This is a genomic window from Methanolobus sp. WCC4 (assembly GCF_038022665.1).
GTDB lineage: Archaea > Halobacteriota > Methanosarcinia > Methanosarcinales > Methanosarcinaceae > Methanolobus.
On the sequence record NZ_CP150629.1, the window covers coordinates 1786699 to 1902041 of the forward strand.

At 44.6% G+C, this 115343-nt stretch carries 106 protein-coding genes, 2 tRNA genes and 2 pseudogenes (2 of these 110 only partly in view); 62 read left to right on the forward strand and 48 right to left on the reverse strand.

What is annotated here, in order from left to right:
* From V7O63_RS08585 to V7O63_RS08595, 3 genes are all read left to right on the forward strand, one after another.
* Positions 1-662: the 3' portion of a DUF523 and DUF1722 domain-containing protein gene (locus V7O63_RS08585; protein ID WP_340818031.1), read on the forward strand. It extends 307 nt beyond the left edge of the window; 662 of the gene's 969 nt are visible here — the last part of the coding sequence; its start codon lies off the left edge, out of view; it ends in the stop codon at positions 660-662.
* Between the two features lie 36 nt (positions 663-698).
* The gene (locus tag V7O63_RS08590) at positions 699-845 is read left to right on the forward strand and encodes a hypothetical protein (protein ID WP_340818033.1); all 147 of its coding nucleotides are present in this window, start codon (positions 699-701) and stop codon (positions 843-845) included.
* A gap of 63 nt (positions 846-908) precedes the next feature.
* On the forward strand, positions 909-2009 hold the full coding sequence (locus V7O63_RS08595; RefSeq protein ID WP_340818034.1) for a (Fe-S)-binding protein: 1101 nt from the start codon (positions 909-911) through the stop codon (positions 2007-2009).
* A gap of 395 nt (positions 2010-2404) precedes the next feature.
* Here V7O63_RS08595 and V7O63_RS08600 read toward each other — a convergent pair whose 3' ends face one another.
* Together V7O63_RS08600 and V7O63_RS08605 are read right to left on the reverse strand one after the other, a co-directional pair.
* Positions 2405-4612 (reverse strand): diphthine--ammonia ligase, encoded by a 2208-nt coding sequence (locus V7O63_RS08600; RefSeq protein WP_340818035.1) that lies wholly within the window; start codon positions 4610-4612, stop codon positions 2405-2407.
* 174 nt (positions 4613-4786) lie between these two features.
* On the reverse strand, positions 4787-5173 hold the full coding sequence (locus V7O63_RS08605; RefSeq protein WP_340818037.1) for a hypothetical protein: 387 nt from the start codon (positions 5171-5173) through the stop codon (positions 4787-4789).
* A 270-nt stretch (positions 5174-5443) separates the two neighbouring features.
* Here V7O63_RS08605 and V7O63_RS08610 point away from each other — a divergent pair, with 270 nt between their 5' ends.
* From V7O63_RS08610 to purQ, 3 genes are all read left to right on the forward strand, one after another.
* Complete coding sequence (locus tag V7O63_RS08610; protein ID WP_340818038.1) at positions 5444-6031, forward strand: CDP-alcohol phosphatidyltransferase family protein; 588 nt, start codon at positions 5444-5446, stop codon at positions 6029-6031.
* 154 nt (positions 6032-6185) lie between these two features.
* Positions 6186-6437, forward strand: coding sequence for a phosphoribosylformylglycinamidine synthase subunit PurS (gene purS, locus V7O63_RS08615; RefSeq protein WP_340818039.1), 252 nt, complete (start codon positions 6186-6188; stop codon positions 6435-6437).
* A complete protein-coding gene (purQ, locus tag V7O63_RS08620; protein WP_340818040.1) occupies positions 6434-7129 on the forward strand; it encodes a phosphoribosylformylglycinamidine synthase subunit PurQ in 696 nt (231 codons plus the stop codon). Before purS ends, purQ begins: the two co-directional genes overlap by 4 nt.
* 61 nt (positions 7130-7190) lie before the next feature.
* Here the strand turns inward: purQ and rnhB are convergent, their stop codons facing one another.
* From rnhB to V7O63_RS08635, 3 genes are all read right to left on the reverse strand, one after another.
* Positions 7191-7856 carry a ribonuclease HII gene (rnhB, locus tag V7O63_RS08625; protein WP_340820830.1) on the reverse strand — a complete coding sequence of 222 codons (666 nt, stop codon included), beginning with the start codon at positions 7854-7856 and terminating at the stop codon, positions 7191-7193.
* A gap of 71 nt (positions 7857-7927) precedes the next feature.
* Positions 7928-10111 carry a type II secretion system F family protein gene (locus tag V7O63_RS08630; RefSeq protein ID WP_340818041.1) on the reverse strand — a complete coding sequence of 728 codons (2184 nt, stop codon included), beginning with the start codon at positions 10109-10111 and terminating at the stop codon, positions 7928-7930.
* Positions 10112-10125: 14 nt separating this feature from the next.
* Positions 10126-12270, reverse strand: a complete 2145-nt coding sequence (locus tag V7O63_RS08635) for a type II/IV secretion system ATPase subunit (protein WP_340818042.1) — start codon at positions 12268-12270, stop codon at positions 10126-10128.
* A gap of 299 nt (positions 12271-12569) precedes the next feature.
* Here V7O63_RS08635 and V7O63_RS08640 point away from each other — a divergent pair, with 299 nt between their 5' ends.
* Entirely contained in the window at positions 12570-13478 is a 909-nt protein-coding gene (locus tag V7O63_RS08640; RefSeq protein ID WP_340818043.1) for a UbiA family prenyltransferase, read from the forward strand.
* 137 nt (positions 13479-13615) lie between these two features.
* Positions 13616-15232, forward strand: a complete 1617-nt coding sequence (pheT, locus tag V7O63_RS08645) for a phenylalanine--tRNA ligase subunit beta (protein WP_340818044.1) — start codon at positions 13616-13618, stop codon at positions 15230-15232.
* A gap of 77 nt (positions 15233-15309) precedes the next feature.
* On the opposite strand, the gene V7O63_RS08650 is transcribed toward pheT, so the two are convergent.
* The 5 genes from V7O63_RS08650 to V7O63_RS08670 all read right to left on the reverse strand — a co-directional run bounded on the left by V7O63_RS08650 (position 15310) and on the right by V7O63_RS08670 (position 19779).
* Positions 15310-15405: transfer RNA gene (locus V7O63_RS08650), tRNA-Arg, on the reverse strand.
* 65 nt (positions 15406-15470) lie between these two features.
* Positions 15471-16220: a sulfite exporter TauE/SafE family protein gene (locus tag V7O63_RS08655; RefSeq protein WP_340818045.1), complete on the reverse strand. Its 750-nt coding sequence runs from the start codon at positions 16218-16220 to the stop codon at positions 15471-15473.
* Positions 16221-16255: 35 nt separating this feature from the next.
* Positions 16256-16951 carry a TrkA family potassium uptake protein gene (locus V7O63_RS08660; protein WP_340818046.1) on the reverse strand — a complete coding sequence of 232 codons (696 nt, stop codon included), beginning with the start codon at positions 16949-16951 and terminating at the stop codon, positions 16256-16258.
* A gap of 6 nt (positions 16952-16957) precedes the next feature.
* Positions 16958-17974 carry a potassium channel protein gene (locus V7O63_RS08665; RefSeq protein WP_340818047.1) on the reverse strand — a complete coding sequence of 339 codons (1017 nt, stop codon included), beginning with the start codon at positions 17972-17974 and terminating at the stop codon, positions 16958-16960.
* A gap of 47 nt (positions 17975-18021) precedes the next feature.
* Positions 18022-19779, reverse strand: a complete 1758-nt coding sequence (locus V7O63_RS08670) for a site-2 protease family protein (RefSeq protein ID WP_340818048.1) — start codon at positions 19777-19779, stop codon at positions 18022-18024.
* A gap of 512 nt (positions 19780-20291) precedes the next feature.
* On the opposite strand from V7O63_RS08670, the gene ftsZ reads away from it, so the two are divergent.
* Both ftsZ and V7O63_RS08680 read left to right on the forward strand, forming a co-directional pair.
* Entirely contained in the window at positions 20292-21491 is a 1200-nt protein-coding gene (gene ftsZ / locus V7O63_RS08675) for a cell division protein FtsZ (RefSeq protein ID WP_340818049.1), read from the forward strand.
* Between the two features lie 91 nt (positions 21492-21582).
* Entirely contained in the window at positions 21583-23064 is a 1482-nt protein-coding gene (locus V7O63_RS08680) for a dihydropteroate synthase-like protein (protein ID WP_340818050.1), read from the forward strand.
* A 35-nt stretch (positions 23065-23099) separates the two neighbouring features.
* On the opposite strand, the gene V7O63_RS08685 is transcribed toward V7O63_RS08680, so the two are convergent.
* Genes V7O63_RS08685 through V7O63_RS08695 form a run of 3 tightly spaced genes read right to left on the reverse strand, consistent with a single transcriptional unit; the run spans position 23100 to position 26307 of the window.
* Positions 23100-24869 (reverse strand): HEAT repeat domain-containing protein, encoded by a 1770-nt coding sequence (locus V7O63_RS08685; protein ID WP_340818051.1) that lies wholly within the window; start codon positions 24867-24869, stop codon positions 23100-23102.
* Positions 24866-25738 carry a hypothetical protein gene (locus tag V7O63_RS08690; RefSeq protein WP_340818052.1) on the reverse strand — a complete coding sequence of 291 codons (873 nt, stop codon included), beginning with the start codon at positions 25736-25738 and terminating at the stop codon, positions 24866-24868. The genes V7O63_RS08685 and V7O63_RS08690 overlap by 4 nt, the downstream gene beginning before the upstream one ends.
* Complete coding sequence (locus V7O63_RS08695; RefSeq protein WP_340818053.1) at positions 25735-26307, reverse strand: hypothetical protein; 573 nt, start codon at positions 26305-26307, stop codon at positions 25735-25737. The genes V7O63_RS08690 and V7O63_RS08695 overlap by 4 nt, the downstream gene beginning before the upstream one ends.
* Before the next feature lie 365 nt (positions 26308-26672).
* Between V7O63_RS08695 and V7O63_RS08700 the strand changes: the two genes are divergently transcribed.
* The 3 genes from V7O63_RS08700 to V7O63_RS08710 all read left to right on the forward strand — a co-directional run bounded on the left by V7O63_RS08700 (position 26673) and on the right by V7O63_RS08710 (position 29786).
* Entirely contained in the window at positions 26673-28154 is a 1482-nt protein-coding gene (locus V7O63_RS08700; RefSeq protein ID WP_340818054.1) for a response regulator, read from the forward strand.
* 122 nt (positions 28155-28276) lie between these two features.
* Positions 28277-29239 (forward strand): methenyltetrahydromethanopterin cyclohydrolase, encoded by a 963-nt coding sequence (mch, locus tag V7O63_RS08705; protein ID WP_340818055.1) that lies wholly within the window; start codon positions 28277-28279, stop codon positions 29237-29239.
* 73 nt (positions 29240-29312) lie between these two features.
* A complete protein-coding gene (locus V7O63_RS08710) occupies positions 29313-29786 on the forward strand; it encodes a DUF2124 domain-containing protein (protein WP_340818056.1) in 474 nt (157 codons plus the stop codon).
* A gap of 355 nt (positions 29787-30141) precedes the next feature.
* Here the strand turns inward: V7O63_RS08710 and V7O63_RS08715 are convergent, their stop codons facing one another.
* Positions 30142-31164: a class I SAM-dependent methyltransferase family protein gene (locus V7O63_RS08715; protein WP_340818057.1), complete on the reverse strand. Its 1023-nt coding sequence runs from the start codon at positions 31162-31164 to the stop codon at positions 30142-30144.
* Positions 31165-31274: 110 nt separating this feature from the next.
* Here V7O63_RS08715 and V7O63_RS08720 point away from each other — a divergent pair, with 110 nt between their 5' ends.
* Positions 31275-32015, forward strand: a complete 741-nt coding sequence (locus V7O63_RS08720) for an ArsR family transcriptional regulator (protein WP_340818058.1) — start codon at positions 31275-31277, stop codon at positions 32013-32015.
* 22 nt (positions 32016-32037) lie between these two features.
* On the opposite strand, the gene V7O63_RS08725 is transcribed toward V7O63_RS08720, so the two are convergent.
* The 6 genes from V7O63_RS08725 to V7O63_RS08750 form a co-directional block, all read right to left on the reverse strand.
* Complete coding sequence (locus V7O63_RS08725) at positions 32038-32724, reverse strand: DUF2110 family protein (protein ID WP_340818059.1); 687 nt, start codon at positions 32722-32724, stop codon at positions 32038-32040.
* A gap of 13 nt (positions 32725-32737) precedes the next feature.
* The gene (locus tag V7O63_RS08730) at positions 32738-33319 is read right to left on the reverse strand and encodes a helix-turn-helix domain-containing protein (protein WP_340818060.1); all 582 of its coding nucleotides are present in this window, start codon (positions 33317-33319) and stop codon (positions 32738-32740) included.
* Between the two features lie 109 nt (positions 33320-33428).
* Complete coding sequence (locus tag V7O63_RS08735) at positions 33429-34583, reverse strand: tRNA (guanine(10)-N(2))-dimethyltransferase (protein WP_340818061.1); 1155 nt, start codon at positions 34581-34583, stop codon at positions 33429-33431.
* A gap of 22 nt (positions 34584-34605) precedes the next feature.
* Positions 34606-35085, reverse strand: a complete 480-nt coding sequence (locus V7O63_RS08740) for a hypothetical protein (protein ID WP_340818062.1) — start codon at positions 35083-35085, stop codon at positions 34606-34608.
* 36 nt (positions 35086-35121) lie between these two features.
* Positions 35122-35787: a metallophosphoesterase gene (locus V7O63_RS08745; RefSeq protein ID WP_340818063.1), complete on the reverse strand. Its 666-nt coding sequence runs from the start codon at positions 35785-35787 to the stop codon at positions 35122-35124.
* Between the two features lie 38 nt (positions 35788-35825).
* Complete coding sequence (locus V7O63_RS08750) at positions 35826-36602, reverse strand: TIGR00266 family protein (protein ID WP_340818064.1); 777 nt, start codon at positions 36600-36602, stop codon at positions 35826-35828.
* Between the two features lie 178 nt (positions 36603-36780).
* Here V7O63_RS08750 and V7O63_RS08755 point away from each other — a divergent pair, with 178 nt between their 5' ends.
* The 11 genes from V7O63_RS08755 to V7O63_RS08805 all read left to right on the forward strand — a co-directional run bounded on the left by V7O63_RS08755 (position 36781) and on the right by V7O63_RS08805 (position 50139).
* Positions 36781-38271 (forward strand): aminotransferase class I/II-fold pyridoxal phosphate-dependent enzyme, encoded by a 1491-nt coding sequence (locus V7O63_RS08755; RefSeq protein WP_340818065.1) that lies wholly within the window; start codon positions 36781-36783, stop codon positions 38269-38271.
* A 62-nt stretch (positions 38272-38333) separates the two neighbouring features.
* Entirely contained in the window at positions 38334-39827 is a 1494-nt protein-coding gene (cobD, locus tag V7O63_RS08760) for a threonine-phosphate decarboxylase CobD (RefSeq protein ID WP_340818067.1), read from the forward strand.
* Positions 39824-40813: a cobalamin biosynthesis protein gene (locus V7O63_RS08765; RefSeq protein WP_340818068.1), complete on the forward strand. Its 990-nt coding sequence runs from the start codon at positions 39824-39826 to the stop codon at positions 40811-40813. Before cobD ends, V7O63_RS08765 begins: the two co-directional genes overlap by 4 nt.
* Positions 40814-40840: 27 nt before the next feature.
* A complete protein-coding gene (cobZ, locus tag V7O63_RS08770) occupies positions 40841-41428 on the forward strand; it encodes an alpha-ribazole phosphatase CobZ (protein WP_340818069.1) in 588 nt (195 codons plus the stop codon).
* Positions 41425-42237 carry an adenosylcobinamide-GDP ribazoletransferase gene (gene cobS / locus V7O63_RS08775; protein ID WP_340818070.1) on the forward strand — a complete coding sequence of 271 codons (813 nt, stop codon included), beginning with the start codon at positions 41425-41427 and terminating at the stop codon, positions 42235-42237. Before cobZ ends, cobS begins: the two co-directional genes overlap by 4 nt.
* Positions 42234-42866, forward strand: coding sequence for an NTP transferase domain-containing protein (locus V7O63_RS08780; protein ID WP_340818072.1), 633 nt, complete (start codon positions 42234-42236; stop codon positions 42864-42866). The genes cobS and V7O63_RS08780 overlap by 4 nt, the downstream gene beginning before the upstream one ends.
* Before the next feature lie 369 nt (positions 42867-43235).
* On the forward strand, positions 43236-44084 hold the full coding sequence (locus V7O63_RS08785; protein WP_340818073.1) for a formylglycine-generating enzyme family protein: 849 nt from the start codon (positions 43236-43238) through the stop codon (positions 44082-44084).
* Positions 44085-44329: 245 nt separating this feature from the next.
* Entirely contained in the window at positions 44330-47506 is a 3177-nt protein-coding gene (gene ileS / locus V7O63_RS08790) for an isoleucine--tRNA ligase (RefSeq protein WP_340818074.1), read from the forward strand.
* Between the two features lie 6 nt (positions 47507-47512).
* A complete protein-coding gene (locus tag V7O63_RS08795; RefSeq protein ID WP_340818075.1) occupies positions 47513-48142 on the forward strand; it encodes a 6-hydroxymethylpterin diphosphokinase MptE-like protein in 630 nt (209 codons plus the stop codon).
* A 97-nt stretch (positions 48143-48239) separates the two neighbouring features.
* Positions 48240-49358, forward strand: a complete 1119-nt coding sequence (locus tag V7O63_RS08800) for a DUF373 family protein (protein WP_340818076.1) — start codon at positions 48240-48242, stop codon at positions 49356-49358.
* Positions 49345-50139, forward strand: a complete 795-nt coding sequence (locus V7O63_RS08805; protein WP_340818077.1) for an MTAP family purine nucleoside phosphorylase — start codon at positions 49345-49347, stop codon at positions 50137-50139. The genes V7O63_RS08800 and V7O63_RS08805 overlap by 14 nt, the downstream gene beginning before the upstream one ends.
* A gap of 37 nt (positions 50140-50176) precedes the next feature.
* Here the strand turns inward: V7O63_RS08805 and V7O63_RS08810 are convergent, their stop codons facing one another.
* Entirely contained in the window at positions 50177-51016 is an 840-nt protein-coding gene (locus tag V7O63_RS08810) for an RAD55 family ATPase (protein ID WP_340818078.1), read from the reverse strand.
* A gap of 106 nt (positions 51017-51122) precedes the next feature.
* Here V7O63_RS08810 and V7O63_RS08815 point away from each other — a divergent pair, with 106 nt between their 5' ends.
* The 12 genes from V7O63_RS08815 (at position 51123) to V7O63_RS08870 (ending at position 61704) form a co-directional block, all read left to right on the forward strand.
* Positions 51123-53600, forward strand: coding sequence for a DUF5814 domain-containing protein (locus V7O63_RS08815; protein ID WP_340818079.1), 2478 nt, complete (start codon positions 51123-51125; stop codon positions 53598-53600).
* Positions 53601-53711: 111 nt separating this feature from the next.
* On the forward strand, positions 53712-54113 hold the full coding sequence (locus V7O63_RS08820; RefSeq protein WP_340818080.1) for a DUF3467 domain-containing protein: 402 nt from the start codon (positions 53712-53714) through the stop codon (positions 54111-54113).
* Positions 54114-54232: 119 nt separating this feature from the next.
* Entirely contained in the window at positions 54233-54457 is a 225-nt protein-coding gene (locus tag V7O63_RS08825; protein WP_340818081.1) for an LSM domain-containing protein, read from the forward strand.
* A gap of 19 nt (positions 54458-54476) precedes the next feature.
* Complete coding sequence (locus V7O63_RS08830; RefSeq protein WP_340818082.1) at positions 54477-54827, forward strand: Lrp/AsnC family transcriptional regulator; 351 nt, start codon at positions 54477-54479, stop codon at positions 54825-54827.
* 66 nt (positions 54828-54893) lie between these two features.
* Positions 54894-54971 (forward strand) — tRNA-Glu (locus V7O63_RS08835).
* Positions 54972-55208: 237 nt separating this feature from the next.
* Positions 55209-56714, forward strand: coding sequence for a DEAD/DEAH box helicase (locus tag V7O63_RS08840; RefSeq protein ID WP_340818083.1), 1506 nt, complete (start codon positions 55209-55211; stop codon positions 56712-56714).
* 154 nt (positions 56715-56868) lie between these two features.
* Entirely contained in the window at positions 56869-57231 is a 363-nt protein-coding gene (locus tag V7O63_RS08845) for a CidA/LrgA family protein (protein WP_340818084.1), read from the forward strand.
* Positions 57224-57928, forward strand: coding sequence for an LrgB family protein (locus V7O63_RS08850; RefSeq protein ID WP_340818085.1), 705 nt, complete (start codon positions 57224-57226; stop codon positions 57926-57928). Before V7O63_RS08845 ends, V7O63_RS08850 begins: the two co-directional genes overlap by 8 nt.
* A gap of 69 nt (positions 57929-57997) precedes the next feature.
* A complete protein-coding gene (locus V7O63_RS08855; protein WP_340818087.1) occupies positions 57998-58225 on the forward strand; it encodes a hypothetical protein in 228 nt (75 codons plus the stop codon).
* 694 nt (positions 58226-58919) lie between these two features.
* Positions 58920-59657: a hypothetical protein gene (locus tag V7O63_RS08860; RefSeq protein ID WP_340818088.1), complete on the forward strand. Its 738-nt coding sequence runs from the start codon at positions 58920-58922 to the stop codon at positions 59655-59657.
* A 15-nt stretch (positions 59658-59672) separates the two neighbouring features.
* Positions 59673-60953 (forward strand): radical SAM protein, encoded by a 1281-nt coding sequence (locus tag V7O63_RS08865; RefSeq protein WP_340818089.1) that lies wholly within the window; start codon positions 59673-59675, stop codon positions 60951-60953.
* On the forward strand, positions 60931-61704 hold the full coding sequence (locus V7O63_RS08870; RefSeq protein WP_340818090.1) for an alpha/beta hydrolase: 774 nt from the start codon (positions 60931-60933) through the stop codon (positions 61702-61704). The genes V7O63_RS08865 and V7O63_RS08870 overlap by 23 nt, the downstream gene beginning before the upstream one ends.
* Before the next feature lie 12 nt (positions 61705-61716).
* Here the strand turns inward: V7O63_RS08870 and V7O63_RS08875 are convergent, their stop codons facing one another.
* Positions 61717-62166, reverse strand: coding sequence for a YqaA family protein (locus V7O63_RS08875; protein ID WP_340818091.1), 450 nt, complete (start codon positions 62164-62166; stop codon positions 61717-61719).
* Positions 62167-62218: 52 nt separating this feature from the next.
* Here V7O63_RS08875 and V7O63_RS08880 point away from each other — a divergent pair, with 52 nt between their 5' ends.
* A complete protein-coding gene (locus V7O63_RS08880; protein ID WP_340818092.1) occupies positions 62219-63727 on the forward strand; it encodes a PEGA domain-containing protein in 1509 nt (502 codons plus the stop codon).
* A gap of 70 nt (positions 63728-63797) precedes the next feature.
* Here the strand turns inward: V7O63_RS08880 and V7O63_RS08885 are convergent, their stop codons facing one another.
* Positions 63798-64091 carry a hypothetical protein gene (locus V7O63_RS08885; protein ID WP_340818093.1) on the reverse strand — a complete coding sequence of 98 codons (294 nt, stop codon included), beginning with the start codon at positions 64089-64091 and terminating at the stop codon, positions 63798-63800.
* Between the two features lie 341 nt (positions 64092-64432).
* Between V7O63_RS08885 and V7O63_RS08890 the strand changes: the two genes are divergently transcribed.
* The gene (locus V7O63_RS08890; protein WP_340818094.1) at positions 64433-65314 is read left to right on the forward strand and encodes a winged helix-turn-helix domain-containing protein; all 882 of its coding nucleotides are present in this window, start codon (positions 64433-64435) and stop codon (positions 65312-65314) included.
* Positions 65295-66077: a winged helix-turn-helix domain-containing protein gene (locus V7O63_RS08895; RefSeq protein ID WP_340818095.1), complete on the forward strand. Its 783-nt coding sequence runs from the start codon at positions 65295-65297 to the stop codon at positions 66075-66077. The genes V7O63_RS08890 and V7O63_RS08895 overlap by 20 nt, the downstream gene beginning before the upstream one ends.
* A gap of 9 nt (positions 66078-66086) precedes the next feature.
* Here V7O63_RS08895 and V7O63_RS08900 read toward each other — a convergent pair whose 3' ends face one another.
* From V7O63_RS08900 to V7O63_RS08920, 5 genes are all read right to left on the reverse strand, one after another.
* Complete coding sequence (locus V7O63_RS08900; protein WP_340818096.1) at positions 66087-66338, reverse strand: hypothetical protein; 252 nt, start codon at positions 66336-66338, stop codon at positions 66087-66089.
* 42 nt (positions 66339-66380) lie between these two features.
* Positions 66381-66791, reverse strand: coding sequence for a hypothetical protein (locus tag V7O63_RS08905; RefSeq protein ID WP_340818097.1), 411 nt, complete (start codon positions 66789-66791; stop codon positions 66381-66383).
* Between the two features lie 135 nt (positions 66792-66926).
* Entirely contained in the window at positions 66927-67934 is a 1008-nt protein-coding gene (locus V7O63_RS08910) for a hypothetical protein (RefSeq protein WP_340818098.1), read from the reverse strand.
* A 203-nt stretch (positions 67935-68137) separates the two neighbouring features.
* Entirely contained in the window at positions 68138-70546 is a 2409-nt protein-coding gene (gene ppsA / locus V7O63_RS08915; protein ID WP_340818099.1) for a phosphoenolpyruvate synthase, read from the reverse strand.
* Between the two features lie 125 nt (positions 70547-70671).
* A complete protein-coding gene (locus V7O63_RS08920; RefSeq protein ID WP_340818100.1) occupies positions 70672-70902 on the reverse strand; it encodes a ferredoxin in 231 nt (76 codons plus the stop codon).
* 184 nt (positions 70903-71086) lie between these two features.
* Between V7O63_RS08920 and fen the strand changes: the two genes are divergently transcribed.
* Positions 71087-72112: a flap endonuclease-1 gene (gene fen, locus V7O63_RS08925; RefSeq protein ID WP_340818101.1), complete on the forward strand. Its 1026-nt coding sequence runs from the start codon at positions 71087-71089 to the stop codon at positions 72110-72112.
* Positions 72113-73229: 1117 nt separating this feature from the next.
* Entirely contained in the window at positions 73230-74012 is a 783-nt protein-coding gene (locus V7O63_RS08930; RefSeq protein ID WP_340818102.1) for a winged helix-turn-helix domain-containing protein, read from the forward strand.
* A gap of 205 nt (positions 74013-74217) precedes the next feature.
* Here the strand turns inward: V7O63_RS08930 and V7O63_RS08935 are convergent, their stop codons facing one another.
* Positions 74218-74430: a winged helix-turn-helix domain-containing protein gene (locus V7O63_RS08935; RefSeq protein WP_340818103.1), complete on the reverse strand. Its 213-nt coding sequence runs from the start codon at positions 74428-74430 to the stop codon at positions 74218-74220.
* A 1203-nt stretch (positions 74431-75633) separates the two neighbouring features.
* Positions 75634-75888 carry an RNA repair domain-containing protein gene (locus V7O63_RS08940; RefSeq protein WP_340818104.1) on the reverse strand — a complete coding sequence of 85 codons (255 nt, stop codon included), beginning with the start codon at positions 75886-75888 and terminating at the stop codon, positions 75634-75636.
* Positions 75889-76371: 483 nt separating this feature from the next.
* Here V7O63_RS08940 and V7O63_RS08945 point away from each other — a divergent pair, with 483 nt between their 5' ends.
* The 8 genes from V7O63_RS08945 (at position 76372) to V7O63_RS08980 (ending at position 84908) form a co-directional block, all read left to right on the forward strand.
* Positions 76372-77484 (forward strand): uroporphyrinogen decarboxylase family protein, encoded by a 1113-nt coding sequence (locus V7O63_RS08945; protein WP_340818105.1) that lies wholly within the window; start codon positions 76372-76374, stop codon positions 77482-77484.
* 46 nt (positions 77485-77530) lie between these two features.
* Entirely contained in the window at positions 77531-77989 is a 459-nt protein-coding gene (locus V7O63_RS08950) for a hypothetical protein (RefSeq protein ID WP_340818106.1), read from the forward strand.
* A gap of 57 nt (positions 77990-78046) precedes the next feature.
* Complete coding sequence (locus tag V7O63_RS08955) at positions 78047-79498, forward strand: radical SAM protein (protein WP_340818108.1); 1452 nt, start codon at positions 78047-78049, stop codon at positions 79496-79498.
* A gap of 111 nt (positions 79499-79609) precedes the next feature.
* Positions 79610-80749, forward strand: a complete 1140-nt coding sequence (locus V7O63_RS08960) for an AMP-binding protein (protein ID WP_340818109.1) — start codon at positions 79610-79612, stop codon at positions 80747-80749.
* Positions 80750-80758: 9 nt separating this feature from the next.
* A complete protein-coding gene (locus V7O63_RS08965) occupies positions 80759-81472 on the forward strand; it encodes an MIP family channel protein (protein ID WP_340818110.1) in 714 nt (237 codons plus the stop codon).
* A 251-nt stretch (positions 81473-81723) separates the two neighbouring features.
* Positions 81724-82332, forward strand: coding sequence for an NAD(P)H-dependent oxidoreductase (locus V7O63_RS08970; protein WP_340818111.1), 609 nt, complete (start codon positions 81724-81726; stop codon positions 82330-82332).
* Between the two features lie 2 nt (positions 82333-82334).
* A complete protein-coding gene (locus tag V7O63_RS08975) occupies positions 82335-84191 on the forward strand; it encodes a monovalent cation:proton antiporter-2 (CPA2) family protein (protein ID WP_340818112.1) in 1857 nt (618 codons plus the stop codon).
* An 81-nt stretch (positions 84192-84272) separates the two neighbouring features.
* Positions 84273-84908: a CDGSH iron-sulfur domain-containing protein gene (locus tag V7O63_RS08980; protein ID WP_340818113.1), complete on the forward strand. Its 636-nt coding sequence runs from the start codon at positions 84273-84275 to the stop codon at positions 84906-84908.
* A gap of 63 nt (positions 84909-84971) precedes the next feature.
* On the opposite strand, the gene V7O63_RS08985 is transcribed toward V7O63_RS08980, so the two are convergent.
* The 12 genes and pseudogenes from V7O63_RS08985 to V7O63_RS09040 form a co-directional block, all read right to left on the reverse strand.
* Positions 84972-85235, reverse strand: a complete 264-nt coding sequence (locus tag V7O63_RS08985; protein ID WP_340818114.1) for a type II toxin-antitoxin system RelE/ParE family toxin — start codon at positions 85233-85235, stop codon at positions 84972-84974.
* The gene (locus V7O63_RS08990) at positions 85235-85471 is read right to left on the reverse strand and encodes a hypothetical protein (protein WP_340818115.1); all 237 of its coding nucleotides are present in this window, start codon (positions 85469-85471) and stop codon (positions 85235-85237) included. The genes V7O63_RS08985 and V7O63_RS08990 overlap by 1 nt, the downstream gene beginning before the upstream one ends.
* Positions 85472-85915: 444 nt before the next feature.
* The gene (locus V7O63_RS08995) at positions 85916-86638 is read right to left on the reverse strand and encodes a matrixin family metalloprotease (protein ID WP_340818116.1); all 723 of its coding nucleotides are present in this window, start codon (positions 86636-86638) and stop codon (positions 85916-85918) included.
* A 422-nt stretch (positions 86639-87060) separates the two neighbouring features.
* Positions 87061-87555, reverse strand: coding sequence for an N-acetyltransferase family protein (locus V7O63_RS09000; RefSeq protein ID WP_340818117.1), 495 nt, complete (start codon positions 87553-87555; stop codon positions 87061-87063).
* Positions 87556-87641: 86 nt separating this feature from the next.
* Entirely contained in the window at positions 87642-88163 is a 522-nt protein-coding gene (locus V7O63_RS09005; RefSeq protein WP_340818118.1) for a MarR family transcriptional regulator, read from the reverse strand.
* A 294-nt stretch (positions 88164-88457) separates the two neighbouring features.
* Positions 88458-89255: a DUF5714 domain-containing protein gene (locus V7O63_RS09010; RefSeq protein WP_340818119.1), complete on the reverse strand. Its 798-nt coding sequence runs from the start codon at positions 89253-89255 to the stop codon at positions 88458-88460.
* 30 nt (positions 89256-89285) lie between these two features.
* Positions 89286-90176, reverse strand: coding sequence for an SDR family oxidoreductase (locus V7O63_RS09015; protein WP_340818120.1), 891 nt, complete (start codon positions 90174-90176; stop codon positions 89286-89288).
* A 2-nt stretch (positions 90177-90178) separates the two neighbouring features.
* Positions 90179-91606: pseudogene (locus V7O63_RS09020) on the reverse strand (aldehyde dehydrogenase family protein); the annotation flags it as partial.
* Between the two features lie 18 nt (positions 91607-91624).
* Entirely contained in the window at positions 91625-92467 is an 843-nt protein-coding gene (locus V7O63_RS09025) for a hypothetical protein (protein WP_340818121.1), read from the reverse strand.
* 269 nt (positions 92468-92736) lie between these two features.
* Positions 92737-93756 carry a methylcobamide:CoM methyltransferase MtbA gene (gene mtbA / locus V7O63_RS09030; RefSeq protein WP_340818122.1) on the reverse strand — a complete coding sequence of 340 codons (1020 nt, stop codon included), beginning with the start codon at positions 93754-93756 and terminating at the stop codon, positions 92737-92739.
* Positions 93757-94104: 348 nt separating this feature from the next.
* Complete coding sequence (locus V7O63_RS09035) at positions 94105-94770, reverse strand: corrinoid protein (protein ID WP_340818123.1); 666 nt, start codon at positions 94768-94770, stop codon at positions 94105-94107.
* Between the two features lie 415 nt (positions 94771-95185).
* Complete coding sequence (locus V7O63_RS09040; RefSeq protein WP_340818124.1) at positions 95186-97354, reverse strand: FAD-dependent oxidoreductase; 2169 nt, start codon at positions 97352-97354, stop codon at positions 95186-95188.
* 341 nt (positions 97355-97695) lie between these two features.
* Between V7O63_RS09040 and V7O63_RS09045 the strand changes: the two genes are divergently transcribed.
* From V7O63_RS09045 to V7O63_RS09065, 5 genes are all read left to right on the forward strand, one after another.
* Positions 97696-98037, forward strand: a complete 342-nt coding sequence (locus V7O63_RS09045; RefSeq protein WP_340818125.1) for a hypothetical protein — start codon at positions 97696-97698, stop codon at positions 98035-98037.
* Between the two features lie 131 nt (positions 98038-98168).
* A complete protein-coding gene (locus V7O63_RS09050; protein ID WP_340818126.1) occupies positions 98169-98951 on the forward strand; it encodes a winged helix-turn-helix domain-containing protein in 783 nt (260 codons plus the stop codon).
* Positions 98952-99686: 735 nt separating this feature from the next.
* On the forward strand, positions 99687-101330 hold the full coding sequence (locus tag V7O63_RS09055) for a methylamine methyltransferase corrinoid protein reductive activase (protein ID WP_340818127.1): 1644 nt from the start codon (positions 99687-99689) through the stop codon (positions 101328-101330).
* An 86-nt stretch (positions 101331-101416) separates the two neighbouring features.
* Complete coding sequence (locus V7O63_RS09060) at positions 101417-103918, forward strand: GAF domain-containing protein (RefSeq protein WP_340818129.1); 2502 nt, start codon at positions 101417-101419, stop codon at positions 103916-103918.
* Between the two features lie 35 nt (positions 103919-103953).
* Positions 103954-104715 carry a formylglycine-generating enzyme family protein gene (locus V7O63_RS09065; protein ID WP_340818130.1) on the forward strand — a complete coding sequence of 254 codons (762 nt, stop codon included), beginning with the start codon at positions 103954-103956 and terminating at the stop codon, positions 104713-104715.
* A 6-nt stretch (positions 104716-104721) separates the two neighbouring features.
* On the opposite strand, the gene V7O63_RS09070 is transcribed toward V7O63_RS09065, so the two are convergent.
* Together V7O63_RS09070 and V7O63_RS09075 are read right to left on the reverse strand one after the other, a co-directional pair.
* A complete protein-coding gene (locus V7O63_RS09070; RefSeq protein ID WP_340818131.1) occupies positions 104722-105471 on the reverse strand; it encodes a class I SAM-dependent methyltransferase in 750 nt (249 codons plus the stop codon).
* A 167-nt stretch (positions 105472-105638) separates the two neighbouring features.
* Positions 105639-106637 (reverse strand): NAD(P)/FAD-dependent oxidoreductase, encoded by a 999-nt coding sequence (locus V7O63_RS09075; RefSeq protein ID WP_340818132.1) that lies wholly within the window; start codon positions 106635-106637, stop codon positions 105639-105641.
* A 241-nt stretch (positions 106638-106878) separates the two neighbouring features.
* Here V7O63_RS09075 and V7O63_RS09080 point away from each other — a divergent pair, with 241 nt between their 5' ends.
* Genes V7O63_RS09080 through V7O63_RS09095 form a run of 4 tightly spaced genes read left to right on the forward strand, consistent with a single transcriptional unit; the run spans position 106879 to position 110513 of the window.
* Positions 106879-107370, forward strand: a complete 492-nt coding sequence (locus V7O63_RS09080) for a hypothetical protein (RefSeq protein WP_340818133.1) — start codon at positions 106879-106881, stop codon at positions 107368-107370.
* A 38-nt stretch (positions 107371-107408) separates the two neighbouring features.
* Positions 107409-108596 (forward strand): COG1361 S-layer family protein, encoded by a 1188-nt coding sequence (locus V7O63_RS09085; protein ID WP_340818135.1) that lies wholly within the window; start codon positions 107409-107411, stop codon positions 108594-108596.
* Between the two features lie 20 nt (positions 108597-108616).
* A complete protein-coding gene (locus V7O63_RS09090; protein ID WP_340818137.1) occupies positions 108617-109828 on the forward strand; it encodes an FtsX-like permease family protein in 1212 nt (403 codons plus the stop codon).
* 1 nt (position 109829) lies between these two features.
* Positions 109830-110513 (forward strand): ABC transporter ATP-binding protein, encoded by a 684-nt coding sequence (locus V7O63_RS09095; RefSeq protein WP_340818138.1) that lies wholly within the window; start codon positions 109830-109832, stop codon positions 110511-110513.
* Positions 110514-110520: 7 nt separating this feature from the next.
* On the opposite strand, the gene V7O63_RS09100 is transcribed toward V7O63_RS09095, so the two are convergent.
* The 3 genes from V7O63_RS09100 to V7O63_RS09110 all read right to left on the reverse strand — a co-directional run bounded on the left by V7O63_RS09100 (position 110521) and on the right by V7O63_RS09110 (position 112712).
* Positions 110521-111810 carry an MFS transporter gene (locus V7O63_RS09100; protein WP_340818140.1) on the reverse strand — a complete coding sequence of 430 codons (1290 nt, stop codon included), beginning with the start codon at positions 111808-111810 and terminating at the stop codon, positions 110521-110523.
* The gene (locus V7O63_RS09105; protein WP_340818141.1) at positions 111780-112253 is read right to left on the reverse strand and encodes a MarR family transcriptional regulator; all 474 of its coding nucleotides are present in this window, start codon (positions 112251-112253) and stop codon (positions 111780-111782) included. The genes V7O63_RS09100 and V7O63_RS09105 overlap by 31 nt, the downstream gene beginning before the upstream one ends.
* Positions 112254-112442: 189 nt before the next feature.
* Positions 112443-112712: a sugar-specific transcriptional regulator TrmB gene (locus V7O63_RS09110; protein WP_340818142.1), complete on the reverse strand. Its 270-nt coding sequence runs from the start codon at positions 112710-112712 to the stop codon at positions 112443-112445.
* 296 nt (positions 112713-113008) lie between these two features.
* Between V7O63_RS09110 and V7O63_RS09115 the strand changes: the two genes are divergently transcribed.
* Entirely contained in the window at positions 113009-113866 is an 858-nt protein-coding gene (locus V7O63_RS09115; protein WP_340818143.1) for a class I SAM-dependent methyltransferase, read from the forward strand.
* A gap of 6 nt (positions 113867-113872) precedes the next feature.
* Here the strand turns inward: V7O63_RS09115 and V7O63_RS09120 are convergent.
* Positions 113873-114013, reverse strand: a pseudogene (locus V7O63_RS09120) (Fic family protein); the annotation flags it as partial.
* 28 nt (positions 114014-114041) lie between these two features.
* Here V7O63_RS09120 and V7O63_RS09125 point away from each other — a divergent pair.
* Complete coding sequence (locus tag V7O63_RS09125) at positions 114042-114326, forward strand: hypothetical protein (RefSeq protein ID WP_340818144.1); 285 nt, start codon at positions 114042-114044, stop codon at positions 114324-114326.
* Positions 114327-114607: 281 nt separating this feature from the next.
* Positions 114608-115343, forward strand: partial view of a hypothetical protein gene (locus tag V7O63_RS09130; protein WP_340818145.1) — the 5' portion only. The gene runs 668 nt beyond the window's last position; the window shows 736 of its 1404 coding nt (coding positions 1-736); its start codon is at positions 114608-114610; its stop codon lies beyond the right edge, outside the window.

Sequence of the window (115343 nt, forward strand, 5' to 3'; positions counted from 1 at the left end):
AAGGACATTCTCCAAGCATGGGAATAGATGATGCCAGGGTCTATGCAAAAGCAAGCCTTTCTCCTGTAGTCAAAAAAAGTGCAGGACTTTTTGCCGGCAGGGTAATTGACGAGTACCCCGGCTATCCGATAGAGGAGAACGACAGGTTGCGTAATGTCCGTATACGTCATCATTTCCTGACACATCTGTACACTTTTGCAGCCTTCAGGAAGGCGAAGGCAGATGGTTCTATGGAAGCTCTTATTGAGTTCAACAGGAACAACCGCTTTCTATTCATTTCCTACGACTCTTCGATAGCCACTGAAATGTCCCTGTTGCAGGGGTCAGAAAAGGAGATATCGTTGATATTTGAGGAATACGGTTCACTGCTGGGGTCATTGATGAGAAGACCCGGATCCATCGATAAGAAAGTGAATGCTGCACGCGATATGTTCTTCACGCTAAAAGATATCACACAGGAAGAAGGTTCCTTCTTTGAGGACATGCTTGGACGTTATGCAGATAACAGAATAAGTGAGGATGCAATGATCGAGGTATTAAGGATGCTGGCATTCCGCACACAGGGTGATGTCTCTTACAACAACACCTTCCTGTATCCATATCCTGAGGAGCTTAAGGGAAAAGCGGATGAGACAAGGGATAAGGAATATTGGGATAAGTGAACATTCAATTCGGCTCTGTAGAAATTCTAATTATTGATGAGCTACACTAAACCGCAGATAAACACAGATACACTCACCTCCAGCGGAGTTGAGTGCCTGCTGAACAATAGTTCAGCAGGTTACGCAGATATCGATAATTTTAATCTGCGTTTATCTGTGTTCATCTGTGGTTCGTACTACTAGAGGGGATTTCTACAGAGCCTTCAATTCTACTACTTATATAAGGACTACTAATATGGTGACAATATGAACCAGTTGGAGCTTGAGGCAAGTTATTGTATTGACTGTAAGAAATGCTGGGATGTCTGTCCTGTGAACATGGTCACCGAAGGGAACCGGTTCACCCCGCAGGGAAAGATACAGAGCCTTGGTAAGGTGATCGCAGGGGAGGAACTCACACAGGATGAGATGGATAACATCTATCTTTCCACACGATGCGGCGCATGTGATGATGTCTGCCCTGTTAACATTGCTATTACGGATATCATCCAGTATGAAAGGCAGCTTCTGGCAGAGCAGGGCAGGGAGCCTGCAAAGACCACAGCCATCTCGCAGAACATAATCGAGCGCAACAGTCCCGGGAGCATGGACCCTGCAACAAGGTTCGACTGGATCACTGATGACCTTGACCTTGCTGAAAGCTCGGAAATAGCCTACATGGCAGGCTGCTGGGTATCGCACAGCCAGCCTGATATTGCAAGAGCCACCATCCGCCTGCTCAACCATGCAGGCATCAGGCCTATGATAATGAAGGAAGAGAAATGCTGCGGACTTTTCCTGATCGATAACGGTCACATGGAACAGGCAGAAGAACATGCAAAGAAGTTCGTGGACTATATCGAGTCACTTGATGTTAAGAAGGTCATAGCCTCATGTCCGGGTTGTTATCTTGTTCTCAGTCACGACTATCCTGAACTCTACCGTGAGTTGAACTTCGAGGTTGAGCATTCCCTCAACATCTTCAGGGATATGATCGCTGACGGACGATTGAAACCGAAGAATCTCGACCTTACCGTTTCTGTCAGGGATGCATGTCCTCTGCGAGAGTCAAAGGATGTGCCACGCAGTATCCTTGAAAGCATGGGTGTGGAAGTCAATGAACTCTTCGACGGCAAACAGGTCTGTTGTGGCGGACCAGCCGGTCTTAAACCAAATTTCCCTGAGATCGCTGCTGATATTGCCATGCTTTCTGTGAACGACTATAAGGATAAGGCTGAGATGATGGTGTCCTATTGTCCATTCTGTGCACATCACATGGGTGGCGTGTGCAAGTCAAAGGACGAGGAAATGAAGATGAAGGATATTTCTGTGCTGCTGGCGGAAAGTGTGCTGGGAAACAGAGACTAAGGGATACAGGTAGCAGAAAAAAGGTACTTTGGCTCTGTAGAATTCCTTACTAGAGTGCATAAGTAAAGTTTAAACAAATATATCATTTCATTCATTTTTCGAATCGTGCCGGCTTCGCCGGGACCCTTCGGGACTGTTTTAGTTGCTGACTTCCGATTAGTCAAACTTGTTGTTATCTGTGTCTTTTTGTTTCGCTAGTCCTACAAAAATAATCACACACAAAGAACAATGCAACTACCCGCCGCAGGCGGCACATACCCAGACTTCCATCCTGAAGATTATTGAAATAGTGCAGTTATTGAAAATTGCTGGCATTAAAGTTACAATTTGCAGGACTTATATAGAGCCAAGAATTTATGAAACCATAGAATAATATGTATTGGTAGTGGTGGATATCAATCCTTATCCACCAACACTGCATCATTAATAACCACCTTTGCAGTGTACTCATCCCGCTCAATGACTTCCATTTCCCTGATCTCTATCTTTTTGTGATACATCGGTCCGTCGGTCACGAAACTCTCGAACTCGCCGCCTTCGCCTGCTACGTTCAGGCCGATTTTCTCGTTGAGCTTGACGAGCTTCTTAATATCATTCTCGGTGATGATACGTCCGACCCAGTTTTTATCAAGGCCGTAAGCGGCTATACTGCTGAAAATGAACTCGAATCCGAGGTCAAGTAACTGGTACATCTCTTTTTCCTGGTCGATGTGCCACAGGGGTGAGAAAGCCTTCAGCCCGAGTTCGTCACATACTCTTTCTATCCTCTCACGCTGGTAATTCGAATAGAGGGCACCGGTGACAACTCCTTCGATTCCGAACTCGTCCTTGGCACGGATGATGGCTCTTTTCATGTCATCAAGTTCCTTCTCCTTCTCACCCTTTGTCATTTCTTCGATCAGTGGCATTTCCATTGCCTCTGCCTGCAGACGTGCAAGGTCGATGTTAGGGGTATGGAACATATATGAATCAAGGTTCTGGCTCTTGATCGTGATAAGGCACTCAATGGAATAATTCTGCTGCTGCATCACATGCATGGCATAGTTGCTGTCCTTGCCTGAACTGAACAATACTCCAAGCTTCAGGTTTGGCTTTCCGTAGAACTGCTTCAGGTAATCTGTTTTTGTCTTACATCCTGCCTTCTTTGCAAGTTTACCGATGGCCTTGTCGAACCTGCTACCGTACTGGGCGGCCTGTTTCCTGCGCTGGCTGACATCGGATGGAATGCCTATCTCATCTGCAAGCATGCGGAGTATGAGTTTGTTCTGTTCCTCGTTTATCTTGTATTCCGGTGGGATCTTCAGGCAATAGTCCACAAAATGTTTGTCAAGATAAGGAACACGCAGCTCTATGTTGTTGTTCATAGAGACGACATCGTCACGATAGGTGTTCTTCTCGTAGATCTTCAGTACATCTGCATAACAATCCCTTGCAATGTCGGTGGAGCGCTTGTGACGGTCATAGCCCGCGAATACCTCATCGGCGCCGGAACCTGAGAACATGACCCTGATGCCATCTTCCTTTGCAGCGACACATGCTGCGTACATGGTGAGTGCAACACCGACCTTTGGTACGTTACTGTCCTCAACAAGCGGGACCACATCTTTGAGATATTCCTCAACCTCTTCCAGACCTATGGTCTTGATCCTAAGGTCAAGTCCAAGTTCCTCTGCCATCCTTTTGGCATACTCGATGTCCGGTGGCAACTGTACTCCTGAAAGACCTGCGGTGTAACATGTGAAGTCAACTCCGGGTTCTTTTCCCATCATTTTGCACATGTATGCGATTATGGTCGAGTCGAGACCGCCGGAAAAGAGTATTCCGAACTTCTCTTCAGGCATTCTTATGGAAACCGCATCTTCAAGAAGCTCATGCATTTTCGCTTCTACTTCATCGATGCTACCCTCATGCTCTGGAGTAATTGAGAAGAACTCACGGTTGTATTTCTCAATGTTACCAGAGTTATCAGTTGTATCAATGCCATTACTGTCTATTCTGTAGGCCAGTATCTCCCTGGGGTTGAGTTCTTTGATATCTGCATATCCGTTCCTTGCAAGTGCCTTCTTCTCCGAGGCGAATGCGAATCCCGTCGAACTGCTGTACCAGAGCGGTTTTATGCCGACGATATCTCTGGCGATGTATACCGCATCATCAATCCAGTAAGCGAAAGCGTAGACACCGATGACCTCTTTCAGCACCTTATCGATGACCTTCATTGTATCGTTGTCTGAGGCTGCATCAGTTCCCGCATCACCAAGTCGTTTCTCGATGAGCTGTATCAGCAGGTCGGTATCGTTCTCTGCATCGATGCCATATTTTTCTCCAAGTTCTTTCCAGTTGTAGATCTCGCAGTTTGCAACGATCGTTCCCTTATATGCTATTGGCTGGAGTACGAAGTTCACCATGGAATGCAGGCGATGTCCGAGAACATTCATTTGACCGCTACTCTCTATGTCGAGCAGGTCAACGGTCTTTGCACGGTAAAGGCCTGTTCCAGTGTGGATACCTATCCCGTCAAGTCCTCTGTTCTTTGTTATCTCAAGGGCACTGAGTGTATGTTCAACTGCATTGTCGTTATCAAAAAAACCTGTAATAGAGCACATATTTTCAACTGGTGGATGTATTTTTGGTTAGAAGGGCATTCCAGCCTGATAAAGGCTTTGAGTACATATAAAATAATAGCAATGGCTTAGGGACTGAAAACAGTCAACATTTAAATTTAAGGATAATCAGAAATGAATGAGAAAAGAGAGGACTAAAAATAAAAAAAGAGATGCTCAGGGTTTGCATTCCAGAGCAACACGCTGTTCAGGTGTAAGTGATATGTAGAACCTCAGGATATCATCCGGGTCCATGTCGACACCGAGCTTGTATCCTCGAGTTCTCCCGGCATCAAGGAAACGTTCTTCTTTTTCGTGTTTCTTGTGCATCAGGGCTTTGACCTCTTCATTGCTGAGTGGTGACATATCGACCTTTTTAAGAAGACCTATGAGCAGGAAGTTGTTCTCAATATGCTCGTAAAAGCTTTCCATTTTGTTCTCAACCTTCTTCTCAGGTTCGAACAGGTAGGCTGTCTCGCCACCGGAACCCTTGTATGCCAGTGATATTTTCTTGAGTACCAGCTTTCCGTTCTCGCAAACCAGTATCTTGCGCTCAGTCTTCATTTCATTGCCTCTGTATGTTTTTTGCAGAAACATAATACACAGATGATCATGCAAATCATGGGGTCGTACAATCTGTTACGACCCTTCGTATTGTATCTACAATTGATGATTTCTCGATCTGCTATATAATGTTATCTTCACTGTACTGTCTAATGAGCATCATTATGATGATATATTGGATCCATAATGTGAACCCGTTCAGACCACAGGGCAATACCTGAAATAGAAAGAACTTCTAAGAGCTTACAGAATAAAAAGGATCAGGATCACATGTTCAATGACCAGAAGAATGCAGTAAGGGAATCGATATTACCGTTTGTAAGATGGGTGCCGTTATCTCCAAACTCACTGACTATCATTGGTCTGCTTATCAGTGCCTGGGCTGCATATCAGTTCGCTAAAGGTGATCTCCTGGGTGGTGCTCTGTTGATCCTCTTCAGCGGGTTCTTCGATATGATCGATGGTGCCGTTGCCAGGGCAAAGGAATGCATGACCTCTTTTGGCGCAGTGCTGGATTCCGTGTGTGACCGCTATGCCGATGCTATCATTTTTGTGGGTATCATCTATGGGACCATTTCAGGCACTATAACACAGACAACACTTCTCTCGATTCCTTTATGGCTCTGGGTCGCATTCGCTATGATCGGATCCTATCTTGTGAGCTATGTACGTTCAAGGGCAGAGACCGCAGGTGCCAGCGCCATGAATGTAGGCATTGCTGAAAGGCCGGAAAGGATGATGCTTCTTATTCTGGGTGCACTTACAGGTTACCTTGGTGAGTCCATTCTGATCATAGTTGTCCTTACGCACATAACAATTGTACAGCGTGTGATCCATGCAAAGAAGGAACTTGCGTAAGATGCAGGGATCTGTACAAAAAGATCAGAGGATAATGCTTTCAATGCAAAGGTTATAATATCAGGCGTTATTATTTAGGGCTGAGTTTATCTTATAATATCTTATAATTATAGACATCATATTAATATCATCAAATGAGAGATGAGGATTCCAAATGCAATATCAGGCAGATGTAACCATTGAACTTAAGACCGGTATGCTTGACCCTGAAGGTACAACCATTAAAAGGGCACTTGAACACCTGGGATACGAGACCGATAGTGTCAGGACAGCAAAGAAGTACACCATCGACCTTCAGGCAGAGAACATCCACGACGCAAGGGAAACCGTCGAGGAGATGTGCCAGAAACTTATCGCTAATCCGATCATCCACAATTATGCTATATCCCTGAGGGAACTACAATGAGCATCGGTATTGTACAGTTTGGTGGAAGCAATTGTGACCTTGATGTGTTGCACGTCCTGAAGGACGTTCTCGGAGTTGACGCTGAACTTGTATGGTACAAGGAAGAAAGTCTGGAACGCTTCGAAGGTATCGTCATCCCTGGAGGATTCTCATACGGTGACTATCTCAGGGCAGGCGCGATCGCAGCACGTACGCCGATAATGGCATCCGTCAAGAAACTCGCAGCAGAAGGCAAACCTGTTATTGGTATCTGCAATGGTTTCCAGGTCCTCACGGAATCAGGACTCCTTGAAGGTGCACTGACAACCAACGAGTATCCTAAGTTCAGATGCGAACCAACATACCTCAGGGTCGAGACAACGGACACACCTTTCACTTCTAAGTTCAAGAAGGGTGAGGTTGTAAGCATCCCTATCGCTCACATGGAAGGTAACTTCTATGCGGACGAAGCCACACTTTCAAGCCTTGAGGACAATGGTCAGGTAGCTTTCAGATATGTCGATAAGGAAGGCAAATTGACCGACGAGGCAAACCCTAACGGCTCACAGGAGAACATCGCAGGTATCGTAAGCGCCAAGAAGAACGTACTTGGTATGATGCCACACCCCGAAAGAGCATCCGAGGAAATACTCGGTTCAAAGGATGGCCTCAAAGTCTTCGAATCAATGGTGGAGTTCATCTCCAACAAGTGATTCTTTTTCCTTTACTTTTTTTATTTTGTTTTCACTTTTTGATATTCCGGTTCCCTGACGATCAGTCCTTATCAGAACCTTCTGTCTGCATTATATTCTCTGCAGTCTTCCAGGAATGCCTCACGAAATCAGGCAGGTCACCATTCTCTTCATACCACTCAGAAAGGAACTTCTTTGTCTTCGGGTCGGAAGGATAACCACTTCCAAAGTCCACCTGATATTCTGCTTTGAGCTCTTCTATCAACTCGTCCCTGCGGACTTTCGCTACGATCGAAGCAGCGGATACTACAGGATAGGTGGCATCAGCCTGATGCTTTGAGACTATCGTCAGTTCATCTGCTTTCTCAGGAGATGTCTTCCTGTACTCTTCAAGGAGTCGTCGGCCAAACCTCTCCTCGTTCACGTCTGCAGCGTCAACATAGGCGGTCTCTGGATGAAGCTGTCCGAGTACTTTAGAGAATGCGACCACCATGATGTCATTCATGCTCATTAATGTCCTCAGTTCATCTATCTGACTGGCTGATATCTCAAATATGAACACGTTATCCGAGTACTTCTCTATCTGGCCGGCAAGCTGGGGTCTTTTCTTCTTGCTTATCTTCTTCGAGTCTGCCACGCCAAGGTTCTTCAGTGTATTTACCTTCGCATCATCGATAAGTACTCCTCCGACACACATGGGTCCTATGACCGGTCCTTTTCCAGCTTCATCAATTCCGGCTATCTTCATCTTATCCATTCCTGGTATCAACTATCAATATCAGATGCCTTCAATCCTAAAAAAGGTAATTGCCAGAGGTTTCAGATGAACAATGTGAATATCGTGTAACCAATGGCTATCATTATGGTGGAGTGCTTGAGTCCTGACATAACACTGCCTTCTCCCATTGCACCTGCCATGAGTCCTGAACTGAGTCCCTGGATGATGGCTGCATGCTTGAAGAGACGTGTGTATACCTCAAGGTCGAAGTTACCAAGGAATCCTCCGGATGATGAACCTGACTCTGCCATCCGCTGGCCTGCTTCTGCCATCTCTGTCAGGAAGGTGGTGGATATGACGAAGATAACACCAACGAACACCAGGAATGAGATATAGATGATAACGATGTAGATCATCATGCTCATGGAACGTTCCCTTCTCATACTCTGCTCTGAGGCTGCGTCCCTTGCGGCTACCATAAGCACTTCCCCGATATCACCACTGGATTCATTTGCCTTGGTGATAAGTGAAAGTGACCTTGTGACGACCTGTGTTCTCAGGCGGTTTGCGAACCTTATCAACCCGTCGTTGATCTCAAGTCCCCAGTAGATGTCATTCCATATCTTCCTGATCTCGCTGCTGAGGTTATCTGTCTTTGACTTTGCCATGAGCCTGATAGAATCCCTGAGGGTCATACCGGTCTCATTGGTACTGGCAAGCTTCTTGAGGAAATCCGGGAAATTGCTTTCAAGCTTTCTCTTCTTCCTTGCTTTTATCTCATGGAATATCGAAAGCGGGATGATGACTATGAACAATGCGAATACTATGAGGTCATCAACGAAATCCACAAGGAGTGGAAGAGTTTGAAGCCTGTTGATGTTCATGAGCAATGGTAGCATGATCACAAGTATCGCAATAGGTATTGTGATGGCCAGTGATGCTAGCGGGTTCCTGAACATCGGTGAAAGGGGGTTCTGTATTATCCTTTTGAGTGAGAGTGTCTTCTTGGACCCGATGAAACCTTCAAAGTATCCTCTGTTACGGACCTTGTCCTCGGTCTCATCGATAAGCTCTCCGTTCTCATCGTAGACCTGTTCGAGGTACTTTGGGACATCAGGTATGCCATGGTCCAGTGTCTCATTCGTAGGAAGTAGCTTCGGTTCTCCCATCTCCGTCGGTGTTATTATGCTGATCATAACAACGAACATGATGGAGCCTATTGGAAGTACTGCGTAGATGATGGCATAGACCATTGTGCCTGTCCCTGAGCCCATTACAGCCATCATGACTCCCATGATGATAATGAACAGTGGGCCTGCCACAAATGCGGTCACATAGGATTCTGCAAGAAGACCCAGTGTTTCAAGGAAACCTTTCTGGTCCACTTCTGCCTTGATAAGGTATTGCTCTGACTTGTCACGGAAATAATTCGGGATATTCCCTCCACTGTCGATAACAGTGAGAAGGTTGTACATAAGGTCCTGGAACCTGTCGGATGGTGTTATCTCAGAGGCATTGGTAAGTGCGGTCCTGAGGTCGTGTCCGAAATAGTCCATGTCCCTAACAATGGAATCGACTTCCTTTGACACTTCACCGTATGTGTCCTCTGAATCTGCAATGGCCCTGAACACATCGATGATGTTCATTCCACCCTTGCTCAGAGCATACATGAAAGTGACAGCATAAGGAAGCTGCATGTCTATCTTTCCTTTCCTCTCGCTTGCCTGCAATCCCGGCAGGAGCATGAAAAGTGCATAGACCACTCCGCCCATTCCTATCATGAACACTATGGTTATGAATGCTCCAAGGAATATCTCCTTGAATGCAAGGAGTGGCGCCATCCTTGGACCAAATGTCAGATTAGTTATCTGGTCCGGTAATCCAACCAGTACGATCACAGTATATGTAAGGAAAAGACCGATGATCGCACCTATAATACCTGCTGCAATGGAATAGAATATCGTATCTGATATGTACATCTCGTGTGAGATGGGGATACGGGCCTGGTTCAGTTGCTTCTGGAGATTCTCATAGGTTTCCTTTCTGGCCTGGATCTTATCACCTATAAGGGTGAAAGGGATCCTTTTCAGGATACTTATGTATATAAGTATGGTCTTAGTGTAATTGTCGATATCGAAACTCTTTTTTCGTCTCTTCGATCTTTTCTTCTTGCCTTTGTCGACATCTTCCGTAACAGTTTCCTGAATGTCCGGAGTCTCATCTGAAACGACATTTTCAAGATCGTTCCCGATCAGTTCTTCAGGAGTTTCTTCGGTCTCGGTCATGTTCTCACCGGCTCTCATTCCAGTCCAAGTTTCCTCAGGACCTTTTCAGGTGTCGACTGGTAAGCGTTGATAATGTCGGATATCTCCTGGAAATCGTTGATACCATTGTTGACCATGTGTTCCAGGATCTTCTGGCGGTAGTACAGTTCCTGATCCACTTTACCCTGGTTCCAGCCACGTCTCATCTTGATGTCGAAGACCGCCTTTGACTCGCCGGTACGGATGAACATGTCGGACTCAGAATCCCACACGAAGATATCATTTGTCCTGATGTTCCTTGTGTTCGGATCGATATCGATGATCTCTACCAGTTTTATGTTCCTTCTGACACGTTTTCCTTTGGAATATGTCTGGGACTGGATGCTCATGATATCAAGTGCCTGGATCATGGTACGAGGGACACTGATCGGCGGGTTCTCCAGTCTGTGGATAGCAGATGCTACTGAATCCGCGTGCATAGTGGAGAATGTCGTGTGACCTGTGGACATCGCCTGGAAGAGCGTAAGTGCTTCCTTACCTCTCACTTCACCTACAAGCAGGAATTCAGGTCTCTGCCTGAGTGCTGCCTTTAGCAGGTCGTACATATCAACTGCACCTCTCTCATCTGCGGTGAAAGAATCCCTTGTAACACTCGGGATCCAGTTCGGATGAGGCAGTTTGAGTTCCCTTGTATCCTCAAGGGTGATGATCTTGGCCTTTTCAGGAATGAAAAGTGAGACCGCGTTAAGTGATGATGTTTTACCGGATGCTGTACCTCCGGCATAGATAAGACTCTTGTTGTTCTCGATACAGAGCCACAGGTATGCCATGGATTCTGACGAGAATGTACCCCACTTGATGAGGTCTACAGGTGTTATCGGTGTATCGCTGAACTTACGGATGGTGAATGTACTGCCGTGTGCGGTAACGCTTGTACCCAGGGTCATCTGTATCCTTGAACCGTCCGGCATGGTCGCATCTACCATTGGTTCTGCTACCGAGATGTGTTTTCCACTTCTCTGTGCCATCTGGATGATGAACGAGTTCAGTTCATCCTCATGATAGACAACATTGGTGGCAATGTTGTGGTGCGCCCTGTGGTAAAGGAATATAGGTACGTCATGACCGTTACCGGATACATCTTCAATGGAATCGTCCATCATAAGTGCGTCTATCTTTCCGAACCTGACAAAATCCCTCTTGATATAGTATGATATCTTTTCGAGCATATCAGGTGTTATCTCGATAGCGTAATCCTGGATTATCGATCTTATCTTCGAGTCAAGGACAGCTTCCCTGTCATCTTCTTCCTCGTCGATATCCTCTACAAGGAGTACATCCCTGAGCCTGTCCTTTATCTCATTCAGGAAAGTTGTCTCGAAATCGGTGAGTTCCGGCTCTACTATGTAGTATAGATGATTGTTCTTGTCCTCGTTGTACAGGATGACAATGAATGCATAGGGTTCGTTCACCCAGTAACGTTCGACCTCTTCGTATCCTTCAACACCCTTGAATTCCGTGATAGGTCCGTGTACTTCAGGGTCATAGGGTTCGATCACCATCTCCTTTTGCTTGAAGAGTTGTTTGATCTTATCAAGAACACCCGGTTCCCCTTTTTCCTCTTTATCCGCTACTGCTTTCTCAGCTTCAACTTCATCTCCGGCATCTGATAGCAGTTCTGGTTCTTCGGACGTGTCTTCGCCCACTTCGCTCTCTTCTTCAGGTTGAAGAGTGATCTCTTTCTCCTCTTCCTTTTCATCAATGGAGATGTCCTCATCCATGTCCTCAGAAGTTTCTTCCTCTTCTTCATCCTTTATGTCAATGAGTGGCTTTTTTGGAGGACCGAAGTTTGGTGATCTTGGAAGCAGTATGCCTATCTCAAGGTCTTCCTCTTCTTCCAGGATGTTGTTTTCAGAAGCATCGTCTTCTTCAGTGGAGGTGTTCTCATCCTCTTCCTCAGAGTCATCTTCAGAAGTATCTATAGCGGTTTTATCCAGGATATGTGCAAAATCCTTTTCGAATTTCTCTTCATCTTCTTTTATTCTGGATATCTCTTCCAGGATACTTGTGGTCTCATCATCCGATGTTTCATTCTCAACTAATTCATCTTCCTGCATGCCATCATCCTTTTCCCCGTCGCCTTCTACCTTCTCTGAAGCATTTAATTGAGCATCGTCCATTGTTTCACCGTCTGATGCATAGTGCTGACACTCTGATCCTTTGTGATATGATCAAAGGCCAATATAAATATCATAAGGATATTATAATTATAATGGTTATTAAAGTTATTGTCCGGGCGTGTGGTTCTGATCTCTATGATCAGTTCCATTTTTCCTTTTGCCTTTGATCATTTTCTTGTTATTGATATTCTGGCTCATTATGTATGTACATAAGTATATACTACATGTACATAAAATTTATTATTAATGTATTTTTATATTCATTGGTTTAACATCAATGTACAAAATTACTTTATTTTATGGCATCCAATGTACATACAGTCTGTCCCTGTCCGGGGTTTAGAACCGATATTCTGAAGCTTTTCGGGCTTCTATGGAAAGAGATTGTATTTGGTGGCCATCTCTTCGCCACTGGTTCCGTTGCTGTGGTGATAATGTGTGCTACATTGTTCGGGATACCTTTCGGCTGGGATATACTGGCTATTTCATATCTGATGTTCTATGCAATATACCTCTATGACTATTCCAGTGGTGCTCCCTCGGATGAACTGACCAACAGTACACGTGCAAGTTATCTTCAATGTAAGAACAGGAGTATGTGCATGGTCATTGGAGCCTCTGTTCTTTTAGTCATCTCTCTTTTTGCCTTTTCTAATGTCCTGACCACTTTAACAGGTATGCTCATTCTGGCACTGGGTCTTCTTTATGGCGGTTATTTCAAGAAGCTCACAAAGAAGATACCTGCCTTTAAGAATATCTTCGTATCGATCGTCTGGGCCTTCATGGTCCTTTTTGTTTTTGTATATTATTCATTACCTGTTACTTACGGGGCTTTGATGCTTGCAATTTTCATTTTCATAAGGATGATGAATATCCAGATACTCTTTGATGTCAGGGATGTTGAAGGTGACAGGGCAGAGGGACTTCTGACGGTCCCTGCTATGTTCGGTGAAAAGAGATGTTCTCTCATACTGAGGCTGGTAAATCTTTTGTCCATATTCTATATTGCAGCATGTGTGGTCATCGGGATGGTCCCTTTTATGGCCACAGCTGTCATTCCTGTCTTCTATTATGGTGTGGGTTACATCAATAAAGTGATCAGGTCAAAGAAGAACTATATGTCCTATGTATATGCAGCATGTGAACCTGTGATGTGGATGATGCTTATTGTGGCAGGAAGATTCCTTACTACATTCAATGTGATGTGAATGGTCATACTTCCCTGACCATACTTTCTTACTTTCGTTCCAGTGGAACCGGCATCTGAACAAAAACATTAAATGGAAAGCTGGATATGTTCTGCAAGACCATATAAAGAGAACAGGGAAGGAAAGAGGAAACACCGATGCCGATCATTACCCTACCATACGATGACCTTGAACAATTAACCGGAACAGACAAAGATACCATTATAGAGCGCATACCCATGATAGGGGCAGATATAGAGCGCATTGAAGAGGAGTCCATAGATATCGAGTTCTTCCCTGACCGTCCTGACCTTTATAGTGTGGAAGGTGTTGCACGTGCACTGCGTGGTTTCCTTGATATCGAACCCGGTTTCTGCGAATATGAGGTCAAACCCTATACAATAGAGATAACAAAGGATGAGGCAATAGAGTCCGTACGTCCTGTGCTTGGATGTGCTGTCGTACGTGGTGTCAGGTTCAGTTCCAGTTCCATCAAGACGCTCATGGACCTTCAGGAATCCCTTCACTGGGGTCTCGGACGTGACCGTAAGAAGGTGTCCATAGGTGTTCATGACCTTTCAAAGGTGCAGGCTCCTTTCCGCTATATTGCAGCAGATCCTGATTTTAGTTTCGTTCCCCTGGATTTCACAGAACCTATGACAATGACGGAGATCCTTGAGAAACATCCGAAGGGAACACGCTTCGCAAGTATCCTTGATGGATTCGACAAGTATCCTCTTATTCTTGATGCCAATGACAATGTGCTTTCTTTCCCGCCTATAATCAACGGTACTCTCACAATGGTCACCGAGGAAACAACTGACCTTCTGGTGGATGTCACCGGACTCAGCAATGAGGTCTACACAGCCCTTAACATCGTCACAACGGCACTTGCAGAGCGCGGCGGTGAGATCGAGTATGTGAAGGTCATTACCGCAGATGGTGAGGAGGAGATCCCTCTTGACCTTAGTGCAAAGACAAGGGTTCTGGAAAGGTCAGAGATCGACGGACTTATCGGTATGGAACTTCCTGCTGATGAGATTGTCAGGCAGCTCAACAGGATGGGCTTTGGAGCAAAGGAACTTGAGGATGGACGTATAGAGGTACAGGTCCCACGCTACAGAGCAGATATCCTTGATAACCCGGATATCATCGAGGATATAGCAGTGGGTTATGGTTTTGATAAGATCCCTGCGGTATTCCCTATGAATGCCACTGTGGGCAAGTCCCACATGCTGTCCGACATCAGTGCGGATATGCGTGAGATCATGACAGGTCTTGGATATTTACAGGTCATGCCTTTCACACTTACAAGCGAAAGGGTCCATTTCGAATGGATGTGCAGGGAGAAGACGGATGATGTGACCTATGTCCTGCATCCGATAAGTGAGGACCAGACAATGGTCAGGACCACCATACTGCCAAATCTAATGGAGATCCTTTCCATGAACCAGCACAGGGAACTTCCGCAGCGTATCTTCGAGGCAGGGGATGTTGTCATCAATGGCAAGAACGGTCTTCACCTTGCAGGTGTTTCCATCAACGCACAGGCTAATTTCACCGAGGTAAGGGAACTCGTCGAGGCTCTCATGCGTGAAAGAATGGTGGAATATGAAGTTGTTGAGTCTGATGACCCGGCTTTCATGGAAGGAAGAAGGGCCGATATCATCGTTGACGGGAAGAAGATAGGTGTCATGGGAGAACTGTTCCCTCAGGTTATCGTTAATTTCGGACTTGGACAACCTGTTGTTGGATTTGAGATCGATCTCCTTTGATCGGTCATAACTACTTTTTTTGAAATATATTTTCCAATCTTTTTTCCTTCTTTCAAGGTCTAATATCAAAATAAGAACGGGCCCGCCGCGATTCGAACACGAGTCGATGGGTATCTCCGGACCATATGGTCACATCGAAGCCCATCAGGATATCCTGGCTACCCTACAGGCCCGCAAAACAACTACTGATTGCCACATCCTGTATTAAAGGTTTCTATCATTCATGGTAAAATACTTATCACAGCATTCCTGACAGCATTTTAAGTGCCATGATCCAGAGTATGATGCCGAACATCTTCTGCAGTGTCTCCGGGTGGATCTTGCTGTGCATCAGGTGGGATCCCATCTGTGCACCAAAGAACGAGGCCGTTGCCAGGATAGCCAGCATATGCAGGTCCTGGTTCCATGAGCTTGCATGTGCGATGAACGCTGAAAGGGATGTGAACAGCACTATGAACCCGGAACTTGCTGCTGCTCTCTTTATAGTGAATCCCAGTACAAGCAGAAGTGGTACAACAAATGTACCTCCGCCTACTCCAAGCATACCTGCCACCATTCCTATCAGGAAACCTGCGATAACTATCAAGAGGTATCTTTTATTCTCTCCTATGTGCTTATCCTTGTACAACAACTGTGCCCTGGAGAATATCATCTCCTCTCCCACAAAGAGCATCAACAGGGAGAATACAAGAAGAAGGGCCTCGATCGGTACTATCTTGGTGAGATGTGCTCCCGCCTGAGCACCTGTCATGGATGCGACTATAAAAGGAATAGCTACCTTGAAGTCCACCATTTTCTTCCTTATATATGTGATCGCTGCCGAACCGGATGTGACTATGTTCAAAAGTAGTGCTATTGTGACCGATGAGATGAAATCACCGGTAAGCCAGTAAAGGAACGGTACATAGAATATGGCTCCTCCCAGTCCGATCATCGAAAAGAATGAAGATGAACAGAACACGATGAGAGCAAGAATGATCGTTTGCATTGGTAATTATCCGTAAAGGTGGTCCTTCCTTAGTGTCACTTCACCTTTACATACTTTTCCTTAAAACGGGCTATCTCTTCCTTTCCACCCACAACAGCAACGATATCCCCCTTCTGGATAACTATTGATGGCAGTATGTCAGTAATGATATTTCCATCTCTCTCAATACCTATGATAGTACACCCGAATCTGTTTCTCAGGTCGATGTCCACGATGGTCTTGTTCGCAAGGTCCCTGTCACCGGTGACCCTGTGCTTCTCGATATCTATGCCTTCATACAGCATGATATCCTCGTCCATCTTATTGCATGAGTTGATAAGGCAGGAAGATGTCATCTTTGCAAGCATCTGGCCGGCAACGATAGGCAGTGCGGCAACATAGTCGGCACCTGCCTTGTATATCTTGTCGATCGACCTGTAGGAATTTGCCCTGGCTATAATAGTGGACTTAGGATTAAGTCCTCTTGTAATGAGTGTGGCGAACATGACATCTGTATCGTCATTAAGGCATACGATGACCGTGGAGGCAGTCGGGACCCCGGCCTCCATGAGTATCTCTTCATCTGTTGCATTCCCAACAACAAAGTCATGATCAGCACCTTCAAAGCTCAGTTCATTGGAATCAACCACTGAGAATCTGATATTGGTGTATTTGAGTGTCTCCACAACCCTTCTGCCCACATCTCCGCATCCGAGTACCACTACATCTCCAATTTTTGTCTCATTTTCCATTGAACTTCACCCCATGTGTTGTGTCAACTTTTTCAGGTGAGACAGTTGCTCAGTGTAGCCTATTGCAAGCAGGACGGAATTATCCTTAATGACATCATCAGGTCTGATAAAGAATGTAAGGCTGCCTCCTTTCCACATACCAACGACATTGGCGCCAGTCTTTTCCCTGATGGCAGCATTTTTCATGGTCTTCCCTATAAGGGGACTTTTCGGGTATATGGGCAGTTCCACGATGCTGATGCCTTCAAAGAACTCGGTTGCTCCTGTCAGTCTGTTGACAAAGGGATCTGCAGCTTTCCTTCCGATGAATCTTCCGAACATCTCCTTTGGTGAGACGACACTGGTTGCACCGGCATATTTCAGATACTTCTTATTGGACCTGTCCTCTACTATGGCTATTATGTTCAGGTCAGTACTTATATTGCGGGCGGTGAGGATGATATTTGCATTCATCTCGTCCGAACGGTTGGCAATAAGGAACTGTGCTTCTTTGATATTTGCAGAGTTAAGCGTCTCTTCTTCATACACATCACCTAATATGGTATGAATGTTCTTTTTTAACATGTCCCTTACAAGTTCCGGTTCATCCTCTATCAGGATGTAGGGGACATCATTCTCCTTCAGTTCCTCGATAAGTGTTTCTATAAGTCTGTTATAACCACAGATTATTATGTGATCACTTAGTTTCTTCGGAGCCCTTGTGGGTATGTTGGAATGGATCATATTTTCCATCCAGGGTATGATCATAAGGGTGAAGAATACCCCGAAAACAAGAGGGATCCCTGATAGCTGTATGAATACTGCGAAGAATTTGCCAAGATCCGATGTTACTATTATATCCCCGTATCCCACGGTCGTGAGAGTGGTGACCACCCAGTAGAAAGCATCAACAAGGTTCACATGCTGGGTCTGTCCTTCATAGAGCATTATTCTCATGAAAAGAAGCATGTAGAACAGTATGATCGCAAAAGCTCCCATTACAGTTCTCATCAGGGTCTTATGCCAGAGATGCTTTATTTTCATTTGGATCACCACTTTTGTTCGTTCTTATGCCGTGTTGTGGGATGATATCAGAAACCATGTACAAAGTATGGTCCGAATATCATGAACAGGAAAGACATGAGTATCACCACTGCAAAGGTTCCTGTTATGCGTGCGGATATGCTCTCTGCTCTTTCCTCATCTCCTGTTATCCTGAGTATAAGTGCATTCAGGTAGTCCCTGAACACGTGTCCGCCATCAAGGGGTACAGCAGGGAGACAGTTGAAAAGTCCTACGTAGAAGTTCAGCCATCCTATCCACAGGAGTGCATTAGCAAGCCAGAATACCCCTATTCCGAAAGGTTCTGCCCAGCCGACAGGTTCATAGAACTGTGCCAGGGTTCCGCTGAATCCCGGGAATCCTTCTCCTGCAAAGCCTATTATAGGTAGTCCCAGAAGGAGTAACCATCCACCGATACTCATCAGCATCTGTGGTATACTTTTAAATAGTTCGAGATATGCGGTTGCAGGGAATTCTCCAACAGTTATTCCAAGTGACGTAGCAACCTGTCCGTCATAACTTGTGACAACACCAAGGAAACCCTTTGTATCAACATCAGGATGTTGTGTCAGGGTCACATTATATTGCGTCGTACCTTCCGTATCCTCGGTTCCGATGTCAACGATAACCTCCTGTCCGGGTACGGAGGAATTCATTATGGCCTGGAAATCGGTGTATGAACGTATGGGGCTACCATCTATGTATTTAATAATGGTGCCGGCTTCAATTCCTGCTGCTGCTGCCGCCGAATCCTCGACGATGCTCTGGATCGTGATCCCTGAAGGTTCTATGTCCGGGTCTGTGACATCGGCCTCGTAAACGCTTATTACCCGGTCCGACGCTGCATGGACCATTACCGTGGTTCCCGCATCTAGTCCTTCGAGATATCCCAGCATATCGTTTACATTATTTATCGGCGTGTCATCTATCTGTGTGATCACCATGTTCTCCCTGAGCCCGGAGCTGTAGGCGAGACTGTCCTCATGGACATCGACTATCATGGTGTCTCCCAGAGGTGACATTGCACCCAGCACAGGTCCGAACAGTAAAGTGAAAGCTATAAGCGCCACCACGAAATTGGCCATTACACCTGCTGCAAGTATGCGTGCCCTCTGTGTTCGTGTGGCGATCTTCTCATCTGTGTTTATGACCTTCTCTTTGCTTTTTTCTTCGATCCTTTCAGCTTCATCATCAATGATTATTCCAAGGCGTCGGTCCCCGTATGGATCATCCCGGTCATCGAGTTTCTCTTCTTTCTTCCCGAAGAGCTCTTCTTCATCGGGCTCGGCAAAACCACCTATCGGGACCACTGCAAGCAGCACTCCCATGGATTTGACCCTGATGTCCTCTACACGACAGAGTATGGCATGTGAGAATTCATGCACAATGAGGGTCACAACAAGTGCGATGATCCCCCATGTGAGTGGTATGAACTCATTGACACCCGGTATAAGGAAGATGTTCCTTGCCTCGTTGAACTTTCCGGGTTCAGGCATGGAGTTATCTCCAATGGATGACAGCATGGCAATGTCCGATAGTATCACTACTAAGAACATTGCTATCATTCCGATGAACATTAGTCTGATACCTATGTCCGCATAGAGCCGCCAGGCCTTCTTTGGAATGGCAAGCTTGTCCAGAAGTTTCAGGCCATGTGTTGTCCTTATCATCAGGACAGGGCCGTATGTGCTTATGTTATACTTTTGCAGTATACCTTTTCTTTCCAGCAGTATCACAGCCAGCCAGTAAAGGATAAAGAGTGTAAAGGCAATGTTTGTTCCGTCCAAAAAAACTCTCCGACTTTATAGTTTGATCGAATAAGGTTCTAATTCTTTTAATCTGGTATATATGTTTGTCATGTTACGTACGAAAGGCATATATAAATTTTCAAGCAGGAAAATATGTTGAATCGCCGGGGTGCATAATTATATGGTGCTTATAAATATAATAATTTGTTAGGTTAAACTTATATAGTGGTATCTTTAAATGTATAACGCAGACGTATGTCCGCGTTTGTACCTGTTTCTTTGTACATGGGCAGGTTGGATCGGTCGGGTCGGTTGGAATGTTCCAGGAGCAGCTATTTGAGGCAGGTTGTTTTCCGGTGCTACCAATGATGTGACCGAATGTCAATTCCAACTTGCATAAAAGGATAAGTATAAAAAGAATAAGGGAAATATAGCAATTACAGAACTCCGAAACGTTGATAAACGTTGATGAATGGTTACAGTTAATTCGAGCAACAACTAAAAAACAAGTACACTATACCGAAATGCAATATATCCGTGAGGGGATGAAAGTGCAATCAATAGTTCAGGAAGCGTTAAAACACACAGAGAAAGAGAAAGAGTACCGCCGTTCACTAGCTGTTACTGATGATCAATTCGATATCCTTGGGCAGCCAAGGATAATGATCGTTGGATGCGGTGGTGCAGGAAATAACACTATCAACAGACTTTATAACATGGGTATCGAGGGCGCAGAGACAGTGGCAATAAACACTGACAAGCAGCACCTTGACCTTATTCGTGCAGACAAGAAGATCCTTGTGGGCAAGACACTGACACGTGGTCTTGGAGCAGGTGGATATCCGGAAGTAGGTGCCAAGGCAGCAGAACTCGCACGCGGCACCCTTGAGGAGATCTTCAAGGATGCAGACCTTGTTTTCGTTACAGCTGGTATGGGTGGAGGAACCGGTACCGGTGTCGCACCTGTGGTCGCTGAGGTGGCAAAGGAACAGGGAGCTATCGTCGTAGGTATGGTATCCAGTCCTTTCAGGGTTGAGAGGGCAAGGGCAGTAAAGGCAGAAGAGGGACTTGAAGAGTTCCGCCGTGCCGCAGATACCGTTATCGTGCTTGACAACAACAGACTCCTTGAGTATGTGCCTAACCTTCCAATAGACCAGGCATTCTCAGTAATGGACCAGATCATCTCTGAGACCGTAAAGGGAATCACAGAGACCATCACACAACCATCACTCATCAACATCGACTATGCAGACATCAGGGCTATCATGGGCTGTGGTGGCGTTGCAGTTATGCTTGTAGGTGAGAGCAAGAACCAGGACAAGAGCGATGATGTCGTTCGTGCAGCACTCAATCACCCACTCCTTGATGTGGATTACAGAGGCGCAACAGGCAGTCTTGTACACATCACAGGCGGACCAGACCTCAGTCTCAAGGAAGCTGAGGAGATCGCTGCTTCACTCACATACGAGCTCTCATCCAGCGCAAATGTGATCTGGGGAGCACGTATCACTCCTGAGTATGAGGGTAAGGTGCGTGTAATGGCCATCATGACAGGTGTCCAGTCAGCACAGATCCTTGGACAGCCACAGTGCAGTAGTATATCATACGAGAGCGCTCGTGAACCTGCTCAGGCAGAGGCACCACGTCAGTACAGGCGTGCAACAACCCCGGTCAACAGGACAACCCGTTCTGTAGTAGAGCCTATCCATTCAAAGAACAATGGCGGTTCTATAATCGACATTATCCACTGAATTTAAAGCAAGCTGTCCGGTATATGCCGGACATGCCGGTCTTTTCCTGACCGGCAGATATTCTTTTTTACTTTCACTGCTATTTCCACTCATGAATATTCTCATAGCTACAGGCACACTTGCTGAACAGACTGTAAGAAATGCAGTTGGCGACCTTGCTGATATCGTTGTTGCAGATACGAAGGTCGCTGCGTTCATCACCCCTCGCAAATTGCTTGCTGCCATTGATCAGCATGTCGAAGATCCTGACTATGACCTTATTTTCATCCCTGGCCTTGTGGCCGGTGATTTCTCAAAGGCCGAAGCTGAACTCGGATGCAATATAAGACTTGGTCCAAAGCATGCCTATGACCTTGGTTTTGTACTTCCTTTTGTGGGGAAGATGGAGTTCTCCACAGAAGTGCCTGCCTGTGAGCTACTTGCGGATGTCCGAAGGGGGATGGCTCTTGAGAAGGTCCGGGAACTGGAGGATACTGCTGTTGTAACCATGAAACTGGGTGACATGAAGGTGGGTGGCAATTCCCGTATGAAAGTACTGGCAGAGGTTGTGGATGCCACCGGACTCGACCCCGAGGCACTTGCCCTGATGATAAACAGCTTTGAGAAGAAAGGTGCTGATATGATCGATCTTGGTGCATCCCTGCACGCCACTCCTGAGGATGTGCGCCGCGCCGTGAAGATCGCCCGTGATACGACCTCCCTTCCGGTGAGTATCGATACACTTGACCCGGCACTCATCAATGCAGCCCTTGACAGTGGCATAGATCTTGTGTTGAGCCTTGATAGCAGCAATATATCAATCGTTGGTCCACGCATTGCAGATATGGGAGTGCCTGCTGTTGTTATCCCTGATCAGGGTGAGGGCTTTGATAGTCTCATACGGAATATTGAACTCGCCCGTGAGGCCGGAATAAAGAAGGTCATAGCTGATCCTGTCCTTGACCCAATAGGACACGGCATAGGAGGTTCCATTGTCAGGTACATGGAGTTCCATGATCAGAATCCTGATATTCCGGTATTCTTTGGTATCGGCAATGTGACAGAGCTCATTGATGCTGATTCCACAGGTGTGAATGCAACACTCTGTGGCATAGGTGCCGACCTTGGTGCAAGCATTCTCTTCACTCCCGAGTACAGCAACAAGACACAGGGTTCTATCAACGAACTGAAGCGGGCTTCTCAGATGATGATGCTTGCAAGGGAGCGTGAAAGTTCTCCAAAGGACCTTGGTATCGACCTTATCGAGGCTAAAGAGAAAAGGAGACGTACAGATTCCGTTCTCCCTGAAACTTTCGTCCATGCAGAGAAAAGTAAGATGTGGACAGTTGATCCAAAGGGAAGTATCAGAGTTAGTATAATTCCTGAACCTTCAGGAATGAAAGGAGGACAGATCCTTGCCGAACACGACAATGCTTCGATAGTCGGCAATACTGCACGTGAGGTCATGGATACCATTCTTAGAATGGAGCTTGTCTCAAGGATGGAACATGCTGCATATTTGGGTCAGGAGCTTAAAAAAGCGGAACTTGCCCTGAAACTGGGACGAAGCTATTCTCAGGATGATGAATTTTAGAGGACTTTCAGTAAGAAAATAGAAGTGCAGGAAACCTATGTCTCCTGTATATTTTTTAATGCCTGCTCTGCACTCTGTCTTATCACAGGATATTCGTTCTCATCATTTGATATTATGCTGAGAATCCCTATTGCTTCAGGGTCATTGATCTGTCCAAGCGATATAGCTGCTGCTTTTCTCAATTCTGGTGAGTCATCGCTGTTTCCAAGTATCTGGATCAATGGATTTGTTGCTTTTTTGTCTGCAATGATGCCAAGTCCTTCTGCAGCATCAATTCTCACATACAGGTATTCTTCTCTATCCTGCATCAGTTGAATTAGGGTTGGCACAGCCCTGTCATCATTTGTATGTCCAAGTGCACGTGTAATCATAATCCGGGTCCGCTCAGAGGTTTCAGTGCTGAGGGCTTCTATCAATGGATCGGTTGAATTTTCGTCTGCTATGTCTACAAGATTCATTGCTGCAACATACCTGACATCATCATGTTCGTCATTTAGTGCCAGAGGTAAATAGTCAGAGGCTTTTTCGCCAGCTATGTCTTTAAGGATCATTGCAGCTTGCTTCCTCACAGTCCAATCATCATCATTCAGTAAAATATCTGCAACTGGTTCGAAAGCTATTGATAGTTCTTCCTTATCTTCATCCTCGGATCTTCTGAATGCAGACAGGATGCTTAAGCGTACTTCCATATCCTCAATTTCGAGATTCCTGGCCAGAATTTGAATTGCCTCATCCCCGTCAATGTTCATCAATGTCCGTGGAACTCTGGTTCTTACACTTCTTTTTTCCTGTTCATTTTCCAGTATTTTTACAAGAGGTTCTATGGCATCTTTGTTCTCATATCTTCCAAGGGATGAAATAGCAGCTCTTCGCACATCTTCATCTTCTGTTCTGTCTTCTGCAATTTTCAGAAGTGCATTGTAAGCATCCTTTTCTCCTACCAGGCCAAGTGCATAGACTGAGTTAATCCTGACATCAGTGTTCCGCTCATCAAGATTCTCAATAAGCATATCTTCAACAGGCGCTCCTAATTTTTTGAGAGCTTCGGCCGAATTTGTAACAGAAAACTCATATTCTTTATCCAGCATGTCTGTTAAAGGCTCAATTGCCCTCTCATCTCCAATTTCTCCAAGAGCCCATGCAGACTGGCTCGTAATATATTTCGAATCATCATCAAGAGATTCAATTAGCAATTCAACTGCTCTTTCATCTCCAATTTGAGCAAGCGATCTTATTGAATGTTCGCGCATATATTCTGGCTGACTTTGGTTAGCCAGTATGCTCATAAGGGGATCGACTGCTTTTTTATCTCCAAGATGCCCCAGGGCAATAGCTGCTCCTGCTCTCAATGGTTCTTCATCTAACATTTCAATCAGCATATCTGTATGCATCTTACTTCCTACCTTACCAAGATTCTCAGTAGCAAATTCCCTTATCTGGTCGGGTTCTCCATCATCTTCAATAATCTTCAGGAATGGCTTTACAGCTCTGCTGTCTCCTGAATCACCCAGTTTGAAGGCAGCACGGGACCGGTTGTATTCGTTCTCTGATCTGTCTTCCAGAATCTCGATCCATCGTGTAACATTATCATTCTGGTTGTTATCTAATAGGAATCCAAAATGTTCTATGACAGATGAAAAGATAATGGGGCTTTCAGTTACCTGTTTATCACTAATATTACTAACATCAATGGCATCATGTTCATCGGAAGCACAAGCACCTGCAACAATCCCTCCAAAAATAAAAACTGTGATCATTAGCAATGATCCGACAGTTCTTAGTACCGGATAATAAGTTCCTTTCATAGTTCAACCTCCTTTGCGGAGCTATTCTCTGGTATCATTATCTGTTTCTCAACTGTCTTATCATGCCAGACCGCAGTGAGTCTCACAATATATTGTTCTCCTTTTCTTCCTTTGACCACTGCCTGAGCTGGCATATAATTCTCGTCCGAATTCTCTCCTGTACTCAGTTCAATGATCCCGTCAGGAGAGTTATGCCATGTGCTGAATGGACTTTTAGAATATGCAGGAACCACAATGTTCCTTATCTCTGATGAGATCACTTCACCTGTTTCAGGATCTATTATACTCAGGTTCGCTTCTACATTCTCAGCCCTGCCAAGGCCGATGTTCAACACATAAGCATCTATATTGTAAACTTCCAGCTCTTCCTCTGTTGTCATATCGTAATCCAGTTCAACAGAAAGTTCAGGAGGCATGACGTCGACAGTGAAGGATCCTTCGTCAAGAATGATCTCGTTGTTCACAATTCTGATATGGACATTCTGCTCTCCTGTTACCTTATATCCAAGTAAAAGGCTCAGTTTGTTCTCTCCAGGTTCAAGTTTTATCTTGTCCTGTGTTGAGATGTAGTCGCTGTAATGGGACCCACCACTCTCTCTTCCAAAAACAATGAAAGTATCAACACTCTCACCGTCTGCATTTACAAAAGCATTTTCTGTTTCAAGTTTTATTTCAACTGGCTTTAGTTCGTTGTTCTGTATGATGACCTCGATCTCATTCATGTGGTCAGTTCTGATAGTATCTACCCCCAGAGTTCGGGGTGCATTTATCCCTGTGATACTGACGTCGACATTGCTGTCATAATGCCACCATATTATGACAGAGATCAGGATGATCCCTAACACAATTAGTGGAAGCTCTTTTCTCATCTGTTCTCACCCCTTATCTTTTCGGTCAGTGAGATGCAGTTAGTCAGCCCGTATTTCTGCTTGCTGATAATGCCTTTCCTTTCAAGATTGGACAGGATCCTTGATGTCTTGGCCTTGGAGAAATCGAGACGATTGACAAGCTCGTTCTGGAGCATCTGTCCGTCGTTATCCACAATTGTACGGACGGTCCTTTTCTCATCTCCTTCAAGAGCCATGAGGAGGACCTGTTCCATGTTCTTTGAAGGTGCAGGTATGATCCATTCCTCTTCGTTGTGTGGTATGGTGTCAGGGATCGCAGTATCCATTGGTGAGGGTACCTCGTGTGTAAAAGGACGGATGTTCAGGCTTGTCAGTATCTGAAATGCTGCCATTCCTGAGAAAAGACCGCACAGTAACAGCATGTAGGCTTCACCAGTCGTATACGAATAAGGAATCTCAATGATCTTAAAAGATTCACCTTCTATCTGTATGACCACAGGTGCTTCCTGCAGGAGGGTACTTACAGCAACAATGCCTGCAAGGATGACAATCCCTGTTGCGAATATGAGTCTGGTCCTTTCTCTTATCAAATGATCATCTCACTGTTGATAGTTGACACGAGGGATGAAACAAATGATATATCTTGACCGCAACAGGTTGTAAATTCGTTGCATAATATTGAAACCACTGTTGCAAGCTATGGATTCTTGATAGCAGATCATTCCTGGTCTTTCCTGTCCTGATATCTGTAATATTCAATGACCATACATTTCTGTAATATTCAATGACCATACATTTATTTATACTATAATTTAATTATTTCCCAATGTTTACTGGGACGGTTATATTCTTTTGTTATTCATACTTGGAGAGTATGCTTCTTTTTAGATCACTGAAATACTGGTTCAAATAATTAGACATCTTTATATAAATGTAGATTTATATTCTAGGTTGAATGACGGCAGCTAAACACAAGATCCTTATTGTAGACGATGAACCGCTGAACGTGGAGTTACTCTCAGTTTATCTGGGGGAGGATGAATATGACATAGTAACTTCTTACAATGGTAAGGATGCACTCGAAAAGGTCAAAACCGAACATCCTGATCTCATCCTTCTTGATGTTATGATGCCTGAGATGGATGGCTATGATGTCTGCCGTGTGATCCGTAATGAGTTCAAAATGGATTTCATTCCTATTATCATGGTCACTGCACTTACTGACAAAGCCGATCATCAGAGAGGTATCGATGCCGGAGCAGATGAGTTCCTGAAGAAACCCGTGGGAAAGTTCGAGCTTGACAAGAAGATAACCTCCCTTTTGAGGATAAAGGAGCAGCATGACACGCTTCTCACAGAGAAGAACAAGGCCTATCAATATCTGGACTATGTGGGTGTACTGGTTGCTGTTCTGGACCTTGACCACAAGATAGTCCATATCAACAAGAAAGGCTCTGATTTCCTTGGTTACAGTTCTGCGGATCTGCTGGGAATGGAATGGGTCGATTCCTTCATCCCTTATGACCTGGCAGGCGATATACATGACCACTATAACAAACTTGTCTCAGGTACTGAGAAGGCCTATGAATATTATGAATTTCCAGTCATTATAAGCACAGGTGAAGAGAGACTCTACAGGTGGTACGATTCTCCTTTGCTTGACGATTCCGGTAGCACGGTCGGCATCCTGGTATCCGGCGAGGACATAACTGAAAGGAAGGAAGCTGAACTGCAGTTAAAGGAATATGCTGCCGAACTGAAACGCTCGAACGATCTTAAGGACCTGTTCACTGATGTCATGCGGCATGATCTCCTGAACCCTGCAGGTCTTATCAGATCATTTGTGGAACTGCTGCTTGAAATGGAGTCAGATGAGAGCAAGAAACGTTTGCTATCAAATGTGAATCATTCAACTGAGAAACTCATCAGTATGATAGAGGATGCAGCACATCTCGCAAAACTGGAATCCGTTGACGATATAAATTTTGTGAGGATCGACATTGCTTCGATGCTAAAGGATACTATTGACAGTTTTATGCATCAGGCCGGTGAGAAGGGTATGGATATCAGGTTGGATCTGAAGGACGATTCACATGCTATTGCAAATCCTATGATAGAGAGGGTGTTCGTCAATCTGTTGTCCAATTCCATAAAATACAGCCCCGAAGGCAGTATTGTGACCATAGATGTTGTAGGTCATGGGGACAAGCTGAAGATAAGTTTCACTGATCAGGGCGATGGGATACCTGATCCCAGTAAGTCAGCGGTCTTTGACCGTTTCAAGCGTCTTCACAAGGATGACATACGCGGGACTGGTATTGGTCTTGCCATCGTGAAAAGGATAATGGACCTGCACAAAGAGGATATCGGTGTGACGGACAATCCTGAAGGCAGGGGCAGTGTTTTCTGGCTGACCCTCAAGAAGGGATCTTTATAAGTTCATTTTTTTATTTTCAGATCATTTTCCTTTTCAAAACAGCCATACAAGTACCCTGACTTCGTTAACTATATATTCTCCAGTGCCTAATGTCACTCGATCAACAGCTTTAGAGTGATATCATGATAAGTGTCAACGAAAAGGGATTAGCTATAATCGATGAAATGCTTGACTGGGAAGAGGAACTTAAGGTCCAGTCCACAGAACTTGATAACGGTGCTACAGTAATTGACTGTGGTGTGAATGTAGAAGGTGGATACGATGCAGGAATGTATCTTTCCCGTCTTTGTGTTGCAGACCTTGCAGACCTCAGCTACACCAAGTTCGACCTTGACGGTCTTCCAGTACCTGCTATCCAGGTAGCTACCGACCACCCGACCATCGCATGTATGGCATCCCAGTATGCAGGATGGAGAATCGCAGTAGGTAAGTACTTCGGTATGGGTTCAGGTCCTGCAAGGGCACTGGGTCTTAAACCAAAAGAGCTCTACGAAGAAATAGGCTACAAGGACGATTCCGAGTTTGCAGTCCTTGTTATGGAATCCGGCGAATTGCCAAATGAGGAAGTTGTCGAGTACATCGCAAAGCACTGCAGTGTCGACCCGGAGAACGTTTACATCGCTGTTGCACCAACAGCTTCAATTGCAGGATGCGTACAGATCTCAGCACGTGTTGTCGAGACAGGTATCCACAAGCTCGAATCCATCGGATACGACATCAACACCATCAAGAGCGGTTTCGGTGTAGCTCCTATCGCACCTGTGGTCGGTGACGACACAAAGTGCATGGGTTCAACCAACGACTGTATCATCTACTGTGGTGAGACCTACTACACCGTCGAGCACGGAGATGCTGAGCAGCTTGAGGAGTTCGTCAAGAAGGCACCATCCACAACCTCTAGGGACTTCGGTAAGCCATTCTACACCACCTTCAAGGAAGCAGAGTTCGACTTCTTCAAGGTAGATGCAGGAATGTTCGCACCAGCCAAGATCACAGTGAACGATACCAAGACCAAGAAGTCCTTCACAAGCGGAAGGATCAACCCTGGTATTCTCCTGGAATCCTTTGGCATAAAAGAAGTCTAAACTCTCTCACATACTCAAATAATACCGATACAACCTTAAAGGTTGTATTACTTTTTTCCTTTTGGAGATAGTTATGGAGATCATAAGCACTTCAAAAGGTATCGGTGGCCAGCTTACAGAATTCAGGAAATTAGTTAACGATTCTAAAAGTATCACATTCATCGGAACCGTAGGTTTCTGCACACCGTTTGCCGAACTCATGGCATTCGTTCTCAGAGGTACTGATAAAAAAGTCGTGTTCCTGCCTGACCTTCGTTCAGATGAGGCACGCATGATAGTCCCTTCATCCCATGGAATGCAACTGGGAGACAAAGCAGACCCTTCTGCAGATACTGTTGTCCTCCTGGGTGGACTGGCAATGCCTAAGATTGGTGTCGAACCTGAAAAGATGAAAGTGCTTGTCGATGATCTGTTGAAGGATGCTGAAAATAAGCTCATCATAGGTGTCTGCTTCCAGTCAATGCTGATAAATTGCAACTGGCCCGGGTTCATTGATTTCGATTACATCATCGATGCAGACCTGACCAACGATGTCAAAAAGCTCTGATATCTTATCTTTCTCTTTTTTTAGCTCGTAGAAATCCTGTTAATTTCAACTTGGAACTTAGCGATTCTTCTGAGCCTTAAACAACTGTATTATTTTAGTAGTCTTCAGGTTAGTAGTAAAGGAACGTGCCGCCTGCGGCGGATGGTAGCCTTGTTCTTTGTAGTCAATGATTTTTGCAGGACTATTAGATACACAAGGACGCAGGTAATGCTGAGTTTGACTGATCCGGGATCATGTATAACTTAAACCATCCCGGAGGGTCCGGCGAAGCCGGCACGGCCCGAAAAGATGACACATATCTTTTACTTTAGCTCTTTTTCTGAATGGTGGTAGTAAAAGCCCTGACTTTTTACCTTCAAGTGATCCGGGCATCCACGACAACATGCCATACGCCCGGTGAATATTTCTTGATCTTTCTGCATTCCAGTATCTCAACATCTCTGCCGGCCTTTGATGCAGCCTGTCGGATACGTTCCGCTGGCCTTGTAGAAATAAGGCTTTCAGGAGTTGTCTCATGGTAATGAAGGATACCGCCACTCTCTTTCAGGGCAGCTATTCCCTGATCCAGGTAATGGTGTGTGGTATTCACGTAGCCCATTAGCACCCTGTCAGCAACACCTTTTGGTGTGAGTTCTGCACAGTCCCCATTCAGTGCATCAACTATGTGTTCCACATGGTTAAGTGCTATATTCTCCTGAAGATATGCGTAAGATCCGGGGTTGATCTCAATGGCAATTATCTTTGCAGGCTTTGCATGGACTGCCATGGGAATAGTGAAATAGCCGATGCCAGCGAACATGTCAACGATAGTCTCATTGGCACCTATGTTGCTCATGAGGGCTTTCTCATGCAGGTTCCCTTTGGAGAACATCACCTTTGTCACGTCGAGTTTGAAGAGGCAGCCGTTCTCTTTATTTATGGTCTCTGTCCTGTTCCCGATGATCACTTCCCTTTGAGGTAGCCTGAACTGTCCGCTTATTCCCAGGTCACGCACCACCGTATCGCATGAAGGATACATCTGAAGCAGTGCTTCAGCAATTCTTTCTTTCAGGTGCCCTATCTTTGGGTCTATGGTGACGACCATCACTTTTCCAAGTATCTGCCATCCTGAAGGTAAGAGGTCAAGTTCCTCATCCGGAATACTTCCTTTCATCCTGTCTTCAAGTGATTGCCATTTGTTGTAGAACACTGGGTCTTCCTGATCGTATGTCTCAAACTCCTCGATGTCCTCTGTAACTGGTATTTCAAGGAAGCGTACCTCAAGCCCGATCACCCTGATCCTCCTGCCGGGGTCAAGCTTTCCCGAGTCGGCGATCATGAGCCTGATATTCTCTGCTTTTTCTATTGGTACACGGATAGCTTTTTTAAAAGATCTCATTATCTCACAATTTTCTGATCATATTGGCCTTATAGGCTTTGACTGTCGTTTTATAACTCATTCGTTAAACAGCGAACATTTAAATATATTGCTGCAATATTCAGTATTGCATGAACAACGGAGACAATACGGCCATTTTTTCCACTGATGTTGGGGTTATTGCCCTTAATGGTTCTGTAAAGATAAAGATACTTGAGTTCCTTAAAGGTGGCTGCAGGTCCTTCGATGAGATCGTTCAGCACACGGGCAAGGCTAAATCCACTATTTCTGTTCATCTCAATGACCTTAAGACACAGAGCCTTCTTGAAGAGGCGGTCGATTGTAATGACAAAAGGAAAAAGGTCTATTCATTGAAGTGTCAGTACGTTGCATGTTCGCAGGAACCGGGCATGAAGCATTATATGGAAATGCTCGATCTGATGAGTTCCAATGAAGTCAATTCCTTTGGTTGCATCAAATGTCTGTTCCATGCTGTGCAATATGGTTTCCGTGCCCATGGTGTTAACTGCGATCCTATTATGAGAAAGATAGGAAACGATGTAGGTGCCAGCATTTCCAGGAACTTCAGCTCCACTGATATGGGCAGTATCATTGATGAGATGATGGACTTCTGGGAAGATCACGATATAGGAAGTTTCACGATCTTAAGCAAAGACCCGATAAGGATCGCTGTTCATAACTTCCTCGATTGCAGGTCCATACCTATCGAGGAAAAAACATTATGTTCTTTTGCCCAGGGGGTCTTTGAAGGTATCTTCAGGGAAAAGCTGGGTATGGAATGCGTGATGCAGATGCTTGGCAAATGCGATGACAACTGCGATGCATGCCATTTCCAGATGGTAGTACTCTGAACGTATAAATAATGGATATTTTTCACTTCTGGGTTCTGATAACCCCAAGCTCACCTTTGACCAACCTTCCGATGGCGGCAACAATGCCTGGTCCATCTGTTTTCTCCCGGCAGGTGATCATGTGCTCCATAAGTCCAAGTCTTTCTATGCCATATATATCTCTTGAATGACCTGTCTTTTTGATGGCAGCTTTAAGTTCAGAACGTGTAACTGAGTTAGCTATTACCCTGTCCTGCTCTGATTTCTTCCAGCTCCACCAGATGTCTGCCTGTTCCTTTGTGAAAGTACCCTGTTTGGCTTTCTCATCTGTGATCTCGATCTTCACAGGCAGGTGCCTTATGAGGCCAAAACGTGTGGCTATCTGTGCAGCAGTCCCACTTCCGAGTATCGTGAGAGCCTTTTGCGGGATCGTTACAAGGGTTCCCACATCCACAACGATCTCTTTATCGTGTATCTGACGTATAACGCCCATATAGGTCTCATTCCTGGTAAGCCCTTTAACAGGTGTCCCGAATTTCTGGATGAGGAAATTGGATGCGAATTCGCTGTCCTCTCCGTTGATATCCACAACTATCCAGTTATCATCCGATACTGAGAATTGTGCAGAGGCATCCAGTTCATTCAATTCATTATTGATAAGGACTTCAGCAGAATGCAGTGCACGTTCCTTATTTCCATAAACATTCAATAATAGTTTAACAGTGACCATTTTATTATCCTTTCTATTGTTTCATAACCGTGTCAAAGATGTTCTGTATCTCGCTGAGCTTATCCAGACCTTCATCATCGATAAGGTCTTCATTCTTCTCTATTGAATTTAAGAGTAACTGGATATCCCGGCTAAAAGGACCGATCTTCATCTTCATTTCCTGCGGTTCTGAACTCTTTTTGAAAAGATCATCATATGTGGACACTATCTGTTCATGTAACCTGTTAATATGGTCTCTTGTGAGCTTCTTCTCATCTTCCGAGGCTTCCGTCTCCTGCGCGTCTGGATCATCACCTTCGCTTCCTTCGACACTTTCAGGTGATTCTCCTTCGATGGCCATTATCAGGCTCTTGAGAGCGTCAACTACCCGGAATCCATGATCGGTAAGCTCTACATATTTGACACGTCCTTCAACTGTGAACTTCACAAGGCCGTGTTCTTCCATTTTAGACAATATCTTGGTCGTATGGGCAAAAGTTGAATTGATCTCTTTTGTGATCACTGATGCATACGTTTTTTGAAAGGACCATATAGCCAGAAGGGCAAGAGTTGGTTTCTCCTGTAAAAAAAGTTGTTCAGCATATTCTTTCGTCATAATATATCCCCTTTACAAGCAATTTGAACCCTTTTGTTTGAAAATGTATCATAATACCGTGTATTATATATTTTAATATATATCATTAGAATAAAAATAGTATATATTTCTATCGGATATTCAAGATAATTCTCTCGATATCCGTAATATTTGCATTCGTTTTGAAGGAAGTGCCGCTGAAGTGCGTCCTTGATGCAAGGAAGCCATTATCCCTGATTTCCTGTATCAACCTGTCAATTCCGGAAGCCGATACCCCAAGCTTCTTACATATCAGGTGCTGGTCATAGAACATGGGTATATCGAGTTCGTCCCTGCAGAATTCAAGCATCTTTATTGCCATCTGGCTGGTGCCACTGTTGCGCTCCTCCAGCTCGGTGATAGTATTGCTACAAAAATCAGGATCATGCAGTTTTCCGAGCCACAAAGGACCAGCTATTATGTTCTCTCCACTACAGTTGCTGCAATTCTTCTCAATAGGTGCAGCAAGTCCGTTGATCGCTTCCCGGTGACCGCATGCAGGACAATGGGCAATGAACCCCATATCCTTTAACATCTTATCAGCCCGCTTTGCACCTTTTCTGATCTCAAGATATGTGCGAACGTAGTGTCTTGTGGCATGTGACAGCAGAGGTGTCATGGCTTTATCATGGAGTGAGAGTTCCCTTGCTACCCTTCCGAGAAGTATGCGCACTCCCATCTCACTATGGAACTCATTGTTGAATGGTATGGCTGCATATTTCCTGATGCCTGAGTTGAGGTGTGCACCACAAAGAGGTGCAGTATCGGTTGCGGTCACTGCAAGAAGGTTTATGGCGGAACGTGCTGCCGCTGCAAGGAACGGTGCAGGCGTTCCGAATGGGTCAAGGTCCACTATATTGAAGTGTTTCTCATGTAGCAGGACATTCGCGTTCTTATGGCTTGCAATTGCCAGATCTCCGATATCCAGTCTGTCGATGTTCTGCTGTATGAGCCCAACAGCATCCTCGTTCCAGTCATTGAGCGTAGTATGGACACCAAGCTCTTTCGCCAGTCGTAGTCCACGAATTCCGGATGCGGATAGTGCATCCACATAGGTTATGATCTTCTCCGGGTCAGGCTCGATCCCTTCAAGAAAAACAGATGTAGCAGCTATGGAGATATCACGGTTCATCTCCATGGCCGGATTATAAAAAACAGGTGCTGCAGAAGGAGCAAAATTAGCCCCTTCTTCGGGGACGGGAACCAGTACTTCAGTATCTCCTTCTTTAATGGTCCTTACTTTCATCCGGTTCCCTGAATATCCTTTCTTATTTAACGGTAATGGTTCCCTTCATCCTTGCTTCCCATCCAGGTACCTGGTATGTGTATGTACCTGATTCGTTGAAGGTATAAGTGAAGGACAATCTGTATCCTAATGACTTATTCTCCCAGAGACCCTCATTACTTACAAGTGTGAATATCCTTTTAGGGTCGTTACGGTTGAACCACATCACGGAGTCACCTTCATTGATTTCCAGGTTAGCTGGTTGCGTCAGGAAGTTCTCCATATATATCGTATATGTCTTTGCCCCTTCATACTCCCTTATCTCAAGCTTTTCATCCTCTTCTTCGCCTGCATCTCCCTCAACAACATCTTCAATGTCCGTTTCATTTTCTGTCTCATTGACAACATCCTCGCCGGTCAAATTGTCCGTATCGATTCCGTTAGTCTCATCTTCGTCATCGACACATCCGATGACGGTGAAAGAAAGTAATATCAATAATATCAACAAGATCTTTGCTTTCATGTTATCACCTGCTTTATGATATATTTTCGATGGTTATTATATCTTCTCGCCAGCTTCTATGAGTGTTACATCTACATCGGGTTCATCGGCACTTATATCGAGGTCTATAACAGCAGCAAAACCCAATGCTGCCATTCCGGGGTTGACCACTGTGGTCTTCCCGGATGTCACAATACCCCTTGCTTCATGGATGTGTCCGCAAACCATAAGGTCGGCTTTATCAAGGAATGTATTGAGCACTTTGCATCCAACATGCTCATTTCCCACATTATCGAGTATCCCAAAAGGTGGTGCATGTGTGAGGATGACCAGAGGTTCATTATCAATACCCTCCTGCTCTGTTACATTGCCGAGACTTTCCTCATAATCGCATTCCTGTATCTCGAAGGGAGTGCAGAATGGCGTTGGGTTGGACCCTCCCATTCCTATGAACCTGACACCTTCAATAGTGACCGACCTCCCATGCAGGTCGGTTGCGGAAGACTCACCTATGAGCTCTATTATTGAACGCTGATCGCAGTTACCCGGGACTGCAAGCACCTGCTGGTCGAACATTGAGAAGAGTTCAAGTGCCTTCTCATCAGGTCCGAAGTTTGTGATGTCACCTGCAATAAGCACCACATCTACCTTTCCTGCAATTCTCAGTAATTCCTCTATCTTAGAGTAGTTCCCATGCGGGTCTGCAATAGCGAACAATCTCATTATGTTATTTCTCCACTTTTGATGTGTATATCCTGGAATTAGCGGTCCCCGCCAAGCAGGCTGCCAAGAGCATCACTACCAATACCTGCAAGTCCTGAGGATTCCTCTTTCTGTGAACCTGTGTGGTATCGTGATGCGGCAACTATCCTGTCTGCAAGACGTGAGAACGGCAGACTCTGAAGGTATACTTTTCCGGGACCTGTGAGGCTGGCAAGTACCAGTCCTTCTCCTCCGAAGAGTGCGTTCTTGAATCCACCTGCCCACTGTATATCATAGGTTACCCTTTCCTCAAAGGCTGTGATACACCCTGTATCCACCCTGATGGTCTCTCCCGGTGCCAGGTCCTTCTCTACTATAGTTCCTCCTGCATGTACAAAGGCCAGTCCGTCCCCCTTAAGTCTCTGGAGTATGAAACCTTCTCCTCCGAAGAGTCCTGCACCTATTTTCCTGGTCAGTGCGATCTCGATGTCTATACCATTTGCAGCACAGAGGAAAGAGTCCTTCTGGCACAGGAAACTGCCACCGAACTGACCAAGGTCAAGGGCAATTATCTTTCCAGGATATGGTGCACCAAAGGCTACATAGCCCTTACCTGCTGCCTGATGAATGAAACTTGTGATAAAGAAGCTCTCGCCTGTCAATGCGCGTTTGAAACCTTTCAGGAGCCCGCCACCTGTGGATGTTTCCATCTTGATCCCCGGTCCCATGTACATCATTGCACCTGCTTCTGCCCTTACGGCTTCATCTGTATCAAGCTCGATCTCCACAAGCTGCATCTCATTTCCAATTATCTTATAATCGATCTCATCTGCCATCAATATGTCCTCCAATACGTACTTTAATAACTTCAGATAGTTCTGTGTTACTCCTATTTATTGGTTTATCCTCTGAAGTCCATTTGAAGTTCGTTTGAAGTCCTAAATTGCGGACTCTAGCACAACTCAACTTGAATAGTTTAATATATCTCCTCTGCGTAACCACATGTTGATAAGTGTGCACCGAAAAAATTTCCCACTTCATTTGAAGCCTTATTTGCCTGCACTGCAGGCAAAGAAACACAGCGAAAGGGCTTATGATCTTGCTGAAAAATTAAACATTCCAGAATCAGATATTCTTGATTTCAGCACAGATCTAAATCCTCTCGGCACACCTTTCGATCATTCAGGTGAAAAGGACGATATTGAACAAATTATCCTTACTTCGGTCGATAAGATCGGCCAGTATCCTGATAACAGATATCTTGAGCTCAGAAATGCTGCTGCAGCTTTCATTGGACGCGGGACCACCTTTGAGAATATAGTTCCCGGGAACGGTTCATGTGAACTTGTACGTCTTGCGGTCCAGTCGGTTGTAAATGAAGAGGATCTTGTGATAGTTCCCTCTCCTTCATCAGGTCAATACAGACATCTGTCTGAGGTTTTCGGTGCCCATGTACATTCCTTTACCACAAAGGAAATGTTAACGCTCCCGAAGATGACACTGAAACGGGCAAAGGTCGTTATCATCCAGAATCCCAATGACCCTACAGGTGAATTGATATCATATAAGTTCCTTGCAAACCTTGCACGTAACTGTGCAGAACACGGCACTCTTCTCATAGTTGATGAATCATCTATAGAACTTTCCGATCCGGGTATGAGTGTTGCTGGACTTGTACATGATAATGATCATCTTCTGGTTATACGTTCGGTCTCCGGTATAGCTTCCATGCCGGGTATTCGACTGGCATATGCTATTGCATCCCGACCTGTGGCTGATATCCTGAATTCTGCCCGCCTTTCATGGAATATAGGCGCATCAGAGGAGGCTATCGGAATTGCATTTCTCTCTATGGGGAATGGTGAGAACTCGGAATATATCTCAAGGTCACGGAATCTGATCAAAAAAGAAAGGGACTACATTAGCAGGCGTCTTTCCAGGATATATGGTTTCGATCCTTTAAAGAGCAGTGCACATTATCTTCTGGTTGATATAAATGACCTGTTCCTGGATTCAGAAAGGCTTACTGAAGGACTTGCTTCCCATGGGATACTTATCCGTGACTGTAGTGACCTTTTCAATGCAGGGAAAAGGTATGTGAGAATATCTGTCAGACCCCGGAACGAATTCAAGAGATTGATCCGCACCCTTGATGATGTCTTTGCTGAGCTCAGCAAGGAGGATGCAAGGGAAAAGCTTGAGGAGACCATTGAACAGGGTTCCTCTGCTTCAGCCGGAAGAGGCACCTGTGAGTACTATCCATGTCATTTCACAGGACAGGATTGTACATTCTGCTTCTGTCCTTTCTATGCATGTGAAGATGAAAGGACAGGTGGAAAGTGGATCGAGAGTACCACGGGTGGACAGGTATGGAGCTGCGAACATTGCACTTTATTGCATAGACCAAAAGTTGCCAGGGGCGTGCTTGACGCACTTATGGCAGACGGAGACACTGACGATAATATAAGGAGGGCATGGAAGGAAATTATTGTGCCGTTGCTTTGATCCTGTTTTGGATCAATTGAACAGCTTAATATATTTCCTGTTAACTACATGCTTTGATCACTGTGACTGAACAAAGATTACCGCTCCCGATAAAGAAATATCTTCAAAGCCTTGAGCCATGTGCCCACGGCGGACTGATAAGAAAAAGTTCCCAGAAGTACGGAATACCTGAATCAGAGATGCTGGATGCAAGTGCAAGTCTGAATCCTTTTGGAACACCTTTTGAGCAGGATGAACCGGAACTCGATATGCAGGAACTTCTCAGGAAAGGACTCGAGAAACTGGAACAGTATCCTGATAACCGATATCTTGAATACAGGAATGCAGCAGCAGATTTTGTGGGTATGGGAACAACGTATGAGAATATAATCCCGGGCAATGGTTCAACTGAGATCATAAGGCTTGTTGCAGAATGTGTCATCTCTGAAGGTGACATCGTGCTCATCCCAAAACCAACGTTCAGTGAATATGAGATGCAGTGTAAGGTTATGGGAGCACAGATAAAGTACATCGACCAGGAAGATATCCTCGATCTCGATGGCAAGCTTCTTGATGAAGCAAAGATGATCTTTGTATGTAATCCAAACAATCCAACGGGAAAACTGCTCTTAAAGGAGCAGGTTGAAAGGATCGCTGAGAAATGTGCTGAGCATAAGACCATTCTTTTCCTTGACGAGGCTTTCATCGAACTGGCAGATCCGGAGCAGAGTGTTGCTTATCTTGTTGAGGATAATGAGTATCTTTTCATCCAGCGCTCCCTGACAAAGGCCTTCGCTATTCCGGGAATAAGGATGGGATTCGGAGTCACCTCTAAGGAGTTTGCCTCTGTCCTTAATAATGCAAGGCTGTCATGGAACATGGGATGCATTGCCGATACTGTTGCCACGGCCCTTCTGAGAATGGAAGGTGGGGTGAACAGTAAATATCTGGTAGACTCCAGGGATCTCATCGCAAAGGAGCGTGATTTCCTCATGGAGAAACTCTCAAGAAGGGGCTTTAAACCTATTGAGAGTACTGTGAATTACATTTTTGTTGACATTTCCGAGCTTTCCATGGACTCAACTGAACTTGCAGAACGTATGGCCTCACATGGAGTGCTGATCCGTGATTGCAGCTCCTTCCAGGATATTGGCGGAGATTACATCAGGATAGCTATACGTACAAGGGAAGAGAATGAGCGCATTGCATCCACTGTCCGCGAGGCTATAGCTGAATGGGGCAGGGAACAGGCCAGGATGCAACTGGAAGATAACCTGAAAGCTGCTGCAGACTGTGGTCGCATGGGCAGCAATACTGATTGCCCTTATTATTCATGTCACTTTGAAGGTCAGGACTGTACTTTCTGTTTCTGTCCCTTCTACCCGTGCAAGGACTCCCGGACAGGTGGTGAATGGATAGAGAGTTCCAGTGGAGGAGAGGTATGGAGCTGTCTAAATTGTAAGATCGTTCATGATGAACATGTTGTGGATGGACTGTTATCAGTGTTCACAGCTGAAGGACTTAACAAAGAAAGTATAAAGAAAGCATGGGATAGTGTTATGGAGAAGAACCTATGATACTGCCGGTACAGGCAGATGCAATGGATCTTGTGATAGTACTGTTGCTGGCCTATGCCCTTGATCTGATATTCGATGAGCCGCCGGCCTCGGTCCATCCGGTTGTCTGGATGGGAAAGCTTATCGCTTTTTTCAAAAGGAATGTTCCGGCCACTAACAGGAAGCTCTATGGGATATTCATGGGGCTTGTCACCATACTGTTCGGTGTTTCCATAGCATTTATTGTACTGTACATATTCGGCCTTGAAGTAATACCCTCTCCAATACGCTACTTTGTTGCTGCTTATTTCCTTAAGGCAACATTTGCTATACGCTGTCTCTATGGTGCTGCTACTGAGGTCAGGACCGAACTGGATGCCGGCCGACTTGATGAAGCGAGACAGAAGCTTTCCATGTATGTGAGCAGGGATACCTCAAAGCTGGATGAAGGACATGTTTCCTCGGCTATCATTGAAACGACATCAGAGAACTATGTGGATGGAATACTCACTCCTCTGTTGTTCTATGCATGTTTCGGACCTTACGGATTGATAGCTGCCTACGTTTTCAAGGCCACAAGCACCCTTGATTCCATGGTTGGGTATATGGATGAACGCCACAGGGATATGGGATGGTTCTCTGCAAAGCTGGATGATGTACTCAACTGGCTTCCAGCACGTATTTCCGTATTTTTACTCTCTGCAGCAACACTGGTCCTTGATATCTTTTACCGAAAGGTGAAGGTATTGGATTTCAGGAATGCTTTCAGGAGTGGATTCGGAGATGGGATGAAAACCCCGTCCCCGAACTCAGGATATCCTATGGCATCAATAGCCGGTGCACTTAAAGTAAAACTTGACAAACCGAACACCTATGTGCTTGGTGAAGGATATAATCATCCTGCATCAGAAGACATCAAACTTACAAGCTGGATAATAATGATAGCGTCCCTATTAGCTATCGTGGTATGTCTGTTCATAATTGCGGCGTATCATCCAGGATATTGATATTTACAATTCCCCGAAGTGATGGCAATGAAATTATCAGATATCGAATCAGAAGACCTTAAGAAAGACCAGTCAAAGGAACTGGAAGGTGAGATCACCAGGGATATAATCGAGATCCTTGAAGAAGAAGGAATAACGGTTCAGATGCTTGTTGATGCTGCACTGGAACTATATGCCCCTCATCCGGGTATAGAGACCAGGGAGCTTGCGGAGGCAAAGTTCCTTCAGGAGCTTGACATCGCCATCTCCGATCCGAACCTCTGTTTACTGATATATTCAGGAGTATTGCTGGAAAAAGAAGGACGTGAGGGAAGACTACCTAACATCAGCAAGAGTTCCTATGAAAAGGACCTGACATTCATAATTGCCGATGAGGTTCTCGGAACGAGTATATCCAGATACATCAGTGGTGACAAAGGTACGTTCGAGTTCGTACGTTTTGATAAACAGAAGCCAGGTATCCTTGCAGAGCTCGGTCCTTTCATGGATGATGTCATCGGGGGACTTATTGGTGGCGTATCTGCAAGCATGTATACAAGGGCGATGGCAGAGGCAGCTGCCCTGTCGAAGAAACCTGAGAAAAAAGAACCTGAAAGTGATGTGATCGCAGGATGACCGGATTCTTATTAGCCCTTAAGTCAAGTTTCGGTTTCCTTTCAACAATTCCTGTTGGAATTACCATGGAAGGACTGGATGAGTTTTTCAAAAGAACATATCTGCATCAGGTCGTTGGTATCGTCCTTGGTCTGATGATGGGTGCAGTGGCATATCTGCTCATTAGCTTTTTGCCTGTATACATAAGTGCGGTCCTTATGATCGCTTTCATCTACTATATTACCGGTCTCAATCACCTGGACGGTGTGGCCGACCTTGGTGACGGACTGACCGCACATGGTTCTGTTGAGAAGAAACTGAAGGCGCTCAAGGACATGTCTCTTGGTATCGGCGGAGTTGCCTATGCTGCTCTTATTATCCTTGCACTCTACGCTTCCCTCATTTCATTGTATGATGAAGCAAGTGTCCTGTATTCAACAACTGCAGACCTGGCGCGTATTTTCTTCTTTGCTATGTTCGTATCGGAAGTAAGTGCCATGCAATCCATGCTGACTGTAGCTGCATTCGGGAAGTCCATCCACGAGGGTCTGGGTTCCATACTCGTGAACAATACCACAGTACCTAAATACCTTATAGGTTTTGTAATTGGTAGCATTGCCTGTGTTGGAGCATCAATGTACTTTGGTCTTGGAATATCAGGTATATTTGTTTTCCTGGCGGCAATTGTGGCAACGTTTGTGCTGCTTAATGTAAGTAACAGGCATTTTGGTGGTGTGAATGGTGATGTTATTGGTGCTTCCAACGAGTTTGGAAGGATAATAGCATTGATAACCGTCACACTGGTACTAATGTACGGAGGTATTGTTTGAAAGCTATTGTAATGGCTGGTGGACTTGGAAGCAGGCTTGGTATGGGGGAAAAACCCTGCGTCGAGGTATTAGGAAAACCTCTCATATCCTATGTATTGGAAACCCTGCAAGAAACCGAAAGTATAGATGAGATATTCGTTGCTGTGTCCCCTGCAACACCTGACACCGCATCTTATGTGGAAAAGGAATATGCAGGTGAGATACCGGTCATCCATACAGGTGGCGGTAATTACGTCGGTGATATGGTATATGCAGTGAAAGTTGCCGGGATAACAGAGCCACTTATGGTCCTTATGGCCGACCTGCCACTTCTGAACCCTGATCTCCTCGAAAAGGTGATAGGGGAATATAAGGAGTGTGGCAAACCTGCTATGTCCATTTTCTCTCCTATCCATGTTTGTAAAGGTCTGGGCATCAGGCCGGACACCGTTTTCAACTGGGACGGGAAATTGATAGTACCCTCGGGCATCAACATACTTGATGGCAATGATGTGGAAAATGAACAGGAATACATCAGCCTTGTTCTGGATGATATGGAATTCGCTCTTAACATTAATACCCCGGAAGACCTTAAGAGATGCAAGGATATGCTTCTTGAGAAAGGACAACCGTCTGTTACAAACCAGTGATATGGTTTGTGAATGCATATACTGGCATTGTAGTGGTAGCAGTAGTATGATTTATATTGCATGACCACCAACGATTACTACAGTTCCGGTTGGGCGGAAGCGTTAGGGTGGTTGGAGATTCATCAGGCACCTTTCAGGTAAAGGTGCCTATACCCTGGTTATTTCCCGTGTACATGACTGAACGTTAGTATATTCAATTGGAACATATTTTTTCTAACTTATTTTTTCTTATTCTTATCTTCAATTTCTATCGTTTTCGTATCTGTTCTATTTGTACTATTCTTGTTGCATCAGGACTAAACCAAAGAATTTAAATCACGTGCAGGAATAGAACAAATAATATTTAGGTTGTTATACTGAGGGTAGGTTATGAACAAAAGATACATGACACTTATTGTGGCTATCATTGTTATGATAGCGGTCATTGGCAGTGGTTGTACTGATTCCGGTGATGATGGTATCGAAGAGAAACACGAAGAAACCATAGTTGATACTGAACCTGAGGAGGCCGAGGTGGATGACAGTACTTATACCAATTCTATTGGTATGGAGTTCGTGAAGGTCCCTGAAGGTGAATTCTACATGGGTGCTTCTGATGACGAAAGATACAGTGACAAGGATGAGAGGCCTGTGCACTATGTATCCATAGGATACGATTATTATATGGGTGCATATGAGGTCACTCAGGAACAATGGGAAGCAGTGATGGGAGATGATCCATCCAAATTCCAGGGTGATGACCTTCCTGTTGAGAAGGTATCCTGGGTGGATGCCAATGAGTTCGTAGAGAAGCTCAATGGAATGGAAGGCACGGAGTCATATCGCCTGCCCACAGAGGCTGAGTGGGAATATGCATGCAGGGCCGGAACCGATACAGCATTCTCATTCGGTGATGATTCTGCTCTGATGGTCGACTATGGATGGTTCGATGATAATTCAGAGGATAAGACACGTCCTGTCGGTATGAAGGAAGCAAATCCATGGGGTCTCTATGACATGCACGGTAACGTTGCAGAATGGGTGGAAGACGAATACCACAGCAGCTATAATGGTGCGCCGGAAGATGGAAGTGCATGGCTCGGCGGCGTTGACAGAAGAGTTATACGCGGCGGAAGCTGGGAAAATGCAGAGGACAACTGTCGTTCTGCTGTAAGGGACAGTATCGGTGAAGGAAGCCGCGCTGATTATGTCGGTTTCCGTATCGTGAAGGAGATCTGATATCCTTTTTCGGATATCATCTCATCTATTCTTTTTCTTTTTGAATTCAATTTTCTCTCTGCAGGGATACGATAATTCGAAACTTTTAAGTATGATCCGTGATGCCCTTACTTGAAAAAGTATCTGATCATATGAAACAACCGGCTATGTCAATGCAATATATTTAAATCAAATATCGCAGTAGGAATATCACAATTACGATCATATACTAACTATATAATTGACCTTTACATGGAGAATCCTGAATGATAGAGGAGATCACCAATCAATACGATCCAAAGACAATAGAGAAGAAGGTGCATGACCTCTGGGCAGAGGCCGATGCCTATTCAAAAGTACGTGAGCACCGCAGGGGTGCAAAGAAGTTCTTTTTCGTAGACGGACCGCCATACACCACCGGACATATCCACCTTGGAACTGCCTGGAACAAGATCATCAAGGATTCTATTCTGAGATACCGTTCAATGAATGGTTTTGACATCGTTGATCGTGCAGGCTGGGATATGCATGGGCTTCCTATCGAGGTAAAGGTGGAAGGTGCACTTGGATTCACATCAAAGAAGGATATCGAGGAATATGGTGTAGGCAATTTCATCGAGAAGTGTAAGGAATTCGCACTGAACCAGAAGGATGACATGACCGACCAGTTCCAGATGCTTGGTGCATGGCTTGACTGGAAGGACCCATACATGACCCTCAGGGATGAGTACATAGAGGCTGCATGGTGGACCATGAAACAGGCACAGGAAAAGAATCTCCTTGAGCAGGGTAAACGTGTTGTCAACTGGTGTCCACGTTGCGAAACAGCAATTGCTGATTCTGAAGTGGAATATGAGGACAGGACTGATCCTTCAATATTCGTCAAGTTCAAGATAAAGGGTGAGGAGAACTCCTTTGTCGTTATCTGGACCACAACTCCATGGACCATACCATCCAACGTTGCAGTGGCAGTCCATCCGTCATTCGAGTACGCGAAGGTAAAGGCAATAGCTGCTGATGGAAATGAAGAGATACTCATTGTAGCTTCCGAACTTGTGGAGAACGTGCTCAGGAAGGGAAGATATACCGATTATGAGATCCTTGAGACAATGCTTGGTGAGGATCTGACATCACTATCATACGAAAGTCCGCTGGCTGACATGGTGCCAAGACAGGCAGAGATGGAACATGGCATCTATCTTGCAGATTACGTAACCGCAGAGAACACAGGTTGTGTACACATAGCACCTGGCCACGGTATGGACGACTTTGAAGTAGGAAAGAAGAACGGTCTTCCAATATTCTGCCCGGTAGGTTCCGACGGACGTTACACCGAAGCTGCCGGGGAATATGCAGGCATGCATATCCGTGAGGCAAACAAGGTTGTTATCGAGGACCTTATCGAACGTGGAAGACTTCTCTCAGAAGGGACCATCGACCACAGGTACGGACACTGCTGGCGTTGTAAGACCCCTATCATCTATCTGGCAACAGAACAGTGGTTCATCAAGATCGGTGAGCTCAAGGACCAGATGCTCGATGAGATCGCTCAGGTCAAGTGGTATCCTGAATGGGCAGGCTCTGCAAGGTTCAAGGACTGGATAGAGGGAGCACGTGACTGGTGTGTATCCCGTCAGAGATACTGGGGTATCCCAATACCTGTCTGGAAGTGCAGTACCTGTGATAAGATGCATGTTATCGGTACCAAGGAAGAGCTTCAGCAGGTGTCCGGTGTTCCTGATGACATAGAACTTCACAGGCCATATGTGGATGAGATCATGCTGGATTGTGAGTGCGGTGGCAAGATGAAGCGTGTAGAGGATGTTTTCGATGTCTGGTTCGATTCAGCCGTGGCATCATGGGCGACACTGCGCTTCCCGCAACAGCAGGAAGATTTCGACAAATGGTGGCCTGCAGACTTCATCACAGAGGGACAGGACCAGACACGCGGATGGTTCTATTCACAGCTGGGTGCCAGTATGGTGGCCTTCGGAAAGGCACCTTACAAGAGTGTACTGATGCACGGTTTTACCCTTGACGGTGAAGGCAGGAAGATGTCCAAGAGTCTCGGCAATGTCGTTGCACCTGGCGATGTCATTGAAGAGTTCGGCGCGGATTCTCTCAGAAGTTTCGTATTATCATCAAGTGCTCCCTGGGATGACCTGAAATTCGCACAGGATGAGCTCAGGAATATCCACAGGACACTGAACATCCTCTGGAACGTGTACCGTTTCCCATTACCTTACATGGTGCTTGACAAGTTCGACCCTGCACAGGTATCACTGGAATCCGTCAAACCGCATCTGCGTAAAGAGGACAGGTGGATACTCTCAAAGGCACAGTCACTTGTAGCTGATGTGGACGATGCCATGTCAAAGTGCACACTGCACAGGGCTCTGAGATCGATCAATGAGTTCGTGCTCGAGGACCTTTCAAGATGGTATATCCAGCTTATCAGACCAAGGACATGGGTAGAGGCTGATGACCCTGACAAACTGGCAGTATATCGTGTACTGTACGATGTCTTCGTTCTCACTGCAAAGGTCATTGCTCCTTTCATGCCACACCTTGCAGAGGAGATGTACCAGAACCTTGTGAGGAATGTTGACCCTGATGCACCGGTAACCATTCACATGAACGACTGGCCACAGGTGGATGAGAGCCTTGTTGACAAGGACCTTGAAGCTCACATGGACATGGTGCGTTCAATTGTAGAATCAGCATCCAATGCACGTCAGAAGGTAGGAAGGAAGCTCAGGTGGCCTGTATCACGTATCGTGCTCACACCTGTGAGCCAGCAGGCAGCAGATGCTGTGACCGAGCTTAAGTCTGTACTTATGGACCAGACCAATTCCAAGGACATAGTTCTCACCGGCATCGATGAGGCATGGGATGAACTTGGATTCGAGGCAAATCCTGACCCCGGTGCCATCGGTCCTGTATTCAAAGGCGATGCAGGAAAGGTCATTGGTGCAATAAAGCAGGCAGATGCCCTTGAACTGAAGAAGGCACTGGCACTTGAGGACCAGTATGAACTTGAGGTAGCTGGCGTTTCAGTTACCATCAAACCTGAAATGGTCAATTTTGAGGAAACACTGCCTGAAATGGTTGCAAGCGCACAGTCAACTGCAGGTATCATCTATGTGGATGCCAACCTTACCCGTGAGATCGAATCCGAGGGTTTCACAAGGGAAGTTATCCGCAGGGTACAGGATATGAGGAAAGAGCTCAATCTTGCAGTTGATGACAACATCAAGACCCATATACAGATCAATGATGAGAGGGTACTTGACCTTGTGCTGGATCGTGAGCAGTATATTGCAAAAGAGACCCGTGCCAATATACAGGTAATCGGTCTTGATGTGGATACTTCAGGCTCCCTTGAGAAGGACTGGGATGTTGAAGGTATATCCATGACCATCGGCATAACAAAGATGGAATGAGTTTACATGGACTTCAATGAATGGGAACCCATTTACGAGTCCATCTTAAAGGACATGGGCTTTAGCAGGGAAGGTGATGAGCGGGCAGCTCTCATCCTCTCTGGTATGCTCGGTCCCTCCAACTCGGTCGCTATCTCAGAGATAAGGAAGCTTGTCGAAGGCAGGGATACCCTTGTCTGCGGTAATGCCCCGGTTCTTCGGGATGAACTTGAACTCATTGACCCGGATGTTTTCACTATAATTGCTGCTGACGGAGCCACGGCTGTATTAATGGACAGGGGAATAGTTCCTGACATCATAGTGACGGATCTGGATGGGGATGTTGAGAAGGAGATCCTTGCAAATAAGGAAGGTTCCCTGATGGTGGTACACGGGCACGGTGACAACATCGATAAGCTGGAGGCGTATGTTCCGATGCTTAGCAGTATCGTAGGCAGTACGCAGGCAGCTCCGCTGGAAAATGTCTATAATTTCGGTGGTTTCAGTGATGGTGACAGGTGTGTCTATCTGGCAAAGGAATTCGGTGCAGCCAGTATAACCCTTGTAGGTTTTGACTTTGATGATTTGGATGTCAACCCTATCAAGAAAAAGAAGCTCGAATGGGCTCGTATGCTGATCGAGCGGATCGTTCCATAGTTTCACTGAACTTTTTCTATCTTTTATAAGTTCCTTGCAGATACTGTTTTATCAGAATCTATTTATATTTTCGTTATAAATATGCAACAGGAGTTTCATGCAAACACTGGTTATCTGTATTGACAGGGACAATGATCTTGGGGACAAGGCAAATGTCACGGCACCTCTTATCGGTAAGGAAGCAAACATAGAGGCAGCTGTGAAACTGGCCACAGCAGATCCCGAGGATTCGGACACCAATACCATATTCGGTGGTGTGAAGATACTTGATGAGCTGCTTGCAAAGGGTGTGGATGCTGAGATAGTCACCTTTGCAGGAGATAAGAACATAGGTATCATCTCCGATCAGAAGATAGCGAACCAGCTTGACATGATCCTTAAGAAATTTCCGGCAGAGTCCGCGATATTCGTATCCGATGGGGCAGAGGACGAGACATTGCTGCCTATCGTCCAGTCACGGATCAAGATCGATTCTGTTAAGCGTGTAATTGTAATGCAGAGTGCCAATCTGGAAAGTACCTATTATATCATCAAACACGCATTCAACGATCCCAAGATATCCCAGACATTCTTCGTACCGCTGGGACTTGCCTCTCTCATATATGCATTCTTCCTGCTGATCGATTACGCACAGGGTGCGATCATCGGTATCCTTGCAGCTATTGGTCTTTATATGCTTTACAGGGGATTCAGCGATACGGTGGATCTTTACTGGGAGAAACTAAAGGATTCTTTCTATTCAGGAAGGCTGACCTTCTTCACCTATGCAATAGCGGCTTTCCTTGTAGTCATCGGAACCATACTGGGTCTTAGGGACGTTTGGTCACTCTATACTGCAGAAGGTATCTGGTACTATGGTATGATCCCTTTGCTTACTGCTTTCGTCCACAAGACCATATGGATCTATGTCCTGGCACTGCTCTTTGCAGATACAGGCAAGATAGTGGATAGTAAAAAGCGTGGAGAGCCCATTAACAGGTATCTCGTACCTGCTTTCTTCATACTATCCATAGGTTTCCTTTTCTGGGGAGCCACCAGTTATCTCACCTCAATGAGTCCTGTACTCACAGGTAGCAATGATATGGTCAGTGGGTTGCAGTTGTTCGTGTATTCGATAGTGTTTGCCATCATCCTTGCACTTGCAGGCATCAGGATATCGAATAACCCCGGTTCAAATGACAGAAGGAAAAAAGGTTCTAAAAATGCAGGCAAATGATACAGTGTATCAGGAAACGGACCTTGCTGCAGCGGTTATCGGAGGTGTTGCTTTTAGCTCAGAGGGTCCATCCAAAGAGCTTGAGGTAAGCACTCCCTATGGAAAGGTCCCGGTCAGTATCTCGGTCATTGGTGGCCGCAATGTGCTCCTTATGTCCCGGCATTCAGGTGATAATGGACATCTTCCTCCTCACAGGATCAACTATCGGGCTAATATCCATGCTATACATGAACTGGGTGTCAGGAATGTCATTTCCACCAATTCAGTGGGGACCATGAAGAACCATCCTGTTGGAAGTTTCTTCCTGCCTGATGATTTCATAGACCTTACAAAGAACAGGCCATCCACTTTTTTCGATGAAAAGACTGTACACGTTGATGTCAGTGAACCCTATTGTCCCTCTATACGTGACCTTATGAAGGATTCCCTTGAGGAAAGGAATATCGGTTTTTCAGAGGGTGTCTATGTATGCACTGAAGGACCACGCTTTGAAACAAAGGCTGAGATCCGTATGATGAGGCAGTTCGGTGATGTAGTGGGTATGACAGGTCTGCCTGAGGTCGTCCTGGCAAAGGAAATGAACATGTGCTACGCATCCATCTGCACTGTCACGAATGATGCCTGTGGGCTTGGTAATAACAAAATGACCGTCAGCGAGGTACTGGATACCCTTGCAGATGTCGATGAGAGATTACAGGATGTAATATCCGATGTGATAGAGGCGTTGCCTGAGAAGAGTTCCTGTAATTGTAAATATTCAACTTCTGATTCTGAACTTTAACATAGTGAAAAAAGAGGTATTTTGCATGATGTATCCATCATGCGATATCCTTTGACGTGTCTATCTGTACACCGTCACCTATCTTGAACTTGATGATCTCAGTACTTGGTATCATTCCCCTTATCTTTGGGATCGCAAGTTTGCTGTCGATCTTATCAGCACCTTTGTCGAGCATGGATTCAAAGATCACATCACAAAGGCCATAGACAAAGTTCTCTACATCATGACCGTTGCCGTTCTTGATCCCATAGAGATATGTCAGGCATCCGAGTTCCTTTGTTGTTTCGTAGAGCACGTTGATAAGTTGTCTGATAAGACCTTTGTTCACAGTAAGTTCCATGAAGAACGAGAATGAATCAAATATTATGTTCACTTCCTCGCCGCTGGAATCGTTTGCAATGTTGCGTAGATTGTACTCTGTGAACTCTATGATCTTCGAGTCTATGAACTCGTTCCCGACATTATCTGACATGTCGCCACATGAAGTACAGTAATATTCGCTATATATGTCAACGAAGACGATGTTCCCGGGGTCGAATCCAAGGTTTATCACGTCGTTGAGCACATAACGTGGTCTTCTTGATGTCGTGAAATAATAGGTTGTTCTCGATTGGGTGAACTGGTAAAGGAAAACTTCTGACATCGACCGTGGGTCCGCTGAGAAATATGTCAGTGAACCGGTTGGCAATCCTCCTCCCAGTGTCCTGTCAAGAACATTGATCCCGGTTTGTGTAAGACGTACGCCTTCTTCGATCACAAGGCTCTGGTCATGATCCTGTTTTTTAAGACTGTCATATAAAGAGGTTTCTATAGCTTCTATGGATTCTGCCTCTTGATCGATGTTTTTTGTTTCCAGCATGTTTTTAGGACCCGCCATTTCTATCCTGTATGAGTTAATGTTTATATTAACTTTAATATTATAAAAATCTTATTTTACATATATACAATAGTATTTATAGGCTATGGATCATCAAAGGTCAGCGATGACTCTCTGGATACTTGCAAGTGCCGAAAGGTCAAAGATAATGATCCTGACGATACGGGATAAGAAGAAAAAGCCTCTTTTTGTCGGTGAGCTTATCCTGAGAGATACGGATGCAGGTCCACGTCCCCATAAGTTCAAGGTCAAGACCAATGGAAAAGGAGAGTTCAAGCCCCCTTCTGAGTTCATCGACCTTTTGAGGACAGCTGACCGTATAATGATAGCAAAGGGCGGGGATGAAAGACAGACGGCGAATTTTGCTGAGATGCTCAGTGGATTCCAGATGAGCGCTGATGTTGTGAATGCATGCAGGTTCTGTCTTCTTAAGAACAGGTTCAATTTCCTGAACCGACGTTCTATAAGGTATCACAGGGAGAAGGTCTGTGAGGACTGTGCACGTGAGGAGCTCTTCCGCACGCTCCAAAGTTCCCATATGAACTATGGTGATGAGGTCTGTGAGCGTTTCGAGGAGATGATGCTCAAGACAAAGGACCTTGACAGGACAATGGCCATGATAAGTCCTGATGACATCGACCCAGACCTTACAAGGTTCGATTCGATCGCTGCTAATACTTCGGTGCCCACTGAGAAGATAATGGGTCTGCCTTTGCATAAGAGCTTCAAGAAGATCCTCCTTGCAAAGTCCGATACTCTCCTGCCTGTACAATCACTGTCGGTCGAGAATGGTCTTCTCAAGGGGCAGAACCAGCTCGTTACGTCCGTGACGGCTACGGGAAAGACATTGATAGCCGAACTTGCAGGTATAGAGAACATTCTCAGGAAGAAGGGCAAGCTGCTTTATCTTGTACCCCTTGTCGCACTTGCCAACCAGAAGTATGACCAATTCACGAAAAGATATTCACCTATAGGTATCAAGACCTCCATACGTGTCGGTAGTGAGCGTATAAAGACAAAGAAGAGCGCCTCTATGAAGAGAACCCTCGATTCTGATATCATAGTTGGAACATACGAGGGTTTCGACCAGGTTCTGAGAACCGGCAATGCGGACCTGTTCGGTCAGATAGGAACGGTGGTCATAGATGAGGTGCACACGATCGAGGATTCGGAAAGGGGTCATCGTCTGGATGGCGCCATTGCAAGGTTGAAGTATGTTGCACCGGGAGCTCAGTTCATCTACCTTTCCGCGACCGTGGCAAAACCAAAACTAAGGGCAAAACAACTTGGTGCTAAACTGATCGAGTATGAGTATCGTCCCGTGCCTATAGAAAGGCATCTTATTCTGACACCCGAACATTCCAAGACAAGAATAATGGCACGTCTTGTACGTCAGGAGTTCTCAACGACCTCCTCAAAAGGACACAAGGGCCAGACTATCATATTCACAAATTCAAGACGTAATTGTCATCGTATAGCAGAGGCGCTACCGATCTCAGCTTCCGCGTACCATGCGGGTCTTACGAGCCAGGAGAGGAAGAAGGTGGAGATCGCTTTTGTCAAGGGTAAGCTCCCTGTTGTGGTAACAACGGCAGCACTGGCAGCAGGTGTCGATTTCCCTGCATCACAGGTAATCTTCGAATCCCTTGCAATGGGTATCGAATGGCTCACCATGCAGGACTTCCTCCAGATGCTGGGACGTGCAGGAAGACCGGATTATCATGACCGTGGTGAGGTAGTTGTGCTTGCTGTTCCCAATAAGAAATACTCGAATGACAAAGGTGATACTGAGGATGCTGTTGCCCTGAAACTGTTGAAGGGGGAGATGCAGCACACGAAGGTCGAATATGGCGAGGATGAGAAGCTGGAAGAGATCCTTGCTTCGGCTGCTGTCACTTCATCGAAGAACGACCTGAAAAGCATCCATTCTAAAATGCTTGCAGATTATAATGTCGATATACTGCTGGATAAACTGGCACGGAACAAATTCCTGCATAAGAAGGAAGACTTCATATCACTTACAAGGTTCGGTAAGATAGCTGCAGGACATTTCCTGTCCGTCTCAAAGGCTTTTCTCATACGTGACTCAGTACTTGTGGACCAGGATCCTATCGTCACGGTCTCGAACCTCGAGTTCTTCGATGCGGTCTATTACAAGTATGCTGCACGCGTGTCTGCTGCTCTTAATGTGAACCTGCCTTCCAGGGTTTTCCAGGGTGCTTCACTGGACATTCTCTTTGAGGGTGAGAACATGGATAGACTGGATGTGACACTGCGTGATCAGCTAATGGATTTCGCAGCGGATTTCCTTACCTGTAGTTGTCGTGATTCGCCTTATTGTGGTTGTGCTGAACGCAAGTTCTCTGAGAAGATAATCTCCATAAGGGCTGAAGGATATGACCCTGAGGGTATTGTAAAAAAGCTGGAGCATCTCTATGGTATCACTGCGTACCCGGGTGACGTGCTGGGTTATCTTGATAATGTGGTGCGTAATCTGGAGGCTGTGGAGATGATAGCTTCTGCTCATTCTAAGAGGGAAATTGCATCAAAGGCTCGTGGTCTCAGGAAACTTGTTGAAGGATGAGGCTCTTTTAACTGACAGTTGGCTGGCCGTTAATTTTGATCAATCAGTGCAGCCTTATCAAAAATTATAAAGGTCATGCATACAGATAGAATCAATTGAGGATACGGTGGTATGGACACAGAAGTACCAGAAGGTAAGATAATGACCGAGAAACCGGAAGAGATAAAGAAGAAAAAGAGTGTGAAGATCGAGCTGTATAAGCCGGATGATTTCAAACAGGTATATTCCATAGGCGCAGTCGGAGGACACAGCCCTTATGATTTCAGGATAGGGTTCTACAATGATATGCCCATGGCAACGGGTAAGTCCGACGGTGAGCAGGTCATTCAGAGAAGACTTGAGACAGAGGTCATACTTTCTCCTCTGGCAGCAGTGGAACTCGCACGCTGGCTGGGTCAGCATATCCAGAACTATGAGGCCGCATTCGGTCCTATAACAAAGCCACAGGTCAAAGCTTCTAATAAGAAGTCCGAATCGGTACAGGACAGTACCGATCTGCAGGGTTATATCTGATAAGAAAGGCCATCTTTATCAGGTAAATCGCTAAGAATAAATATGATATTGGCTATTTTAATAAGCCTGAGAATTAATGGCATTCACATTATTCTTTTAAATGAAAGAGAGGATTAATTTTGTTCCCAAATAAGAAAGTCCAGAAGTTGATCGGATCTAAGATCCAGGTTGAGATGAAAGGTGACCTTCACCATCTCGAAGGAACTTTAAAGAGTGCAGATGACTACATGAACCTGCATCTGGTGGACACCGTTGAGATCGCTGACGGTGAGCGCCTGCGTTCCCTTGGTTCCGTGGTGTTGCGTGGTAACAACATCATTCTTGTTGTCCCGATGGAAGAATAACTCTTCAGTGGAAACTAACATGAGTATTGAAGAGACCGCATTGAACATTATTCGCGACAGCAAGGAGGGGGTTTTCCAGAACGAGCTCTGGAAGATCCTTGATATTGACAGTCGTAAATGTTCCAGGGTAGTGTCCAAGCTTTTGGATGATGACCTTATCACTCGTGAGCAGGCTGTCGCCAATGGAGCAAGGACATATCTCCTTAAAGTAAAGGAAGAGGAGAAACCATGCTTCGATCTCCTTATGTCCGGTGAGATGTTCTCACCATGTGCAGGATGCAGGGATGCATGTCAGCCTGAGACCTGTGAGAAGATCACTGCATGGGTCGCGAACATCAGTGATGATGAAAATTCAGCGGAGATTTGCTGATTATCCGAAAGCTTTATATACAATATGTGCTATGTTGGAGTCGCTTCACTAAAGCGAAATCAACGTGCTCCGGTAGTGTAGTCCGGCCAATCATTCCGGCCTTTCGAGCCGAAGACTCGGGTTCGAATCCCGGCCGGAGCACCATACAATTTTTCAAATAAATTATTGAAGTTAACATCCCATGTTTTACTTGTAAATTGTTGACCCTTAAAGGCTTGATATCGTTTTTTTAGAACACAACCATGATCTTATCTACAGATGTTCTACTGTATGGAATATGTTGCAGAGTCTGGCAAGAAGGACAATAGATAATCGTTCCTTGCAGAAGCCGGACAGGATGCAATTTCCAGCGAGCCTTGCAGTGTAACTTGAGGTACAACTATGTCATTCGATGATCTTAATCTAATATTTCCGCTTCAACGGGCTTTGTCCGATGAAGGCTATACTGATCCCACTCCTATACAGGAAGGGTCCATACCACATCTTTTGAAAGGTGAGGATATGATAGGCATTGCCCAGACAGGTACGGGCAAGACAGCTTCGTTCATATTACCGATCCTGCACAATATGTCAGCTTCAAAGAAGAGGGCACGTCCGAGAAGCCCCCGTGTACTGGTGCTTGCACCAACAAGGGAACTTGCTGCCCAGATAGGGGACAGTTTCTCGACATACGGCAAATACACCCGTTTCAAGCACACTGTGATCTTTGGTGGTGTTGGTCAGAGTCCACAGGTCAGAGCCATCTCAAAGGGCGTAGATTCCCTTGTAGCGACTCCTGGCAGATTACTGGACCTTGTGGACCAGGGACACATCGATCTCTCTGATGTGGAGTATTTCGTCCTTGACGAGGCTGACAGGATGCTTGACATGGGCTTTATCAACGATGTGTATAAGGTCGTTGGATTATTGCCGCAGAAGCGCCAGTCTCTTTTCTTCTCAGCTACCATGTCACCTGAGATATCAAAGCTTGCTAAGAAGATGCTGACAAATCCTGTGACCGTGGAGGTAACTCCACAGGCAACAACGGTCGAGCGTATCGACCAGTACATTTTCTTTGTTGACTCCGAGGACAAGAACGAGCTTATACTGCAACTCCTCAGGAGCAAGCACCTTGAATGTGTGCTGATCTTCACCCGTACGAAGCACCGTGCCAACAAAGTAGCTCAGACGCTTAACAAGAACAGGATACCTGCAGATGCGATACATGGTAACAAGTCCCAGACACACCGTACAAAGGCACTTCAGGATTTCAGGACAGGACAACTGCGTGTACTGGTTGCAACAGACATTGCAGCCCGTGGTATTGATATCGATGATATATCACACGTGATCAACTATGACCTGCCTAACATCCCAGAGAGTTATGTACACCGCATCGGGCGTACTGCAAGAGCAGGAGCCGATGGAACAGCATTCTCTTTCTGTGCTTCAGATGAGCGTGATCACCTCCGTGAGATAGAGAAGCTTATCAGGATGGAGATCGAGGTTGCCGAACATGACTATCATTCAGAGAAGGCAATGAACGCCACAGGTGCTGATGCAAAACCCGCTCCGAGACAGCATGGACAAAGGAAAGGTCCCGGTCCTAAAAGAGGTCATGGCAGGGGTAAGAAAGGTGAAGGTAAAGCCAGGTCCGGTGAGGGTAAAGGAAAAGCTAAAAGCGACGATGGCAAAGCAAGGTCCAAACCTCAAGATGGTGAAACTAAGAAAGAAGGCAGAAGAACTGTCAGAAGGGAAAAGAAGAACGTCAAGGCCAATGCTCTCAAGTCCTCCCCATCTAACAGGCAAAGCGGTCAGAGGGCCCAGAGCGGACCGAAAGGTCAGGGCAGGAACAAGAGTGGTAAGCGCTCCGGTTCCGGTAATAACAACCAGAACAGGAACAAATGATATTCCGATCAGGAATATCTTTCATTTTCCAGTGGTATGATGTCAGCATGAACCGAAAGTGCTAATATCTGCCACTGACCTTATAACCGCTTCAGAGCAGTACATTTGTTGTTCTTATGTTGTTCTGCTTTTTAAAAAACGAAAGTGATCTTGAATGAAGTATCTCATCCATGTCATCCAATTCGGAATAATTCTTGCTATCTGTTATCTGGGTGACCTGATACACAATTATCTCAGTCTGCCCATCCCTGGAAACGTTCTGGGAATGGTTATCCTGCTGATATTCCTGTTGACAGGTGTGATCAAGCTGTCCATGATAGAGGATGTAAGCAATTTCTTCCTGAAACATCTCGCATTCTTTTTCATCCCGGCAGCTGTGGGAATTATTACGTGTTTCACGATACTTGAAGGAAAGTGGACTGCACTTTTTATCATTTCAGTGGTCTCGACCTTCATCATTGCAGTTGTCACCGGTGCAACGGTACAGATACTGATGAGGAGGCGGTCCGTTGAGTGAGCTTATCTCCCAGCTAGTGCAGTCACCTGTGTTCGGCATAGGTATCTCCCTGCTGACATTCTATGCAGGTGGACTGGTCTACAAAAGGACAGGGTCCCCCTTCATGAATCCCCTTGTCCTGAGCATGCTGATGATAATAGTCCTGCTCTTAGGTTTGCATATCAGTTTCGAGGATTACAACAGGGGTGGGCAGTTCATATCGTTCTTCCTGGGTCCGGCCACTGTTATCCTTGCCGTGCCACTGTACAGGAAGATAAGCCTTCTGAAGGAGAATGTGTTCCCGATAATCGCCGGCATCAGTGTAGGTTCTGCTGCGGGGATCATCAGCATCATTGTGATGTGCAGGATGTTCGGACTGGATGAGCTGGTGAGCGTCTCCATGATACCTAAATCGGTCACGACACCGATCGGTATCGAGATCTCGAACCAGCTTGGAGGTCTGCCATCAATTACCGTGGCTGCAATTGTCTTTACAGGTATAGCCGGTGTGATGCTGGGTCCGATGGTCTGCAAGCTGTTCAGGATAGATGATGAGGTGGCGGTGGGTGTTGCCATCGGTACTTCTTCCCATGCCCTTGGGACCACCAAGGCTGTGGAACTTGGAGAGACCGAGGGAGCCATGAGTGGTCTTGCAATAGGCATTGCCGGACTGGTAACGGTGTTCCTTGCTCCGTTGCTGGCGAAGTTGTTGATGTGATAATACCACTGTTCTGTGGAAATTATTATCTCGATGAATATCACTATATCCTTTGAATGGGGAATTTTCATGATCCTTATACAAAGAAGATATCAGGAAGAGGCTGAAGAGATCGATGAGAAGGATATCGACCGTGTGAAACTGAACCTTGGGATCACAAGGAAGGTCTGCTGCGGTGGGCGGGAGAAAAAGGACTATGACCTTGGATGGATCAAGAACCCAAAGGACATGAAGATAACCACTGTAAAGGATTATGAGATAAAGGACAGGGTGCTTGAGGTCTGGATCGAACCGTGATCCGATTTTTTAATTCAAGTTATTTACAGTATTCATATTTCAGTTCTGTAGTGATCCTCACTTGAATGTAAAATAAAGTTTAAGCACAGATCATTTTCACTTTTTCGGACCGTGCCAGCTTCGCCGGGACCCTCCGGGATCGATCAAGTAATTCATGTCTCCAATCAGTTTAACTTATTGTTCCCTGTACCCTTGCGTTTCTGATAGTTCTGCAAAAGATCATTGGCAAACAAAGAACAATGCTACCATCCGCCTTAGGCGGCACATTCTTTTTCTATCATCCTGAAAACTATTGAAATATTGCAGTTGTTTCAGTCCAATAAGAATTGCTGTGTTCAAAGTTGCAATTAACAGGATCTCTACAGAGCCGTATATTCCTTCTTTAAGCAACCATATAACAAAAATATCTTTTTAATGCAAAATTATAACTACTGTTAAGTATGCTCGCTATTATCAAAAAAATGTGGATCAATGGTTAATTGATCAGGATCGAGCAGATAAAATAGCAAAGCATATATTCAGGTTTTAACATCTCAAATAAGATAAGTTTGTTTACATAGCCCTGCTTATCATACGATATGACTGGGCCAGTGGTTCGCACTTGATATTTGGCTGTTCAGGGTTGGATACTTCATCAAATAGTACAAGTGCAAAAGTGGTTGTTACAAAATCAAAAAAGTGAATTAGTGGTACAATGAGCAGTAATGAAAAAGGAAATATGAAGCTTGTTTTCTTAGCGGTAATTGTAGTGATATTAGGCAGTGTTCTCTGGGTGTCTGCCAGTTTTTCGATACTGGGGCCTAAGGACCTTGGGGTTGAGTACACCCATGAGGACTATGTGAGCGCGTTAGAGAAGACCGGTATGCAGATAGAGTTCGAAGGCATGACCGGTGAAGAGCTGGAAGAATACAAACAGACTGCGGAAAAGAAATCTATCAATGATTATAATTTCGAGTTCTCAGATTATGAAAGAAAGGAATTCACTTTGACTGCAGCGGAATCAACGGCTCTGCTGAACGAGATCGCACCTGGGTTCTGGTGGTTCGATGACCTTCAGGTGAAGGTTTTGCCGGACGGGACCATGGAAGGATCCAGTACAGCAGATATCGGCAGGCTTAAGACCGACCTTTATTCTGATGTTGCAGATGATGTCCCATTTCCTCTTCCTGATAAATTGAACATATACAGCAAGGGACGTATCAGTGTCACCAATAACCAGTTGAGCGGAGATCCTGAATCATTCTATCTTGGCCCGGTCTCTCTGCCTGATTCATATCTGGAGGATGAGAGTGTAAGTGTGATGGAAGAATATTTCCCGAGGATCTATACAGTTGTTCCGGGACTTGAGATCACAAGTCTGGACTCCAATGAGAATGGCGAGTTCGTCTTTGATGGTGTCATTCCACAAAAGGTCTCTGTAACCAAGAAATAAGGCAGAGGTTAAGATTTGAAATATCTAATGGTAAATGGGGAGAAGAAGGAGATTCCTCCATTTCCACACCATAAGGCTTACGTCTACAGGAGTAAGCAGTTCTTCTCAGCGAAGGGTATTGCCACTCATCTTACAATGGGAGAGTTCATCACCTTAAAAGAGCTCTACAATGGCTTCAAACACAAGTGCTCTATTCCAAGGGTCCTGCTCATCGATCCGACCAGCGATTGCAATCTCAGATGCAAGGGATGCTGGTCACAGGACTACGAGAGCGGACATAATATCTCCTATGAGAAGTTCGATGATATACTGACCCAGGCTGAGGAATTAGTTATTCTGGATTGCCTGATGACAGGTGGCGAACCTCTTCTCAGGAAAGATGATATCCTGAAACTGTGCAGGAAACACGACCGTATGACATTCGGTGCGTTCACCAATGCCACTCTTATCGATGAGGAATTCGCTGATGAGATGGTAAAGGTCGGTAATCTGAATGTCTTTATCAGTATTGAGGGAACAAAGGAAGAGACCGATTTCAGAAGAGGAGAAGGTGTCTACGATAAAGCTATAAGGGCCATGGATATCCTGAGTTCCAGGGATATCGGCTTCTCTTTCTCTGCTTGCTATCATTCAAAGAACTACAGGACCATTGCCAGTGATGAGTTCCTTGATAAGATGCGTGAGAAGGGTGCATGGTTCGGGTGGATGTTCCAGTATATCCCGGTGGGTAGTGATGCCGATACATCTCTTTTGTGTACTGCTCAGCAGAGGGCGTATGTGCAGGAAAAGATCAGGGATTACTGCGAAAGACACGATTATGTGATAGTGGATTTCTGGAACAACGGACATCTCTGTTTCGGTTGTCTTGGTGCAGGGACAGGCTTTGCCCATATCAATGCCAAGGGTGATGTTGAGCCGTGTGCGTTCTGTCACTATTCCGATTCCAATATACACGATGTCTCACTTGCTGATGCACTGAGGTCGAAGTTCTTCACCACTTTCAGGGCTGCTCAGCCGTTCTCTGAGAATCCGCTAAGGCCATGTCCGCTGATAGACACCCCGCAGGCTATCGTTGATGTTGTAAGGGAAGGGGGAGCCCGGTCTACCCATCTGTCAAATCCTGAATCTGCCGAGCATCTTGCGGAGAAGAGCTATGAGCGTGCCCGGGAATGGGAGGCATTATCAGAGGAACTCTTCGAGAAGATGCCGGAGCATAACCGGAAGAACTTCCCTGTGTTCTTAAAATACCTTGCATTCAAGAAAGGAATAACCGATGGCAGAAGGAAAAAGATTTAGTGCTGAGGTTCACCTTAAGGAAGGTTCTGCTGACTGGATAGTGTTCGTGCATGGTTTCGGAGGCAGTGCACGGACGTGGAAGAACCAGACCGTTTTCTTCTCAAAGCACTATAATCTGCTTGTTCTGGAAATGCACAAGGAGAAGGTCCAGGGGAAACTGGAGCTGGATAAGGTGTGCAGGCTCATAGCCAGCACACTGGACCACTATGGGATTGAAAAAGCTCATTTCATGGGCTTTTCCTTCAGCTCACTGATATGCCTGCGCTTCGCTGTGCTCTATCCTGAAAAGGTTAGCTCGCTCATCCTTGGAGGCGGGATAATCAAGTTCAACCTGAGGACGAAGTTCCTGCTTTACCTTGCTATCACGTTCAAGAGATGGATCAATTACATGATCCTGTACAGGTTCTTTGCCTACATCATACTTCCAAGGAGCAATCACAGGAGATCTCGTTCTATCTTCGTGACGGAAGCGAAGAAATTAGGCTATGAAGAGTTCTGCAGATGGGTGGACCTGATCCCCCAAACAAATGACAGTCTCACATGGCTGGATGAACTTGACGATGATGTCCAGGTCCTTTATGTCTCAGGTGATGAGGATCATCTATTCCTGAAGGATACTTTGAGATACAGCAGGAGGATAGGCAATTCCCGTGTTGAGATCATTGATAATTGCGGGCATGTCTGCTCTATCGAGCAATACGAGCAGTTCAATGATATCGTTCTCAGATATCTGAGATCTGTATTTGCCTGATCTCATCTTTTATTAATACTGACTGGCAATGTATGCAACAAGCATGTACCTGAAGAGCTTTCCTAAAAATACTAGTATAGTGAATTGAACAAAACTATATCTTAAAAGCCCTCCAGCAACGGCTATAGCATCTCCTATTCCTGGTAGCCAAGTGAACAACAGGGATATGCCTCCATATTTCTTAAAACTGCCTTCTGCTCGTCTTATCTGTTCATCGGAGATGCGCATGTACTTGCTTATAATAAGTCCTCTTCCCGTGAAACCTATGTAATAGGAAGTACATGCCCCCAGAAAATTTGCTACTGATGCTACAATCACTACTGTGTAGATATTAAATTTGTCAATGATCATTAGCGCTACTAATCCTTCTGAACCAAGGGGAAGAATAGTCGAAGCTAGAAAACTTGTGATGAAAAGGCTGATATAGCCATAATCTGTCAAAAGTGTTGTTATATCTACCATTCTTTCTTACCTCTTTTCAAAAGTTATAAATACATTCTTCATATATTTACTTATGCTGCAAAAGAAGATGGTATTTGGTTGGGTAATTACTATGTTAACTGAAAAAAATTATGGTATAAAGCTTCCACTTAATCTATTAAAAGTAGTCACTTTTTTGTTGATTCTATTAGTTCTCATCACTCCAGCACATGCAGGAACACCTGTAGTAGATACGCAAATTAGTTTCACTCCTGGCTTATATCCCGGAGAATCTTCTACCTTGAAAGTACTGGTATCTGAAGTTAGTGGAAATGATTGGGTAAAAGATGTTACTGTATCGGTACAGGTGTCACCCAGCAGTGGAGTTGTCATAAGCTCTCCTACTCAGAGTATATCCCGGATAAATAAAAAATCCAGTAACCTGTTCTCTTTCCCTGTAGAAATTACAAATAGTGCTACATCTGGAAATCGTAACATAGTTATTACCGTTAAATACTACGAAATGGATTTACTTAACATCAACACTCTTGGACCCTATTATATTGAAGATAGTCAATATTTCAATATTAAAAATCCTTATGGAAAAGTATCTGTAAGTACAAACCCAAAAAATGCAGAAATTTATATTGATGGGCAATACAAGGGAATATCTCCAATGACTATTTCCAATGTATTGCAAGGTAAACACACGTTGCTTCTGAAAAAAGAAGGATACAATGATTTAAGCACTACTATTACGGTCACACCAGATTCACAAAGCTCAATAAGCAAGACCCTTTCTCAAAAAACAGGTAGTGTTAGTATATCTACAACTCCAAGTGGAACTAAGGTGTATATAGATGACAAATATGCAGGCTCAAGTCCACTAACAGTGAATGGACTCCTTCCTGGTTCACATAGTATTTCTATCACCATGAATGATTATAGAGATGTCTCTGACACATTTTATATCAATGCAGGTGCCTCGACAACTTACAAAAAGTCATTAGTCAAGAAAAATGGGAACATTGATATTGATTCTACCCCAGCTGGTGCAAGTGTATATTTGGGAAGTAGCTATAAAGGAGTTACACCCCTCTATCTTGAAGGCATATCTCCTGGAACATATACCATTAATTTGGTTAAAGATGGTTATAACGACCTACAACGGACAGTAACTGTAAAAGACGGATCTACAGCTTCCGTTTCTGCATCCATGGAAAAACTGAGTGTTGCAGAAAAAGTGGTTACACAGGTTAGTGGGAAGAGCTCATCCCTTGGAATATCTAATAGCATTTCTACAGCAGATTCTGTTGCATTCAATGCACATTTACTTGAAGTTGGATTCGTTGTATTTGTGTTAATTCTATCAATATTCTTTACTCGAAAAATCCTCAAAAGAAGGAACGACACAACAACAACAAATATTGAAAACCAGACTGTGTTCAATAATATACACTATGGAGATAATATTGAGACACATATAACTGATTCAGTTGTTCAGCGGTCTAATATAGGGTCCAAACAAAAATCATGCCCTTATTGTAACGATGCAACAAATGCAGAAGGCTTTTGTTCTGCATGTGGAAGGAATATGGGGTGAAACTACATAAAAATAGTTTAGTAGAAATAAATAAAAATAAAAAAGTAAACTATTGTTCTCAGATGCACGCTTACTCTATATCCACTTCCAGTCCACCGACAAAACCTGTTATCAGGTTGAACACCACTGCTATGATCATACCACCGATAAACCCTATAACTGCATAGAATATCGGCAGGGTTATTATCGAACCGACACCGAACATGAGTCCACCGGCAAATCCCATTTCTCCCATCATGGAGCCCATTGCAATAGAGAACAGGCTCATGAAAGCTCCTATTATAAGTCCGAGTATTCCGTAAACTGCACCAAGTATCTTCCCAAGAGAGAAGACACCAACCTTGTTAATGTATTGTGTTGTCATATACGATCACTTCAAAAACAATTTAATATACAATGTTATTATATAAAAATAATTGCAATATCATTTTAGTATTTTATTAAGTACTATCTAGAGGTAAATGTAGAGCTAGATGTGAGGGATCATACACTTGATGGGAGGATTAAAAAGAAATCGAGAGACCGGGTAATTGTAAACCGTAAATTTAATAGCATTTTATCTAAATTACTATTCAGTTCAACTTTAACCATATATATTGAACAGTTGCGTACCAATTATTAATTTCAATAGTTTCAAGGCAGTTTGCCTGTATCATCCTGTGGATAGCCGGATGTGATCATATTATCTCTGGGGTTATGTAAAAAATGAAAAAAAGCTTGATGGATGTCATATTTGCTTCTGAGAAACGAAAAGCCGTTCTCCTGATGTTGATGAATGGGGAAAAGGAAATATCAGTTATCCTCAATTCATTGAAAACGTCACGGAATTCACTGCTTCCACAGATAAGGACCCTGGAAGAACACCATCTTGTTTGTCATCATAAAGATAGTTATAAATTGACAACTATCGGGAAAATTGTAGTTGGCAAAATGGTCCCTTTACTTGATAAGACCGAATTCCTGGATGTCGATATAGATCACTGGGGGACCCATGATATTGATTTCCTTTCTCCTGAGCTTCTGGAAGGAATAGGTAAACTTGCACAATGTAAAGTTGTCAGCCCACCTCTTTCAGGGATCTACAATCCTCCTGAAGAGATGTATGCTCATTATAGTGGTCCACATGAAATTACAGATGTATCTGCCAGAGATCCCGAAACTTCGGATTTTTTCCTTGTAGTTACCAGGACTCTTTACATGAATTTTGATGAGATCATCTCTTCGATGCTTGAGAGGAAGATGAAAATCAGGATCATAGTCTCGACTTCTTTATTTGAGAAGATACAGAACGGAGAGTACTCCTATTTTGCAGAGTTCCTTAAAAATAAGTTGTTCCGGTTCTATGTCTATCCTGAAAAAATAGACTTTCTTTCTTTCGGGTGCACTAGCGACTACCTTATTCTTCGTTTGCTGACAAATGATGGTGGATACGATAACAGGTATATGCTCTGTTCTGACCTGGAAGCGATCGAATGGGGTAATGGATTCTTTGAACATTACCTGGAGGATTCCATTCCGATAACCGAGCTGTATCAAAAGAACAAAAAACCAGCAGAGATGACATTAAATGAAAAGATCACTACTTGATGTAATATTCATGTCTGAAAAAAGAAAGACTGTTCTTTTATTGCTGGAGGATGGTCCAAAGGATATGAATACCCTTCTCGAATCCCTTCAAACTTCAAGGAATGCATTGCTTCCACAGCTCAAGATCCTTGAGGAGCATCACCTGATAACTCACTTTGATGATACTTGTGGATTGACAACTATCGGGAACATCGTTGTTGAAAGAATGGTCCCTTTATTGAATACGACTGAAGTTCTTGATATTGATGTGGATTATTGGGGAAGTCGTGATCTTAGTTTTATTCCCCCATACCTTATGGATAGGATCGACGAGCTCAGGAGTTGTGAAATGATCAATCCTCCTATCCATGATCTGTTTTCTATACACAGGTCGTTCAGCCCGAATATCTGGTCTCCAAATGTTTATGTTGTTACTAATTTAATGTATCCTGATATTGATTCAATAATTGCAGAAGCTATTAAGAATAAGGTTGAGTTCAACTATGTCGTTTCTCAGGAATTGCTTAACAAGATCAGGTCAAAATACCCGGATGAATTTGCAAAGTATATAAAGAGTGAATACTTCAAATTGTATGTTTGCAAAAGGGAAATGAAATTCTTCCACTTTACATTCGATACTTTCCATTTAGTAATGGGGTTATTGAACACTAAAGGGGATTTCGACCACAAGTTCCTGATATGTGAAGGCCAGGGTGCACTTGAATGGATAAAGGAGCTCTATGAATATTACCTGAAAGATTCAACGCTGATAACTGAGTTATAATAGCAACGATCATTTGTATTTCAGTGAACGGAAAAGACCCTTAGATGGTTTGTAAACCCTGTCAGGAAACCTTTCGACAAGTTTCCAGACACACCCATTGACAGTCTTCGGATGAAAAGCAGGGTCTGATTCCTTTATCTCAGAGATCAGCTCAGACCAGCGCAGACCATCAGGATGCTTATCAAGTATTGCAAGTGCTGTTGCGTTTATACGTTCAGTGACCCTGGATGAATGTATATCCGGTTCTGGTGTTCCTGTCATTAAAAGCTTGTTTGTTCTCTATCATTAAATGCTTTATCGGGATCATGGACTATGATCTGTCAGCCTGTAAGCAATAGATGGCGCCAGGGCTGTGACTATGAGCACAACTATCCAGACCCTTCCTTTCAATATATTGTAGTCGGCCAGAAGGTGTTCCCAGCTGTGACCTGCAACGTAGTGTCCAAAGAGGAACTCAAAGGCAACGGTCAGGAAGAGCCACATTATTCCAACGTACACATAATCTCTCGGACTGCCTGTAACCCCTGAATATTTGAAGAATACATAGGAGAATGCTATGATAAGTGTGCAGAAGATAAGAGTGCTCACCTGATGAGCACGTAGCTCTCCAAGAACCTCAGTATAAAATGAATTCCTGATGATCCCATTGATGATCGCAAGGATCACGAGGATGAACCATGCAACAATTGAGTAGATATAGATGAGCTTTTCCATATATCGTGGTTTCTTTTGGGAGTATAAATTTTTTGTCATCAGCTATGGTTTTTGTGAGATTTGGCGGGATGATTATGGATATTCTACGGGTAAACTACATTATATGAGGAAAAAGGCTAAAAGAAGTCTTTTACTCTAAATGGTCATGTTAGGGAAAGGTAGAAGATTAAAGGAGAAATTGATGTCAAGCACCTGTATTATGCCTTTAATTATATCAGATAAAAGAAAGATTTCTCCTGTCAATAAGTAATAGAGGATGAAACATGAACCAATAACAGTATAAAAAAGAATGCTCTGTCTATCTTTATCATAATTCTGTTCTCTTAGCCTAACTAACGTTCCTATTATAACTAAGGCAATTGCAGAAAAAGTTATTAGTGGCATATATGTAGAGGTTAAATTACTCAAGAAAAATCCAGTAAAAAATAGAATAATTGCCATTGTTCTAAATGTAAAGATGTAGAAATTATTCTTGTACCGAGCAATTTCATTTGCAGAATACAAAGCTAGGAAGTAGCCTGTTACGTTAAAAGACAATGATGTAATTCCTGATGTAGACGATATAATCATTGCTAAGAATATAAACAAATATGAGTAAATATGTAGTTGAGCAAACTGCACATATGTTTCTCCAGTAAATACACCATACAACGATTTAAAAACTGAAATTAAAAGCAGAGTACCAAAAATGTTAACATTTGTTTCTGCAATAGAAAAATTTGAACTTATAACCATAATTATAATAAACAAAAAATATAGCGCGCTAACTAAAGATGTATTAACAAATGAAATCTTTTGATTATAATGATAATTTACTGAATAAGATGTTTCTTCTTTTCTACGTGAAAACCTCAGAGATTGCCAGAACAATGCCTCACAAATTAGTACGAAAAAAAGCCCGATTACATATCCAGATTCTTTCAAAAAAACCATAAAAGCAAAGAATAAAAATAAAAATCCAAAAAAGTTTATGGTATAATACGTATCTTTTATATACTGACCTTCAAAACATTCTTCTTTATTTAAGAGTTTAACATTGAGTCCTGTTGACAATATTGCTAGTACTAGAACAATTATTGAATCAATTGGATCAAGCGAAAAAGTTTGAGTTAATAGAGTTCCATCAAATATTACAGATGCCATATAAACCATTTTGTTTTTTGTTGATTTTTTCTTTATGTGTAAGTTCAAATCTATTAATACATTTCGTTTTAATTTTGAATTGTTTTAAAATCCAACAAGGATTTTATTTGTTAGCAAAAGAGTTGCCAGATAGAGTTGTATATACCCCTAACCAAAAAGGGAGGTAAAATGAAAACTTTTTCATCACTCGCAAAATCAACCAATTAATCCTCCATCCCCTTCTCAACCTCAAGCACCTTAACCGCTATCTTCATCACAGAATCCGGATTCAGCGAGATTGAATCTATCCCCTCCTTTACCAAAAACTCTGCGAACTCCGGGTAATCGCTTGGAGCCTGACCACAGAGGCCGCTGTGTCTGTTGTTTCGTTTTGCACCCTGGATTGCCATTGAAACTATTTTCTTCACGGCTTCGTCGCGTTCGTCGAAGGTGGATGCAAGGATCTCGGAATCGCGGTCGACGCCGAGGGTGAGTTGTGTGAGGTCGTTGGAGCCGATGGAGAAGCCGTCGAAGTATTTGCTGAACTCGTCTATGAGCAGGACATTGCTCGGGATCTCGGTCATCATGTAGACCTTGAGGTCATTCTCTCCCCTTACAAGACCGTTCTTCTTCATCTCCTCAAGGACCTTTTTGGCTTCATCGATGCGACGGCAGAATGGGATCATGAGTATGAGGTTGGTCAGTCCCATCTCATCTCTCACTTTTTTCATGGCTTTACACTCAAGGGCGAAGCCTTCCCTGTAGCGCTCATCGTAGTAACGTGAAGCACCCCTGAAACCTATCATGGGGTTGTTCTCTTCGAACTCGAAATACTCTCCGCCTATGAGGCTGGCGTACTCATTTGACTTGAAATCGCTCATACGTACAACAACGGGCTTCGGGTGGAATGCTGCTGTGATCGTTGCAACACCCTGAGCGAGCTTCTCAACGAAGAAATCCGCCTTGTTCTCGTACCTGCCGGTGAGTTTGTCTATCTCTTCCAGCACTTCCTCATCCTCAACCTTCTCAGGATGCACAAGTGCCATGGGATGCACTTTGATGTAGCTCGTGATAATGAACTCCAGCCTTGCAAGTCCTATGCCATCATTCGGTATCATGGACATGGCAAAGGCTTCCTCTGGATTGCCCAGGTTCATCATGATCTCGGTCTTTGTCTTCTCAAGTCCCTTCAGGTCCACGGTCTCGATATGGAACGGAAGGATTCCTTCATACACCCTGCCTGCATCCCCCTCCGCACAGCTCACCGTCACATCCATCCCATCTCTCAGTTTTTCCGTTGCATCCTCTGCACCTACAACGGCAGGGATGCCAAGCTCACGGCTCACGATAGCTGCATGACATGTCCTTCCGCCTTTGTTTGTGATGATGGCAGCAGCTTTCTTCATCACAGGTTCCCAATCCGGGGTTGTGGTATCGGCAACCAGTATCTCCCCTGAACTGAACTCGGAAAGCTGTGATACATCAGGTATTACATGCACCTTCCCTGTAGCGATCTTAGCACCGACACTCCTTCCGGTGACAATGACATCAGCGGACCTGTCAAGGTAATAGGTCTCCAGAACATCCTTCCTCTTCTGTGATTGCACCGTTTCCGGTCTTGCCTGGACTATGAACAGCTCACCGGTCTCTCCATCCTTTGCCCATTCAATGTCCATAGGCATGCACTTGCCCTTCTTTCCTGAGTAGTGTTCCTCGATGGTGATCGCGAATTTTGCCAGGGCCAGTGCTTCATCATCAGTGATACAATAACGCTTCCTGTCAGCCTCCGGCACGTCAACATTACGTGTCAGTACCCGGGAATCTCCCCGACCGTATATCATCTTGATCTCTTTACTGCCGCGTTTCTTCTTGATTATGGGTCTGTATCCGTCTCCAAGAGTGGGTTTGAAAACATAGAACTCATCAGGGTTCACAAGTCCCTGTACCACGTTCTCACCAAGTCCGTAGGCCCCTGTGATGAATACCACGTTCTCAAAACCAGTTTCCGTATCAAGGGTAAAGATCACCCCGCTGGATGCAAGGTCCGAGCGGACCATCTTCATTACACCTATGGACAGGCCTACTTTGAAGTGGTCGAAACCGTTGTTCACCCTGTATGATATGGCCCTGTCCGTGAACAGTGATGCAAAACACCTGTTGCAGGCATCTTTTAGTGAATGGTAACCATGAATGTTCAGATATGTCTCCTGCTGTCCTGCAAATGATGCATTGGGCAGGTCCTCTGCTGTTGCAGAACTGCGTACAGCCACATCGACATCTTCCCCGTACTGCTCACAGAGCCTGTCGTATGCCTCTTTTATCTCATCCCACAGATCATCGGGGATACCGGCATCAAGTACCAGATTCCTTGCTTTCTTCCCCCTGCCGGCAAGGTCGGTGACATCATCGATATCCAGTCCTTCAAGTGTTCGTTTCAGTTCATCCAGAACTCCGGCATCTTCTAATACATGCCAGTACGCATCCGCAGTGACCGCAAAACCATTCGGTATCCTGATATCCTTATCTGTCAGTTCCCTGTACATCTCTCCAAGGGATGCGTTCTTTCCACCTACAGATGGAATGTCATCAATGCTTATTTCATCGAACCAGCGAACATATTTGCTGCCTGTCATCATCACCCGCTCCGTGTAAAAAATTCTTTACTTGTAATAGCATTGTTTTTGAAGGCTATTATTGTTTGTGGAAGATCAAGGATCAATAATGCTAAAAAAGTTCCATTGGGTAAATACAGATACTTCTATCCATCATTACCAATAGCAGATGCTGGACATGAACTCAGTGCCTCTTCACAGTTCCTTATCTCACTATCTGTTTCCGGCTGTTTGTAAACATACGAGTTCATGTTGTTCTCGTTCATCCTGAAATGATCAGGTGCCCTGTCATTGCATAACTGGCATGAGATACAACTGTTGTCAACATAATAAGGCCCGGGTACATTCTCAGGTACTCTCTTTTCTTTGTCTGCCATTTTCACTCCCCTTTAATTGGTACTTTAAGTAACAATTGTCATTTGAAGAACATATTAGATAAAATGTTAAGTCCGAGAACTGAATTTTGACAACTGTAAAATTCAGAACTGTTGAACCAGTGTATTATTAAACGACCTTCTCCTTTATGCAGTCAGACAGGACAATATCGAAAAGGAGCATACCATGGGCACACAGATAGGACAATTACTCAAAAAGGATCCGATAACCTACGAGGAACTCTCAGGTAAAGTGATAGCAATAGATGCATACAACACAATTTACCAGTTCCTGAGTGCCATTCGCCAGCGTGATGGTTCATTGCTCACAGATTCTTCAGGCAATCCGGTATCCCATCTCACAGGTCTGTTCTCAAGGACCAGCAAGTTGAGGGAATCCAATATCAAACCGGTTTTCATCTTTGACGGAAAGCCACCGGAGATGAAAAAAGAGACCCTTGAAAAGCGTAAGGAGTGCAAGGAGAATGCAGCCCTCAACTATGAGATAGCTAAAGATGAAGGCAACCTTGAGGACATGAAGAAATATGCACAGGGAACTTCCCGGATAACACCGGACATCCTTGACAGTTCAAAGAGAATACTTGAGCTCATGGGCATTCCCTGGATACAGGCAGAGTCTGAGGCAGAGGCGCAGGCGGCTTTCATGGTATCTCAGGGTGATGCAGACCTTGTTGGCTCACAGGATTATGATGTCTTCCTTTTTGGTGCAGAGGATGTGGTACGCAACCTTGGAAGCACCGGAAAGCGAAAGGTTCCGGGACAGAATAAGTATGTGGCAAAGACCCCGGAACACATCTCACTTTCATCCAGTCTCGAGGAACTGGATCTGAGCAGGGAACAGCTGATCGATCTTGCTATATGTATCGGTACGGATTTCAATGAAGGGATGCATCGTGTGGGTGCCAAGACCGCCCTGAAACTTATCAGGAAGCATGGTGATGTCAATACTGTGATAAGTGAAGAGGACAGGGACATTCGTGCATGTGCATCTGTGGAGGAGATCAGGGAGTTCTTCCTGAACCCGCCTGTTACTACAGATTATAGTCTCAAATGGAAAAAACCCTGCTCGGATGAATTATTCGATTTCCTTGTAACTGAGAGGGGTTTTTCTGAGAAGCAGGTAATGAAGAACACTCAGATACTGGAGGACAGGGCTGCTTCGGAGTGTCAGTCATGTCTTGGTGACTGGTGATCTATTCTCTTAATCCTGTCCTTTGCTGGATGCTACTCATTTTTTGATTATTTTCAATCATTTTCACTCATTTTTTGATGATCGTATTAAACTTAAATTGAAATTATTGTATATACACTATTGATCTTTTAGTATAATGGGAATATTTTAGTTAACCGACTAATTAAAATATGATTGTATTGTAGAAGATGGTGGGAAAGATATCATCTCCTCTGAGAAATATCTGAAGGTTGGATATACATTGCGAGGAATGAGATGACATCAGGAAATAATAATATTGGTTTTGCAGTATTTTGCTCTATTTTATTTTATAGGGAACGTTTACAGAAAGGGATGCTTTTTACTGAGAACAATAGAGTTCTCAGTCTTGATACCTGTCTATGATGAAACAGGGACATTAAAAGATATCTAAGATGTGTGTTTCAGTTATAGCTACCCTTTGTTTCAGTTGATTCCCATGAACTTCCGTGTATTATTGTGCTCCATAGATACCATGAAAAAACAAACAATATCAATATTAAAAGGAATACTTGTTCTTTTTATCCTTTATCTCTCTTTAGGAGTTCTGCTTGCAGCTTATTACAAAGTCAATCTCTAGATAAGTGACAGCTTGTCCTTTTATGCTGTATGGATAACTCCTTTCTGGGCTCACTGCTGCATCTATTAATGACTTCAAGTGGTGTGGACAGGACCATGATGTTTTGTTCGATCTCCTTATGATCGGGAGTGTGTTCTCTGAAAAGCAGGTCAGACCCAATATCTGAAAACCGGTGTACAAAATGGCTGTTTTGTAACAGCTATTTATATTTTGCCCATTTCTTTTGCCTTTCTGTTTCTTCCTTCTTCACATAATTATAAAAATAATATTTTGTTTCAGGAAATAAGATATGTGAATTACTGAAGGAGGAAGCCTTTTAAACCCATGAGCGAATCGACAGAATAACGTTGTTATATCACTCAATAAATGAATTTGGGGCACGAATGTTAACGGCGTTAACCGTCTGGTATAATTTGCTAATGAATTTGTGTCTCAAAACAATACGCAACAGGCAGACGAACTGCCTAACGGGCACAAAATTTTATACTAGCAGGACAAATTAATAAGTGGGAGAATATCATGAAGGCCGAGTTGATAAGTACGGTGTTTCTGTCGGAAAAGAGAAAGCAGACCCTCCTTATGTTAATGGATGGCCCGGCCACTGTTGACGAGATCAAGGATTCTCTTACAGGGACGACCAGTGCGATCATGGCCCAGGTGAAGATACTCTTCGAACAGGGACTCATCGAGCAGGAGGAGGACGAGTACAGGCTCACCTCTATTGGAAAGATGATCATGAAGAAGATCAAACCTCTTATCGAGGCCCTGAACGTGGTTGAACAGAATAAGAGTTACTGGGATAGCAGGAACCTTGAGTCCATACCTGAATTCCTGCTTGACAGGATTGGGGACCTTGGTGATGTCATGGTACATGAGCCTGACCTGAACCACCTTTTCGAGCCACCTAAAGAGCTGCTTGCAAGTCTCCGTGAGACAGAGAATGCCTGTACCTTCTATTCATATTTCTGTCCGTCATGTCCTAACAATTACTCTGAACTTGCAAAGAAAGGGATCAACTACAACCTCATACTCACACGTCCGGTCTATGAAAGGCTGAGGGATGAATATAAGGAACAGCACGATGCCATGATGAAAGGGGAGAACTCTCACATGTATATCTGTGATGATGAGGATGTGAAGATAGGTGCCCTTTCGGTAACTGATGGCATGATGCTTATAGCATTCTTCAACAAGGACGGCTCCTTCGACCACAAGAAGGTCATGAGTTTCAAGGAAAGTGCCCGCAACTGGGGACTTGATCTCTTCCAGCATTTCAAGAAGAGATCAGAGAGGATAAAGTAGAGTGTTTATTTCCTCTTAAACCTCATTTTTTGTTTCAGATCTCATCATTCTTAGATTATATCAACCTTTTAATAATTCAAAAAGTACTGTAGCTTCTTGAATGGATCTATCGCTTTCAGCTTATGAGAGTTAATTCGGCAAGCATTCTAATAATTCTGGTTCAAAATAAAATAAAATAAAAAAACAATGTAATCAGTAATTGAGTTCAGCGGATCTTCAGTCCACTCGCAATTTCCTCATATGCTCGTCCTTTATCAGTTGTTATGAAAATATTCTCTTTACGCTCGATGAGTTCTTTCTCCTCCAGTGTAGAAAGATACTTGTTTGCTATTGTAGAATTAAGATTTGCATTATAAACTATGTGAGTCTTCTTTGCACCATGCATGGCTATCTTTAAGATAGCGATAGAAATATCCAAACTACTACGCCTTATCGTACTGCCCCCAGTATATTCTTATTTGTACCACTAGATTCAATGATGCAATTCCAGACCTATGAGCATCATTTTCCCAATTTTCTAATATTTGATCATCTATTAGAAAAGGTTGCCTGACAGAGTCAATTTGATTGTTGGTTGTTGTGTAGGTATTTGGGTGATAACTGCTATCAGGCACGTTCATCTATAGACGGTATATGCCACCGAAATGTAGTGAAGGTATCGATCTTCTAATATCGTACCATCATTATTTCATTAGATGATCGATACCCTATAAGCCCACTCCCCATGTGCTTAATTTACTACTGCACAAATTAGTATGATTGTTCAGTATTTAAACCACGTTGTGTGTAATTCATCATGTGAACGAAAATTACAACGGCATTGAAATTTCAAAAGCTATAATTTTGCTATGATCATTATGCCTTAAAAAAGACTCAGGAAGTTTACAAATTTTGCCGGGGAATCATCCGGATATTAAGAATTATAGCCCGATAAGAAAGGTTGGTTGGTTTTAGGATTTTTTCTTATCGGGCTATAAGTTGAAACACCTGCCTGGAGGCTTGCTTTTTATAAGGTTCCACTTTCACCTGGTGAACCTTGTTCCATATAAAGGGTTTGCATGATATAACATGATCTTTTCTTAATTTAATATGTCAATATTAATTTCAACGTCATCATAATTCGATCTTTACAATCAGGAAACCTGATCAGTGTCGATAATTTGCCTGATATTGCTAAATGCTAGATCGAAAAAATTGGAATAGCACCGGAAATCCCACTCCCCAGTGCCTTATAGTATAGACCCACTCACTTAGTAATCTACATTAGTAAGTATCTTTCTTAACCTATATAGGTTCATAAGAAACATTGTTCTTTAAATAAGAATAGATATAATGAAGTGAAGAACACCAGCTTTATGCTGGTGTTTTGTAAGGTACCACCCCAACAATTAGTACCCAAAGGATCATTGTAAATGCAATTTTCAGCAACATATTATAGTGCAATCATTTTTGGACTTGTGTATATCTCATAAACATGTACATTATATATAAATCTACTGTACTGGAACTATAGTAGAAATGCTGAGCGATCTCTGCATGCTCTTCACTTTTTCAATGAATTCCTGATCCCTCTCCATCTCAAGAACTTGCTGGTGAATATTGAAGAACGAACGTGCTATCGTTAAGGTTTTACGTAGATCGCTTCCCCTTTGTACCTGATCTTAAGTATTCTGTGATATGGGATCATAGTGTCCGGAATAAGTGTAAAGAATGAATGTCCGATATCTGTTATATCCTCACCGGAGACCCTTTTTGTATTTCCGGGTGCACCCCGGTGGATATACTCTACGGTGCATTCGTTTAGATCAAGATCTTCTTTCCATTTCAGTTCATTGAATATGTCCCTCGGATGTTTCGACCTTATTTCAGTGCTCATAGAATACCTTCATGAAGGCTTGATATGTATATGTGGAACTGTTAACGCAGGCTCAATAGTCTGTTGAATCCCTTTTTTCTCCTCAATATTAGTTGGGGTAGTTCTTAATAAATAGTTATTGAAGCTGCTTTCCGATCCGAATAAGGAATAGCTCGACAGATCCTGTCAAAATCCAGACCTTTGATAATATCAAAGCCCCTTTTTTTCTCTTTGTCAGAGTCTTCCTGCATGGTGTCGTCCAAAAATATGGTATTTGCTATGATCACTATTTGATCTATGAATATAGTATTGATAATAAATCATTCGTTGATTAATTACTTGAAGTTATTATATATAACTCCAGCTTGCTATTTCTCTTTAGGCAGTAATTGCGGACCTCGGTTCGTTCTACTGACCATCAGTACTTAATTATTAAAAAGGCGGCAGGACGGAAATTATGTTTTCGTTGACTGTCGACCGAACAAGAACATGGGTGATCAAATCATGCCAGCAAAAGATTACGCACCAATAGACCAAAATTGGCTCGAAGAAGCAGGAAGTTTGTGGACAACACCTTGGGTTGACAAGCCATCTGAAAGGGTTATCGTAGACCCGATCATCTTGTCCCATGCTGCAAGCTTGTTTAGGAAAAATGCAGGATACTTCTACCAGAATCCTGATGAAGCGATACGCATGGTATGCCATGCATGTGAACTCTACGATGTCACTCCTGTAGGTCACTACCTGTATGCTGACTACTGGGGACAGGACTATGGAGCAGAGATCAAGGTCCAGACCAATTCTCCACCAGGTATCACCAACCGTCCTATAAAGACAGCAGAGGACGTTGACAACTTCGAAGTACTTGAGACCGAAGACCTTGTCAAAGGACCTACACTCACAACACACTACAAGGCACTGGACACCTGTAAAGAGGAGTTCCCTCACATGTTCGCACCTATCACACAGTTAGGTGGAACAATGGAAGTAGCAACCAACTGGGCTGCCATCGAGGATGTCTTCATGTGGATGATCACAGAACCTGAGGTCGTTGACAAGCTCTGTAAAAAGGCCGGTGACCACATGGTGAACGCCTGTAAAGCAACATCTGATAGATACGGTGCAAATGTAATGATCACCGGATCTGTCATTGCCAGTGGTGATCTCATGGACACAGAACAGATCAAGAGGTTCAGTTTCCAGCCGGTTTCCCGCGCTGTCAGGAAGGTACTCAACGCAGGAGCAGGTCCTGGTGTATACTACCACCTCTGTGGAAACCACACCGATGACTACCAGATGTGGAAGAACGCTCCAATGAGTCCATTCACCATCGTACAGATCGGATATGACGGACAGAACATCTTCCCGACAACCAAGCTCGTAGAAGCCTTTGGTGACAGATGTACCTGCTTCGGTACAGTTGACACAAAACTCGTTGACCGTGGAACCCCTGCACAGGTATACGAACAGGCAAAAGAGCAGGTAATTGCCGGAAAGGACAGTCCAAGAGGATTCATCCTCGGAACAGCATGTGAATGTCCGACCAACGCACCACCTGTGAACGTCCGTGCACTTGTAAAGGCTGCAAAGGACCACGGAAAGTATGAGAAGTTCTGAGGACGGGAATCACAACAAATAAACAATGATCAAGGAGTGTTTCAAAATGGATATCAAGATAACTGAAGAACTTGACAACACACTGAAAGACAATGGTTTCAAGCAGGAAGAGATCCTGGATCTCATCGAGAGTGCAGAGTCCAGTGGTACAAAGCTCAAGGCCAGAGAAGGTGACATCGCAATTGCAAAGGGCGGTTCTGACAACCTTACCGTCTACGCAGTATATTCACCTGACGAACTCTTAGACGTGTATGCCCACAAAATGAATATTCTCGGTCTCACAGGCGGAGAGCTCAGCGAGATCGACTATGACGATGCAAGCGACTGGGCATGTGCAAAGTGCGGTGAGATCGCACTGGAGAGGAATGTGGACATGACATATATGGGTGTCACAAGACCGGGACCCGGACTTGTATGTCCTAAATGTGATGAATTCTACGTATCCGATGGTGTGGCAAAGACACTGAAGACCGCAGAAGCGATCCTGGAAGAGAAGAGAGCTTAAATTGTAACCCAAGTCTCAGGATCCCTGAGATAAATACCACCTTTGAGAGGGATAAAAATGGAACCGATCGAAAAAGTACAGAGCCTGTGTCCGGAGTGTCTTGAAAGGATCGAAGGCACAAAATATGTTGAAGATGGCAAGGTCTACATCATGAAGAAATGTGAAGACCACGGCAACTTCATAAGCCTTATTTCTGAAGATATCGAGCACTATCGTCTGATGGAGGAATGCTTCGATGTTGACAGGGCGAAGGCCAGAGCGCCTTTAACGGATACACAAAGAGGATGTCCTTTCGATTGCGGCCTGTGTCCCTCTCACAAACAGGATACCTGCCTGGCAGTGGTCGAGGTCACTGACAGGTGTAATATGAAATGTACCTATTGTTTTGCAAATTCATCAATGGACGAAAGCCTTGATCCAGATATGGATACTATCAGGCTCATGTTCGAGACCGTAAAGAAATGCCAGAACGAACCCACATGCATACAGATCTCCGGCGGTGAACCAACCCTGAGGAACGACCTCCCCGAGATTATCAAAATGGGAAAGGAAATTGGCATCAGCCATATCGAACTGAACACCAATGGTGTCAGGATAGCAAGTGACCAGAAATATTTCGACAAAATAGCTGCTGCCGGAATAGATGCAGTCTATCTCGGATTCGACGGAATTTCTGACGAGGTCTACATGCAGAGGACCGGAAGGAAAATGCTCGATGTGAAGAAAGAGGTCATAAACAGGTGTGAGAAGGCCGGCATCGGTGTTGTGCTCGTTCCACTGGTGGCCAAAGGTTACAACCTGCATGAGGTCGGCGGGATAATCGACTTTGCTGCAAGCAGGGTCCCGGCAGTCAGAGGTGTTCACTTCCAGCCTGTATTCCATTCAGGAAGGTCTCCATCGGACAGGACTGACAAGGTGACCATACTGGAGCTTCTCAAGGAGATCGAGAAGCAGACAGAAGGTCAGCTTAAGGTCAGTAATTTCACACCATCACTTATGCCACATGCACATTGCGGAGCCACCTGTCTCACACTTATCGACAACGGAGGATACCTGCCGCTGACAAACGTTTCCATGGGTGCTGTGAAGTCCGCTTCTGATGTGGCAAGTAAGACAAAGAAGTCCATCATGGGAAGATGGAAAGGTCTTGAGAAAGAAAAGGAATCAAAGCCGGCATCATCATGTGGTGATCTGCTGATCAAAGGCTCTTGTTGTGAAAAGCCTCTCAGCGACCTGACCGTGAAAGGTTCATGCTGCGAGAAACCAATAACTGATGTCCTCTCCAAGTCAAAACCCAGTCTGGGTGGATGGGCTGATTTCATTGAGATGAGCATGAACAATTACCTGACCATTTCAACCATGGCATTCCAGGATGTCTGGTCATATGAACAGGACCGTGTGGAGAACTGCTGCATACATGTTGTCACACGTGACGGACGATTCGTCCCGTTCTGTAATTATAATATGACTGACTGCAACGGCAACTTCCTCTACAGGGATGCTGCCTGATCCACCCGGATCATTCGTTTTATTTTAGTTTTTATTTTCTTTTTATTTTTGATCATCACATTATATTTCAGGAACAGGACAGGATGTCCAACAATACACAGGAGGAGAAGAATGAGTCTTTGTACAAAGCTGAACACGTCTGTTCGTATGACCGTGGCAAAAAGGAAACTCGATTCCAGAAAATTAAGTATCCAGCAAGGTAATCCGCTTGAACAGTGGGGTCTTGGGAAGATAAGGAACGATATCAGGAAGAACAAGGTAATGAGCAACTATTTTGGCAGCGAGGAACTCGACAGGGAGTCTGTCAAAGATTACAAGCTCTTCAAGTTCAGGGAACTTCTTGCATATGTGCTGGAGAACAGTCCATACTACCAGGACCTTTATGCGAATGCGGGCATTGATATTTCGGAGATAACCAGCTATGAGGACCTTGAAAAACTCCCTCTGACCGAGCAGAAGGAACTTGCAAACAAACCCTATCACTTCCTCTGTGTGCCAAGAAAGGATATCATCCGTGAGTTCACAAGTTCCGGTACCACTAAAATGCTCAAAAGGATGGCATACACACAGGATGAACTGCTGGAGATCGTCGATTCCGTTATATCCGGCCTGAAGATGGCTGGCATGGATTCAAAGGATGATGTCCTGCAGATAATGTACCCCACCATAACTGCAACCTGGGACCCGGGACTGGTCCTGAGCAAGGCATGTGCCCTCGGAGGTTTCAATTCAGTGATAGAGGATTCCCTTGATGCTGAAGAACAGATAAAGACCATGCAGGAATCCGGTACAACTTTCATAATCGGAACTTCATCTTTCCTCTATGACCTTTCAAAACAGGTAAGCAGTCTCATTGAACCGGGAGAACTGGGTATCAAGAGGATAATATGCTCATCCGAGCCCCTGACAGAGGATATGAGGGAAGAGATCGAGAGCGTGTGGGGATGCAAGGCTCTGCGCCAGTGGGGAATGACTGAACTTGGTCTGGCCAATGCCATTGAGTGCGAGCAGCAGAACGGTTTTCACCTTAACAACCCTGATTTTCTTGTGGAGGTCATCGACCCGAAGACAGGCAAGGTCTTACCGGCAGGTGAGAAGGGTGAGCTTGTGGTCACCACCCTGCGAAGGAAGTGCATGCCTCTTATCCGTTACAGGACACGGGATATCACCTCTATCATCGATGAACCATGTCTTTGCGGAGCTTGCCTGGACCAGAGGATAAGCGACATTGAAAGGTGGACAGGTGAATGAGGTAAGAGCATGTCCTATCCGCTCCGGAAATATATGGCCGAGTTCGTGGGAACCTTCACACTGGTTTTCATAGCAGCGGGTTCCAATGCCATTGACCATCTCTCACATGGGATACTGGGTCTGACAGGTATGGCGATAGCCACCGGAGCCACCGTCATGGTGCTGATATATGCCCTCGGCCATATTTCAGGAGCCCACATCAACCCTGTTGTTACGATTGCCATGGCCGTGACAGGAAAGATGGATTTCAGGGATTCTTTTGCCTACATCATATCACAGGTATCAGGAGCCTGTGCTGCAAGTATCCTGCTCCTGGAACTCTTCCCCTCTACAGTGAGCAGTGTGAACCTCGGTGCCACAAGCCTTGGAGTGGGCATCGCACCTGGAACGGGGATACTCATTGAGGCAATCCTCACTTTTCTGCTCGTCTTTGTCATTTTCGGCGTTGCGGTTGACACCCGTTCCCCACCGGGTCTGGCAGGTTTTGCCATAGGTGCCTTTGTCCTTATTGCCATCATTATCGGGGGACCGATAACCGGTGCTTCCATGAACCCCGCAAGGTCATTCGGTCCAGCTCTTATCGCAGGCTACTGGACAGATCATCTGGTCTACTGGATCGGTCCGATAATCGGCGGTGTCGTTGCGGCTTTGTTCTATGATAATGTGTTCATTCGGGATGATGTGTTCGAGGATCATGTGGATGCTGTCGGTGATGGGGTTTGAGTTTTTTTACGTTACTTTCGTTTTCTTATCGTATTCCACATCCTTAGACAGGTACACTTTTTATCAGTAATATCTAAAAACGTCTGCATGGGCTATAAGTACTACCGGGTATATTTTGATAGTAGATAAAAAAGTTATACGGTCCTGCTTTTCAGGCAGTTCTCATATTGTCAGACTGAACTAAAAAGCGTATACAACGGCTTTATAATAGGTAGCACTCAATAATATATCGCTACTCAGGAGAGAAGATCATGAATAAGATCCTTATCATCTTTGCGCATCCGGCAAGAACACGTTCGAAGATCAATAGTGCTCTTCGTGCTGCTGTTGAAGATCTCGAAAATGTAACCATCAATGATCTCTATGCGAACTATCCGGATTTTCTGATAGATATCAAAAAGGAGCAAAGTCTCTGTGAAGAACATGATGTCATTATTTTCCAGCACCCGCTATATTGGTACTCACCCCCTTCAATAGTAAAGGAATGGCTTGATCTGGTGCTTGAGCATGGCTGGGCCTATGGATCAAAGGGCAAGGCACTCGAAGGAAAGATCTTCCTTCAGGCTATCACAGCAGGCGGTGACGACAGTACCTATAGGAAAGATGGTTGTAACATTTTTACAATTGGAGAGCTTACCTCTCCATATTGTGCTATGGCAAACCTTTGCAATATGAACTGGCTTCCTCCATTCGCGGTTCTTGGTATTCACCAGGGCTTGTCCGAGGAGGAAGTAAAGTTCCATGCAGGAGAATACCGGCGTGCAGTCACTGCCTTGCGGGACGGTATGCTTGATGTTGAGAAAGCAAAGCAGGGTCAATATCTCAACAGTGACCTTGATTCAATTATCAGGAGGACATAACAGTGGAAAATTTCCTGTTACAGCTCTTTATCTTCCTGGCTGCTGCATCCATTGCCGTTCCTATTGCCAAGAAACTGGGTCTTGGTTCGGTACTCGGCTATCTCATAGCAGGTATCGTCATCGGACCCTTCGGCCTCTCTCTCATTGCTGACCTTGAGGAGGTCATGCATTTCACGGAGTTTGGCGTAGTGATGATGCTTTTCCTTGTCGGACTCGAACTCAAACCATCACTGCTCTGGCAGATGCGTACTCCCATATTGGGAATGGGGGGAATGCAGGTAGTCCTCTCGAGTATCATCATTTCCGGTATAGCCATTATCTTCCTGCCATGGCAACAGGCAGTAGCCGTTGGTCTTACTCTCTCCCTCTCCTCTACGGCCATAGTTCTGCAGACTCTGCGTGAAAAGGGGCTGATGAGCACTTCTTCCGGAAGGTCTATCTTCTCGGTTCTCCTTTTCCAGGACCTTGCAGTCATTCCTATGCTTGCCGTTCTACCATTTCTGGCAACGTTGGCCATACATGACGACGGGCATTCTGAGGCAGCTCTCTTTGATATCACTGCACTGCCGGAATACATGCAGATAATTATCACGCTGCTAGCGATCCTGTCTATCTTCTTCATTGGTAAATATGCAAGCAAACCGATATTCAGGACCATTGCAGCTACAAGGGTCAGGGAGATCTTTGTTGCTGCTGCACTGGCCCTTGTAGTTGGTATCTCGATACTTATGACCGCAGTTGGCCTGTCCCCTGCCCTTGGAACCTTCCTTGCCGGTGTTGTCCTGGCAGGCAGCGAGTATCGTCATGAGCTTGAAAGCGATATAGAACCATTCAAGGGCCTGCTACTGGGTATCTTCTTCATTTCCATTGGTGCCAGTCTCAATTTCACACTTATCAGTGAGGAGATCATGCTGATAGCAGGACTCACTGTAGCTTTGATCGTTTTCAAATGGCTGGTCCTCGTAGGCACCGGTCTCATCTTTGGAATGGATAAAAAAGACCGTTCATTCTTTGCTGTCTCTCTTGCACAGGGAGGCGAGTTCGCATTTGTCCTCTTCCAGTTCTCCAGGACCAACGGCGTTTTGCCAGCCCAGACCATAGAACCCCTTATTTCCGCAGTTGCGATCTCCATGTTCCTTACACCGCTCCTTTTCCTGGCATATGAGAAGTTCAGTTCAAGTGCTCAGGAGGATGAAGAGGCCGGACGTGCACCAGACACGATAGACCATACCGGACACAAGGTCATCCTTGCCGGTTTTGGTCGTCTTGGTACCGACCTGGGGCGTTTCCTGATCTCTGCCGGTGTCAAACCGGTAATTCTCGATTATGATGCAGACAATGTGGATGTTCTGAGAAAATTCGGATTTGAGGTTTATTACGGAGATATTACACGTCTTGACCTGCTTGAAGCTGCCGGAGCCGCTGAAGCTGAACTCCTTATAATCGCCATAGGTGACATAGACAGATCGAGAAAGCTGATCGAATTGGCAGGTAAGCACTATCCACATCTGAAGATCGCAGTCAATGCATATGACCGTACAGCTGCCCATGAGCTCATGGATATGGGAATCACCCAGATAAGACGGGAGACCTTTGGCAGTGCCCTGGCACTCGGACAGGACGCCCTGAAACTTCTCGGTTTCGACCCCTATGAAGCACATAAATTGATGCGTATTTTCCGTAAAAAGGACGAAGAGATGATGCCGGAATTACATAAAATGCGCCATAAGGATGAGGACAGTTACATATCAATGTATCAGAAGCATAGCGAAGACCTTGAGAAATTAATGATGCTTGATATGAACTCGGACATGGAAGGGATCGACAGGGCCTGGACTGCTGCAAACCCGGAAAAATAATTCGAAATGGGAAAACCCGGGATGTTCCCTGCAAAAACTAGAAATCAGATGTACACGGATTTCATTAACAGAGGTGTTCCAGTGGATAAAGATGTCAAACCTTCAATAAAGGTATCAAAGAACGGTCCATACATTGCTAAGAATGTAAAAACGCTCAGGAATTCAAAGGGTGTTTTCATTGAGACAAAACCTGTTATGACACTTTGCAGGTGTGGAGGTTCGTCGAATATGCCATTCTGTGACGGAACACATGCAAAGAACGGTTTTTCCGGGGAGAATGAAAAAGACCGTGTTCCAGCCGGAGTTGAGACTTACGTCGGGAAAGATATCAGCATCCACCGCAACAAGAATGTGTGTTGCCATGTAGGGCACTGTGTTCGCAATCTGCCTTCAGTTTTCAAAAAGGGTAAAGACCCATGGGCTGACCCGGATGCTGTGGACCCCGAAGAGATAGCAAAACTCATCAGAAGCTGTCCTTCCGGCGCACTGAGCTATACTATCAACGGAGAATTGCACAAGGATTATTCACATGACCCTGAGATCTTCATCCTTAAGGATGGACCTTACAATGTTACAGGGATAGAGCTTGATGATCCCGATGGCTCAGAACCAGAAACACATGACCATTATTCACTTTGCAGATGTGGAGCCTCCCGAAACAAACCATTCTGTGACGGCAGTCATAGCGATGTTGAATTCAAGGATGAGAAAAATTGAATCCACTTTCCTTTGAAATGATGCGTTCATCTGCGGTTATTGACTAAAACAGTGAAGTATTTTTCAGTACTTCCTGTATATCTTCTTCCTATGACCTACTTCAATAACGAAGATGACCAGCTTTTCCCCTTCAATGCTCATGATGACACGATAATCTCCCACTCTAAGTGAATAAATGGGTGAGTCGGGAAATCCTTTGAGCTTTTTAACGTGATCTTTTGGATTCTCACTGATATCTTTGATGGAAGTAACTATCTTTGCTGCAATGTCCCGGGGGAGTTTCTTGAGATCCTTTAGTGCAGCAGGTGAATAGAGAATAGAATACATTACCTGAGCCCCAGTTCTTTCTCAACCTCTTCCTGTGTATGATATCTTCCACGTTTGAGGTCTTCCAGTGAATCCTCGATCCTTTTGATAGTCTCATCACTCAGGGGTTCCTGGTCGTATGCCATATCAACCAGCCGGGAGACCACATCATTATAGGTTTCTCTGGGGAACAACTTCAACTTATCAAGGCTTTCCTTTAGTTGAGGGTCGATCTTTATAGTGGTAGCTACTGACATATACTATAGTATAGTGTAGTATACTATTTATTGGTGGTGCTGATCTGATAGTTTGTGTTGTGGATGATTACTGATCATCTTCCTTAAATAATTGATAGTTATAGGACCGTCAGTAGCTTATATCATAAAGTACATATAATCACTTGGTTACAAGGGAGTAAGCTGTAAAATGGGGCAACGTTCCGGGCGAGACCGAAATTGGGATCGTACCACAATGACCTTCATTTGCGCGTCATTTGGATGAAGTAAATTTCAGAATAGGATAGAAGGTCTTATTCAACCCAGGCTTCATCAACGCATAGCTGAAATGAAGTGAAATTCAGGACGGGATAAAACCCGATCCCGTAATAACCTTCAACACCTTGTGACCACCATATTGGTTTTATGGTCACATTTTTGATGTCTCATTAATTTTATAACTAAAAATGAAATAAAGAGGAGATCTTATTCTCCGTATAATGCTTTTATGCCTAATATATCACCGAGTCCCAGAGTTCTCTTTTTAGTTTCTCCGACCGCACTGTATCCATACATTGTCAGTTCTGTACATTTTGTAATATATAGATCATTCAATCCATTGTGTCCAAACTCATGTGTTGCTATATTTTGCACATCCATTTTTGTCTTCTCACCGTTCGTGCCCCACTCTATATTGCTATTAAGTTGAACATCAGACTCCACTATTTCACCTGTTGATGTATAGAACCAGAATGTATTCATGGCAATTATCGTACCAGGGCCGGTAGGTCCAAGATCGCTCCACATTACTACATTTTTCTCATCCCTCACTTGTGCAGTTGTAGTTGGAGCACTTTTCTCAGTTCCTTTTTCCGCCGAAAGCAGTTTAAAGCCTATTGCATCATTCCATGGTTTTAAACTATCCTTTATAGCACTAAAAGCCTCACCTGTACCTAAACCACTATCTTCAACATAAATTTCATACTCTACAGTTTTATACCACCTGACTTTAGCTGGTAACAACTTGTACATTTCAACTTCATCATCCCACTCCGTTCTAGAATTATCAGCCGACTTTGCATAATGGATAAAAGTTATTTTCTGGATATCTGACGGTACATTATCTGGCTTGTTATCTGCTGCCACCCCTATACTCGCTGTGCTCAAAACAAACACAGCTAACACTAAACCAATGATCAGCTTATTCACTTCATTTACCCCCATTACATTAGTTGATCAGACCGGATAATTTTGGGATCATCCTCAAATTTTGCAATATATTCAGGGTGCATTCGTATCCCTAAATGCTCATTTCCCACAACCCGAATCTAGCGATTAACCACATAGAATATTGTTTTCAATACAAATAAAGTAATTCCAGAATTAAGAGTTGTTATTATTGAGTTACGTGCATCGGTACGGAATCCAATAATATTGATTAGCAGGCTCTTGATGTGAAGAAAGCTCAAGAGTCCAAGTATCATATAAATAGTTTAAATATGCATCATAATACTTATTAAACCAAAAATCATCATCATCGTCAACACTCTTGACTCAATGTCTTTGCACTCAACAGAGTATTCACTATTTCCTGCATAAAACAAAAATGCCATAGAGCCTGTAGTTAGATATTAAATGAATTTTTGCATCCAGACCGTATCGAAGGTGGTACCATGTTTAATTCCAACTTCAGCAAACCGACCACATTCTGAAAAACCTTTCTTTTTGTGAAACATAAGGCTTTCTTCGTTAATGGATGAGATATTGGCAAGGAGAGAATGAATATTGATATCTTTTGCCTTCGATACAAGTTCTGCCAGTAGCATGCTGCCTATTCCCTTACCTTTGTACCCATCTTTTACAAAATAAGTGGTTTCAGCTGTTACTGAGAACGAAGGAATTGCTGAGTGTGGACGAAGCATTCCAAATGCTACAATCTCATTCTGTTCATTTTTTATGACCACGGAAGGATATCCGGTATTACTCTGCATTAGGATATCAAAGAACTCATATGGGACCTTGTTCTCAAAATATGCTGCGAAGCTGTTCTCTACATAGTAGTTGAAAATGTCTATTATTTCATTCCTGTGAGAAAGGTCGATAGATTCTATAGTGTACTCTGACATACAATCCCTCAATTTGAATCAAGCATTGTATTTGGTATAGCACCTGAACTATTTAAGTTTAGCTACTAAACTATATGGGTCGATCGTCACTTATTTGAATGAGTTCGATGAAAAGGCACTTTTATTTTATCCCTGACCTGAGAACAATTGTCCATCATTTCTTCAAAACTGATAAATATTCTGTTCAGTTTATCTTTTTCTTCCAATGACATTTTTTCTATTTCTGCACATAACTTGGCATTAACAGCTTCATGATACGCTTTGTGCCATTCAAAAGCTTCCTGTCCCATTTCGGTCAGGCTGAGAACAACTGTTTTCTTGTTATCCGGCATTTTCTCTTTTCTTATGTACCCTTTATCTTCCAGTTTTTTTGCAGTCTGAGAGACCGCACCCTTGGTTATGCCAAGTCTGCATGCTAACTGGGAAACACTTTCATGAGAATAACGACCTGCCATATCTATCAGATGCACTTCAGAACTATGAAGTATGATACCATGTCCGATGTCCACAGGCTCTTTCTCAATGGAGACAGCCTTATTTATAAGCCTGACAAGCCCATCAACAATAGCAATTACATCTGCCTCCTCTTCACCGGATCTGTCAACCATATAAACAATCAAGTTGTCTGTTTCAGTATCTAAATCTTACCGATCCGAGTTGATGGTCATGTTCCTGTCACATCAGGAGATCACGGTCAATTATCTGTCATCAGATTGATCATAGTATTTCTGCATACAGTACTTAATAGCCGTGATCTTTCCAAGAATTAATTATCCGCGATCATGACAGGTATGTACGATCTCGTGAATCATTCATACGAGGATCTTTACAGAGCCGTATTTTCATTATCCTATTATAAGGTCACAGAACGCAATAGCATGAACCATAAAAGAAAACAGAATTCACCCCTCACTCCGATACCTGCAATCACTGTCACATTCCTTATTGTACTGGGTATACTCACACCTGGCATTGAAATCAGCCTTCTCATACCAGCTGAGGTCGAACATATCGGAGAGGTACTTCATTCCTTCTTCAAGTGAGATACGGGTCGATTTCTTACAGCATCTGGCTCCACCAGCATCGGCTATGCATTTAAGGGTACAGGCAGTAGCCCAGTTGGCATGTGCTCTTTCCGCGGGTGTGAGGGGTGTGGCTTCCAGCAGCACGCACATTGCAATACCCACTCCTATTCCAGCAGCACATGCTCCATAAAGACCACAGTAGCCACCGGGAACCATGCTTCCACGTCTCATTGCTTCCACGATCGGTCTCTTGTCAGTATTCCCTGTATAGTTCTGGTAGGCAGCAACAAGGACCGCAGGGATAAGAGCATGATGTTCCGGTCCATGCATATGGATACTGGGATGCTCCATAATGATCTCCGCAATGGTCAGCGGGTCAGCGATTTCCGTCGTCTTGCAGATATTCTCAATAACGTCAATGGCATCTTTGGAATGACATCTGTTACATACATAATGTTCTTCCTTGCACACGAAGTATGTTTTTTCCTCTACTTCGCAGTAATGACATGTGGCATTCACAGGCTCGCTCAGGTAATCCACTTCGGCACCGCAGACAAGACAATCGGTCTTACAACCGCTCTTTCCACCCATATTCGAAACCTGTATCACAGGAACATGAGTGCCCTTCATCCCACAGACATCGTTCTTTTCATTTTCCTTATATACAATATTCATTCTTATCACCTCAAATACATCACAAATACATCATTGATCAGCTCCCTTTTCAGGTGAGCAGATGAACATCTCCTTTGGAAGACCCCCGGCGGTCTCCCTCAGTTCTGAACGTGACAACCTCATCAGCCAGCTTACAGGCAGACGGCAGGCAATGTGATGCAGCAGACCAAGTCCTCTGCCGGGTATCACCACATCCCTGTCACATTGAAGTGCACGCCAGGTATCACGTGCAACAACGCTGGCATTCACCGACATCCATGAACGGAATGCTCTTGTGTGTTCCATCCCTGCTGCCGTCCTGAATCCCGTATCCTTCACAGCGGTCGGACAGACGGCCATCACCCTCACATTCAGTCCCTTCTCCTTCAATTCGTAGTTCAATGCCCTGCTGAAGTTCAGCACAAAACTCTTGCTGGCGCCATAAGTGGCAAAATACGGATTCGGCTGGAAGGCCGATATCGAGGATACATTGATTATCCTTCCTTCATTTCGCTCCACCATCTCCTTCAGGTAGAGCCGTGTCATCCGGTAGAGTGTGATAACATGCAGTTGCAGCATGTCAAGTTCCCTCTCCTCGTCGATCTCATTGACAAAACCATATGTCCCGAAACCCGCACAGTTTACAAGTACATCGATCATCAGTGAGTGTTCACGGGTGAATTCACGAACCTTAGTTGCAGCATCCGGTTCAGAAAGATCCTGTTCCAGCAGGAAAATGCGCATATTCAGGTTGATACACTGTAAGGGGTCCCTGACCTGTTTCAAATCCTCTTTATTCCTGTCAACCAGCACAAGGTCGTAACCATCCCTGGCAAAGAGCTTTGCGAGTTCCTGACCGATACCTCCTGCTCCCCCGGTTATGAGGACTGTCTTCCTGCACTTTCCAGCGATATGGTCTGTGTTACTGTTATTTTGCCCCATGCTCACATCCACCTGTACAATGCTTTTACCATCCACAATACACGGTCGCTGTATGGAGGATAGATAATATCCAGCGAACCCCACTTACGGTGGATTACACTTCGTTTGTTAGAGAATTCCATGAAGCAATGGAAACCAAGCGACTTACCCATACCACTGTTATTCACCCCTCCAAAGGGCAGGTTCGGGTTGCTGTAACCGAGCATGTAGTCATTGATGACGGTCCCGCCGGCAGGAATCCCGTCCATGAAATATCGGATGTTCTTCCTGTCGTTACTGGCTATATAGAGCATCAGCGGATTCGGATGCCTTCGTATGATATCCTTGACCTCTGACCTGTCACTGTAGGTAATAACTGGAAGCAAGGGTCCGAATATCTCTTCCTGCATGATATTCATATCCTCGGAGATATTGTCCAGTAGTGTAGGTGGGATGAACAGGTCATCCTCTTCGAAGTTCCCTCCTGTAAGCAGGCTGGCACCCCTGTCCAGTGCATCCTGGTACAGGGAGCTAAGTCTCAGAAAATGATGGTGATTTATGATCCTGCAGTAATCAGGTGAGCTTTCCGTACCCCTGCCGGACCTGTTGTAGAGTTCTGTGACCGCTGACCTGAACTCTTCGATGAACTCTCTCTTTTTAGAATCGTGAATGATAACATAGTCTGGTGTCACACAGGTCTGACCGCAGTTGATCGATTTTGCCCATGCCAGTCTTCTTGCAATACGTTGGATATTAGCGGTCTCATCTATGATGGCAGGTGACTTCCCTCCAAGTTCCAGGGTCACACTGGTAAGATGCTCTGCAGCTTTTCCCATGACTATCTTCCCGACACGAGGACTGCCTGTGAAGAATATGTGGTCGAAGGGCAGTTCCAGCAGCTTCGTTGCCACTGTTGCATCACCTTCTACAACAGCTACCTCGTTCACTTTGAACAGTTCGCTTATCATCTTTTTGATATAGGCTGAAGTATGGGAGGAGATCTCACTGGGTTTCAGTATAACAGCATTGCCTGCTGCTATGGCGTAGACCAGAGGTACAAGGGAGAGGTTGAGAGGAAAGTTCCACGGAGACATAATGAGAACCACTCCCTTTGGATCATAGCGTATATAGGACCGGGTACCGAGCAATGGCAACGGTGTGGAGACCCGGTGGTCCCGGTCCCATTTATGCAGATTCTTTTTCAGATAGGATATCTGGGCCTGGATAACGCCCACTTCTGTTGCTATGACCTCTACCTCTGGTTTTCGCAGATCATTGTAAAGTGCCTCGTAAAGCTCCTGCAGGTTATGTTCATCCTTAAGATAATTATCGATACGAAGCACACGCTCAAGCCTTTCTTTTACATCAAGTGCTCCCGGTCCGGAAGCCTCTTCTTTCTGTGATGCGAATATGGTTCTGATGTCAGGCTGCATGGCGTGTATCACTTCGTTCTGTTGTTCATTCGTATCTTAAACTGAGATGAATCCAAGTAAGAGGAATATGTAGAAGGTAGTAAGGACGGATCCGGCAACAACTTCCTTTGTATTCCTTGATATGGTCCCTTTTGAGAATCCATCGATCGTCAGGCATACCCAGAGCAGGAACACATATCCGGCCATCAGGGATATGAGCGAGAATTCCGGGTGGGACCATGTACCCAGGATCTCTCCCGTAAGCTCTGTGAGGACTGTGAAGAAAGCAACGAAATATGCAAGTCTTATTCCCTGGAAGTTCCTGAAGAGCATGAATGCAAGTGTGAACTTCATCAGTATACTGATCGGTTTCAGGGACAGATCGAACACCATGTGATCAATTGCTATCAATACGGCAAGACTGACCGGGATAAGGATATTCGTCAGGCTGAACCATTTTTTTTCAGAATAGTCCTTCTCGAAGATCTCCCACAGGTTATAGGATGACCAGAATATCGTCCCATATCCCGGGATCAGCCATATTGGGGATCCGCCTATAAATCCTCCAAGGTAGGTGAAATACCCGTATCTGACACCAAGGAGCTCATGGACATAACCGAACACCGATGCGATCACGAGGAAGATCCTGCCCTTCTGGTCTGTGTTCTTCCAGAAGAGTATCCATAGCAATGATAGCACTGCCATTGGCAGGAACTCATCAACGGTAGTCCTGTAGTATATCAGGACACCGAATATGGTCGAGAGCATGAATATGAAGAAATAATGGGGAGTATTGAGAAGGATCCTGCTCTTCTCTTCAAGTGAGACCTTCATATCTCCAAGTTGCAGAGGATTTCGAAGGCTCTGTGTATCTAAGAATACCTTTAATTGAGATATCATGTCGATCACTACATTTTTTATGGATTGTGAGGGAATTAGAGTTACATCTCCTGTTTTCAATCAAATGTGAGGGTTCCCTTATGAAAAAATAAAAAAGCCAGTGTTGATAAGGCACTGGCCAGGGAAGTGTGGAGGTAGATCTCCGGATAAAACCTGATGCGCTTGATATTCAGGTTCCATCATATCAAATGAATAATCTCTCCTGACAGAAGGTCATTGAACATGAAAGATACGATCGGAAGAGACTATTTTTGATTATGCTTTTTATTTCAATACTTGTGGCCTTTGACCATTTCGACCATTGCCTGCAGATTGGCATTCGGGGTCTTACTGACGATACCGCATCCCGGTCCGAGAAGTCCCACTCCTGCCTCCAGTATTCCCTGTGAGACATCTTTGATCTCTTCAGGTGACATTTTCCACAGGGCACTTACAGGATCGAGGTTACCAACGATAACCGCCTTATCCGCCTTGCTTAAAGCGGTAGCAACGTCAACGTTCTGGTCCACACTGATGGCGTCCACTCCTGAGGATTCCATAAGTCCGAGACTTGGTGTAGTATCACCACATATGTGCAATACTGTTGCAACGTTCAGCTCATGCATTGCATCGACTATTTTCTTGTGTGCAGGTACGACGAACTTCTGGTAGAACTCGTCACCGATGAGCATTGCACTTGCTGTAGGGTCGATGATCACCATGGTGTCTGCTCCGTTCTCGACCATCTTCTTTGCATATTCGATGTTGAACTGGGTGGTAAGCTCCATAAGAGCGAATCCGAATTCCTCATCTGTCATAATGGCCATGAACCAGTCGTCACCGTTCATGTGCTGTGCAAGGGAGAAAGGACCGAGCATGCTGCCCATTATCGGCAGTTCTTCGCCGTATTTCTCTGCAAGGATCTTGATCGCTTCACATACAACGCCGATCCTTCCCTGACTGATATCATAGTCTTTGAGTTTCTCGATGTCCTCTGTGGAGCTGACCACATGGCCGACCACTGAAGGCTGCTGTTCTTTAGTACCATCTTTTATCTCGCATCCGAAGAACTCGGCCTCTGCTGTGATATCAAAAGGAACACGAACTGCTTCAAGACCAATGACGGTGTGACCTGCTTCTGCAAGTGTTGCCATCTTCTGCGCATCATTGTTTGCTTCCGGCCAGAAGGCACCACAGGCTTCCATCTGCTCTACGGTTCCTGTCTGTGTTACTGAGATCGCTGGCATCCTGTCAACTGCTTCTCCTCTTAATGCACGTGCCAGTCTCTCTTTAGGTGTGTATTCATCCATTGAAGTGAACTCCTGTAATTTTTATGATTATGAAATGGGATCCGTATCAGGGATCCGGATAAATTTGTCCTGTTGATATTCTGTGAAGTGGATATAGGATGACCGGGACCATCTGACACCTCCATTCCTCTATACTTTAATGTCAGGGTCCCGTCATCATACTACAGGAATGGCACCGACCATTCGCATATGCATACAGGCTGCCTGGCGAGTCTCTGATATTTCGGCAGCCGGTATTGATGGTTGGTTGTTGCTTTGTGTGACCTATCGGATCCACGAACCAGGGCTTTGTCGTGGATCGGATAAGGGCGAACATGTAACAGTGCCTGTCCTGCAGTCATTTCATCTTTAGCTCCACCTTTCAGGTGCAAGAGCTGCTGCTGCTTCCTGTGCCCATCTTGCAGCTTCCATGGCATCGGTCTTTGTTGCATCTGCACCGATCTCAACTGCAAAGTCTGCTGTGATAGGTGCACCGCCGATGATGACCTTCAGGTTGTCCCTGATGCCCTTGCTCTCAAGACTGTCCATGACTCTCTGCATGTTGTCCATTGTGGATGTCATGAGTGTGCTCATGGATACGATGTCTGCCTTGTGCTCAGCAGCAGCTTCTGCGAACTGCTCAACAGGTACGTCCTTTCCAAGGTCGACAGCTTCAAAACCAACAGCGCTCATCATTGTCTTGACGAGGTTCTTACCGATGTCATGTACATCTCCTTCCACACTGCCGATGATAAGGACCTTCCTTGCACCGTCGCCTTCGCTCTTGATGTGTGGTATGAGTATGTCCATACCTCCGTACATTGCATTGGAAGCCATCAGGAGATGTGGCATGAATGCCTGCTTCTGCTCATATCTCTCGCTCATGATCTCCATGCCCTTTGCAAGACCATTTATCACTGCAATGTAAGGGTCAATGCCCTCGTCCAGTGCCTTCTGTGACAATTCGATTGCCTGGTCTTTCTTTCCGTTAACAACTGCATCTGTAAGTCCGTTGATGATCTCATTTTCTTCCATAGAATACCTCCGATATCTTGTCAACATCCAGGAACTGGACCGTTCTGTTCTCATATTCCTGAACATTGGTTCGTTAATGATTTCTTATGCCAACAGAACAGACACTGGATCTGTAATAGTTGACAATTCACCATTGCCCCTATGAATATATATAATAACTTCCAGTAATTAATCAACAGATTACTTATTATCAATACTATATTCTATATTCAGAATATGAATCTTGCAGATCTGCTATTCGTAATCCACAGCTTGCAGGAAAACCCAGGTATGAAAAAAAAGAATACCTTTGATATTATCAAAAGCATGGATATATCGGTCTCCGGATAGAATGTGATCTCATTGATCACAGGAATTTCAGATAATTGCCAGATATCTGTAAATGAGAATTATCAGATACATCCTATATGTATCATCAGATATTCCTTGCTATCTCGTTAGCCCCTGTGATAGCTTCCCATACCCTGCCTGGTTCGCTTGCATCACCCACACAATATATCTCAGGTGCAGCATCCGCTTTTAGCAGTTCATAGTAAAGCTTATCGTCCGCCTGTCCTCCAGTGGCGAATATCACAAGGTCAGTATGGATGACGATCTCCTCGACATCGTCAGGGTCGGTCTTCTTTTCAAAAGGGTTCCTTACATTCTCAGGGATCAGTGGCTTCCAGGGTGTATAAGGGTCCTTTCTCCCCCTGTTAGCCTTGATATGGACCTGGCCATCTGAAAAGCGTACTATCTCTGAGAAATTATACACTCTGACAGGTTGCTGAAGAGCATCTTCCTCTTTTCCGGAAGGCGACCCTTTCCCCATCATCATCCACAACATCTGTGCCCGATTGGCATGGGTGGTCTCCGGCATCAGTTCCTTATTTCTTCCAATAATAGTGACATTGCTTCCTTTTTCACGGGCAAGTGAATAGGCGATCTCACATCCGAGCATCCCGCCACCTACCACTATTATATCTTTAGCATCTGCAGGTAGTTCCATATCACTGTTCAGGAATTCCCTTGCTTCGATGTGTTTTATAGCTTCGATCCCTTCTATGTCAGGTGATCTGGTCCTGAGGCCGTTACAGCAGATTATGACATCATACTCTCCGTCAATCTCATCGGTCCTGATCTCCCTTTCTAACTCTACCTTCAGCCCTTTCTTCTCCATAAGCCTGACCTGGTACTGCAGGTTTTCGAGATATCTTCTGATATCATGCTTTATTGTCATCTTACCGGCAGTGAACAATTGTCCACCTATCCTGTCGGTCTTTTCAAAGAGAGTGACATCATGTCCTCTTTTGCAGGCTGTCATAGCTGCTTCACAACCGGCAGGTCCGGCTCCGATGACAGCTATCTTCCTTATAGTATCTGTCCTGACCAGTTTCTTAGTATCCTCAAAACCGGTGTAAGGGTTCACTGAGCAACAGGGATGTCCTCCTTTTTTGAACGATTCCATACATCCCTCGTGATCGCCTATACAATGGATGATCTCCTTTGCCCTGTTCTGCTTTACCTTGACAGGCCAGTATGGGTCGGCCAGTAGTGGTCTTCCAAGCATTACAAAGTCTGCCCATCCCTGACCAAGCACTTCTTCTGCAACCTCAGGTTTTCCGAGTTTGCCCACAGCTATCACTTTTGCACCGATGTTCTCCTGCCTGAAGAACTCCTTCAGCCTGCCAGCCATCTCCTTCGCATAGATCGCATCATCGAAATAGGATGGAGGATGCGGCCAGAACCAGTTATCGTAGCAACCCCTGTCGACATCGAAAGCATCCACTCCTGCCTCATGGAGAGCCTTGCAGAACTGTAATCCCTCTTCTATCGTCCGTTCCTTTCCATGAAAACGTTTCCTGAATACCGTATCCCCGTAACTTTCCTGCAACGCCTGTGTCAGGTCCAGTCTGTATATAACGGGAAAATCCTCTCCACAGCGTTCCTTTATCTCCCTGACAACGTCGATACCGAACTGGAACTTGTTCCTGTACCTGCCGAAGCTCCTGCGGTTCCAGGGTGCGGAGGTCAACTGGTCCATCAGGTATCCTTCATGGCCGTGCAGGTGGACCCCATCGAATCCTGACATCTTTGCATTGGCTGCACTCTGTCCCATCATTTTGATGATCTTCCTGATCTTACGGTCCGAAAGGGGAAGATGTGGTACCTGGGGTATGTAGAAGTTCCTGTTCCAGGAGGCGGATCTTAATATCTTACCTTTCAATGCAGGTTCAGGAGATCCGACCCTTCCAAGACCGGGGGATAGCTGGATAAAGATCCTGGCTCCATAGGGTCTTACGGCTGCTGTGAGATCCCTCCATCCGCTGAGTCTTGTTCTTGAAGAACCATCGATACGCGGGAAATATGTAGTGTTATTCTCTTCGTAAAGACAGGGGTCGATCCCATAGGACACCGGGACAAGGCCCGTTATGAGCAGACCTGCACCTCCTTTTGCCCTTTCTTTGAAGTATTCTATCATCTTATCAAGAGGGCGGCCGGTAGGATCTGCCATGTTGATATTTCCGATAGGTGCCATTATGATCCTATTCTTGAGATGGCATTTTCCAATGTATGATGGCTCGAACAATCTCCGGAATTCCATGTTCCATCCTCACAAAAGACCTGCTCTCATTTTTAAGACACCATTTTTGATCGTTGCGGTTTTAGAATAGTAATGCACGATGGTTCTGCATAGTGCATTTAGTTCTTTTCAGATATGTCCTGTATACAGGTTAGATATCTTCCGGCATTTTTATAATGCAAAATATGCGCGTAACCGACTATTATATCTGATCCTTTTGTTATGATCAAGGCTTCGATCCAATCAACGTCTTTGTTTTTTTGTCGGTCACGGATTTCTTAGACCTATTTGATTTTCCAGTATAATTCGTTATATATAGACAAGAACTCAAAATCATGTATGGCAGTCAATAGGTGAAAGAGATGTCAGACGAAAAAAGATTTATCGATGATCTGAGGCGCGATGAAAGGTATTCTTTCGAGTTGCAAAGGAAAGGTGTCAACAAGAGCTTCTATGATGCGAACAGGATGTTACATTGTCCCGAATGTGGTACAACCTTCAATCTGTTCTACTCAAGGGCAAAACTATGTGCAGGATGTCCGAGTCTGGTCAGGGGCTGTGAACTTGCCAGATGTACCCACTGTCATACGGAATTCCCGCTGAATAATTTCATGTCAAAGCGTTCTTCACGGGTGACCTCTAATTATATCGAGTCGGTTATCAAGCGATATCACGACACCTTTGGAGAAAGACCGGGGCAGTAAGATCGTATCGGTCCGATCTTATATGCAGGTGGTAAAAATGTGTGTTCTGTGTCAGTATTCTAGCATTTACGGGTCAGTTGTGTTCGGCAGGACAGGCAGATCCCATTAAATCAAGGGCAGGTGAGTTGATCATGAAAACAGAATTGATAAGTACGGTATTTCTGTCAGAGAAGAGGAAGAATACTCTTATCATGTTGATGGAAGGGCCGGCCAGTATTGATGATATAAAGAATTCTATAAATGGGACTACCAGTGCGATAATGGCCCAGATAAAGATACTTCTTGAACAGGGTCTGATCGAACAGGAAAATGATGAGTACAGGCTGACCCATGTGGGGCAGATCATACTCAAAAAGATAAAACCATTGATAGAGGCTCTGAATGTTGTCGAGGGGAACAAGGATTTCTGGGCCAGCAGGGATCTGGGTGCAGTGCCTGATCTGCTTCTTGACAGGATAGGAGACCTCGGTGATGTCATGATACACGAACCAGATCTGAACCATCTTTTCGAGCCACCAAAGGAACTGCTCACAAGTCTGAAACAGACAAGGAACGTGTGCACATTCTATTCATATTTCTGTCCGACATGTCCTTATAACTATGCAGAGCTTGCAAAGAAGGAAGTGAACTATAATCTCGTCCTTACAAGACCTGTGTATGAAAGATTGAGGGACGAGTACACTGAACAGTATAATGCGATCATGGAATCCCAGAACTCACACTTGTTCATATGTGAGGAGGATATCGTGAAACCGGGTGCTATCTCCATCACGGATAATCTTCTGCTGCTATCTTTCTTCAACAAGAAGGGCTTCTTCGATCACAAGAAAGTGATCAGTTTCGAGGATAGTGCAAGACAATGGGGTCAGGAATTCTTCCTGCATTATAGAGGCATTGCAGAGCAGGTCAAGTGATACCTTTATCATCTGTTATTTTTCATGTATCACGATGCTGGTCCGATCTACATGCTCCAGCATGTCCTGCTCATGTGCTGATCGATGGTCTTGACAATATCAAAGGTCTCAATTCTTGTTCTACTTCTGTTCTCCTGCAAGGTCATGATCAGAGACAAACCCTTTTTGTCATCGATCGTTAGAATAGAAAAAAGGTTCTTGATAATATTCGGCCCATGGATTCATTACTACAAGTTATTATATATCCTTTAACCCGTTACTTGGAATTGCAAGCCTGTACCTAACGTGGCAGGCGACCGGTAGATGAGAACGATGGTCGTACAGTCTGGGTCTATCCAGTCTACTTCCAACCTTTATCAACCTTCAAAATATGATAAGATACCATTTCTACATAACTGTACGATATTACACGTACCATCTACACAAAAGCAGGACCTCTCCACACACTATAGGTCCTGCAACCTTTTCTATCCACATGAAGGAAAGTCAATTTTCAGGGAATAAGTATTCGTATATAAATAAATAGTCTCGATCCTATCGATCGTATTATTTTTGATACAGGCTTTGTTCTATCGATCATATCGTCTGTATTTTTGGTGTTGATCATATCGCCAGCTCTTATTTTTTGCCTGAATTCGTTATTTATACCAATCTCACAGAATATCCAGCATGAACCTGTGAAAGGTCCCAACATTCAGTGACCTTTCTGAATTCAAGATCAAAAGGAGGAATTATTTGTACGGGATCGCATTGGACCTTGGGACTAGTGGATTTAGGTTGCAGCTTTTGAACCTTAAGAAAAAGAGTGCTGTAAAAACAGTAATGACAATGAGACATCCTCTTCCTGGAGGGAATGTGATCGACCATCTGGGTTTTGCGATCCAGGTAGGTGAGGACAGTGCTAACAAGATAATGACCCACACTATCCATAAGATGCTTGATGAGCTACATATCCCTCTGGAGATGATCACAAGGATAGCCGTATGTGGGAATCCTATCCAGCTCTCACTTTTCCAGAATATCGAGATAAGGGATCTTGCCTATGCCGGTAAGAACATGCAGAAAAGACTCGGTATCGGGGAAGTGGAAAGAGGCCTCAGGATCTACAGGGGGAGTGATATCTTCGGTATCGATTCAGGTCTGGATGAATGTGAGATCATCGTACTTCCTTCAATAGAGCATGAGATCGGTGCCGATGCCCTTGCAATGATGGTCAAGACAGACTTCATCAATAAGGATGAGGTTGCTATCGTAACTGATTACGGTACCAACGCTGAGATGGCATTGAAGGTAGGTGACCGTATCGTTACCTGCAGTGCAGCTGCCGGTCCTTCAATAGAGGGTCAGGGTATAAAATGCGGAATGCTTGCCAGCCCCGGAGCTATCTCTGATGTGAATGTAGAGGCTGGTTTCTGGCGCACGACCGTTCTGGACGAGAACATGAAGCCCGGAAAAGGTGACCTTATAGACCCGGAAACAGGTGTCATCGTTGAAAATGGTGAGATCCGTGCCAGAGGTATCACAGGAACCGGCGTTATATCGGCTCTCTCTCTTGCCATAAATACAGGTCTGATAAAGAAGCTTCCTGAGCTTCCAAAGGGACGACTCATCCTTGGTGAGAAGGTATTCCTTACGGATGAGGACGTCGCCGAGGCTGGAAAGGCAATTGGTGCCATCAGGGCAGCTCATCTGACGTTGCTTATCGAGTCCGGGGTGAAGTATGAGGACCTGAAGTACATGTACATGTCAGGTGCATCAGGTACCTATGTGGATGCTGAGAAGGGAAGGAAGATAGGACTTGCTCCTGTATTCTCAAAGAACATAGTGCAGTTCGGTAATACATCACTTGAGCTTGCAAAGGATGTCGTTCTCGGGAACTTCGAGCTGGATGAGATAGTGGAACTTGCTGACAGGATAAAGGCTGACCACATCATGCTTGCTTCCAATGATACCTTCAAGAACATCTATGCATGTGAACTGGCCTACTGGACAGAGGGTATGCAGGCTGAGATGTATAATCATTTCCTTGAGGGCAATGGTCTGCCAGGACTGCCTGAGGTCACAGAGGTACCTTCGATCGAGCAGAGGGTCAGCAAGGACATCGATGACACCGGCTATCAGGGTCTGAAGATCATAAGGGATCTGGACATGATCATCGAGGAGGAGTCCAGCGGATGTATGCAATGCAGGATGTGTGAACGTGAATGTCCTGAAAAGGCTATTCATGTTGTCCCAAGGGATGGACACATCTATGTAGACTATACTGCCCACCTTTGTCTGGGAACAAGCTGCAAGAGATGTGTTGGTGTGTGTCCTGTGAAGGCTATCAGTTACAGGGAGATAAGACCACTATCTACAGGGAACATGCCTGCGGTATGATTTCCTGATTTTAGCATAGTTCTGTCTATCTTAAATTGGTTCGATCGAAGAAAAATTCAGGAATTAAAATCATCTGTGGTAAAAACATGAGCTTAGAACCAGGTCAAAATATCAGTATGGAATCGGTGATCAATAACAGTCCTGTTATTGTGACCTCAAGGAAGGTCGAGAAAGGTTTTCCTGTGAAGTATATTTCCAATAACATACGGCAGTTCGGTTATACACCTGAAGACTTCTATTCAGGTAAGGTCGAATTTGCCGACCTTATCCATCATGATGACCGGAAAGCTGTGCTTAAGGCATTCAAGTATCTTAACAAACGGTTACCTGAGTTCATTCAGGAATACAGGATAATAAGCAGGTTCGATGAGGTACGTTTTGTTGAGGACAGGGTACGTATAAAGGAATATGATAAGGACAATATTCATCTTGAAGGTACGATCACCGATATCACTGAACGGAAACACCATCAGATGATCATCCATCAGCAGAAGAACCATGGGAAAAAAGCACTTACTGATACTTCCCTTGAGGATGTTCTGGGATTACTCGTCACCAATGCGGAAATGATAAGGGATGGATTGACATGTGCTATTATGTTGCTGGATAAACAGCACAAGCATATCTGCCGTGTTATCGCACCGAACCTTCCTTCTTTTGTCAAAGATGCTTTCGAGGGTCTGGAGATCGGTTATGGTGTATGCTCCGGTGGAACAGCTCTCTATATGGGTGAACGGGTGATAGTTGAGAATATAGAGACGCATCCATATTGGGCAATGCACAGGGAACTTGCAAAGGAGGCAGACCTCAAGGCAAGCTGGGCGGAGCTTATAACGGCCTCCACAGGTGAGATACTGGGTGTCTTCCTCATGTATTTCAATTTTCCGAACGCACCCTTAAAGGCATGTTATGAGTATCTGAAGGCCAATGCCGATCTTGCAGCAATAGAGATCGAACACAGGATAACGACCGAGAATTTCAGGGAATCGGACCACAGGTTCAAGACCATTTTCAACAACATCAATGACCAGATATACGTCAGTGAGTTGAACGGTAATCTCATAGATGTGAACGAGGTGGTCGTTGAGAGCCTTGGTTATTCCAAGGAGCAGATATTGAGATCATCCCCTGAGGATATCGTTCCTTCGTGGTACGTACAGCGTGCATCTGAACTGATCAAGGTCATCGAAAGGGAACATCAGGCAATGTATGAGGCCGCAGCTATCTGTAAGGATGGTTCAGTCATACCTCTGGAGATCAATGCAAGGATGATCAATTACAATGGCAAGAAGACGATCCTTTCTGTTGCACGTGATATAACCGAACGTAAGAAGGCTGAGAAGGCTAAAAAGCTGAATGAATCCAGACTGGAAGCACTTGTCAGACTCAATGAGATGGAAGCATCATCTATGGATGAGATCGCTGAGTTCGTAAAGGAGGAGGCTGTCAGGCTTACTGAGAGCAAACTTGGTTATCTTGCATTTATGAATGCTGATGAAACCGACCTTATCATGCATTCCTGGTCAAAGGATGCTATGGCCGAGTGTAGCATAAGTGACAGACAGTTCATCTATCCAGTAAGTACCACAGGACTCTGGGGTGAGGCTGTTAAGCAGAGGAAGGCCATTATCACTAACGATTATATGGCCCCTAACCCATTGAAGAAGGGTTATCCTGAGGGACATGTCAAACTGATAAGACACATGAATGTCCCGATATTCGATGGCGGTCACATTGTTGCTGTTGTAGGTGTGGGCAACAAGGAAGAGGATTATGATGAATCCGATGTCCAGCAGCTCACGCTCCTTATGCAGGGAATGTGGAAACTGATCCAGAAAAAACAGTTGAAAGGTGCTTTGAGCAAGTATTCCGAGGAACTGTCAAAGGCAAACACAAAGCTCAGGTCTGTGAATATGATCAGGGATGAGTTCCTTGAGGACAGTATGAAGAACGGTCATGACCTTCTTCATAGTTTCGATGTTCTTGATGATGAAACACTCAACCTGCTGGACGGTTCCCAGAAGGAAGCTATCTCCGCGTTGCTGAATAATTCGGAAAGACTGAAGCTCCTTATTGATGCGGTGCTCTATAGTGATCTTCAGCAGTCCGGGAAGATAGAATACTCATTTGAACCTGTAAGTCTCGGTACTGTCCTTTCGGATGTATTGCTGAACCAGATCCTTCTGATCGATGAGAAACATCTTGCTCTGGAGAAGAATATCCCTGCAGGACTACCACCTGTGAAAGGCGACAGGGAGAAGCTGACCGAGATGTTCGTCTACCTTATTCACAATGCCATCAATCTCACACCTAAGGGCGATTGTATAGGTGTGAATGTCTATGATGAGAACGGGCATCTTCATGTGACCATAAAGGACAATGGTGAAGGAATAGACCAGGAACTGATACCACGCCTGTTCTACAAGATGTATCAGGCAGATGATTCCATATCACGGATGTTCCAGGGATTCGAATCAAGTCTCTATATCTGCAAGGATACCGTGGCTGCCCATCAGGGAAGCATCTGGATCGAGAGCGAGATAGGTCAGGGTAGTTCGTTCCATGTGAAGATCCCTAAGTGGAACTGATCTGAAGAATTTATCTGAATAATTGATCTGAAGCCATGAAGGAACATACAGGAATTATTACAGGATCAGAGAGTCCTCATCCTCTTAGCATTTTCACGAATTCGACAGGTATGGAGTTCATATTGATCCCTGCTGGCGAGTTTGAAATGGGTTCAAAGGTCGATGAGCGGAACTGGTACAGGAATGAAGGTCCGGTTCACAGGGTGACAATAGGAAGACCATTCTATCTTGGCAGATCCCTGGTGACGCAGGAACAATGGTGTGAGGTAATGGAGAACGACCCTTCAAAATTCACAGGGAAACAAAAGCCTGTGGACCGGGTCTCATGGGTTGCTGCGCAGGAGTTCATTGAAAGACTGAACGAAAAGGAGGGTACTGATAGTTACCGTCTTCCCAATGAGGCTGAATGGGAGTATGCATGCAGGGCCGGCACTGCCACACGTTATTCTTTTGGTGACAATGACTCTGATCTGGAGGAATACTGTCATTATGGTAATCAGGATATAGGTTCCTGTCCCGTGGGTCAGAAAAAGCCGAATCCCTGGGGTTTGTATGACATGCATGGGAACCTGTGGGAATGGATGCAGGATGTGTATCATGACAGTTACGAAGATGCACCCGGGGATGGCAGTGCAATGGAGGATGCTGATGGATCATCCATGATTATGAGGGTGCTGCGTGGAGGAAGCTGGCAGACATCTGCTGTTGGGTGTCGGTCAGCAAGCAGGTATTACATGCCTCCGCTCGCCAGACGGAACAGCAGTCGTGTTGGTTTGCGTCTTGTAAGAGAATTATAATGCCTGTTATTTCTGCAACAAAAAATACCTGCCGAAGTTGATATCTCCTTCTTCAAGAATACTGAAGCCGGCCTGTTTAAAGAGAGATTGCCATTTTTTGCCGGATGTCATGGCAAAACAGAATATGCTCATCATTGCAAATGTGTGGAGACTAGGTACCGGGACAATAACCAGTAATTTTCCACCTTCTTTAAGTACGCGATGCAGTTCCTGCAATCCCGAAAGTCTTGCCTTGCCTAAATTATTCAATAATAGAGCGCTTGTGGCCGAATCAAAGGTGTTATTCTCAAATTCAAGATGGGTTACGTCTCCCTGGACTATTTGAACCCGATCGTTTATGCCTGCAATTTCCAGATTCTTTTCCAGCAGGTCTCTTCCACCGGACATGGGATCCACTTTGGGATCAAAGAGATCCAGGGCTACTATGGATCCATTTTTCAACACCTTGCTCAGTTCAATTGTGACCCTGCCGGCACCACATCCTGCATCCAGGACCAGATCATTATCTGAGGAGAACAGATCAACAAAGGGAAGGGTCATGTAATCGGAAGTGCTTACTTTCAAGGCCACTACACTTCCTATAAAAAAATTAGCCGATAGCAAAATAAGGGGTAATGAAAGCAATTGTAAATAAGGCCACCATTTATTAAAAAATAGTATCAAGCCCGCTACTAAGCAGATAATTCCCATGATCCTGAGACCATATATGAGGCCATTGGTTCTATAATAGAAATCATATTTTCTTTCATCTACCATTCCTATTCCTCATTTATAGTAGATCTGGTTCTAAGGCTATTAATATTCTCTTGTTTCATTGCTGGCACACTTTCGGTTGAATGCACGAGCAATGATATTGATATTTTGAGAAAAAAGCCGGATCATCAGGAAACAGTACATTCATATTTCCTGTTATTTCAAAAAAGCTACCTGTATACCCTATTCAAAAACCTCATTGGGTCCTTACTCCTGTCGAACAGATGATACGCCAGTGGGTATGCAAGAGGCCCAAGCATTTCAAAGAGCTTCCTGTTCCTTTTTGAGTGTTTGAGCTTTTGATGCAGGTTAGCTTTTACAAGTTCATCGTAGGACTCACCGGTCATGATGCTCCTCACAGCCAGGTTAGCACTCTGGAATGCATATCTCATGCCGAATCCCCATAGGTAATCCTGAAGTCCGCCTGCCTCGCCTATGAGCATTGCACCGTCCTCGTTGTACATGTTCTCTCTTACCTCAAAGTAGCCATACCCTCCGAACTTATGGCCAGAGATTATGTCTTCCTGATCGATGTATTCTGAGAAACAGTCAATAGTATTCTGGAGGTACTTTTCAGAATCCAGGACGTTCTTGTTATCAAAAACGGTTGCTATAGTTCCTTCTCCATCCTTGATGAGCAGATAAGAGTAGAATCCTTTTGCGATCTCACTCCCTAAGGCCATGTGGTATGCATCAGCTTTTTTCGTGCTGAACTTGATGCCTTTTGCAAGGATATTTCCCTTTACAGGACCGGTTGCAACAATATGGATAGGAACGTCTTCTTCGGGTATCGTTCCGTAATGAATGTTAACCCCAAGGGCCTTTGCCTGTTCCAGCAGGCACGTATCCAGACAATCACTGTCTGTGCCACGTTTTACCATATAGCAGGCATTATCGCCGCTGAGATTGCGAATTTTGTCAGAATAGTGCAGATTCAGTTCACAGAGAGGTACGCATTTAAAAGATGTATCAATACCTATGGACCTGATCTCATCGATCGCATCGGTATCTTCCGACCAGTTCTCTATTGCCTGCCAGTCACTGTTGAATCTCGTACCGGTGCTCTTTCTTTTTTCGTAGATATTGACATCATATCCGTTCTTCCGGAGAATGATCGCGCATGCAAGCCCGCTTATTCCGGCTCCGAGGATATTGATCTCTTTGTTCATTCCAGCACCTGTTCAATAGTGGTATGTAGTTGACCACTGATGATGATTTTTGCATATAACGATATAGATACTTAAAAGTATTTTGTCTGGTCGATTTTTTACATTAAGCCTCTTGCCCCTGTTCCATTGTAATTGTCAGTTGTTTTATGTGACTGGCAATTTCCACGAATCGATGATTATATATACCATAATTTACACAATTATCAGTAATTACTGTAAATTATGTAAATAAGGTTGCAAAATGGAAACTGTCAGAAAAGAATTCGAGGAACTCGTGTATCAGGGTATCAGGTCCCATGGATTGGATGAACTCTCTTCCAGGCTTCTTGCCATACTTTATTCTGAACCTGATGAGCTAACACTTGAAGAGTTGTCTTCAAAGACCGGATATAGTTTTTCGGCAGTCAGCACCGCTATGAAATTGCTTAGCGGGGTGGGACTTGTTGATAAGTCCAAGAAGGCCGGTTCAAAGAAGCTGTATTACTCGATTCAGAGGGATATGCTGTCAATGACCATTGCTGCAATAAGGTCCAAGAACGAATGCATGGTGCTTCCTGCACTAAAGGACCTTCCTGCGATCATGGAGAAATGCAAGGACAGTGAAGATGAGGATTCTGAAGGAACACTCGGTATCATCGAGCAATACTACCAGCAAATGGTCGCATTAGACCTGATCTTCAAGAATCTTATCGAGTTTACAGAAAAGCTTCAAAGGGAGATGGGAGAGGTATGAATCTGAGAAATGGATCTGTATGTTTGTTCATATTGGTATTGGTAATTATCCTGGCAGGAGTTCCTGTCGTTCAGGCGGAATCTTCAGGTGATGAATGTTTAAGGGCAGTTGTGGAAGATATAAGTCCAAGTTCTGTCGGCAGGGATGAGGAATTCACTGTAGGTATCAGTCTTGAGAATTGCGGGACCCAGGTTCCTGAGGATATCACATTTGAGATATTCAGCATCCCGCCTGATATCATAGTTACAGAGGACCTTGTCACTGAAATTCCCCGATTTGTGTACAAGGACAGTGAGAGGCAGTTGAGATACCATATGAGAACAACCCCTGACGCTGTACCTGGTCCTCATCTCATCAAAATGAAACTGACATACGGAACCGGAGATACACAGAGGACAGCATATTATGAGGTTGAGATCATAGTCACAGGTGAGCATGCTGAACCAAGGATCTCCTCTGTCACTACAGATCCGAAGTATATCTATGCCGGTGACACGGTCGATCTTGATCTCGAGATACAGAATTACGGGGATTCAATAGCAAAATCCGTAGAGGTCTATCTGGAACATGATTTTAAAGGGATAACAGGTTCCACTGTAGGGGCACTTGCAGCAAATGATACCCAAACAGCATCGTTCAAGTTCAAGGCCAACAGCTCAGGAACCTTTGAGATCCCTGTTATCATAGAATACGAGGATGATTATGGTGTCCAGAAGGATGAATATGATATCCAGATTACCGTACTCGACAGGAAAGGCAGCCTCAACCTTGCATCTGTAAAGATCAACCCGGTCCTTCCTTATGTGGATGATACTGTGGAACTGACAATGAGGGTCGAGAACTCAGGTGACAGGACCATTAATTCAATACGTGTCTATGCGGACCATCCGTTCCAGGGACTGAAGGAGTCTTTTATAGGATCCCTTGACCCTGATGAGGACGGACCGGCAGTGATCACTTTTGTTGCAGACCAGTCCGGAGAGTTCGAGATCCCGGTTACTATCACTTATATCGATGATTTCGGTGAGGAACAGGTCGAAACGAAGGTAAATATCATAGTCATGGAAAGGGATGGGGGAGCAGGAACGATAATTATCGTATTGTTGCTTCTGGCTGTTATCGGCGGACTGGCCTACAATAACTATAGAACCAAAAGATCAAAGGATGAGATCATCAAGCAGTTAATGGAAGGCGGCAGCGCTCCAGTTGAGGACACAGAAGAATAAGGGGTCCGGAGGTCTTCGGTATGATAGATGATATCAGGGTTGGAGCTCTAATTGCAGGCAGCAGCATAAAAAGAGGGAACAAAAAAACATTGGTATTCATTGTTTTTGTTCTTTCACTTATTTTTATGAACCTTGTATTCCTTCCATCGATGATAGGGGGAATGACTGTCCTGTTCACGGGTATCATGCAGGATTATCCTTACGGGGATGTTGTTATCGAACCATCTGGCGATAATATGTACATCAACAATGCCGACAATGTCCTGCAGAAGGTCCGGGCTGTGGAAGGAGTAAGGGCTGCAACAAAAAGACTGGATGTTGGAGCATCCATCGAGCATAAACAAAACGTTGTGGGGGTAACGATAACGGGTCTAGTTCCCACAGAGGAGTATGAGATATCACAATACCCCTATAGTATCATTGAAGGAGATTTTCTGGGGGAGCTTTCCCGGGATGAGATCATCATTGGTGCTGCAATCGCAGGCACAAGTACAACCTTTGGAGATATATATGATGATCTGGGTGAAGCCAGAGTTGGATCACTTGTTGAAGTAACATACAGTAACGGTGTGAAAAGGACCTATAAGGTCAAGGGTATCATGGAAGGAACATTTGAACTTGTTGACCTCAATGCCCTGGTTCACTACAAAGAGATCGAAGAAGTATATGGTCTGGAAGGGGATAAAGCCACCAGTGTGGTCGTAAGGGTTGATCAGCCGGGAAGTGAGGATCATATGAAGTACAAGATAAGGGATGCCGGTGTGAATGAGCAGGTATTCACATGGGCTGATAAATCCGAGACCATCATAAGACAAGCATTACAAAGTCTTGGTGCTCTGGACATAATGTCAAAGTTTGTGGGTTTGATCGTAGGGGCAGCATTGATCCTGATCATAATCTACATCAACATACTTAACAGGAAAAAAGAGATCGGCATATTAAAAGCAATAGGCATTACACCGAGATCGATAGTACTGTCTTATGCTTTCCTTAGCATGTTCTATGTTTCTTTGGGGATACTTGCAGGATTGGTCCTATACCTCTCACTTATGCTTTACTTCCAGGCAAATCCTGTGACATTCTATGAGACCATGGAAATAAGGCCACAGATAGATGTGATGCTGCTTATAGAGAGCATAGTTACCATGCTCACCCTGTCGGTGATAGCCGGAACCCTCCCTGCATGGAGTGTGTCAAAGGAGAGTATACTCAAAGCCATATGGGGACGTTGAAATGATCACGGTAAAGGACCTCAAAAGGTATTACGGCTCAGGGGATACGACCGTCAAGGCTCTTAATGGTGTTTCCTTCGAGATAAAGAAGGGAGAGTTCGTAGCCATCATGGGTGCGTCAGGAAGCGGAAAAACTACCCTCCTGAGAATACTGGCTCTGCTGGACGATGCGACAGGTGGCGAGTACACCATCCGTGGCCTGAAGGTTTCCAGTCTGCCTGAGGCGGAGAGAAGCTATTACAGGCTGACCCAGGTGGGTTATGTGTTCCAGGACTACGCGCTTATCAACGAGATGACCGCCGCAGAGAATGTGTATATCCTCTCAATGATGGAAGGAAAGTCAAAGAAAGAATCCTATAAGACCGCCCTAGAGGCACTGGATAAGGTCGGCCTGAAGGACAAACATGACAGGATCCCTGATGAACTGTCAGGTGGGGAGAAACAGAGGGTGGCTATCGCAAGGGCAATAGCCAAAAAACCTGACATAATGTTCGCTGATGAACCCTGTGCGAACCTTGATACCAGGAACTCTGAGCAGGTGCTGGAAGTGTTCAAGGACCTGAACGACAACTATGGCCAGACCATTGTGATGGTAACGCATGAGCCATGGCATGTGAAGTACGTGGACCGTGTCATCACTTTCCAGGATGGTGTCCTGGTCAGTGATGAGTGGGTGGAACAATAATCTTCTATTACCTTGCTTCTGTTCCGATGGTTTCCTCTATCGCCAGAACAGGTTGCTCGATGACGCCCATCACATTGACGATACCAAATATCACTCCAAGGACCATGCCACCAATTCCAAGGTACGCATAGGCATCATAGAGAGTTCCTGTCTTAAGGATTGGCTGGATTATCAGTGGGCTCACGAGCTGACCGAGGAAGAGTACGGTGGTAAATCCTGAGAATATCCTTCCACGGGAATCCTCAGGTGCGATCCTTCCAAGCCAGCTAAGGTTCGTGGTGTTTATGACACCGAACGCAATGCCTGTTATTATCAGTCCTGCAATGAGTGATGGCATATCAGGTGCAATGGAGAGGATAAAGATTCCTGCTCCGAACATGATGAAGAAGAAGAGGTTCGTCTTCATCTCTGTAAGGAATCCTGAGACCTTTACCTGTCCCAGTGCTCCTACTGTTCCGAAAAGTCCGGGGATGGATATCAGAGCACCAATTAGAAGTGCCGATGTGATACCTTTTTCATCCAGGACGAACGGTAGTTTTGTAGGTACTGAGAAGAAGAGCACCATGAGCACGAATGTTGCTATGTAGATCATGACAATGCTTTTGAGTGGCAGCTTCTTCTCTTTGAAGTGCCTGTCAACATCAGGGTTCTCAGTGTGCCTGTCCTTTTCATTGCTGCTCTTTGACCCGCTGAGGGAGATCATTGCTCCCGGGATTATAAGAAGTGCTATGAGGTAAATGTAGAAAGGTGCATGCCAGCTTATATCTGCCAGGGCGCCGCCTGCCACTTCAAGGACCACAGCTCCGAAACCCATGCATGCGGATTGCAGCCCTATCTTCTTCTTGAGCTCGGCGCCGGAATAGTTGTCTGCCAGCAGGGCGGTGGCACAGATGGTCATTCCTGCGATACCGACACCCAGCAATATCCTGAAGGCCAGTATAAGATAGAGTGAATTGAGAATAGCACCGGTGGCTCCTACAAACGCAAAGATCGCAAGGGCTATCATGAGTATGTTCTTCCTGCTGTATCTGTCAGCCATGATGCCGATGAAAGGGGAGCTAAGAATGATACCAAGTGCCGGTAATGTGACCACCATGGAGACCAGCAGACCTGCGTTCGGTACGTCTGAGAAGAATTCCAGCATCTCCGGCAGTGCGGGTGCAACAGCAGCCGAACCCATGATAGTGAGCATGGATGCGCTGAGGATGACAATGATCTTTAAGGTCTCGTATCCGGACCTTTGCTTTGAATTCTGTTTTTGATCATTTACTGGTCTTTCAGTGGAAATTCCTTCCATTTTCTGTCACCTTTTTCGTAAGCATTTGCATAGCTGTTCTGCGCTATCTTGCGGAGCAATGCCTTTGCCTGTTCTTTTTCTTCTTCTGTAAAGTCTCTTAAAACAGCTTCTTCCCATTCTCTGTCTATGTTCTCCACCAGAGGAATGAGCTCTTCACCTTTCTCGGTCAGATAAACGAGCACAGCCCTACGGTTATTTTCATCCGGGATACGTCTGACAATACCATTTTTCTCAAGAATGTTCACAGCTCTGGCAACGGTTCCTTTGTCAATGAGCAGTGATCCGGCAAGGAAATCCTGTGTAATACCCTGCTGGTCGGCAAGTACCATGAGTACATGGAACTGGCCTGATGAGAGTCCAAGCTCTTTCATCTGGTTGTTTATTCTCACAAAATGACTGCGATAGGTCATTGAGATGTATGCTCCGAGGGGTATGTATTTCATTTGTTTTCCTCTGGTTTGATGATGTCAAGGCAACTGTTGTCACAACAACCTCATAGTAATTTAATATTTAATTATTTTGATAAGTAAATGTGATATGGACCGGATGATGAATGTCCGGGACCAAAAACAAGGAATATTAGAGGAATGCGAACAACATGATGTTAGCAACCTCTTTTTCTTTGATATGGGTCAGTTGCAGAAATTATCAAGTCTTTTCAATAACAGTTTCCCATTTTCATTGACGATATACTTTTTCCATGTTGTTTTTTCAGGATTAAGACATGTAATGAAGCCCTTTTCCCTGAATTCCTTTAGAGCATGACTTATGTTCTGTATGGACCTGCTTGTTTCCTGTGCTATGAAAGATGCTTTCAGTACCGAATGCCTTTTCATGGATTCCATCAGGATCACTCGCCGGTCAACGTCGAATACCCACGCAAAAAGTTCATCATCAGACATGCTGCTCAGATCATTTGTATCTGATCTCAATGTTTCTCTCAATTGTGACATAATAATTCATCCGTTTTTCCAACAGTTGTTTGAACAACTGTTGTTAAGACAACAATAATACTATATCTGATACTTAAAGATTGCTTCTTTTAAGAAAGTTATGATCTATAACGTAACACTTAAATTAGCATACTTCATTACTTATTTTGATGAACAACAACTAAGCATTCTGTTCTATTGAAAGTTGTTAGCGGTTAATCGAAGATCTCGAGTCCCGGGACTTATCCCTGAAGGAGGGCTCGCTTATGAATTTAACAGATATTATTGAGTTTACACAGAAGCCACAGCTATACGCTGAAGGAAATGCGGTTATGTGGACGGATGCCCACATTTCGGAACAGTTGTTGAACATCCACCTTAACCCGGATATCGATCTGGCAAGCCGGAAAAGGTCAAGTATCGAGATCACGGTTGACTGGATCTTTGATTCGGTCAACATGGAAAAGATGAACATCCTCGGCCTCGGATGCGGTCCGGGCCTGTATTGCGAGATGATGGCCGAAAGAGGCCACCGGGTCACAGGTGTTGATTTCTCTAAGAATTCCATTGAATATGCCAGAAGGCAGGCCAGAAGCAAAGGTCTGGATATCGAGTATGTGAACCAGAACTATCTCGAACTCACGGAGGAGAACAGGTACGACCTTGTGATGATGGTCTTCACAGATCTCGGTGTCCTGAAACCACATGAAAGGGAGATACTCATCAGGAACGTCCATAGGGCCTTAAAGCCGGGAGGAACCTTCATCTTTGATGTCCTGAGCGACCTTGACCTCGAAACTAAGGTCTCGGAAAGGTCGTGGGAGATGGAAGAGAGCGGCTTCTGGAAGGACAGCCCATACCTGACACTCTCGGATTCTTTCCTGTACCCTGAAGAGAAGGTGATACTGTACCAGCATATCGTGATGGACGAGTCTGACAATTCCAGTGTCTATCGCTTCTGGACACATTTCTTTGCGTCAGATGATTTGAAACCGATGCTTGAGCCGGAGGGCTTTGAGGACATCGAATGTTTTGATGATGTGCTGCCAGACATTGATATGTGGAACGGGGAGAATGTGCTGTTCTGTAGATCAAGGAAGGTTATTGGGGAAATGGATGCCTGAGGGCATCTATTTCTTGTTTTCTTTTTTCAACACCTGACCTTTTTCCGTTAACCTGTACTTTTGTATCCGGCTTGTGGGTTTATCCGGGATTGTCATTTCAATGATTCCAGATTCCAGTGCAGGTAAAAGATAATGTTTTCTGAAATGCTTTCTATTTTTTTAAGTTTAGAGCATCTTGAAGTTCTTTTCTAGTCTTTTCACCAATAATAGTATTAACCAGAATAATTTCTGTGGTGACTTCCGTGGTGACTTCCGTGGTGACTTCCGTGGTGACTTCCGTGGTGACTTCCGTGGTGACTTCCGTGGTGACTTCTCCAGCTTTTCCTTTTCTTTGCAGGAGGAGCACGAAAGAACCGTTCTTCAATCAGAATTCCGGCTCTTTCATATCATGCTTTCTGCAGAGTTCGATCATATCCTTCATTTTATTTCCAAAAGGATTACTGAGGCAATGAAGCTTTAATAAAGCTTCTTTTTTCAATTAAACGACATAATGAAGCTTTTCTTGCTAAGTATGCTTATATTAAAAACGGAGAATCAGTGATCTGTCAGAAAGCACTGGCAAATATTCAGACAATACCTAAGCCTCAATGTGGCCTGACCAAAATAGTGACGGAGAAAATAAATGAAGTACACATTCCTGAAAACAGTGGCCTGTATATCGTTAATATTCGAGTGCATTGGGTTGTATTGGCTGAAAAATACAATGATGATCGTATAAAGAAAGAAAAGGAGGGAAATTTTATGAAAAACTTAAAAATCTATTCGCTAATGGTATTTCTTGTACTATTGGTTTTTACTTCCGGTTGTATTGGTACCCAGGATGATCAAACAGCCACCGATTCAGATTCATCTGATGCATCCGATGTTCAAATGGAAGATGCACAGGCTGAAATGGACGGGAATATGACCCCACCTGACGGGATGCCAGATGGTGAAATGGGAATGCCTCCAGGTGGAGAAGGCGGTTCTGCCAGCGTAGATACCGGTACCGGGGCATATGTTCTGGCTGATGGTGAAGAGCTGACCGAAGGAACATATACATCTTCAAATGACGATGAGAATGCGATAAGGGCTGAAGGCGAGGTTACTGCAACACTTACCGATGTAAGCGTAGAGAAAACAGATGGTTCTGCATCAAGCAGTGATGCATCAAGTTTCTATGGTCTGAATGCAGCAATCCTTGCGCTTGATAATGCGGTCCTTAACATCAATGGCGGTACGGTCACAGCTACAACTGAAGGTTCCAATGGTGTCTTTGCATACGATGGTGCAACGATCTACATAGAGGATACCGAGATAACTGTAACTGGCGGAAATGCCGGCGGTATCGAAGTTGCCGGTGGCGGAACAATGTATGCAAGCAACCTCAATGTCTTTTCAGCAGTGAAAGCTGCAATACGCAGTGACCGTGGCGGCGGAACAATGGTCGTTGATGGCGGTACATACACAACCAGTGGAAGCTCAGGTGCTCCTGCGA

Excerpts from the sequence above, each read along its gene's own strand:
- V7O63_RS08590 (WP_340818033.1), top strand. The coding sequence starts at position 699 with ATGAGCTACACTAAACCGCAGATAAACACAGATACACTCACCTCCAGC.
- V7O63_RS08595 (WP_340818034.1), top strand. The coding sequence starts at position 909 with ATGAACCAGTTGGAGCTTGAGGCAAGTTATTGTATTGACTGTAAGAAA.
- V7O63_RS08600 (WP_340818035.1), bottom strand. The coding sequence starts at position 4,612 with ATGTGCTCTATTACAGGTTTTTTTGATAACGACAATGCAGTTGAACAT.
- V7O63_RS08605 (WP_340818037.1), bottom strand. The coding sequence starts at position 5,173 with ATGAAGACTGAGCGCAAGATACTGGTTTGCGAGAACGGAAAGCTGGTA.
- V7O63_RS08610 (WP_340818038.1), top strand. The coding sequence starts at position 5,444 with ATGTTCAATGACCAGAAGAATGCAGTAAGGGAATCGATATTACCGTTT.
- purS (WP_340818039.1), top strand. The coding sequence starts at position 6,186 with ATGCAATATCAGGCAGATGTAACCATTGAACTTAAGACCGGTATGCTT.
- purQ (WP_340818040.1), top strand. The coding sequence starts at position 6,434 with ATGAGCATCGGTATTGTACAGTTTGGTGGAAGCAATTGTGACCTTGAT.
- rnhB (WP_340820830.1), bottom strand. The coding sequence starts at position 7,856 with ATGAAGATAGCCGGAATTGATGAAGCTGGAAAAGGACCGGTCATAGGA.
- V7O63_RS08630 (WP_340818041.1), bottom strand. The coding sequence starts at position 10,111 with ATGACCGAGACCGAAGAAACTCCTGAAGAACTGATCGGGAACGATCTT.
- V7O63_RS08635 (WP_340818042.1), bottom strand. The coding sequence starts at position 12,270 with ATGGACGATGCTCAATTAAATGCTTCAGAGAAGGTAGAAGGCGACGGG.
- V7O63_RS08640 (WP_340818043.1), top strand. The coding sequence starts at position 12,570 with ATGGCATCCAATGTACATACAGTCTGTCCCTGTCCGGGGTTTAGAACC.
- pheT (WP_340818044.1), top strand. The coding sequence starts at position 13,616 with ATGCCGATCATTACCCTACCATACGATGACCTTGAACAATTAACCGGA.
- V7O63_RS08655 (WP_340818045.1), bottom strand. The coding sequence starts at position 16,220 with ATGCAAACGATCATTCTTGCTCTCATCGTGTTCTGTTCATCTTCATTC.
- V7O63_RS08660 (WP_340818046.1), bottom strand. The coding sequence starts at position 16,951 with ATGGAAAATGAGACAAAAATTGGAGATGTAGTGGTACTCGGATGCGGA.
- V7O63_RS08665 (WP_340818047.1), bottom strand. The coding sequence starts at position 17,974 with ATGAAAATAAAGCATCTCTGGCATAAGACCCTGATGAGAACTGTAATG.
- V7O63_RS08680 (WP_340818050.1), top strand. The coding sequence starts at position 21,583 with ATGAATATTCTCATAGCTACAGGCACACTTGCTGAACAGACTGTAAGA.
- V7O63_RS08685 (WP_340818051.1), bottom strand. The coding sequence starts at position 24,869 with ATGAAAGGAACTTATTATCCGGTACTAAGAACTGTCGGATCATTGCTA.
- V7O63_RS08690 (WP_340818052.1), bottom strand. The coding sequence starts at position 25,738 with ATGAGAAAAGAGCTTCCACTAATTGTGTTAGGGATCATCCTGATCTCT.
- V7O63_RS08700 (WP_340818054.1), top strand. The coding sequence starts at position 26,673 with ATGACGGCAGCTAAACACAAGATCCTTATTGTAGACGATGAACCGCTG.
- mch (WP_340818055.1), top strand. The coding sequence starts at position 28,277 with ATGATAAGTGTCAACGAAAAGGGATTAGCTATAATCGATGAAATGCTT.
- V7O63_RS08710 (WP_340818056.1), top strand. The coding sequence starts at position 29,313 with ATGGAGATCATAAGCACTTCAAAAGGTATCGGTGGCCAGCTTACAGAA.
- V7O63_RS08715 (WP_340818057.1), bottom strand. The coding sequence starts at position 31,164 with ATGAGATCTTTTAAAAAAGCTATCCGTGTACCAATAGAAAAAGCAGAG.
- V7O63_RS08720 (WP_340818058.1), top strand. The coding sequence starts at position 31,275 with ATGAACAACGGAGACAATACGGCCATTTTTTCCACTGATGTTGGGGTT.
- V7O63_RS08725 (WP_340818059.1), bottom strand. The coding sequence starts at position 32,724 with ATGGTCACTGTTAAACTATTATTGAATGTTTATGGAAATAAGGAACGT.
- V7O63_RS08730 (WP_340818060.1), bottom strand. The coding sequence starts at position 33,319 with ATGACGAAAGAATATGCTGAACAACTTTTTTTACAGGAGAAACCAACT.
- V7O63_RS08735 (WP_340818061.1), bottom strand. The coding sequence starts at position 34,583 with ATGAAAGTAAGGACCATTAAAGAAGGAGATACTGAAGTACTGGTTCCC.
- V7O63_RS08740 (WP_340818062.1), bottom strand. The coding sequence starts at position 35,085 with ATGAAAGCAAAGATCTTGTTGATATTATTGATATTACTTTCTTTCACC.
- V7O63_RS08745 (WP_340818063.1), bottom strand. The coding sequence starts at position 35,787 with ATGAGATTGTTCGCTATTGCAGACCCGCATGGGAACTACTCTAAGATA.
- V7O63_RS08750 (WP_340818064.1), bottom strand. The coding sequence starts at position 36,602 with ATGGCAGATGAGATCGATTATAAGATAATTGGAAATGAGATGCAGCTT.
- V7O63_RS08765 (WP_340818068.1), top strand. The coding sequence starts at position 39,824 with ATGATACTGCCGGTACAGGCAGATGCAATGGATCTTGTGATAGTACTG.
- cobZ (WP_340818069.1), top strand. The coding sequence starts at position 40,841 with ATGAAATTATCAGATATCGAATCAGAAGACCTTAAGAAAGACCAGTCA.
- cobS (WP_340818070.1), top strand. The coding sequence starts at position 41,425 with ATGACCGGATTCTTATTAGCCCTTAAGTCAAGTTTCGGTTTCCTTTCA.
- V7O63_RS08785 (WP_340818073.1), top strand. The coding sequence starts at position 43,236 with ATGAACAAAAGATACATGACACTTATTGTGGCTATCATTGTTATGATA.
- ileS (WP_340818074.1), top strand. The coding sequence starts at position 44,330 with ATGATAGAGGAGATCACCAATCAATACGATCCAAAGACAATAGAGAAG.
- V7O63_RS08795 (WP_340818075.1), top strand. The coding sequence starts at position 47,513 with ATGGACTTCAATGAATGGGAACCCATTTACGAGTCCATCTTAAAGGAC.
- V7O63_RS08800 (WP_340818076.1), top strand. The coding sequence starts at position 48,240 with ATGCAAACACTGGTTATCTGTATTGACAGGGACAATGATCTTGGGGAC.
- V7O63_RS08805 (WP_340818077.1), top strand. The coding sequence starts at position 49,345 with ATGCAGGCAAATGATACAGTGTATCAGGAAACGGACCTTGCTGCAGCG.
- V7O63_RS08810 (WP_340818078.1), bottom strand. The coding sequence starts at position 51,016 with ATGGCGGGTCCTAAAAACATGCTGGAAACAAAAAACATCGATCAAGAG.
- V7O63_RS08815 (WP_340818079.1), top strand. The coding sequence starts at position 51,123 with ATGACTCTCTGGATACTTGCAAGTGCCGAAAGGTCAAAGATAATGATC.
- V7O63_RS08820 (WP_340818080.1), top strand. The coding sequence starts at position 53,712 with ATGGACACAGAAGTACCAGAAGGTAAGATAATGACCGAGAAACCGGAA.
- V7O63_RS08830 (WP_340818082.1), top strand. The coding sequence starts at position 54,477 with ATGAGTATTGAAGAGACCGCATTGAACATTATTCGCGACAGCAAGGAG.
- V7O63_RS08840 (WP_340818083.1), top strand. The coding sequence starts at position 55,209 with ATGTCATTCGATGATCTTAATCTAATATTTCCGCTTCAACGGGCTTTG.
- V7O63_RS08845 (WP_340818084.1), top strand. The coding sequence starts at position 56,869 with ATGAAGTATCTCATCCATGTCATCCAATTCGGAATAATTCTTGCTATC.
- V7O63_RS08855 (WP_340818087.1), top strand. The coding sequence starts at position 57,998 with ATGATCCTTATACAAAGAAGATATCAGGAAGAGGCTGAAGAGATCGAT.
- V7O63_RS08860 (WP_340818088.1), top strand. The coding sequence starts at position 58,920 with ATGAGCAGTAATGAAAAAGGAAATATGAAGCTTGTTTTCTTAGCGGTA.
- V7O63_RS08870 (WP_340818090.1), top strand. The coding sequence starts at position 60,931 with ATGGCAGAAGGAAAAAGATTTAGTGCTGAGGTTCACCTTAAGGAAGGT.
- V7O63_RS08875 (WP_340818091.1), bottom strand. The coding sequence starts at position 62,166 with ATGGTAGATATAACAACACTTTTGACAGATTATGGCTATATCAGCCTT.
- V7O63_RS08880 (WP_340818092.1), top strand. The coding sequence starts at position 62,219 with ATGCTGCAAAAGAAGATGGTATTTGGTTGGGTAATTACTATGTTAACT.
- V7O63_RS08885 (WP_340818093.1), bottom strand. The coding sequence starts at position 64,091 with ATGACAACACAATACATTAACAAGGTTGGTGTCTTCTCTCTTGGGAAG.
- V7O63_RS08890 (WP_340818094.1), top strand. The coding sequence starts at position 64,433 with ATGAAAAAAAGCTTGATGGATGTCATATTTGCTTCTGAGAAACGAAAA.
- V7O63_RS08895 (WP_340818095.1), top strand. The coding sequence starts at position 65,295 with ATGAAAAGATCACTACTTGATGTAATATTCATGTCTGAAAAAAGAAAG.
- V7O63_RS08900 (WP_340818096.1), bottom strand. The coding sequence starts at position 66,338 with ATGACAGGAACACCAGAACCGGATATACATTCATCCAGGGTCACTGAA.
- V7O63_RS08905 (WP_340818097.1), bottom strand. The coding sequence starts at position 66,791 with ATGGAAAAGCTCATCTATATCTACTCAATTGTTGCATGGTTCATCCTC.
- V7O63_RS08910 (WP_340818098.1), bottom strand. The coding sequence starts at position 67,934 with ATGGCATCTGTAATATTTGATGGAACTCTATTAACTCAAACTTTTTCG.
- ppsA (WP_340818099.1), bottom strand. The coding sequence starts at position 70,546 with ATGACAGGCAGCAAATATGTTCGCTGGTTCGATGAAATAAGCATTGAT.
- V7O63_RS08920 (WP_340818100.1), bottom strand. The coding sequence starts at position 70,902 with ATGGCAGACAAAGAAAAGAGAGTACCTGAGAATGTACCCGGGCCTTAT.
- fen (WP_340818101.1), top strand. The coding sequence starts at position 71,087 with ATGGGCACACAGATAGGACAATTACTCAAAAAGGATCCGATAACCTAC.
- V7O63_RS08930 (WP_340818102.1), top strand. The coding sequence starts at position 73,230 with ATGAAGGCCGAGTTGATAAGTACGGTGTTTCTGTCGGAAAAGAGAAAG.
- V7O63_RS08940 (WP_340818104.1), bottom strand. The coding sequence starts at position 75,888 with ATGAGCACTGAAATAAGGTCGAAACATCCGAGGGACATATTCAATGAA.
- V7O63_RS08945 (WP_340818105.1), top strand. The coding sequence starts at position 76,372 with ATGCCAGCAAAAGATTACGCACCAATAGACCAAAATTGGCTCGAAGAA.
- V7O63_RS08950 (WP_340818106.1), top strand. The coding sequence starts at position 77,531 with ATGGATATCAAGATAACTGAAGAACTTGACAACACACTGAAAGACAAT.
- V7O63_RS08955 (WP_340818108.1), top strand. The coding sequence starts at position 78,047 with ATGGAACCGATCGAAAAAGTACAGAGCCTGTGTCCGGAGTGTCTTGAA.
- V7O63_RS08960 (WP_340818109.1), top strand. The coding sequence starts at position 79,610 with ATGAGTCTTTGTACAAAGCTGAACACGTCTGTTCGTATGACCGTGGCA.
- V7O63_RS08965 (WP_340818110.1), top strand. The coding sequence starts at position 80,759 with ATGTCCTATCCGCTCCGGAAATATATGGCCGAGTTCGTGGGAACCTTC.
- V7O63_RS08970 (WP_340818111.1), top strand. The coding sequence starts at position 81,724 with ATGAATAAGATCCTTATCATCTTTGCGCATCCGGCAAGAACACGTTCG.
- V7O63_RS08985 (WP_340818114.1), bottom strand. The coding sequence starts at position 85,235 with ATGTATTCTATTCTCTATTCACCTGCTGCACTAAAGGATCTCAAGAAA.
- V7O63_RS08990 (WP_340818115.1), bottom strand. The coding sequence starts at position 85,471 with ATGTCAGTAGCTACCACTATAAAGATCGACCCTCAACTAAAGGAAAGC.
- V7O63_RS09000 (WP_340818117.1), bottom strand. The coding sequence starts at position 87,555 with ATGTCAGAGTACACTATAGAATCTATCGACCTTTCTCACAGGAATGAA.
- V7O63_RS09005 (WP_340818118.1), bottom strand. The coding sequence starts at position 88,163 with ATGGTTGACAGATCCGGTGAAGAGGAGGCAGATGTAATTGCTATTGTT.
- V7O63_RS09010 (WP_340818119.1), bottom strand. The coding sequence starts at position 89,255 with ATGAATATTGTATATAAGGAAAATGAAAAGAACGATGTCTGTGGGATG.
- V7O63_RS09015 (WP_340818120.1), bottom strand. The coding sequence starts at position 90,176 with ATGGGGCAAAATAACAGTAACACAGACCATATCGCTGGAAAGTGCAGG.
- V7O63_RS09025 (WP_340818121.1), bottom strand. The coding sequence starts at position 92,467 with ATGATATCTCAATTAAAGGTATTCTTAGATACACAGAGCCTTCGAAAT.
- mtbA (WP_340818122.1), bottom strand. The coding sequence starts at position 93,756 with ATGGATGAATACACACCTAAAGAGAGACTGGCACGTGCATTAAGAGGA.
- V7O63_RS09035 (WP_340818123.1), bottom strand. The coding sequence starts at position 94,770 with ATGGAAGAAAATGAGATCATCAACGGACTTACAGATGCAGTTGTTAAC.
- V7O63_RS09040 (WP_340818124.1), bottom strand. The coding sequence starts at position 97,354 with ATGGAATTCCGGAGATTGTTCGAGCCATCATACATTGGAAAATGCCAT.
- V7O63_RS09045 (WP_340818125.1), top strand. The coding sequence starts at position 97,696 with ATGTCAGACGAAAAAAGATTTATCGATGATCTGAGGCGCGATGAAAGG.
- V7O63_RS09050 (WP_340818126.1), top strand. The coding sequence starts at position 98,169 with ATGAAAACAGAATTGATAAGTACGGTATTTCTGTCAGAGAAGAGGAAG.
- V7O63_RS09060 (WP_340818129.1), top strand. The coding sequence starts at position 101,417 with ATGAGCTTAGAACCAGGTCAAAATATCAGTATGGAATCGGTGATCAAT.
- V7O63_RS09065 (WP_340818130.1), top strand. The coding sequence starts at position 103,954 with ATGAAGGAACATACAGGAATTATTACAGGATCAGAGAGTCCTCATCCT.
- V7O63_RS09070 (WP_340818131.1), bottom strand. The coding sequence starts at position 105,471 with ATGGTAGATGAAAGAAAATATGATTTCTATTATAGAACCAATGGCCTC.
- V7O63_RS09075 (WP_340818132.1), bottom strand. The coding sequence starts at position 106,637 with ATGAACAAAGAGATCAATATCCTCGGAGCCGGAATAAGCGGGCTTGCA.
- V7O63_RS09080 (WP_340818133.1), top strand. The coding sequence starts at position 106,879 with ATGGAAACTGTCAGAAAAGAATTCGAGGAACTCGTGTATCAGGGTATC.
- V7O63_RS09090 (WP_340818137.1), top strand. The coding sequence starts at position 108,617 with ATGATAGATGATATCAGGGTTGGAGCTCTAATTGCAGGCAGCAGCATA.
- V7O63_RS09095 (WP_340818138.1), top strand. The coding sequence starts at position 109,830 with ATGATCACGGTAAAGGACCTCAAAAGGTATTACGGCTCAGGGGATACG.
- V7O63_RS09100 (WP_340818140.1), bottom strand. The coding sequence starts at position 111,810 with ATGGAAGGAATTTCCACTGAAAGACCAGTAAATGATCAAAAACAGAAT.
- V7O63_RS09105 (WP_340818141.1), bottom strand. The coding sequence starts at position 112,253 with ATGAAATACATACCCCTCGGAGCATACATCTCAATGACCTATCGCAGT.
- V7O63_RS09110 (WP_340818142.1), bottom strand. The coding sequence starts at position 112,712 with ATGTCTGATGATGAACTTTTTGCGTGGGTATTCGACGTTGACCGGCGA.
- V7O63_RS09115 (WP_340818143.1), top strand. The coding sequence starts at position 113,009 with ATGAATTTAACAGATATTATTGAGTTTACACAGAAGCCACAGCTATAC.